The sequence below is a fragment of the Micromonospora sp. SD12 genome (assembly GCF_052068495.1).
GTDB lineage: Bacteria > Actinomycetota > Actinomycetes > Mycobacteriales > Micromonosporaceae > Micromonospora > Micromonospora echinofusca.
Genome location: NZ_JBQHDF010000010.1, coordinates 1 through 115,343 on the forward strand (window position 1 = coordinate 1; position 115,343 = coordinate 115,343).

The window sequence follows — 115,343 nt, forward strand, 5'->3', positions numbered from 1 at the left end:
CGTCGACGTCCGAGCCCCACACCACCGCACGGTGCTCCAACGCCGCACGCGTCGTCACCAACGACCACGACACATCCACCGGCGACAGGTCGGACCGGTCCCGCACGAACGACGCCAACCGCCCAGCCTGACCCGACAGGGCACGCTCCGAACGACCCGACACCACCCACGGCACCGGCGTGCCCGCCGCGTCTGCCGACCCGGTCCGGCAGGGCTCGCCCCGCGACTCCGCGCCCGTGGCGGCCACGGACTCCACCACCGCGGCCACCGGCTCCGGCGTCGCCCCGCCCTCGATCTCCGGCGCTGCCTCCGGCTGCTCCAGGATCACGTGCGCGTTCGTCCCCGAGATGCCGAACGACGACACACCCGCCCGCCGGGGACGCTCCACCGCCGGCCACTCGCGCGTCTGCGTCACCAACTCCACGGCACCGGACGACCAGTCCACATGCGACGACGGCGCGTCCACGTGCAGGGTCGCCGGCACCACACCGTGCCGCATCGCCGAGACCATCTTGATGATCCCGGCCACCCCGGCAGCCGCCTGCGTGTGACCGATGTTCGACTTCACCGACCCCAACAACAACGGCACATCCCGACCCTGCCCATACGTCGCCAACAGAGCCTGCGCCTCGATCGGATCACCCAACGTCGTACCCGTGCCGTGCGCCTCCACCACGTCGACGTCCCCGACACCCAGCCCGGCATTCGCGAGGGCCTGCCGGATCACCCGCTGCTGCGACGGACCGTTCGGCGCCGTCAACCCGTTCGACGCACCATCCTGGTTCACCGCCGTGCCCCGCACCACCGCCAGGATCCGACGGCCGTCACGTCGCGCGTCCGACAGCCGCTGCACCAGCAGCATCCCGACGCCCTCGGCGAGCGCCGTGCCGTCCGCCGCGTCGGCGAACGCCCGGCAGCGGGCCACCGGGGACAGGTTGCCCTGCCGGGTGAAGTCGACGAACACCGCCGGGGTGGGCATCACCGTCACGCCGCCGGCCAGCGCGAGATCGCACTCGCCCGACCGCAGCGCCTGTACCGCCAGGTGCAGCGCCACCAGCGACGACGAACACGCCGTGTCCACCGTCACCGCCGGCCCCTCGAACCCGAACGAGTACGCCACCCGGCCCGAGGCGATGCTGCCCGCGTTGCCGAGACCCAGATAGTCCTCCACGCCCGCCGGCGGGGTCTCCGGCGGATGGGCGTACCCGCTGTGGGTCATGCCGGCGAAGACCCCGACCCGGGCGCCCTTCAGGCTGGTGGGGTCGATGCCCGCCGACTCGACGGCCTCCCACGAGGTCTCCAGCAGCAGCCGCTGCTGCGGGTCCATGGCGAGGGCCTCACGCGGCGAGACCCCGAACAGTCGGGGGTCGAACTCGGCGGCGTCGGGCACGAAGCCGCCCTCGCGTACGGAGGAGGTGCCCGGTCGGGAGCGCTCCGGGTCGTAGAGCGCGTCCAGGTCCCAGCCACGGTCGGTGGGGAAGGAGGCGATGGCGTCGCCGCCGGCCGCGACGAGGTCCCACAGCTCCTCGGCCGTGCGTACCCCGCCCGGGAACCGGCAGCCCGTACCGACGATCGCGATCGGCTGCTGAGCCTCGGCCTCGACGTCCCGGAGCCGTTGCCGGGTCCGCCGCAGGTCGGCGGTGACTCTCTTCAGGTACTCCCGGAGCTTCTCTTCGGTGTCCATCAACCCAGCCCATCGCGATTCACGGCGGAGACTCGACGTAAGCGACGGTACGAATGCGCAGAAGTCTCAGGCGACACCTGTATCTGTCGTTCGGCTCGCTCGGCCGAGAGCCACGCAGATCCCCATCTGCGGGGAGAAGTTATTGGGTCCGCGCGAGCGCGGACAACCCCTAACCAGGCAACCGACCAGCTAGGGGTGTCCGGTCCCGACCCGTCGCACTAGCGTCGCCTCGACCGGGTCCGCGTCGATCCGGTCGGAACCGCAGCCGCCGGAAGGACCGCCACAGGATGACCACGCCAGATACCGACAACGGATTGTGGGTGCGACGTTTCCACCCGGCTCCGGGCGGCGCCCGGCGGTTGGTGTGCCTGCCGCACGCCGGCGGCTCGGCCAGCTTCTACTTTCCCGTCTCCCGTAGCCTCTCCCCCGGCGTCGAGGTGCTGTCGATCCAGTACCCGGGCCGGCAGGACCGCCGCCACGAGAAGTGCATCGGTGACATCCACCAGCTCGCGCGTGAGGTGTTCACCGTGCTGCGGCCGTGGATGGACGAGCCGGTGGCCATCTTCGGGCACAGCATGGGGGCCAGCGTCGGCTTCGAGCTCGCCCGGCTGATCGAGCAGGACGGCGGTTCGGCCGCGCACCTGTTCGCGTCCGGGCGCCGCGCGCCGTCCCAGCCGCGGCACGAGACGGTGCACCAGCTCGACGACGAGGGCCTGCTGGCCGACGTACGGAAGCTGAGCGGCACCAACTCCGCCGTCCTCGGTGACCCGGAGATGCTGCGGGCCGCGTTGCCGGCGATCCGCAGCGACTACCGGGCCGCGGAGACCTACACCTACCGGCCGGGTCCGCCGCTGAGCTGCCCGATCACCGTCTTCACCGGCGACGACGACCCGAAGACGACGGTCGAGGAGGCCCGGGCCTGGTCGACCCACACCACGGGTCCGTTCGACCTGAAGGTCTACCCGGGCGGGCACTTCTTCCTGGCCGAGCACCAGCCGGCGGTCCTGCGGGCCATCTCGACGGCCCTGAGCACGGCGCCGGCGGTCTGAATCCGAACGGCCGAGGGGCCCGTCCACCGGTGTCACGACCGGTCGGCGGGCCCCTCGTCCGTGCGGGGCGTCACCGCTTGTGGCCGACCGCGATCACGTAGTCGAGCTGCGCCATCTCGCGCTTCATGAGGTCCTGGTTCTTCCAGTGCGCGGCCATGCTCTTGCGGACGGCGGGCTTGACGACGGCGCGGAACTCCGGGTCCTCGGTCCGTCCGGCCATGTACGCCCGCCAGCCCTCCCAGGTGCGGTCCTTGATCGAGTGCACCTCCGGGTTGGCGAAGCCGGCCTCGACGAGTTCCTGCCGGTACGTGTCCCGGTCGTGCCAGTTCTCCTTGGGGATGCTGAACTTGACGAAGCTCAGCGGGCCGGACTGGATGGCCGCCCGCACGACGTCGCCGCTGACCGGGATGATGTCGGCCGTGGCCAGTACGCCGCCCGGGCGCAGCACCCGCAGCGCCTCGGCGAAGAACGCGCTGCGCGGGTAGAAGTGGAAGGCGGACTCCAGGGCGACGACCCGGTCGAAGGTGTTGTCCTCGAAGGGCAGTTCGGTGGCGCTGCCCAGCCGGAAGTCGGTCCGGTCGGCGAGGCCCTCCTCCTGCGCCCGGCGCTGCGCCGCCTCGACGTGGTGCGGGGTGATGTTCAGGCCGTACACCTTGGCGACCTGGCGTTCGCGCAGCCACTTGAAGTCCTGGTCGGCGTAGCCGAAGCCGACGTCGAGGACGGTGTCGTCGGGCTTGAACCCGGCGGCGTCGGCCAGCTTGTCGGCCAGCGCCTCGGCGGCCGTGTCGAGGTCGGTGACCCCCTCGGACCAGTAGCCCACGTTCATGTAGTGGGTGCGGCGGGCGGCGAACTCGACGTCGGGCGACTGGATCTCGTAGAAGCGCCGGACCCGGGTGATGGGGTCGGCGGTGAAGACCGTGCGGATCGCCCGGCCGGCGATCTTCAGGTTCTCGAACATGTGGGTTCCTTCCGGTGGATGGATGCCGATCAGCCGCGCCGGACCTGCTGGCGCAGGTCCTCGACGAGCGCGGGCACACCGGCCGGGTCGGCGGCCGTGCCGAAGACGTAGAAGTCGGGCCGGACGAGCACCGCCACGGCGTCGTACCGCTTGAGGTGGGGCAGGTACACGTCGTCGAGGTCGAAGGCGGTCGGCGCGGCGCCGGGTCCGGGGGCGGGCGCACCGGCGGGAACGACCCGGACGACCCGGGCGTCGAGCGAGTCCAGGAAGGCCCGGGCGTCCGCGTCGAGCAGGCCGTCGGGGTCCTCGGCGCAGAGCAGGACGAAGCCGGTGCCGACGACCTCGTCGAAGAGCCCCGTGCGGCCGTCGACCTCGACGCGCCCCTGCGGCATCGGCACACCGGCGCCGGCGGCCTCGTCGGTGCGGCCGTGCAGGACCCCGCCGGCGAGGGGCTCCAGCAGGGAACGGGTACGCGGGCGGGCGGTACGCCGGCGCAGCTCGGCGAGCATGGCGGCGTCCCGGCCGGCCGCGGCGGCGCGGTCGGTCTCGCAGATGACCGTGCCCGAGTCCATGGACATCCGGATGGCGTGCTGCACGTGCGCGCAGCGCTCCTCCTGGTAGGTGTCCAGCAGAGCCTCGTCGGCCAGGCCGCGGTGCACCAGGTCGAGCTTCCAGGCGAGGTTGAGGGCGTCGCGGAAGCCCGAGCTCATCCCCTGCCCCATGAACGGCGGCATCACGTGCGCCGCGTCACCGGCGATGAGGATCCGCCCGGAGCGCCAGCGCCCGGCCGAGCACGCCTGGGTGGTGTAGACGCCGTACCGCTCCAGGGTCGCGTTGTCGGGCGTGATGTCGAAGAGGCCGAGCAGCCGCCACACGCTCTCGACGCTCTCGAACTCCTCCCGGCTCTCCCCTGGCACCCGCATGAACTCCCACCGCCGGTGCCCGGGGCCGGCCGACACGGCCGTGCGGGGGCGCGCCGGGTCGCAGACCTGCAGGTTGTTCGGCTTGAACTCGCGGGCCTCGTGCGGCACGACGTCGCAGACCAGCCAGTCGTACGTGAAGCCGAGGTCGGTGACGCCGCCGCCCAGGTGCTCCCGGACGAAGCTGTTGGCCCCGTCGCAGCCGACGACCCAGCGGGCCGCGCGGACCTCCTCGCCGTCCGGTCCGGCGATGGTGACCTCGACCCGGTCGTCGTGCTCGACCAGGCCGGTCACCTGGTACGGGCGCAGCACCGTGACGCCCGGCAGTTCCGCTCCCCGCTCGGCGAGCAGCGCCTCCAGTCCCGGCTGGTAGAAGGAGACCGAGTCGGGCCAGCCCATCGGGCCGTCGCCGGTCACCTTGACGTGCAGCAGGGTCCGACCGAAGCCGTTCTTGAAGGTGTACTCGCCCGACGACTCCACCACCGGGCCGAGCCGGTCGGCGACGCCGGCGGCGGCCAGGATGCGGCTCGCCTCCCCGTCGTACGACACGGCGCGCGGGAAGTTGTACGGGGTGGCCCAGCGCTCGACCGCCGTGACGGTGAGCCCCCGCTGCGCCAGCAGGATCGTGAGCATCTCACCGACGGGGCCGTAGCCCACGATCAGGACGTCGGTCATCAGCATCGGTATCGGTTCCTCGCAGGGTCGGTCGGACACGGTGTCGCAGGGACGGCTGCCGTGCGGGGCGGCCGGACGGCCATCAGAGACCGAGTTCGGAGTCGATGAGGTCGAAGAGGTCGTCGTCGCTGGCCAGTTCGAGGTCGAGGTCGGGATCGCCGCCCGATCCGGCGCGCATCGTCCGCCACTTGGCGATGAGCACCTCCAGGCGCGACCCGATCTGCTCGTGCAGCTCCGGTTCCACGCTGGCCTCGGTCAGCGAGCGTTCGAGGTTCTCCAGGTCCGCGAGGACCGGCGGAACCTCCGGGCCGGTGTCCGGTGCCAGCTGCGACACCAGGTACGTGGCCAGCTCGTTCGGGTCCGGGTAGTCGAAGATCAGCGTGGCCGGCAGGCGCAGGCCGGTGGCCGTGGTGAGCCGGTTGCGCAGCTCGACGGCGGTCAACGAGTCGAAGCCGATCTGGCTGAAGGCCCGGCCGGGGGCGACCGCGGCCCGGCTGCCGTGCCCGAGCACGCTCGCTGCCTGCTCGCGTACGAGGTCGACCACCAGGTTGTGGCGCTCGGGTCCCGCCAGTGCCGCCAACTCGTCGGCGAGGGTGCGCGCGCCGCCGCTAGGGGTGGCCGAGCGCGCGGTCGGCCGTTCCCGCCGCAGGAGCCCGCGCAGCAGGGCCGGGGGCCGCTCGACCCGTTCGCCGAGCGCGGCGACGTCGATCCTGGTCGGCACCAGCACCGGCTCGGCCAACCGCAGGCCGGCGTCGAACAGGGTCATTCCCAGGTCGGACGGGATCGCGAGCTGCCCGTCGCGGGCGGTGATCCGGGGGTCGGTGCGGTCCAGCTTGGCGGTCATCTCGCTGGCCTGCTCCCACAGCCCCCAGGCGAACGAGCGGCCCGGCAGGCCCTCGGCGCGACGCGCCAGGGCGAGCGCGTCGAGGAACGCGTTGGCCGCCGCGTAGTTGGCCTGACCGGGCACGCCGAAGACGCCGGCGCCGGAGGAGAACAGCACGAAGCCGGCCAGGTCGAGGTGGCGGGTGAGTTCGTGCAGGTGCCACGCGGCGTCGAGCTTCGGCGCGAAGACCGTGTCGACGCGCTGCGGCGTCAGGGCGGTGACCACCCCGTCGTCGAGCACCCCGGCGAGGTGCACGACCGCGGTCAGCGGGTGCCGCGCCGGTACCGCCTCCAGCACCCGGGCCAGGGTGTCCCGGTCGGCCACGTCGGCCGCCACCACCGTGGCCTCGGCCCCCAGCGAGCGCAGTTCGTCGACCGCCTCGACCGCCCCGGGGGCCCGCTCGCCGCGGCGGCTGACCAGCAGCAGCCGCCGTACGCCGTGGGTCTCGACCAGCCGCCGGGCGACCAGCCGGCCCAGGGTCCCGGTCCCGCCGGTCAGCAGCACCGTGCCCTCGGGGTCCCACGCCCGGGGCGTGGTCAGCACCACCTTGCCGACGTGCCGGGCCTGGCTGACGTGCCGGAACGCCTCCGGCGCCTGGCGGACGTCCCACACCTGGGTGGGCAGCGGGGTGAGCGTCCCCCGTTCGAAGAGCCCCAGCAGCTCGACGAGCATGCGCTGCACCTCGTCGGGGTCCTCCAGGGTCAGGTCGAAGGCGGTGTAGGCCACCCCCGGGTGGTCGGCGGCGACGATGTCGGCGTCGCGGATGTCGGTCTTGCCCATCTCGATGAACCGTCCGCCGCGCGGCAGCAGCCGCAGCGAGGCGTCCACGAACTCGCGGGCCAGCGAGTCCAGCACCACGTCGACGCCCCGTCCGCCGGTGACCTCGGCGAAGCGGGTCTCGAAGTCGAGGGTCCGGGACGAGGCCAGGTGCTCCTCGTCGAGGCCCATCGACCGCAGGGCGTCCCACTTGGCGGGGCTGGCGGTGGCGTACACCTCGGCGCCGAGGTGCCGGGCGAGCTGCACGGCGGCCATGCCGACGCCGCCGGCCGCCGCGTGCACCAGCACGGACTCGCCCCGGGTGAGCCCGGCCAGGTTGACCAGCCCGTGGTACGCGGTCAGGAAGACCACCGGCACGGAGGCGGCCTCGACGTACGACCAGCCGGCCGGCATCGGGGCCAGCAGCCGGCGGTCGGTGACCGCGACGGGCCCGAAGCAGCCCACGAAGACCCCGAACACCCGGTCGCCGGGGCGCAGGTCGGTCACCTTGGCGCCCACCTCGACGACCTCGCCGGCGCCCTCGCCGCCGAGCGGCCCCGCGTCGCCCGGGTAGAGGCCGAGCGCGTTGAGCACGTCGCGGAAGTTCAGGCCGGCGGCGCGGACGCGCACCCGGACCTCGCGGGGGCCGAGGGCGACGTCGGCGGCGTCGGTGGGAACCAGGGTGAGGTTCTCCAGGCTGCCGCGCACCGGCGCGTCCAGGCGCCACGCGGCGGCGGGCGGTACGGTCAGCTCGCCGGCCGAACCGGCCCGCGCCAGTCGCGGCACGTACGCCGCGCCGCCCCGGATCGCGGCCTGCGGCTCGTCCGCCGCCAGCAGGGCGGCGACCTGGTCGGGGCCGATCCCGTCGCCGTCGACGTCGACGACGACCACCTGGCCCGGGTTCTCCGACTGGGCGGAGCGCACCAGACCCCACGCCGCCGCGGCGGCCGGGTCGGTCACCTCTCCGGCGTGGTGCACGGCCACCGCGCCCCGGGTCACCAGCAGCAGCCGGGACGCCGCCCAGCGGGGTTCGGTGAGCCAGCGCCGGACCAGGTCGAGGGCCCGTACGGCGGCGTGGCGCGCCGCCCGGGGGGTGGGCTGCGCGGGGTCCGCGTCGAGCGGCACGAGCACGACCCCGGGCAGGGCCAGTCCCGCGTCGACGGCGTCGGCGAGCCCGTCCAGTCCCGGCTGGAACGGGAACCCGGCCAGGCCGGGGGCGACGGCCACGGCGTCGACCGGGGTGGCCGCGTCGGCCGGCGGCAGCGGCGTCCAGTCGATCCGGAACAGGGCGTCGCGGGTGGCGCGGTCGTCGGTGACGGCCAGCTCCGCGGCGGAGATCGGCCGCATGGTCAGGGCGGTCACCTCGGCGACCGGGGCGCCGGTCGGGTCGGCGGCGGTCAGCGCGATGGCGTGCGGCCCGACCTGGGTGAGCCGTACCCGCAGGGCGTTCGCGCCGGTGGCGTGCAGGCTGACGCCGTTCCAGGCGAACGGCAGCAGCAGCCGCCCGTCGCCGGCCCCGGCGAGACCGCCGAAGTGCGCGGCGTGCAGGGCGGCGTCGAACAGGGCCGGGTGCAGGCCGTAGCGGTCGGCGTCGACCCGCTGGGCCGCCGGCAGCTCCACCTCGGCGTAGACCTCGTCGCCGCTGGTCCACACCGCGCGCAGCCCCTGGAACGCCGGCCCGTACGCGTAGCCGTCGGCCGCCAGCCCGCAGTAGAAGCCGGTCAGGTCGACGGGCCGGGCGTCGCGCGGCGGCCACGTGGTGAGCTGCGGCGGCGCGGCGGGCTGGTCGGCGCAGAGGGTGGCGCTGGCGTGCCGGGTCCACGGGGTGCCCGCCGGCGCGTCGGCGGGTCGGGAGTGCACGGTCACCGGGCGGCGCCCGTCGTCGCCGCCCGCGCCGACCGCCACCTGCACCTGCGTGGCCCCGTCGGCGGGCAGGGTGAGCGGGGCCTCGATGACCAGCTCGTCGAGGACGGGGTGGCCGATCTCGTCGCCGACGCGGAGACAGAGCTCCACCAGGCCGGTGCCGGGCACCAGCACGCTGTCGGTGACCCGGTGGTCGGCCAGCCACGGCTGTGCGTCGGTCGACAGGCGCCCGGTGAACAGGTGGCCCCTCGTCTCGGCCAGCGCGATCGACGCGCCGAGCAGCGGGTGCCCGGCGGCGTCCAGGCCGGCGGCGCCGACGTCGCCGACCTCGCGCAGGGGCCGGGGCCAGTAGCGGCGGTGGGCGAACGCGTACGTGGGCAGGTCGACCCGCCGGCCGCCGGCCAGCGCGGGCCGCCAGTCCACGGCGACCCCGCACACGTGCAGCTGGGCCAGGGAGAGCAGGAACCGTTCCCGGTCGCCCTGGTCGCGCTGCACCGAGCCGACCACCACGGTCTCGCCCTCGTGGTCGGCGAGGGTCTCCTCGACGCCGACGGTGAGCACCGGGTGCGGGCTGCACTCGACGTACGTGTCGTGGCCCTGGGCCGCCAGCGAGCGGATCGCCCCTTCCAGCTCGACGGGCTGGCGCAGGTTGCGGTACCAGTAGTCGGGCCCCATCTCCTCGCCGTCGAGCCAGCGCAGGTCGGTGGTGGAGAACAGCGGCACGGCCGCCGGGCCGGGGGCGATGCCGGCCAGCACCTCGGCCAGTTCGTCGCGGATGCGTTCCACCTGGGCGGAGTGGGAGGCGTAGTCGACGGCGATGCGCCGCACCCGGGCCTGTTCGCCGGCCAGTTCGGCGAGCAGTTCCTCGACCGCCTCCGGGTCGCCGGAGACCACGACCGCGGCCGGGCCGTTCACGGCGGCGACCGAGATCCGGTCGCCGAAGCGGGCGATCCGGTCGCGGACCGTGTCGGCAGGCAGCGCGACGGAGGCCATCGCGCCGTGCCCGGCCAGGGCCCGCAGCGCCCGGCTGCGCAGCGCCACCACGCGGGCGGCGTCGGGCAGGGAGAGCACCCCGGCGACGCAGGCGGCGGCGATCTCGCCCTGCGAGTGGCCGACCACGGCGGCCGGCTGCACGCCGTGCGAGCGCCACAGCTCGGCCAGGGACACCATCATCGCGAACAGGGCGGGCTGCACCACGTCGACCTCGTCGAGGCCGGGCGCGCCGGGCACCTGGCGCAGCACGTCCAGCAGCGACCAGTCCAGGTACGGCCGCAGGGCCGCGTCGCAGGCCGCCATGCGTTCGGCGAACACGGGGGCCTGGTCGAGCAGGTCCAACCCCATGCCGAGCCACTGGGAGCCCTGCCCGGGGAAGACGAAGACGCACCGGCCGGCGGGCCGGGCCTCGCCCCGCGTCACCGCCGGGTCGGGCCGGCCCTCGGCGAGGGCGTCGAGGGCGGCGGCGACGCGCTCCGGCGACGCGCCGACCAGCACCGCCCGGGAGTCGAAGGTGCTCCGGCTGGTGGCCAGCGACCAGGCCACGTCGAGGGGCCGCTGGTCGGGCCGGGCGGCGAGGTGCTCGCGCAGCCGGCGGGCCTGGCCGGCGAGCGCCTCGGGGGTACGCGCGGAGAGCAGCCACGGCAGGGCGTGCGCCTGCGGCGGCGTGGGAGCCTCGGCGGCCTGCGGCGTCGCCTCGGCGACCGCCTCGACGATCACGTGGGCGTTGGTGCCGCTGATGCCGAACGACGAGACGCCGGCGCGGGCCGGCCGGTCCGCCGGGCGCCACGGTCGGGCCTCGGTGAGCAGCTCCACGGCCCCCGAGTCCCAGTCGATCCGCGAGCTGCGGCGCTCGGCGTGCAGGGTGCGGGGCAGCCGGCCGTGCCGCATGGCGAGGACCATCTTCAGCACCCCGGCCACGCCGGCCGCGGCCTGGGTGTGCCCGAGGTTGGACTTGACCGAGCCGAGCAGCACCGGCGGGGCGCCGACGGGGCGCTGCCCGTACGTGGCGAGGATCGCCTCCGCCTCGATGGGGTCGCCGAGCGACGTGCCGGTGCCGTGCGCCTCGACGACGTCCACCTCGGCGGCACTCAGCCCGGCGGCGCCGAGCGCGGCCTTGATGACCCGTTCCTGCGACGGCCCGTTCGGGGCGGTCAGCCCGTTGGACGCGCCGTCCTGGTTGACCGCCGAGCCGCGGACCACGGCCAGCACGGGGTGGCCCCGGCGGCGGGCGTCGGAGAGGCGCTCGACCACCAGCATCCCGACGCCCTCGGACATGCCGAAGCCGTCGGCGTCCTCGGCGAACGCCTTGCACCGCCCGTCGGCGGCGAGACCACGCTGCCGGCTGAAGCCGGTCAGCCCGGCCGGGGTGGACATCACCGACACGCCGCCAGCGAGGGCCAGGTCGCAGTCGCCCTGGCGCAGGGCCTGCACGGCCAGGTGCAGCGCCACCAGCGACGCCGAGCAGGCGGTGTCCACGGTGACGGCCGGTCCCTCCAGCCCGAGCGCGTACGCGACGCGACCGGAGAGGACGCTGCCGGCCGTGCCGGTGAGCAGGTGCCCCTCGTCGGCGGTGACCTCGCCGTCGTCGGACACGACGCCGGGGGCGACCCGGTCGGCGTAGTCCTGCCCGTGGGTGCCGGCGAAGACACCGGTACGGCTGCCGCGCAGGGTGACCGGGTCGATGCCGCCGCGCTCCAGCGCCTCCCAGGAGGTCTCCAGCAGCAGCCGGTGCTGCGGGTCCATGGCGAGGGCCTCGCGGGGGCTGATGCCGAAGAACGCGGCGTCGAAGTCGGCGATCCCGGTGAGGAACCCGCCGGCCCGCACGTACGTGCGTCCGGGCGTGCCGGGCACCGGGTCGTAGAGGTCGGCCAGCGGCCAGCCGCGGTCGTCGGGCAGGTCGCCGATGACGTCGGCGCCCGCGTCCAGCAGCCGCCACAGCTCCTCCGGGGAGCCGATGCCGCCGGGGAACCGGCAGGCCATCGCGACGATCGCGACCGGTTCGTCCAGGGCGACGGTGGTGGCGTCGGTGACCTCGGTGGCGGCGGTACCGAGCAGCCGGGCGTGCAAATGCGCGGCGAGCAGCTCCGGGGTGGGGTGGTTGAACACGGCGTGCGGGGCGAGCCGGACGCCGGTGACGGCGGTGAGCCGGTTGCTCAGCTCCACGGCCATCAGCGAGTCGAAGCCGAGGTCCTTGAACGGGCGGCGCGGCTCGACCTGCTCGGGGCCGGCGTGCCCGACCACGGTCGCGCACCGGGTGCGGACGAGCTCCAGCAGCAGCTCGGCGCGGTCGGGCTCGGCGAGTTCGGCCAGCCGGTCGGCGAAGCTGCTGGCGGAGGCGGGCGCGGAGTCGGCGTTGACGGCCCGGCGGGGCGGCGGCGGCAGCAGGGCCCGCAGCAGGGCGGGCACCTCGCCGGAGGTGCGTACGGCGGCCAGGTCGAGCCCGATCGGCACGAGCGCCGGCCGGTCGACGTGCAGGGCGGCGTCGAACAGCGCCAGTCCGGCGGTCGTGTCGAGGGGGCGGGTGCCGCCCCGGGCGAGCCGGGCCAGGTCCGCCGGGGTGAGCCGGCCGGCCATCCCGTCCTGGGCGGCCCACAACCCCCAGGCCAGCGCGGTCGCCGGGAGTCCCTGGGCGCGGCGGTGTGCGGCGAGCGCGTCGAGGAACGCGTTGCCGGCCGCGTAGTTGCCCTGACCGGGGCTGCCGAAGGTGGCGGCGGCCGAGGAGAAGAGCACGAACGCGGCCAGGTCGAGGCCGGCGGTGAGCTCGTGCAGGTGCCACGCGCCGTGCACCTTGGACCGCAGGGCCCGTGCCCAGCGGGTCGGGTCGAGGTCGGTGAGCAGGGCGTCGTCGGTGGCCCCGGCGGCGTGCACGACGGCGACCAGCCGGTCGGCCAGCGGGGCGACGACCTCGGCGAGCGCCGCCCGGTCGGCGACGTCGGCCGCGACCACGCGGACGGTGACGCCGGCGTCGGTCAGCGCGGTCGTCCAGTCGCCGGCCCGGCCGCTGCGGCTGACCAGCACCAGCTCGGCGACGCCGTGCACGGTGGCGAGGTGGGTGGCGACGTGCCGGCCGATCCCGCCGGTGCCGCCGGTGACCAGCACGGTGCCGCCGGCCAGCGCCGCGAGCGGCGTACCGGTCGGGGGCCGTTCGACGGGGTGGAGGCGGGGCAGCAGCGCCCGGCCGTCGCGGACGGCGACCTCGGGTTCGTCCGCCGCGACGGCCAGCGCCGACCGGACGGTGGCGTCGTCGGTGGCGTCGAGGCTGAGCAGGAGGAAGCGGTCGGGCTGCTCGGCCTGGGCGACCCGGACGAGCCCGGCCACCGGCGCGTGCACCGGGTCGCCGTCGCGCACGGCGAGGGCGAGGCGGGTGGTCTCCGCGCGGGGGTCGGCGAGCCAGTTCTGGAGCACGCCGAGCACGGCGAGGCCGACGGCGTGCGCCCGGTCGGGCACCGGCCGGCCCGGCTCCCCGTCGCCGACCCGCAGCACCAGCAGCGGCGGCAGCGGGCCGTCCGGCGGTGTGCCGTCGGCGAGCGTCCAGGTGGGCGCCGGGGTCGCCGGGAACGCCGCGGGCAGCCAGTCGACGGCGTACAGCCCGGCGGGCGCGGCCGGGGGCGCCGGCGCGTCGGCGGGCGGCAGGTCCACGCTCCGCAGCACCACCCGGTCCACGTCGAGCACGGGCACGCCCGCGTCGTCGACGGCGCTCAGCGTCACCGCGTCCGCCCCGGCCGGGGCCAGGCAGACGCGCAGCGCGTGCGCCCCGACGGCGTACCGGCGCACGCCCGTCCACTCGGTGGGCAGCAGCCGGGCGGTGGGCCCGGCGTCGGCGCCGGGCGCGAAGTCGGCGAGCGGGAGCAGGCGCAGGGCCGCCTCCAGCACCAGCGGGTGCACGCCGTACCGCTCGGCGTTTGGGTCGCGGGTGTCCTCGGGCAGGCGTACGTCGACGAAGAGCCGGTCGGCGGCCACCCACGCGGCCCGGGCCAGCTCCCCGACCAGCGCGCGGTGCTGCGGGGCGGTCAGGTCCACCGGCCGGGCCCCGGTGGGCGGCCAGGTCGGGGCGAGGGTGCCCCGCCCGTTCTCCGGGTCGACCGGGCCGAGCACGGCCTCGGCGACCTCACGCCAGGGCTGCCCGTCGCCGGCCCGGACGTGGCAGTGCGCCACGCGGCGCCGGTGCTCGTCGGGTGCGGAGAGGACGACCTGCACGTCGAGGGTCGCCTCGCCGGGCAGCGGCACCGGCCCGGGGACGCTCAGCCGCTGCACGGTCGGGGTGCCGAACTGGTCGCCGAGGTGGGTGAGCATGTCCAGCAGGGCTGCGGCGGGCAGCAGGGCGGCGGTGCCGTCGGCGGGGGCGGCCAGCCACGGCCGGGTGGCCGCGGGGACCTGACCGGTGCAGACGACCTGTCCGGTGCCGGCGACCGGCAGTACGCCGCCGAGCAGCGGGTGCCCGGCGTCGACCAGCCCCACGCCGGCCGGGCCGCCGGTGCCGGTGGGAGCGGGCAGCCAGTAGTGCCGGCGCTGGAAGGCGTACGTGGGCAGGTCGACGCGGCGGTGCGGCCCGGGGCCGGCGAGGGCGGCGCGGTCCACGGCGACGCCCCGCACGTGCAGCCGCGCCACGGCGGCGAGCAGCGCCTCGGCCTCGCCGGCGGTGCCCCGGACGGCGGGGACGAACGCCAGCTCGTCGGCCTCGGCGACGAGGCAGTCCTGGGCCATCGCGGTGAGTACGCCGGCCGGGCCGATCTCCAGGAAGGTGGTGACGCCCTGCCCGTGCAGGGCCCGTACGCCGTCGTGGAAGCGGACGGTGGCCTGCACGTGCGCCACCCAGTAGTCGGGCGAGCAGAGCCGGGCCGGGTCGACGGGATGACCGGTCAGGTTGGACACCACCGGCAGGTGCGGGGTGCGGTACGTGAGGCCGGCGGCCACCGCGCGGAACTCGTCGAGCATCGGCTCCATGCGCGGCGAGTGGAACGCGTGCGACACCCGCAGCCGGCTGGTCCGGCGCCCGGCGGCGCGCAGGGTGGCCGCGACGGCCAGCACCGCGTCGGTGTCGCCGGAGACGACCACGCTGGTGGGGCCGTTGACGGCGGCGAGGCCCACCCGGTCGGCCAGGTGCGCGGCGACCTCGGCCTCGTCGGCCTCGACGGCGACCATCGCGCCCCCGGCGGGCAGCTGCTGCATCAGCCGGGCGCGGGCGGCGACGAGGGCCGCCGCGTCGGCGAGGGGGAACACCCCGGCCACGTGCGCGGCGGCCAGCTCGCCGACGGAGTGGCCGAGGACGGCGTCGGGGCGCACTCCCCAGGATTCCAGGAGGCGGTACAGCGCCACCTCGAAGGCGAACAGCCCGGGCTGGGTGTAGAGGGTCTGGTCGAGCAGCTCCGCCAGCTCGGTGCCCTCGGCGGCGAGGACGACGTCCGCGACGGGGTGCGGGGCGTGGCCGGCGAGGCAGCGGTCGAGTTCGGCGCAGGCGGCGTCGAAGGCGTCGGCGAAGACCGGGTACGTGGCGTGCAGCTCGCGCCCCATGCCGGCGCGCTGGCCGCCCTGCCCGCCGAAGAGCAGGCCGAGCTGGCCGTCGACGACCCGGCCGGTCAGCACGGTCGGCACGTCGGGGTCGGGCTCGCCGCGGGTCAGCGCGGTCAGGCCCGTACGGGCGGTGGTCGGGTCGGCGGCCAGCACCACGGCCCGGTGTTCGAGGGCGGCGCGGGTGGTGGCGAGCGCGTGCCCGACGTCGGCCGGGTCGGCGTGCGCCCCCGGCCCGTCGAGCCAGGCCAGCAGGCGGGCCGCCTGGTCGCGCAGCGCCTCGCCGGAGGCGGCGGCGAGCAGCCACGGCACGGGCGGTCGCCGGGTGGCGGCCCCGGACGACGGCTGCCGTTCGGCGGTCGCGGCCGGCGGCTGCCGGTCCGCGTCCTGCGGTCCGGCCGACGGGTCGGCGGGTGCCTCGACGATGACGTGGGCGTTGGTGCCGCTGATGCCGAACGACGACACGCCGGCGCGGCGGGGCCGGCGTACGTCGGGCCACGGGCGGGCCTCGGTGAGCACCTCGACGGCGCCGGCCGACCAGTCCACCTCCGACGTCGGGGCGTCCACGTGCAGGGTGCGCGGCAGCGTCCCGTGCCGCATGGCGAGCACCATCTTGATCACCCCGGCGGCCCCGGCGGCGGCCTGGGTGTGGCCGAGGTTGGACTTCAGCGAGCCCAGCCGCAGCGGTTCGGCGTCGCCGCGTCCCACCCCGTACGTGGCGAGCAGCGCCTGGGCCTCGATCGGGTCGCCCAGCCGGGTGCCGGTGCCGTGCGCCTCGACGACGTCCACGTCGGCGGCGGAGAGCCCCGCCGCGTCCAGCGCCCGGCGGATGACCCGCTCCTGGGCGGGCCCGTTGGGGGCGGTCAGCCCGTTGGACGCGCCGTCGGAGTTGACGGCGGAGCCCCGCAGCACGGCGACGACGGGGTGCCCGAGACGGCGGGCGTCGGAGAGCCGTTCCAGCAGCAGCACGGCGACGCCCTCGGACCAACCGGTGCCGTCGGCCCCGTCGGCGAACGCCTTGCACCGGCCGTCCGGGGCGAGCCCGCGCTGCCGGCTGAACTCCACGAACGCCTGCGGGGTGCCCATCACCGCCACGCCGCCGGCCACGGCGAGGGAGCAGTCGCCGGCGCGCAGCGCCTGGGCGGCCAGGTGCAGCGCCACCAGCGACGACGAGCACGCCGTGTCGACGGTGACCGCCGGCCCCTCCAGCCCGAGCGCGTACGCGACGCGGCCGGAGACGACGCTGCCGGCGGTGCCGACGCCGAGGTAGCCCTCGGTGCCGGGCGGCGCCTGGCGCAGGTTCGCGGCGTAGTCGTGGTGCATGACGCCGGTGAAGACGCCGGTGGCGCTGCCGCGCAGCGAGGTGGGGTCGATGCCGGCCCGCTCGAACAGCTCCCAGGACGTCTCCAGCAGCAGCCGCTGCTGTGGGTCCATGGCGAGCGCCTCGCGGGGGCTGATCGCGAACAGGGCGGCGTCGAAGTCGGCGGCGTCGGTCAGGAAACCGCCCACCCGCACGTACGAGGTGCCGGGACGGTCGGCGTCGTCGGAGAACAGGTGCGCCAGGTCCCAGCCCCGGTCGGTGGGGAACTCCGTGAGCCCCTCCCTGCCCTGCTCGACCAGCTCCCACAGCTCTTCGGGGGAACCGACGCCGCCGGGCAGCCGGCAGGCCATGGCCACGACGACCACCGGATCGTCCATGGTGGACGGGCTCGGCCGGTCCGTCCCGGGACCGACCCGGCCGGTGGCGCCGCGCAGGCGCTCGGCGAGGTGTCGGGCGAGGGCGTCCGGGCTGGGCCGGTCGAACGCGGCCGTGGCGGAGAGCCGTACCCCGGTGGCCCGCGCCAGCCGGTCGCGCAGGGCGACCGCGCTGACCGAGGTGAAGCCGAGTTCCTTGAAGGCGCGGCCGGGGCGGACGGCCGCCGGGCCGGACAGGCCGGCCACCTCGGCGGTGGCGGCGCGCACGAGGTCGAGCAGGAGCCGGTCCCCCTCGGCGGTGCCCAGCCCGGCCAGCCGGCGGCGCAACTCGGCGGCGTCCCGGTCGTCCGTGGCGTCGTCGGGCGCCGCGACGGGACCGCGCCAGGCGGGGTGCGCGGTGTCGGCGTGGCCCGCCGGGTGGGCGAGCAGGACCAGGTCGTCGCCGTCGTGCGCCACGTCGAACGCGGCGAGGTCGGCGCGGACGGCCGCCGTCGCGGCGCCGGTGGGCTCCCCCGGGCGACGTGCGGTCGCCCCGGCGGTGCCGGGCGACGGCTCCCGGTCGGCGGGCGCGCTCGTGCCGACGAGGCGGGCCGGGAGACCGGCGGTGCGGCGGCGGGCGGCCAGGGCGTGCAGGGTCCCGACGGCGGCGGCGGCCCGCTCCCGGCCGGCGGCGCCCAGCAGCAGGACGGACGGGACGAGGACGGTGAACGCGGCGGCCGGTTGCCGGGTCGCCGCGTCCAGCGCCGCGGCGAGGCCGAGCAGCCGGGCCACGCCCTCGTCGTCGGCCAGGTCGTCCTCGGACGGGCAGAGCACGACACCGCCGGTCGGCTCGTCGCCCGCCCGGTCGGCGGGCAGGACGGTGGCCTCGGCGCCGGCGGCGGAGAGTTCGGCGGCCAGGTCGCTCAGGGTTGCCCCGGCCGTATCGCCGACGTGCAGCAGCCGCAGCCGGCGGACCCGGTGCGCGGCGACGAGGTGCCGGGCCAGCGCCGCGCCGGTCGGTCCGTCGGCGCCGGTGATCGACACCGGGCGGTCCGGGTCGGCCACGGTCGCCGGCCGCGCCGGCACGGCCGCCGGGGCCGGCACGAGGGCCGCGTGCAGGGCGGCTCCGGCCCGCAGCGCGACCTGCGCGGCGCCGGCATCCACCACGGCGGGCAGCAGGGCGACCGACCGGTGTCCGGCGTCGTGGTCGACCAGCACGATCCGGTCCGGGTACGCGGCCTGGAGGGCGCGCCCGATGGCCGGGACGGCACCGGCCGCCGGATCGGGCCCGACCCCTCCGGCGGCGGCGTCGCCTGCGACACCCGCATCGCCCGCGCCTGGGCCGGTGGCCGCGTCGCCCGCGTCGGGGCCGGTCGGGTCGTCACCTGCGGGGCCGGTCAGCAGCACCAGCCGGGTGCCGGCGTACCGGTCGTCGTCGAGCCAGCCACGCAGCCGGTCGGCGAGGCCCGGCGCGGCGACGTCGGCCGGCCCGGCCAGCAGCACCGTCACGTCGGGCACGTCCGGGGCCTCGCGCAGGGCGGGCAGGTCCCGGTGGCACCGGAACCGGTCCCCGGACGCCGCCGCCCGCAGCGGCTCCACCAGCGCCTCGCTGCCCGGGCCGACGAGCGCCCAGTGTCGGGCCGGGGCGACGGCGGCCTGCGCGGCCGTCGGGACGGGCGCTTCGAGCGGCGGTACGGCGGCAAGGTCCAGCGGCCGCCAGGCGGACAGGCTCAGCGCCTCGTGGTGGCTGCCGTTGACCGCCCGCAGCCGCGCCGGCCGCTCGAGCAGGAGCCGCCGGGTGACCTTGCCGGAGGCCGTACGCGGCACCTGCCCGATCTCGTACAGCTCCTCCGGCACCTTGTGGTAGGACAGCTTCTCCCGGCAGGCCGCGTACCCGGCGCGGGGGTCGAAGCCCTCGGGACCGGGCACCACGAACGCCACCGGCACCTCGCCGAGCACGTCGTGCGGGCGGCCGGTCACCGCCACGTCCGCGACGCCGGGCACGGCGCGCAGCGCCTCCTCCACCTCGGCCGGGTGGATCTTCTCGCCGCCCCGGATGATCAGTTCCTGGTGCCGGCCGGTGACGAAGATGTTGCCGTCGGCGTCGCGGCGGGCCAGGTCACCGGTGCGGTACCAGCCGTCACGCAGGGCGGCGGCGGTGACCTCCGGCAGGCCGTGGTAGCCGAGCATGACGCTCGGGCCGCTGACCCAGACCTCACCCTCGGCGCCGGTCGGCACGTCCAGGCCGGTCTGCGGGCTGACCAGGCGCACCTCGACGCCGGGCACCGCACGTCCGCAGGAGCCCTCGACGCGGGGCTGGTCCGGCCGGGTCACGGCGATCGACCCGCAGGTCTCCGTGCTGCCGTACGCGTCGAGCAGCGGCGCGTCGAAGACCTCGTCGAACGCCCGGCGCAGCGCGCCGGTGGTGATCGCCCCGCCGACCAGACAGACCCGCAGGGCCGGGGCGCGGAAGCCGGTCTCCCGGGCGGCGGTGACCAGGTGGTGGTACATGGCCGGCACGCCGGCCAGCACGGTGGCCTCCTCCTCGTCGACCGCGCGTAGCACGTCGTCGGCGGAGAAGCCGTCGATGAGCCGGGCCGTGGCGCCGACCGCGGTCACGCTGAGCACGCACCCGATGTGCGAGAGGCTGTGGAACAGCGGCAGCGGCCAGACCACCCGGTCGGCGTCGGTGAGCCCGGGGATCGGCACGTAGCAGGCGGCGACGGACCAGAGGCAGGTGCGCTGGGTGGAGAGCACGCCCTTGGGCCGACCGGTGGTGCCGGAGGTGTAGAGCATCCAGGCGACCTCGTCGAGCCCCAGGTCGTCGCGGGCGTCCACGCCCGGCTCGGTGTCGACCAGGTCGCGCCACGCGATGACCCCGGCGGGCACGGGGCCGTCCCCGGTTACCACCAGCCGCAGGGCCCGCCGGTCGGCGCGCAGCCGCAGCAGTTGGTCGAGGTGCCGCTGGTCGGTGACCACCAGCACCGCACCGGAGTCGTCCAGCAGGTGGGCCAGTTCCGCGTCGGTGCTGTGCGGGTTCACCGGTACGCCGACCGCGGCGGCCCGCGTCACGGCCAGCCAGGTCTCGACCGTCTCCACCCGGTTGCCGAGGCAGAAGGCGACCCGGTCGCCCCGCCCGACGCCCGAGGCCGCCAGGTGACCGGCCAGCCGGCGGGTCCGCGCCGCCAGGTCGGCGTAGCCGACCGCCCGGCGCTCGTCGCGGAACGCGACCTTGTTCCCCAACCTGGCGGCGTGCGCCTCGATCAGATCGGACAACGGCTGGATCAGGTCGCTCCGAAGCATGTCACCACATCCGTCCGTCGGCGAGACTCCTCATCCGCGGCGTAGACCTCGCTCGCCGTAGCGGCCCAAGTCTTCCGAGCACCCTGCCGGCGTCCTACCCCTGTCACCCCCTAAGTCGTCCCCAGTTCGGACCGCCGATCCGGTGGTGGGACGGGCCGCAGGTCGATGATGGTGCGACCCCCGCAGACCGTCGAGTCCCGTGCTCCACCCGCCCGTCAGCCGAGGTGCCGTCGTTGGAACGCTGCTGGATGTTCGCCCGCTCGGCCGTGCCGGCCGAGGGATGCCCGGACACGCGGGTGATCGAGCTGGTCGGAACGGTCCTCACCGGCCTGGTCGCCGCCGCCCGCCGGGCCGATCCGGGCCTGGACTGGTTCTTCGACCCGGAGGGCTCGCCCGCCGGGCCACACGTGAGCCTCGGCTTCCACGCCACCCCGCCCGCGCTCGCCGCGGTACGGGCGCGGCTGCTCGCGTACGACCCGGGGGTGTCCTTCCCCGCCGACCGCCGGGTGGTGCGCGACGCCGCCCGGGGCGGCCCGCTCGCGTCCGCCGGCAGCGACCTGGCCCTGACCCTGCTCGGCGGGGACGCGCCCTGGCTGGCCGGCGTCGAGCTGCCGCTGGCCGTGGCGCACCTGCGGCACCTGACGGCGCTGGTGCCGGCGGCCGACCGGCTGGCGTTCCTCTTCCTGCACTGGCAGGAACGCAGCCAGCGGCTCACCGGCGCGCAGCGGCGGGACCTGGCGGCGCAGGCGGACGCCGGGGCGGAGAAGATCGTCCTGTCGGCCGGTGACCTGCCGCTGGGCGGGGAGGTCGCCGTGGCGTGGCAGCACTACCTGGACCGGGTGGCGGACGTGGTCGACCGGGAGCATCCGGCGACGCCGTCCGGCTTCCTGCTGGCGCACCACGCGCAGCTCACCCACGACCGGTGGGGCATCGGGCCGCAGGTCGACTCGCTGGCCGCGCTGGCGCTACGCCTGTCGATGGTCCGGGACCGCCCGGTCGTCGCCGCGCCCGTCCCCGTCGCCCGGAGGAGGCAGCAACCCCATGCAAGCGTCCGCGCCTGAACGCCGCGCCCCCGCCGAGCCCGCCCGGATCGAGGTGGCGCTCGGGGAACGCGCGTACCCGGTGCTGATCGGCCCCGGCGTGCGCCACCGGCTGCCGGCGGAGGTGGCGCGGATCGGCGCGCGGCGGGTCGTGGTGGTCTCGGCCCGGCCGCCGGAGTGGACGCCCGACCCGGGCGTGCCGCACCGGGTGGTGCCGGCCCGCGACGGCGAGCACGACAAGAACCTGGCCACGGTGGAGCAGCTCTGCCGGGCGTTCGCCGAGTTCGGGCTGACCCGCGCCGACGCCGTCGTCTCCTGCGGCGGCGGGACGACCACGGACGTGGTCGGGCTGGCCGCCGGTCTCTACCACCGGGGCATCGCGGTGATCCACCTGCCGACCTCGCTGCTCGCCCAGGTGGACGCCAGCGTCGGCGGGAAGACCGCGGTCAACCTGCCGGAGGGCAAGAACCTCGTCGGGGTGTACTGGCAGCCCCGGGCGGTGCTCTGCGACACCGAGCACCTGGACACGCTGCCGCGCCGGGAGTGGCGCAACGGGTACGGCGAGATCGCCCGGGCGCACTTCATCGGCGCGGGCGAGCTGCGCGGCCGCCCGGTGGCGGAGCAGATCGCCGCCTGCGTGGGGCTCAAGGCCCGGGTGGTGGCGGCCGACGAGCGCGACGCCGGCCTGCGGCACATCCTGAACTACGGCCACACCCTGGGCCACGCGTTGGAGCGGGCCACCGACTTCGGGCTGCGGCACGGCGAGGCGGTCGGCGTCGGCACGGTCTTCGCGGGCCGGCTGGCCGGCGTCCTCGGCCGCGTCCCTGCCGAGCGGGTGGCCGAGCACCACGACGTCGTGGCGGGGTACGGCCTCGACACCGACCTGCCCACCGGCGTCGACCACGACGAGTTGATCGCGCTGATGCGCCGGGACAAGAAGGCGACCTCCGGCCTGTCCTTCGTCCTGGACGGCCCGGCCGGGCCCGAGCTGGTCGCCGACGTCCCCGAGTCCGCCGTCCGGGCCGCCCTCACGGGCATGTGACGCCCGGCCGCTCGTACGGCGTCCGGGTCGGGCGGTTCGGCGGGCGCGGTCGCCGCCCACCGCGGCCCCCACTGGGCGGACCGGTCTCCCCCGGGCCGCCGGCACGGCCCGGGGGACGACACGTCAACTGCCCAGCGCCCGCTGGATCTGCGCGATCAGCACGCCGCAGGCGTACCGGTCCGAGGCGCCGACCATGCCGACGATGCTCGCCGGCAGCGGTCCGTTGTCCGTCTCCGCCGGGTCGTGGTGCATGAACACGACCAGCTCCCCCCGGTCGATGAACGGCGCGAGGATCGGCTCGGCGTCGACGCCGGGGGCCAGCGAGAAGAACGTGGTCATGGCGCACCGGTGCTGGCCCAGCAGCGAGCTGCGGTGCAGGACCGAACTGGTGGCCCCGCTGACCCGGAAGTTGGGATCGATGACCCGCAGTTCGCCGTCGCGGCCGATCCCGGCGTCGAAGGAGCAGTACCCCCGGTACCCGAGCGCACTGGCCTTTCGGACCCCTACGGTCAGCGCTTCGATCAGCTCCGCCGGCGGCTGGTCGTCGTCCATCACACAACCGACCCACGTCGACGTGGGCTGCGGCAGGTGTACGGACGCACCGAAGTAGTGCACCGCTCCGCTCTCCGTCACGCCGAACTGGAGGCCCCAGATCGTCCGGAAGGGCACCTCCTCCTCGACGATCCACCGGTCGCTGACCTGTTCGAGCTGGTTGAACAGCGACCGGTTCCGCCGGTCCTGCAAACGCCTGGTGAAGATCGCGATTCCGCTGTAGACCTCGACGCCTGCCGGTTTGATCACCGCCGGTCGGCGGTCCTGCCGCACGATGCGGCGCACCTCCTCGGGGGTGGCGACCTGGCGACGGGGCAGGTATTCCGGTGCGAGCAGTGTCTCCAGCACGGTCTTGTTGTTGAGGCGGGCCAGCAGCTCCGGCGACACCCGGGCCTGCGCGGCCCGCAGGTGCGGATCGTGCGGGGGAAACTGGAACTCCAGCGTCTCGCCCCGCTCGGCGGCGTCGCGGGCGAGGCGCACCGCCTGCGCGCCGGAGCGGAACTCGCGCAGATCGCTCGGCGTCTTCAGACCGCACCGGCTGATGAGCCGCAGCGACTTGTCGGCACTGGATCCGGTGCTGCAGATCGCCGCCGACTGGTGCGGGAGGGTCAGATGGAGGCCGGTGATCATGTCCAGCCCGTTGTGCAGGGCGGCGCCCGCGCCGGCGAGATAGCGGCTTCCGGCGGTCGCCACCGGGTCGGGCGGCCGGGCGAGGACCACCCCGTCGTGGGCGAACACCTGTACCTGGATAGGCCCGTGCATTTGGATCTCCTGACATGCCGGCCCACAGGGGGCCTCGGGGTGGCACGAAGTCCGGGTGCCCACGACCACGAACAGCGGAGAACGTGGACGGTTGCGGGGCTCCCGGTCCTGATGAGGCCGCTCGGCCACGAGAGTCGGGCGTGCCGCGTGCACCGACCGGACGGTCTCAGGGCTGGACCGGCCAGGTAGCGGGCTGGCTTGTGGTCAGCGCCGCGTCGGCGGGGTGCACACCATCAGTCGGTGGCTGACGTGCAGTCACCGACTTGGTCATGATCGGGAAAGCATAGTCAGTCCTCATTGCCCGGGGATGGGCCGGTCAGCCGGACACGGGCGGCCCTTTTCGCGACTGGAATCGCCAGTTCTCCAAGCCGGCCCGTCGACTCGGGCTGACCAAAAAGACGCTTTCCGAAAAGGGCTGCGGGACCATTCACCGCCGAACCCGGACAATCGCACACCGACCATCTCGGAGGGCACCTACCATCCACTATAGAAAAGATATAGCGGCATGTGCTTTCACTGAAAGGTTGGCGCATCCGAGCGGGATCGTGATCGGCAATTCGGATGGACCACCCCGCTGAGCAGGGCACTTTGGCGATCGGGCCGCGACGAGGCCGTACGGGGACCCGGGCGGCTCGCCGCCGCCGACGGATCGCGGCGGTCCCCGGCGGGCGATCTCCGGCTGACGGACTAGGGGTCGACGTGCGCATCTCTAGGGGTGTACGCCACTCCACGGGGCTTCGTAGGGTCGGGCCCCATCGGTTCGTCGTTCCCTTTTCAGTGCACCGGATCGGGGACGAATGTGGGTGCGCGACGCCCGGACGGACGGGAGGTGCCGGTGACCGGATCACACCGATCTGCTCCTTTCGATCAATGACGCGGCCGCGGCCCGGGATCCGGACGGTGACCCCGTCCTGATCGCGCGGCGGTTCCCGCACGCCGGCCGCCCGACCGGACCGCACGCCCCGCGAACCGCTCCTGCCGCGCCGACCGGAGTCCGCCCGGCGGTACGGCACCTCGGCTGACCGGCCGTTGCGGCCCCGTGCCTTCCGGTCGCCACCTTTCGATCGGAGGTTGAGCTGATGTCTGTCGGGTTCGATGGTGCCCGGAGCGTGGCCGGTGCGGTTGACGCCGGGACCCTGGACCTGGTGGGGGACCTGCGCCGGCCGACGGTGTGGCCCGCCCGGGCGGCCTCGGAGTTCCGGGCGCTGGACCTGCCCGGCCTGCCGGACGTCGGACCGGCCGTCGACGTCGTGCTCGCCGGGCTCGTGGCGGTCCTGGCCCGCCACACCGGTCAGGGCGAGGTGGCGGTGGGGCTGTCGTCGGGTGGGGTGCTGCGGGTGGACATGGCGGGTGACCCCGGTTTCGCCGAGTTGACGGCGCGGGTGGGTGCGGCGTTGGCGGCGCCGGTCGCGTTGGGTGCCGGTGTGGTGGGTCCGGTGGTGGTGGGTGTGGTGGACGTTCCGGTGGCGGAGGTGGGGCCGGGTGTGGTGGGTGTGGATCTGGTGGTGACGGTGGCGTCGGACGCCTCGGCGGTGCGGGTGGATTACGCGGTGGAGGGTTTTTCGGGGCAGTGGGTGCGGGGTCTGGTGGATCAGGTGGTGGTGTTGGTGTCCGCGGGGTTGGCAGGCTCGGGGGTTGGTGTGTCGGGGTTGCCGTTGGTGGGTGATGCCGAGCGGGAGCGTTTGTTGGCGTGGGGTCGGGGTCCGGTGCGTGAGGTGCCGGGTGAGCCGATCCACGAGTTGGTGTTGGCGTGGGCGCGGCGTTCGCCGGAGGCGGTGGCGGGGGTCTTCGGCGGGGAGGTGTTGACGTACGGGGAGTTGGATCGCCGGTCGGGGGTGGTGGCCGGGTATCTGCGTGGCTCGGGTGTCGGCGTCGGTGACGTGGTGTCGTTGGCGTTGGATCGCAGCCTGTGGACATTGGTGGCGACGATGGGTGTGCTGCGGGCGGGGGCGGCGTACACGCCGATGGACGTGTCGTGGCCGGTGGAGCGGATGCGGATGCTGCTGGCCGACCACGGCGCGCGGGTGGTGCTCACCGTCGGCGAGGTCGCCCCACGCATCCCCCGCCCCGACGGTGTACGGGTGGTCGCCCTCGACGACGACTGGCCCGCCGTGGAAACGGCCGACGCGGTCGACCTGCCACAGGTGCCGGCAGACGCACCCGCGTTCGTGATCTACACCTCGGGCTCCACCGGCACCCCGAAGGGCGTCGTACTGACCCACGACAAACTCACCAACTTCCTGGCGTGGATGACCGGCGAGTGCGCCATCGGCCCCGAGAGCCGCATGCTGCACTCGGCGGCCCCGGTCTTCGACGCCGCGTTCGGGGAGATCTTCGCGACGCTCACCGGTGGCGGTCGCGTCGTCGTCTGCTCCCGCGACGACCTGCTCGACGCGCGCCGGCTCACCGACCTCGTCAACACCCACGACGTCACGCACACGTTCGGGCCGGCCACGAACATCGCCCCGCTCGACCCGGCCGCCTGCCCGGGCCTGCGCTGCATCATCTTCGGCGGCGAGGCCGTCCCGCCGCAGCTGGCCCAGCGCTGGCTGGCGGCCGGTACGCGGGTGGTGAACGCGTACGGGCCGGCGGAGATCGCCGTGGCGTGCACGTGGTTCGACGCGTCGGCCGGCTGGGGCGGCGCCTACGTGCCCATCGGCTGGCCCATGCCCAACCGCCAGATCCGCGTCGTCGACACCAACCTCGACCTCGTCCCCATGGGCGTACCCGGCGAAATCCTCATCACCGGCCACGGCGTCGCCGACGGCTACCTCAACCGCCCCGAACTCACCGCCCAACGCTTCGTCACCGACCCCCACAGCGGCGCAACCGCCTACCGCACCGGCGACCTCGGCCGATGGAACGCCACCGGCGCCCTGGAAATCCTCGGCCGCATGGACCACCAGGTGAAGGTCAACGGCATCCGCATCGAACTCGGCGAGATCGAAGCCGTGCTCGAACAGCACACGGACGTCGGCACGGCCGTCGTCGTGCGCCGCGAGGACAACGGCACCGCCCGACTCGTCGCCTACGTCACCGGACGCAACGGCCGTACCCCCGCCGTCGGCGACCTGCGTGCACACGCCGCAGCTCTGCTGCCCGCCTACATGGTCCCCGCCGCCATCGTGGTCCTCGACCGCTTCCCCGTCGGCGGCACCGGCAAGATCGACCGTAACGCGCTGCCCGCACCCGACACCCAGCGCCCCGACCTCGGTGTCGAGTACGTCGAGCCGACGACGAACTCCGAACGCCTCGTGGTGGGGGTGTTCGCGACCGTCCTCGGCATCGACCGGGTCGGTACGCGGGACAGCTTCTTCGACCTGGGCGGTACGTCGTTGCAGTCGGCGGCGGTGGCCACGCGCCTCGACGAGGCCGCGGACGTCGTCGTGCCCGTCTCGCAGATCCACCGCACCCCCACACCACAGGGGCTCGCCCGGTGGCTGACCACCGCGCCCCGCCGGGTGGACACCGGCGTGAGCGCCGGGCAGGCCCGTCAGCGTCCCGGTCCGGTTCCGCTCGCGCAGCAGGTGGCGAAGTGCCTGATGTCGCCGCTGGAGGTCGTCGTCCCGGTCACCTGGTGGATCGAGGGGGAGCTGGACCTGCGGGCGCTGATGGCGGCGCTCGGCGACGTGCACCGCCGGCACGAGGCGCTGCACGCCCGCTACCGCCGCACGGATCCGCCGGTGGCGCTCGTGCCGCCGAACCCCGGCATGCCGCAGCTGCGGCTGCTCACCGACGCCGCCACCGAGCAGGAGGCCCTGGACCAGCTCGCCGACGCCGTGCAACAACCCCTCGACTACACCCAGGGCCGCAACTGGCGCGCCGCCCTCATCCGCGACAAGTCGACCGGACGCGTCCTGTTCGGCGTCGGCATCCACCACATCGCCTTCGACGGCTGGTCGTACGCGCTGCTGGTGCGGGACCTGAGTCACGCCTACACGGCGCGGTTGTCGGGGACGGCCCCCGAGTGGGCGCGGCCCGCGCCGACGCTGCGGCAGTCGTACGAGGAGTACACCCGACTGCGCGACGCCGCCGACCTCGAAACCCAGCGGGCCTACTGGCGCGAACAACTGCGCGGCCTGCCCCGCCAGGGCAAGGGTCCGGTCACCGCCCCGCTGGAGCAGGCGCTGGCCTGGGGCCCGAAGGCCGGGCACACCGTCACCGTCACGCCCGAGGTCATGCAGCGCTGGGACCGGGCCGCCCGGGAACAGCGGTTCAGCCGCTCCAGCTACTTCGTCGCGGCATTCGCCTCGGCGCTGCGCGCCATCCACCAGCAGGACGACATCGGCCTGCTGATGGTGGTGGCGAAGCGGGGCAGCCGCGTGCTCGACTCCGCCTTCACCACCCGACTCAACCTCAACTGCGTCCGGGTGCGCTTCGACGGGCCGGAGGACGACAAGCTCGTCCTGCGGGTCAACGAGACGATCACCGACCTCATGCGGGCCCAGGACATCCCCTTCGCGGAGACCGCCGACGACCCCGCCGCCGGGCTCTCGGGCGAGGTCGTCGCCAGCCTGCCGACGTTCGTGTTCCAGGACAACGTGGTCGTGCCGCTGGAGTTGCCCGGCTGCCGGACCGAGGAGGTCGTCGACCCGTACGCCCGGGAGGTGCCCAACGGGCTCACGGTCGAGGTGCTGCCCCGCCTCGACCACGCCCTGCTGCGTGTCACCATCCGCACCGACTACCTGCCGTACAGCTTCGCCGAGGAGCTGAACGGGCACATGCTGCGCTTCCTCGAAGCCGGGCCCGCGGTCTCCCCCGCCGCCGGCTGAGCGTCCGTCCGTATCAAACTGCTCTCCCATGCCGACGGTGCGGAAGGCCGCGTCCCCGGCAGTCCTGCTTCTACTGTCCCGGGGTACCCGAGCGGGTGCTGCCGGCCCTGATCGGAGGTTGGCTCATGTCTGTCGGGTTTGTTGGTGGCCAGGCACAGGCCACGGGTCTCGCCGGGCTTGGTACCGACTTCGAGGCCCTCGACCTGATGGGCGACCTGCGTCGGCCGCTGGCGTGGCCGGCCCGGGCGGCGTCGCAGGTGCGGACCTTGCAACTGCCCGTCCCGGCCGGCGTGGAGCCGGCCGGGACGGTGGTGCTGGCGGGACTCGTCGGGGTGCTGGCCCGGTACACCGCTCAGGGGGAGGTGGTGCTGGGCCGGTCCTCGGGTGGATCGGTGCTCCGGGTAGGTGTGGCGGACGATCCGGCGTTCGGTGACCTGGTGAGCCGGGTGGGTGAGGCGTGGGCCGCGCCGGTGGTGACCGCCGGTGTGCTGGGTCCGGTGGCGGTGGGCCTGGTGGACGGCCCGGTGGCCGAGGTGGGTCCGGACGTGGTGGACGTCGACCTGCTGGTGACCATCGCCTCGGACGGCTCCGGACTGCGGGTCGATTACGCGGCGGAGGGTTTCTCCACCGACTGGGCACGGGGCCTGCTGGACCAGACCGGGACGCTGCTGTCGGCCGGGATGTGCGAACCCGACGTCCCGCTGTCCGGGTTGCCGTTGTTGGGCACGGCCGAGCGGGACCGGCTGCTCGCATGGGGCCGGGGGCCGAGCTGCCCGGTGCCGGGCGAGCCCCTCCACGAACTGGTGCTGGAGTGGGCACGCCGGACGCCGGACGCGGTCGCGGGCGTCGCCGACGGCGAGGTCGTCACGTACGGGGAACTGGCCCGCCGCTCGGAACTACTGGCCCGCTACCTGCGTGCGGTCGGGGTCGGGGTCGGGGACGTGGTGTCGCTGGCGTTGGACCGCAGCATCTGGACCCTCGTCGCCACCCTGGCGGTGCTGCGGGCGGGAGCGGCCTACACGCCGATGGACGTGTCGTGGCCGGCAGAGCGGATGAAGATGCTCCTGGCCGACCACGGCGCCCAGGTCGTGCTCACCGTCGGCGAGGTCGCCCACCGCATCCCCCGCCCCGACGGCGTGCGGGTGGTCGCCCTGGACCATGACTGGCCCGCTGTGGAGGCGGTCGAAGCGGTCGACCTGCCGGTGGTGGACGCCTCCCAGCCGGCGTTCGTGATCTACACGTCCGGATCGACCGGGACGCCGAAGGGCGTCGTACTGTCCCACGACAAGCTGACGAACTTCGTCACCTGGATGCGCGACGAGTGCGCGGTCGGCCCGGACAGCCGGATGCTGCACTGCTGCGCCCCGGTCTTCGACGTGGCCCTGGGCGAGATCTACACCGCGCTGGCCTCCGGCGCCCGCGTCGTGGTCTGCTCGCGGGATGACCTGCTCGACGCCCGCCGGTTGACGGAGCTGATCGCCAAGGAGCAGACCACCCACGCGTTCTGCCCACCCACCAACCTCGCCGCCGTCGACCCGGCCGACTGCCCGAGCATGTCCTGCGTGACCCTCGCCGGGGAACCCATCCCGCCACGCATGGCCCAACGGTGGATGGCCGCCGGCGCCCGCCTGATCAACGCCTACGGCCCCGCCGAGGCATCCGTCGCCTGCACGTGGTTCGACGCCAAGGCCGGCTGGGGTGGCGCGTACGTGCCGATCGGCTGGCCCATGCCCAACCGCCAGATCCGCGTCGTCGACCCCAACCTCGACCTCGTCCCCATGGGAGTCCCCGGCGAAATCCTCATCACTGGCGCCGGGGTCGCCGACAGCTACCTCAACCGCCCCGAACTGACCGCGCAACGGTTCGTCACCGACCCGTACGGCGGCGGGGTCGCCTACCGCACCGGCGACCTGGGCCGGTGGAACGCCTCCGGGGCGCTGGAGATCCTCGCCCGGATGGACCACCAGGTGAAGGTCAACGGCATCCGCATCGAACTCGGCGAGATCGAAGCCGTCCTCGAACAGCACCCGGACGTCGGCACGGCCGTGGTCGTCCGCCGTGAGGACCGGGGCGTCGCCCGGCTGGTCGGTTACGTGACCGGGCGCGACGGCCGGGCCCCGGCCGTGAGCGAACTGCGGGAGCACGCCGCGACGGTGCTGCCCTCGTACATGGTTCCCGCCGTCATCATGGTGCTCGAAAGGTTCCCCGTCGGCGGCACGGGGAAGATCAACCGGCGGGCCCTGCCGGAACCGGGCTCGCAGCGCCCGGACCTCGGCGTGGCCTACGTCGAAGCCGCGACCGCCGAGGAACGGCTGGTCACAGGTGTATTCGCCTCCGTACTCGATATCGATCCCGTCGGCACCGAGGACAGCTTCTTCGCCCTCGGCGGCACCTCCCTGCAATCAGCCGCCGTCGCCGCCGCCATCGACGAGGCCGCCGACGTCGTCGTACCCGTCTCGCAGATCCACCGCACACCCACCCCACACGGCCTGGCCCGCTGGCTCGCCACCGCACCCCGCCGGCCCAGGGCCGAACCGGAACCGCCCGTCACCGGACGTCCCGCCCCGACCGGGCCCGTCCCGCTGACCCCATCGGTCGCCAAGTGTCTCGTGCTCCCGTTCGAGCTGGTCTGTCCGACCACCTGGTGGATCGAGGGCGAGCTGGACCTGCGCGCGCTGATGGCGGCGCTCGGCGACGTGCACCGGCGGCACGAGGCGTTGTACGCCCGCTACCGGCGGGTGGACCCGCCCGTGGCGATCATCCCGCCGAACCCGGGGATGCCCCAGCTCCGGCTGCTCACCGACGCCGCGAGCGAACAGGAAGCACTCGACCAACTCGCCGAGGCGGTGCAGCAGCCGCTGGACTACACCCAGGGCCGCAACTGGCGGGCCGCCCTGATCCGGGAGAAGTCCACGAACCGGGTCCTGTTCGGCATCGGCATCCACCACATCGCCTTCGACGGCTGGTCACACACCCTCCTCGTTCGCGACCTCAGCCATGCCTACACCGCACGGCTGTCCGGCGCGGCCCCGGTGTGGGCGCGACCCGCGCCCACCCTCCGCCAGTCGTACGACGAATACACCCGACTCCGCGAGGCCGCCGACCTCGACGCGCAGCGGGCCTACTGGCGCGAACAGTTGCGCGGGCTCGCCCGCCAGGGCGAGGGCCGACCCCAGGAGCTCGTGGAGCAGACCCCGATCTGGGGCCCCAGGACCGGGCACATCGTCGCCGTCCCCGCCGACGTGTTGGACCGCTGGGACCGGGCCGGCCGCGAACAGCGGTTCAGCCGCTCCACCTACTTCGCCGCCGCCTATGCCTCCGCGCTGCGCACCATCCATCAGCAGGACGACATCGCCCTGCTGATGATCGTCGCGCAGCGCGGCAGCCGGATCCTCGACTCCGCCTTCACCAGCAGGATCGGTTCCAACTGTCTTCGGGTCCGGTTCGACAGCCCCGAGAAGAACCTCGTTCGGACCCTCCAGCAGACCGTGGACCGGCTGATGGCGGCCCAGGACGTCACCTTCCTGGAGATGACCACCGACCCGGTCCTCGGGATGTCCCGCGAGGTGATCAACAGCCTGCCCTCCTTTGCCTACCAGGACAACCTTGTCCTCCCGCTGAAGCTGCCCGGCTGCCGAACCGAGGAGGTCGTCGACCCGTACGCCCGGGAGTGGTCGGGTGGCTGTGTCGCCGAGGTCCTGCCCGGTAACGGGGGCGCCCTGCTTCGCGTCACCATCCGCACCGATCTGGTCCCGACCCCGGTCGCCGAGATGTTGGCCACCAACATGCTGCGCTTCCTGGAGGCCGGACCGGAGGCCGCCGACCAGGCGGACTGAGCGGCCCTCGCCGGAGGCCGCCCCGCCCGGCCCGCCACCGTCACGCCGACGGTGGCGGGCCGGTCGCGGAGCGAGAGGACGCCGGCGACTGGGCCGGGGGGTGGCAGCGCGACGGCGACGACGATCGACCGGCCCGGCGAGCCAAGGGTTTCCGGCCTTTCCGCCTCCCTCTTACCGGGTTCGCCCCGCCAGGCCCGCCGGATCGTGCGGTGCCCCGGTTGTGCGGTGCCGAGTCGTGGGTGCTGTCGATCTGCCGCTACAGACGGGGCATGGTGCGCGGCCCGGTTGGTCGCATACACGGGGCAGCTCGACAGCGTCATACCAACACGGCCGCCGGTCCCGCGATCGCCGCGTGACCCGGCAGCCGGGCCAGCCGGGTAACTGCCGAACGCCAACCGGTAGGTCGGCGTGACCTCGAACTCGGCCCCGCGTGGGGCTGCGTCGAGACCACGAACGTCCCCGCCCCGACGTCCCGATACCGACGTTGCCCGGAGCGGACAGGTCCGGGTGGGGAGCCCAGTCGTCCTGCTTGGCGTCCGAGGGCTGGTTCGGCTGCTGCGTCAGCTCATGTCGATGTCGTACGCCTCCTCGTGCACGTCGGCGTCCTGGTGCCGGTGCAGTCCGAGAAGCAGGTCCCGCCACGGTTCCTTCCAACCCACACCCGCGGCGTCAAGAACGAGCGTCACCCGGCGGCGGTTCGCCGTGCCAGACGCGAAGCAGCCGGCGGCGGCCGACCACGACGGCGACGCCGAGCGTGACCAGCGCGCCTGCGGGATCCGTTCCCGGCCGGCGCGTTCGCCGCGACCGCGGCGTACGGCCGGTGGGTGCCGTCGCCGGGCCGGTGCAGGCGCTCGACCTCCGTGAAGCCGGTCCGCGTCAACCGCGCCGAGAACTCGTCGACAGGCCAGCGGTAGGCCGTCACGACCTTGTGGTCGAAGGCGACGACCTCATCCACATCCCACCGGCGTCGGTGAGCTCCTCGGGCAGGCGCGGGTCGACCAGGCCCTCGGGGTCCCGCACCACCGTGACGCGGTGCCCCACTGTGCCCTCCGGGTTGTCCGGGGCGCCGATACTGCTCCCGGGCGACGGAGTGTGTCGTGGTCACTCACGACGGGCAGCGGACCGGCCGGCCCGAGCGGGGAGGTCCGTGTCGGCCCGGCATCCAGCGACCGGGGTCGGTCAGTGGATGAGGGCCGCCGGGCAGTGCGCGAGCAGGTCCGTCGGGGCGTGCAGGACCAGGTCGGGGCCGGCGGCGAGCAGCGCGGCGACGTCCCCGCCGTGCCACGTGGTGGCCACGGCGGTCGCCCCGGCGTCCCGACCGCTGAGCAGGTCGATGACCGCGTCGCCGACCATCATCGCCTGCGCCGGCGGCACGTCGAGGTGGCCGAGGGCCTGGAGCACGATGTCCGGGGCCGGCTTCGGGCGGGCCACCTCGTCGGAGCCGATCACCTGGTCGAACAGGCCCAGCACGCCGAGCGTGTCCAGCAGGGAGCGGGCCCGGGGCCCGCTCTTGCCGGTGGCGATCGCCATCCGGATCCCCCGCGAGTGCAGCGCCTCCAGGGTCTCCCGTACGCCGGGGAAGAGCGGCACCAGGTGGGCCATCCGGTAGCTCTCCCGGACGAACGGTTCCTCCATTTCCAGCGGCAGCCCCATCAGCCGCATGATGTCCGGGAAGTACCGGCCCATGTGCCGGTTGTACTCCTCGAACGGCGCCGGCCCGTCGCCCACCACCTCGGCGTACGCGATGCTGAACGCCTCCCGCATGACGGCCGAACTGTCGACGATGACGCCGTCGAGGTCGAACACGACCGCGCGGATCGGGCCGCGGGCCGGCGACGGCGCGGTCACCTCTACGGTGGACGATGGATGGCTCATGGCTGCTCCCGGAAGCGAGTGGGGCCGACGGTGGTTCTCACCGGTCGCGATGGCCCGCCAGCGCGTGCTGCCGCTCCGGCCGGATGGGCCGGGCGGACTGGTAGATCCGTTCGATGATGTCGATGGTCCGGTGGGCCTCGGCGACGGCTGCGCCGCGGGACGCCGGGTCGGCGAGCAGCGCGGGCAGCTCGTCGAGCTGGCGGTCGTACTCGGCGCCGATCGGCTCCTCGGGCAGCGGCAGCCGTACGGTCTCGCCGTCACGGGTGCGGGTCAGCACCGGCGACGGCTCCCGGTTGGGGCTGAACCCGAACGTGCAGCGCAGCGTCGCCGATCCGGCGGCACCGTGCACGGTGACCGTGGTGCGGTCCAGCGACTCGTGCGAGGCCCAGCAGGCGTGCAGGGCGACCGACGCCCCCTCGGCGGTGAGCAGGAAGCCGCGCGCGGTGTCCTCGACGTCGCCACGGTCACGGCCACCGCCGCCGGCGTCGCTGCGCCAGGCGGCGTGCGCGGCGCTGTCGTTGACGAAGTCGTCGGAGACGCTGCCGATGGCGTGGGTGACCCGGGTCGTACCGAGCATCGGCAGCACCGTGTCGAGCAGGTGCCAGCCGAGGTCCACCAGCGCTCCCCCGCCGGACAGGTCGCGGCGGGTGAACCAGCCGCCCGCGTCGGGCACCCCCCGGGCGCGTACCCACGCCACGTCGACGTGCCGGATCGGGCCCAGCCCGCCGGCCACCCCGGTCAGCGCCCGGATGTCGGCCCGGTAGCGGGCGGCGCTGCCGGCGAGCAGCACCGCGCCGCCCTCGCGCTCGGCCTCGGCCAGCAGGGCCGCCTCGGCGGAGGTCAGGCAGACCGGCTTCTCCAGGAACACCGGCACGCCCCGGCGCAGCAGCCGGACGGCGACGGCGGCGTGCAGGTGGTTCGGCACCGCCACCACCACCAGGTCGGCCGCCCCGGCCGGCAGGTCGTCGACGTCGGCGTACGCGGACGCGACGTGGTGGGTGTCGCGCGCCCGGTCACGTACGCCCGGCTCCGGGTCGACCACGGCGGTCACCTCGAAACCCGGATGCGCGGCGAGCCGGGGCAGCCAGATCTCCCGCCCGGCCCAACCGAGGCCGGCCACCGCGACCCGCACCGGTCGGTCCGACGCGGCGGCCGGGGGCAGGGCGGTCATCCGGCGAGGACGTCGGCGAGCACGGCGGCGATGTCGTGCATCTGCTGCTCCGTGCCGAGCAGGGTGCGGTGGTGCAGCCAGATGCAGTCGGAGTGGATCTGCTCGACGTTGGGGCAGCGGGCCGCGATCGCCTCGACCGACTCGTCGGGGGCGCCGGCCTTCCAGAAGCCCTCGCACCGGTAGATCGCGCGGAACGCCACGAAGGCCGGGACGCCCCGGGCGATGAGCGCGTCCACCACCGCGCGGCGGCGCTCCATGGTGATGCCGGGAACCCGGAACATCGCCATGTAGTGCGGGTTGCGGTCCGTACGGGGGTCGGTGGTCTGCGGGACGACGCCGGGGATCTCGGCGAGCAGGCGCGACAGCAGTGGCCAGCGCTGCTCGCGTACGGCGATCTGCTCGTCCAGCCGGGACAGTTGCGCGCGCAGCACGGCGGCGGTGAACTCGCCCATCCGGTAGTTCGAGCCGGTGGTGCCGTGCAGGTAGTCCCGGTCGGTGCGGGGCCGGCCGCAGCTGTGCACGAGGAACGCCCGCTCGCGCAGCTCCTCGTCGGGGAAGACGACTGCTCCGCCCTCGCCGGCGGTCATCAGCTTGCCGTTCTGGAAGCTGAACGCGGCCACCGAACCGAGCGCGCCGGCCCGCTTGCCCTGCCACTGCGCGCCGTGGGCGTGCGCCGCGTCCTGCAGCAGCGCCACGCCGGCGTCGGCGGCGAGCTTGTCCAGCGCGTCCATGTCGGCGAACTGCCCGGCCATGTGCACCGGCATGATGACCTTGGTGCGGGGCGTGATCGCGGCCTCGACGGCGGCCGGGTCGACGCAGTAGGTGTCCAGGTCGACGTCGACCGGGACGGCGACCGCGCCGAGGCGCTGGGCGGCCAGCGAGGACGAGATGAACGTGAAGGCCGGGACGATCACCTCGGTGCCCGGACCGACGCCCAGCACCTCCAGCGCGACCTCCAGGGCGTGGGTGCCGTTGGTGACGGCGAGCGCGTGGGGCGTGCCGTGGTAGTCGCCGAACTCGCGCTCGAAGGAGTCAACCTCGCTGCCGCCCATCCGCCACCACTGGCCCTGTTCGAGGGCGCGGATCAGGCCGGCCCGCTCCTCGTCGCCGAACTGCGGCCACTCGGGGAACTCCGACACCGTCGAGGGCTGACCACTCATGACTTCCCACTTCCCAACTCGGGCAGACCAGGGGCTTCGCCGGACCATCGGCCGGGACGACCCGGGACCGCCGGTACGCGGTCCGGGCACACCGGGGCGCCGGATGGCCGGTACGAGGTAGGTGACGCTGCCGTTGGAGCCGGCGTCGTCGCTTCAGCAGGGAGGACGGTAACCGACCCGGCAGCGCGGTCACCGCCCCTAACAGCCCCTAGCCACCCCTTAGTCCGCCCGTGCCAGGGCCGCCGCCGGTTCGCCCGGCGCCCCGGGCGTAGTAAGACTGCGTGGACCAGTCATCGGGCCTTGTCGGGACAGGGCCGCGCCCCGCGAGGTGAAGTGTGTCGGACGTGCTGCTGCTGAACGGCCCGAACCTGGGCATCCTCGGCCGACGGGAGCCGGAGATCTACGGCACCGACACGTTGGACGACATCGAACGCGCCGTCGGCGAGGAGATCGCGGGGCGGGGCTGGCGGGTGGTGGCCGAGCAGCACGACTGCGAGGGCGCCCTGATCCGCGCCATCCAGGACAACTACGACACCGTGGGCGCCATCGTCAACCCGGGCGCCCTGATGATCGCGGGCTGGAGCCTGCGTGACGCCCTGGCGAACTACCCGCGCCCCTTCGTCGAGGTGCACCTGTCCAACGTCTGGGCCCGGGAGAGCTTCCGGCACGATTCGGTGATCGCCCCGTTGGCGAGCGGCGTCATCGTCGGGCTCGGGTCGCTGGGCTACCGGCTGGCCGCCCGCGCCCTCGTCGCGACCGTCCGGTGACGACCGCGGGCCCCGCCGTCGGGTCCCGTCTGCGCCGCCACGGCAGCGGTACGGTCGTCCGCACGTCCCGACTCTTCCCAAAGGACCTCACGTGCACATTCCCATCCTCGTCCTGACCCTCATCCTCGCCGCGGTGTTCGTGGGCACCGCCGTGCCGAAGCTCACCGGGCAGGCACAGATGCGCGAGCGGATGGACCACCTCGGCGTCTCGCCCGGGCTGACCCGCGTGCTCGGAGTGCTGGAACTCGCCGCGGTCGCCGGCCTGCTGCTCGGCCTGCTCTGGCCGCCGCTGGGCATCGCGGCGGCGATCGGTCTCGCCCTGCAGATGGTGGGCGCGGTCGTCTACCACGCCCGCGCGAAGGACCCGGCCGCGATGACCCTGACGCCGGTGATCTTCGCGATGGCGGCCGTCGCGCTCGTGGTCCTGCACGTGCTGCAGGGCTGAGGCCCGGGCGTGACCGGTCCACAGCGGACGCCCGGTGTGCTGGGCGTCGACGTCGGCGGTACCAAGGTGGCGCTGCGCGCGGAGGCGGCCGGGCGGCCGGCGTACGAGCGCAGCTTCCGCTGGCCGCCCGGCGCCGACCTCGGCGAGGACCTGGCCGCGCTGGCCGCCGAGGTGGACCGGCTGCGCGACGCGTGGGGGCCGGTGGGCGCGGTCGGCGTGGCGATGCCGGCGACCACGGACCCGGCGGGCACCGTCACCACCTGGCCCGGGCGGCCCGGCTGGGCGGGGCTCGACCTCGCCGGCGCGTTGCGCCGCCTCTTCCCGGACGCGGCGACCGCCGTGGCCGACGACGGTGACCTCGCCGCGCTGGCCGAGGCCCGACGCGCCGGCGCGGACGACGTGGTCTACCTGGGCGTGGGCACCGGGATCGGCGGCGGCGTGGTGCTGGCCGGGCGGTCGGTGCCCGGCCGGTCCTCCGCCGAGATCGGTCACATGGTCGTCGCCCTCGACGGCGAGCGCTGCGACTGCGGCCGGCGCGGCTGTCTCCAGTCGATCGCGTCCGGCCCCGCCACCCTGCGCCGGGCCGGCGCCGGCCGGGGCGCCGAGGTCAGCTTCGAGTACCTGCGGGCGGCACTCGACGAGCGCCGGCCCTGGGCGGTGGCGGCGGTCGACGCGAGCTGCCGGGCGCTGGCGGCGGCGGTGGTGAGCCTCGGCGAGCTGCTGGACCCGGCGCTGGCGATCGTCGGCGGCGGGTTCGCCGCCGGTCTGCCCGACTTCGTGCCGCTCGTCGCCGAGCGGGCCCGCGCCGCCGGCCGTCCCGGGCGGCCGGCGCCGCCGGTGCGCGCTGCCGCCCTCGGCGCGACGTCGTCCCTGCACGGCGCGCTGGAGCTGGCCCGTGATCTGGCCGGCCTGCCGGTGCCCGTGCGTCCCGTCCCCACCCCGTAGAGGAGATCAGCCATGGTCAGGATCGGTGTCATCGTCGGCAGCACGCGGCCGGGCCGCAAGGCCGACGCCGTCGCCCGCTGGGTGACCGACGTCGCCGCCAAGCGGAGCGACGCCACGGTCGAGCTGGTCGACATCGCCGACTACGACCTGCCGCACTTCGACGAGATGCTGCCGCCGTCGATGGCGCCGTCGAGGCGCCCCGCCGTACGCCGTTGGGCGACGACCGTCGCCAGCTTCGACGGCTTCGTCTTCGTCACCCCGGAGTACAACCACTCCATCCCGGGCGCGCTCAAGGACGCCGTCGACTTCCTGTTCAAGGAGTGGCAGCATGCCGCCGCCGGCCTGGTCAGCTACGGCGTGCACGGCGGCACCCGGGCGGCGGAGCACCTGCGGCTGGTGCTGGGGCAGCTCGGGGTGGCCGACGTCCGCTCGCAGGTCGCGCTCTCCCTGACGACCGACTTCGTCAACTTCCGCGACTTCCGGCCTGCGGCGCACCAGGAGCAGGCCCTCGGCACCGTACTCGACGAGGTGGTCGCCTGGGCCGGCGCGCTGCGTACGCTCCGCCGGGGCTGAGCCGCCCACCCGCTCGGACCGGGCGTCCCGGGGTCTGGCGGCGGCCCCGCCCGCCTGGCGCCGACCGGCGTCGCCCGGGAGCGGACGCCCCCGGGTCAGCCGGCCCGCTCGGCGCGGCGCAGCAGCGCGGCGGCGACGCAGCCGCCCGCGAAGACGGCCACGGCGCCGACCGTCTGACCGGTCTCCAGGGCGGAGCGGAACGCGTCGGAGACGAGCGCGCGCTCCGACTCGCTGCGCGCGGCGGCCAGCGCGGCGGGGAACGAGCCGGCGCCGGCCACGGCGGCCGGCAGCAGGGCGGCGAACCGGGCGTTGAGGATGGCGCCCAGCACGGCGACGCCGAGGCTGCTGCCGACCTCCGTCATGGTGCCGTCGACGCCAGCGCCGGCCCCGGCCTTCTCCGGCGGGATCGCGCTCATCACGGCCTCGACGATGGCGGGGTTGGCCACGGCGCAGCCGGCGCCCATCACCAGCAGGCCCGCCAGCAGCACCGGGTAGCCGTCCGTCGGGGCGTGGGTGATCAGGGCGAGACCGCTGGCGAGCAGCGTCATGCCGAGGGCGATCGACCACGCCAGCCCGAGTCGGCGGATCACCAGCGCCGCGACCCCGCCGACGTTCAGCAGGACGATGGAGAGCGCGAACGGCATCATCCGTAGGCCGGCCTCCCAGGCCGGGTACCCGCGCACGAACTGGAGGTGCTGGGTCAGCAGGAACAGCGCGCCGGTGGCGCCGAACGTGATCAGGACGACCCCGGAGACCGCCCCCACGAAGCGGGGGTTGCGGAAGAAGTGCATGTCCAGCATGGGGTCGGCGACCCGCCGCTCCCAGGTCACGAAGGCGGCGAGCAGGAGCACTCCGGCGACCGCCGCGCCCAGCACCCCGGCGGCGGTCCAGCCCTGCTCCGGCCCGGCGATGATCGCGTAGACGACGGCGGTCAGGCCGGCCGTGGAGAGCAGCACCCCGCCCAGGTCGAGGCGGCCGCGGGTCGGCTGGCGCGACTCCGGCACGAGCGCCCACGCCGCCACCAGGCAGACCAGCACGATCGGGACGTTGACCAGGAAGATCGCCCCCCACGGCAGGTGGGCGAGCACGAGCCCGCCGAAGGGCGGCCCGGCCGCGAACCCCAGGGCGCTCGCCGCCGCCCAGAGGCCGATCGCGCGGGTCCGCTCGGCGTCGTCGAAGACCTGCATCGCCACCGCGAGGGTGGCGGTGACCAGCAGCGCGCCGCCGATCCCCATGCCGGCGCGGGCGGCGATCAACTGGCCGCTGGACCCGGCGAGCCCGGCGGCCAGCGAGCCGAGCCCGAACAGCACGAGCCCGGCCAGCAGCATCCGGCGGCGGCCGTACCGGTCGGCGGCGCTGCCCGCGGTGAGCAGCAGGCCGCACTGGACCAGCGCGTACGCGTTGATCATCCACTGCACGTCGGCGGTGCTGGCGGCCAGCTCGGTGGTGAGCACGGGGATCGCCACGGTCAGCACCGTGTTGTCGAGCACCACGGTGACCTGGGCGAGGCAGAGCACGGCGAGGATCAGCCACCGGCCGCGTACCCGCCCGTCGGCGCCACCGACCGGTGGTTCCGCGGCCGGCGCGAGCGTCGTGGTCGTCATCGGGCCGACGGGGCGAAGCGGGCGATGGGGTTGGTCAGGGTGCCGACGAGTTGCAGCGCGGCCGACGGGTCGGCCAGGTCGACCATCTGCTGGTTGTTGCGCAGCTGGAGCCGGTTCAGGCAGGACAGCGCGAACTCCGGGGCGAACAGGTCGTAGCGCCGCAGCCGCTCGGCGAGGTGCGGGACGCTGTCGGCGTAGTCGGCCGCGCACTCGGCGACCGTGCGCCAGAAGGTCTCCTCGTCGAGGACGTCCTCGGTGACGAGGATGGCGCTGAGGTAGCGCAGGAAGCAGTCGAAGACGTCGGTGAAGATGGACAGCAGCTTCATGTCCTCCGGCACGTCGGCCCGGACCCGTCGGACCTGCGGCGGCAGGTCGGCGTCGGGGTCCATCACCACGATCTCCTCGGCGATGTCCTTGAAGATCGCCCGTTCGACCGTCGCGCCGTCGAGGACGAGGATGACGTTCTCGCCGTGCGGCATGAAGGCCAGGTCGTGGGCGTAGAAGCTGTGCAGCAGCGGGGTGAGGTAGGCGTCGAGGTAGCGGCGCAGCCACGCCTTCGGCGCCAGGCCCGAGCGGGCGATGAGCGCGGCGGCGAACGAGCGGCCGTCGCGGTCGGTGTGCAGCAGCGACGCCATGGTGGCCAGCCGCCGGCCCGGCTCCAGCGCGGGCACCGGGCTCTCCCGCCACAGAGCGGCGAGCATCTTGCGGTACGGGGAGTACCGGTCGGTGGCCGCCTCGTACTCCAGGTGCCGGTAGCCGACGGCGGCCCGCTCCCGGATGATCGTCAGCCCGGTGCCCTTGAGCACCTCGTCGCCGTCGATCAGCTCGGCGAGCCAGTCGTTGATGGCCGGGGTGGCCTCCATGTACGCGGCCGACAGCCCCCGCATGAAGCCCATGTTCAGCACGGACAGCGCGGTCTTGACGTAGTGCCGGGTCGGGTCGGTGACGTTGAAGAAGGTGCGGATGGACTGCTGGGCCAGGTATTCGTCGGGGCCGGGGCCGAGGCAGACCAGCCGCCGCTGCGCCACCTCGGCGGCGAAGGTGACCGAGATCCTGTTCCACCACTGCCACGGGTGCACCGGGACGAGCAGGTAGTCGGCCGGATCGAGGCCGAGCCCGGTCAGGGTGTCGGCGAACCGGGCGAGGGTGTCGTCGCCGAGTTCCGCGCGGATCAGCGTGTCGTAGTCGAGGTCGGCGGCGCAGGTGAAGGTCGTCCGGTCGCGGTGCGCGGCCACCCAGATCAGCCGCACCGGGTTGCCGGCCTCCGGGGCGTACGCCCGGTATTCGTCGACGCCGAAGCCGATGCGGCCGTTGTTGGCGACGAAGCCGGGGTGGCCCTCGGTCATCTCGGTCTCGATGGTCTGGAAGTCCGCGTCGGCGAGCTCGGCGGCGCTGACGGCCGGCTTGCCGAGCTTGTACGCGGTGCTGGCCAGGGTGGAGCTGATCTCCTCCAGGTAGACGGGGAGGATCTGGTCGGTCAGGCCGAGCGCGCCCCGCAGGTCGAGGCAGAACTCCAGGGCGTCCAGCGGCAGCTCGGTGTCGCCGCGGTGGCGGGTGATGCTGTCGGCGTCGATGCGCCAGTGGTCGAGGGCCAGCAGGCTCGCGATGAACCGGTAGACGACCTCCCCGTCGTCGCCGCGCACCTGGTACCGGCGCGCGGCGGGGGCGGGCTCGTCGCCGGGGACGGGCTCGGGCGCGAGGAGCCGCTCGTGGGCGAACTCGGCCAGCGCCTTGCGGACCAGCAGCCGGTTGGCGTGGGCCCAGTTCGCGGGCGTCAGGTGGGCCACGGATGCGAGCGGGTTCACGCGGGCACGTCTCCTCGGGTTGCGGCGTGGAACTGGTCACGGGTGCAGACGCTGAGCAGCGCGTCCTTCTCGGGCTTGCGGATCGGGCCGATGACGGTGAAGCCGACGGCCGCGTTGAGCGCGTGCACCGCCGTGTTGCGCACGTCGGGCTCCACGACGACCCGGCGGGTGGCCGGGTCGGCGAAGAGCCACGCCATCACCGTCGTGATCACCGCCAGGGTGAAGCCGTGCACCGGGGCGTCGGCGGGGGCGCAGAGGAAGTGCATGCCGACGTCGCCGTCGGCCGCGTCGTAGAGGCCGACGAGTTCGACGTGGGCGGGGTCGTACCGCTCGGCGAGGAACGCCGGGCGGCCCTCGTGCAGGCCCAGGAACGCGTCGTGGTGCGGATGCGCGGCGATCCGCCGGTACTCCTCGGCGACCCGCGCCACGTCGGCGTCCTGCATGAGCCAGAACGCCGCCTTCGGGTGGGTCACCCAGCGGTGCAGCAGCGGCGCGTCGGCGTCCGGATCGAGGGTACGCAGGGCGAACTCGCCGAGCCGCTCGTCGACCCGGCGGTGGACCACCTCGGTCACGACGCGGCCCCGGCCGGCACGCCGAACTCCTGGAAGGCGATGCCCTTCTCGATCGGGTAGTGCTCGCGGCCCAGCAGCTCCCGGATGATCCAGGAGTTGCGGTACGGGCCCATGCCCAGGTCGGGCGAGGTGACGCTGTGCGTGTGGGTGCCGGCGTTCTGCAGGAAGATGCCGCGTCCGGTGTGGTCGATGCTGTAGTTGCGGGCCACGTCGAAGCGCCCGTGCGCGTCCCAGCGGATGCGCTCGCGCACCGGCTCCAGGAACTCCGGTACGCGGTAGTGGTAGCCGGTGGCCAGCACCAGGCCCTCGGTGTCCAGCGTGAAGTCGCGCTCCTGCTCGACGTTGCGCAGGCCCAGCGTGTACGTCCCGCCGGACTCGTCGTACGCGGCGGCGGTCAGCTCGGTGTTGGTCAGCAGCCGGGTGCGGACGGGGCCGGGGATGCTCTTGGCGTAGAGCAGGTCGTAGATCTCGTTGATGAGGTCGGCGTTGATGCCCTTGAACAGCCCCTTCTGCTCGGACTCCAGCCGGTAGCGGGTGGGCTCCGGCAGGGCGTGGAAGTAGTCCACGTAGTCCGGCGAGGTCATCTCGAGGGTGAGCTTGGTGTATTCGAGGGGGAAGAACCGGGGCGACCGGGTCACCCAGTTGAGCTGGTAGCCGCACGTGTCGATGTCGGCGAGCAGGTCGTGGTAGATCTCGGCCGCGCTCTGCCCGCTGCCGATCACGGTGATGCTCCGCTTCGCGCGCAGCGCCGCCCGGTGCTCCAGGTACCGCGAGTTGTGGATCATGTCGCCGCCGAGGTCCGCGCAGGCGTCCGGCACGTACGGCGGGGTGCCGGTGCCGAGCACCAGGTGCCGGGCCCGGTAGGTGACCGACTCCCCCGTGGCCGCCACCGTGGCCGTGACGGTGTAGTGCTCGTCGGCCGGGTCGTAGCCGACGGCCGTGACCTCCTGCCCGAACCGGATGCTGCCCAGCTTGCCGGCGGCCCAGCGGCAGTAGTCGTCGTACTCGCTGCGCAGCGGGAAGAAGCTCTCCCGGATGTAGAACGGGTAGAGCCGCCCGGACTCCTTGAGGTAGCTCAGGAAGGAGTACGGCGAGGTCGGGTCGGCGAGCGTGACGAGGTCGGCGATGAACGGCGTCTGGAGCCGGGTCGACTCCAGCAGCATCCCGGGATGCCAGCTGAAGCTGTCCCGCGCCTCCAGGAAGATGCCGTCGAGTTCGTCGATCGGCTCGGTCAGGCAGGCCAGGCCCAGGTTGTACGGGCCCAGCCCGACGGCGATGAAGTCGTGCGTCGACATGCGGTTCTCCAGAGCGGGGGCGGATCGTCAGCCGACGGGGCAGGACAGCTCGGCGGTGGCCCTGGTCCGGGCATACCAGCCGGCGTGTTCGGCGATGAGGTCGAGGACGTGGGCGATGTCGTCCAGCGTGGTCTCGGGGTTGAGCAGGGTGAACTTGAGGTAGTGCGCGCCGTCGACCTTGGTGCCGGCGACCAGGCCGGCGCCGGAGGCGGCCAGCGCCTCGCGGGCGTACAGGTTGGCGTCGTCGACGACCTCCCGGCCGGCTGCGGCCGGCAGGTAGCGGAAGACCACGGTGCTCAGCTGCGAGCGGGTGACCACCTCGAAGCGGGGGTCCTCGGTGAGCAGTTGCCACGCGGCGGCGGCGCGGTCGATCACCTCGTCGAAGAGCGCGCCGATCGCGTCCGGCCCCATGATCCGCAGGGTCAGCCAGAGCTTGAGGGCGTCGAAGCGGCGGGTGGTCTGGATGCTCTTGTCGACCTGGTTGGGGATGCGCTGCTCGACCATCCGCGCGGGGTTGAGGTAGTCGGCGTGCCAGGTGGCGTGCCGCAGCACGCGCCGGTCGCGTACCAGCAGCGCGCTGGAGCTGACCGGCTGGAAGAACGACTTGTGGTAGTCGACGGTGACCGAGTCGGCCCGCTCGATGCCGTCGAGCAGGTGCCGCCGGGTCGGCGACACCAGCAGCCCGCAGCCGTACGCGGCGTCGACGTGCAGCCAGACGCCGGCGGCGGCACAGATGTCGGCGATCTGCGGCAGCGGGTCGATGGTGCCGAAGTCGGTGGTGCCGCCGGTGGCGACGACGGCCATCACCACCAGCCCCTCCTCCCGGCACCGGGCGATCTCCCGGGCCAGGTCGGCGGTGCGCATCCGCCGGTCGGCGTCGGTGGGCACGGTGATCACGGCGTCGGCGCCGAGGCCGAGCAGCTTGGCGGCCTTCTGCACGCTGAAGTGGCCGGCCGCCGAGGTGAGGATGCGCAGTCGGGACAGCAGCTCCGGGCGGGACTGCCGCTCGGTCGCCCGGCCGACCAGGTTCGCGCAGGTCTCCTCCCGGGCCAGCAGCATCGCCTGGAGGTTGGACTGGGTGCCGCCGCTGGTGAAGATGCCGTCGGCGGCGGGCCCCAGGCCGATCCGGTCGGCGGTCCAGTCGATGAGCCGTCGCTCGATCAGGGTGCCGCCGGCGCTCTGGTCCCAGGTGTCCAGCGAGGAGTTGACGGCGCTGAGCACGGCCTCGCCGAGCAGCGCGGGGATCACCACCGGGCAGTTGAGGTGCGCCAGGTAGCGGGGGTGGTGGAAGTAGACGGCGTCGCGCAGGTAGACGTCGTGCAGTTCGTCGAGCGCGGCCCCGCTGTCGCCCAGCGGCCGGTCCAGGTCGATGCCGGCGATCCGCGGCGCCAGCTCGTCCGGCGTCGCGCCCGTGAAGGGCCGGTCCACCTCGCTCACCCGGGCCGCCACCCGGCCGATCCCCTCGGCCAGCACCCGCCGGTACTCCTCGACCGAGCCGGCGGTGAACAGGTGGGCGCGGGCGCCGTCGGACCCGGGGGTCACCCCGGTCGAAGGCACCTGGACGGTGGATCCGGGCAGGCTCATGCGGGTCCTCAAACGGTCGGGAATGGACGCGGGGCGGGATGGCGGGACGTCACCGCCCGCCCGCAGTCGGTGATCGAGCGAGCTTAGGTTACCCTAACCTAAGGATGTGTCAACATCGCCGTCCACATTGAGCTGCATCACTCAGCCCGGCACCTTCGCCAGCTCCCGCTCGCCCGGCGTCGCACCGGATCGGTGCCGGAAGCGCCGCTGGTGCCCGAGGCCCAGCGCGACGCCGAGCGCCACCAGGACGACGGCGGCCACGGCGACCACCGGGTAGCCGAACACCTCGGCCGCCGCCAGCGCCACGGAGGCCGCCACGAAGGAGCAGACCAGCCCGAACGACGACAGCACGGTGAAGTCCGTGCCGCCCGTGCCGGGCCGGGAATAGTCCATGTTGACCGTGTAGAGCACGACGTTGGCGATCGTGTAGGCGGCCATGAAGCAGCAGAGCGCGGCAACCGTCCCGGCGAGCGGCGCCCGGCCGTTCATCAGCGGCAGCAGCATCGCCGTCGAGAGCGCGAGCGCCACTCCCCCGGCCACGAGGACGCGGCCGCGCCCGAACCGGCCGATCGCGGCCCCGGCGAGCAGACCGGCCACGATGGCCGGCAGGCTGGTCACCACGCCGGTCACCACGCCGATGCGCGCCAGGGACCAGTCCGCGTCCACCAGGGCGGGCGTCACGAGGGCGTACGTCGCGCCGGCGCCGATGTAGACCGGCGGCACCACGCCGAAGGTCCACCACCGGCAGCCGGGTTGGCCCAGCACCGACAGCAGCGCCCGGTACGCCGCGCCGGCGCTGGCGACGCGGTCGGTGCGCTCCGGTTCCCGGAACCGCCACACCACCAGCAGCCCGACGGCGGTCAGGGCGGCCAGCAGCAGGATCGCCGGCACCCAGCCGAACCGGTCGTAGACGACCACGCAGGCGCCGCCGCCGAGCAGGTTGCCGACGTAGCTCGCGGCGACCTGGATGCCGTTTCCGGTCCCCCGCGAGCGCCCGGAGAGCAGCCGGACGGCGACGGCGTCGACGGCGATGTCCTGCGTGGCGGAGAGGAACACGTACGCGACGCAGATCGCGACGACCGGGCCGAGCTGCCCGGCCGGGCGGTCGAACGGCAGCAGGGCCAGCAGGGCCAGCACCATGCCGCCCTGGAGCACCAGCAGCCAGGACCGGTAGTGGCCGCGGTGGCGGGAGCCGTACCGGTCGATCAGGGGCGCCCAGAGGAACTTGATCGGCCAGACCAGACCGACGAACTGCAACAGCGCCAGCGTGTCGAGGGAGGTGCCGCCGTCACGCAGGATGGCGGTCAGCCCGACGGTGATGAAGCCGATGCCGAGGTACTGCGTGACGTAGAGCGCGGTGAGGGTGCCGAGCCGACCCCTCACCTGGCGCTCCAGTAGGCCAGCGAGGTGAGCTGGTGCTTGCCGACGCCGAGGTTGCGTCGTACGTGCTTGGTGATGCCGCGCGTGCTGGCCGCCTCGCAGGCCACCCAGTAGTGGGCGTCCTCGGCGGCGGGCAGGGCCGCGCAGACGGTCTCGACCAGGTGCCGCCCGTCGTCGCGGCGCGGCACCCAGTTGACGTCGTGCGGGGCCGCGGCGCGCGGCGCCAGTTCCTTCTCGCCCTCGTGGGCGTACTCCAGCCACACCGTCGCCGGGACGTCGGGGGCCGCGGCGAGCAGGCTGTTCACCGCCGGGAGCGAGGCGGCGTCGCCGACCAGGTACAGGTGTCGCGGGGCGGGGTCCGGCAGGCTGAACCCGGTGCCCTGCACGGTGGCGTCGATGGTGTCACCGACCTGCGCGGCGGCGGCCCACCGGGCGGCGCATCCGTCGTGGATGGCGAACTCCAGTTCGAACCGGCCGGTCTCCGGGTCCGGGTCGACGATGGTGTACGCGCGCTGGTGCGGCTTGCCGTCGTTGTCGAACCACAGCCGTACCCACATGGTGGGGTGCACGCCGCACGCCTCCAGCAGCCCGCCGCCGTCCATGCGCAGTCGGCGGTAGTGCTCACCGACGGACTCCGTGCCGAGCACGGTCAGCCGGAAGTCACGGCCGCCCATCGCCTTGAGCACCAGGGCTTCCCAGTTTCGCTTCACGCACCCCTCCAGGTAAGGTTCGCCTCAGTTAGGGGAGGGTAGCCTAAGTTGACATTCCTGTGGCAGGTGGGCCGAGCGCCCATCCGCGAGGCGCGACGATGACCGGCATCCATCGCGACCGGTGGGGGATCCCCCACCTGCGCGCCGACGACGTCGACGGGCTCGCCCGGTTGCAGGGGCGGGTCGCCGCCCTCGACCGGGCCTGGCAGATCGAAGTGGAGCGGTGGCGCTCGGAGGGCCGGCTCGCCGAGCACGTCGGCCCCGCCGAACTGCGCTGGGACCGCTTCGCCCGCCGGGCCCGCCTCGACGACACCGCCCGGCGCTGCTTCGAGCGGCTCGCCCCCGACACCCGCCGGTGGGTCACCGCCTACGTCGACGGGGTCAACGAGGGGCTGGCCGAGGGGGCCGCGGCGGCACCGGAGTTCGCGGCGGTCGGCTGCGCCCCGGGACGGTGGCGGCCGTGGTCGCCGCTGGGGGTCTTCCTCGTCCAGCACGTGCTCTTCTCCACCTTCCCCAACAAGCTGTGGCACGCCCACGTCGCCGCCACCCTGGGCCCGGCGGCTGTCGACCTGTTCGCCGTCGAGGGGCCGGGCGGGTCCGGCAGCAACGCCTGGGCCCTGCCCGCCGACCCCGCCTCCGGCCGGGCGCCCGTCATCGCCGGCGACCCGCACCGCATCCTGGAACTGCCCGGCATCTACCAGCAGGTGCGCCTGGCCTGCCCCGAGTTCGACGTGTTCGGCTTCGCCTTCCCCGGGGTCCCGGGCCTGCCCCACTTCGGGCACGCCGGCGAGGTCGCCTGGGCCGTCACCAACGCCATGGCCGACTACCAGGACCTCTACCGGGAACGGTTGCGCCGCGACGGCGACGTGGTCCTCGTCCGCGAGGCGGACGGCTGGGCGCCGGCACTCCGGCACGTCGAGCGCGTCGAGGTCCGCGGCGGCGAGCCGGAGACCGTCGAGGTGATCGAGACGCCGCGCGGGCCCGTCGTCGACCACGACCGGGGCACCGGTGAGGCGATCAGCCTGCGCGTGCCGAGCCGGGTCGAGCAGCGCCTCGGCTTCGACGCGCTGTTGCCGCTGCTGCGGGCCCGCAGCGCCGACGACGTGGCCGACGCGCTGCGCGACTGGGTCGAACCGGTCAACAGCGTCCTCGTCGCCGACCGGCACGGGGCGGTCCGCCAGCTCGTCGCCGGGCTCGTCCCGCTGCGCGACGAGCGGTGCCGCCGCGAGCCGGTGCCCGGCGACGACGCGCGCTACGGCTGGCACGGCGGCTACGCCGGGCCGCGCCGCACCGTCGTCGACGGGCCGGCCGTCTGCGCCAACGACCGCCGCCCCGACGTGGCGGACCTCGGCACCGGCTTCGCCCCGCCGCACCGGGCCCGCCGCATCCGCGCCCTGCTCGCCGAGGGGACCCGGGCGGAGGCCGTACACATGGACACCCGGCTGGAGGCCGCGACGCTGCGGGGCGTGTTGGACCGGGTCGACCCGGGCGCGCTCAGCGGGCCGGCGCGGCGCCTGCGCGAGCGGCTGACCGCGTGGGACGGGCAGATGCGGGCCGACAGCGCCGACGCCGGCGCCTGGGCCGCCTGGCGCGCGGCCCTGGCCCGCCGCCTGTACGACCACCCCTGCCTGCGCCCGCTGCGCGACGCCCCGAGCGCGTTCGACGGCCTCTTCGCGCCGTGGACCGACCCGCTGTCGCGCATCGGCCACGCCCTGGACGGGGTGGCCACCGGGCTGCACCGCCTCGGTGGCGACGTCGGGCCGGTGGCGGCCGGCGCGCTCGAGGACGTCGCGGCGGGCGAGCCGCCGGGGCCGTGGGGCCGGCGGCACGTGCTGCACCCCGTGCACCTCGGCGTGGCGGCGGCGGTCGACGAGGCGGTACGGGGCATGCGCGAGCGGGTCGCGCTGGGCGGCGACGCCGACTGCGTGCTGGCCACGTCCAGCGTGCCCGGCGTGTCCGACGCGTGCTGGCGGGGCCCGGTGGCCCGCTACGTGTGGGACCTGACCGACCGCGCGGAGAGCCGTTGGATCGTCCCCTTCGGCGCGTCCGGGCGCCCCGGCGACCCGCACTTCGCCGACCAACTGCCACTGTGGGCCGCCGGGGAGCTGGCTCCGGTGGTCACCGACTGGCGTGAACTCACCCGAGAACCAGGAGACGCGACATCGTGACATACCAGGAGAAGATTGCCGGCTTCGGCGAGCTGTCGCTCGTCGTGCTGGACCCGAGGGCCCACGCGGAGCTGGTGCACGGCTGGGTGACCGAGCCCCGGGCGGCGTTCTGGGGCATGGGTTCGCACTCGGTCGACGAGGTGCGGGAGATCTACGAGTTCGTCGACAGCCTCGACACCCACCACGCGTACCTGATCATGCTCGACGGCACGCCGATCGGCCTGCTCCAGACGTACCAGCCGGAGGCGGATCCGGTCGGCGAGCGCTACCCCGTGCGGCCCGGCGACGTCGGGATGCATCTGCTGCTCGCCCCCGGCAGGCGCCCGCCGAAGGGCCTCACCACGGCCATCGGGCCGGCCCTGGCCCGCTTCCTGTTCGCCGATCCCACCCGACTGCGGATCGTCGTCGAGCCCGACGTCCGCAACGAGCGCGCGCTGGAGCGGCTGCGGCGGGAGGGCTTCACCTTCGCCGACGAGATCGACATGCCCGACAAGCGGGCCCAGCTGGCGTTCCTGACCCGGGAGCGGTTCGAGTCGGAGCACGCCGTACCCGCCTGAGGGTGCGCCGGCCGGTCGGTCACGCGGCTGCTGGCCGGATGGCGGATGCTCCGCGCTCCGCGCTGCGGTTGTGGTCGCCGAGCCGGTCCGCGGCGGAAGGGTCGCGCGACGCTGTCGAGCTGAGTCGTCTGTGACATCAGGCGGCTTCTGAGCCACCGAGGGCGGCGGTGAATCGTCCACGACATCAGCTCGACAGCGTCCCGCGGGTGGATCCTCCGCCGGCCGGCGCCTCGTTGGAGACGCGCACGGCGAGGCCCCGCCGGGTGCGGCGGGGCCTCGCGCGGGAACGGGATCAGGCGGTGGGGAAGTTGTCCGGCGTACGGATGCGGTCACGGATGAGGGCGCCCGACTCGGTGAGCACGCCCGGGCCGGTGTAGGTGCTCCCGGCGCAGGTGCCCGGCCGCAGCGCGGCGCTGCCCTCGGCCTTGTCCGAGTAGGTCCAGTTCGCGTAGCTGATCTTCAGGCGGTCCAGCAGGTCGATCCAGGCGTTGCTGCTGGCGACGTCCACCCCGCCGTCGCCGGTGTAGTCCACCGTGCCGAACTCGGTGACGAACAGCGGCAGCCGGGCGGCGGCCCGCTCCACCTCGGCGCGGTAGTTGTCCCGGTGCGACGCGGCGTAGAAGTGGAACGTGTACATGACGTTGGCGGCGTTCACCGGGTTGTTGATGACCTCGTTGGCGTTCGAGCCGTCGGAGACGCCCAGCGAGGACCAGCCGCGGGTGCCGACCACGACCACCGCGTCCGGGTCGTTGGCGCGGATCACCGGGATGACCTGCTCGGCGTAGCTCTTGATGGTCGCCCAGCTGACGCCGTTGGGCTCGTTGGCGATCTCGTAGATGACGTTCTTCTTGGCGGCGTTGCGGGCCGAGACGGCGGCGAAGAACGTCTTGGCCCGGTCGAGGTTGTACGTCGGGTCGCCCGGGGTCAGGGTGTGGAAGTCGATCAGCGCGTACATGCCCCGCTGTTCGGCCTCGTCGACAAGGGCGTTGACCCGGTTGGTGAACCCGGCCGGGTCGGTCTCGTAGCCGTCCTCCTGGACGTACATGGCGATGCGCAGCAGGTCGGCCCGCCAGTCGTCGGCGAGCGCGTCCAGTGAGGCGTCGTTGTAGCAGCGGGCGAACCACTGGATCCCGTGGGTGCTCATGCCCCGCAGCTGGATCGGCCGGCCGTACTGGTTGCACAGGTTGACCCCGCACACCCGCAGCTGGCCGTTGATCGCGACCGGCGTCTGCCCGCCCGGCGGTGGGGTCGTGGGCGGCGGGGTCGTGGGCGGCGGGGTCGGCGGCGGCGTGGTCGGCGGCGGCGTGGTCGGCGGCGGCGTGGTCGGTGTGGTCGCGCCGGTGCAGGCGGTGCCGTTGAAGGTGAACGCCGTCGGCGCGGGGTTGGCGGCGGTCCAGGTGCCGTTGAACCCGATGCTGGTCGACGCGCCGGTCGCCAGCGCGCCGTTCCAGCTCACGCTGCGGGCGGTGACGGCGGCGCCGGTCTGGCTCCAGGTCGCCGACCAGCCCTGGCCGACCCGCTGGCCCGCGTCGGGGAAGGCGAAGCCGAGCGTCCACCCGTCGACCGCGTCGCCGAGGTTCCTGATCGTGATGTTGGCGGTGAAGCCACCGGCCCAACTGCTGGTCGTGTAGGTGACGGCGCAACCGGTGGCGGCCTGGGCGTCGGCGGGCGGGACGGCGGCCGACGCCGCGACGGTCAGCGCGCCGACCGCGCCGGCCATGAGCAGGGTGCGCCGGGACGGGCGCGCAGGGAGCTTCATGCGGGTGCCTTCGCTTCCGAGGGGTGGTGGGGGTGCCGGCGGTCCGACGGCGGATCGTCCGGTAGGGAGGCTCGCGGACACCCTGCCCACGGGGCCGGGAGCGCTCCCATTGACGGCAGCCTAGGCGGGCCGCCCGCTCCCCGCAACATGGACGCACGTCGACATGTGCGCACGCGCCGGCCCCGGGGCGCGTACGCCCCGGGGCCGGTGTGCCGACGGTGTCGGTCAGAACGTGGGAGCCAGGTAGAGCAGGCGGTTCGGGGAACCGGTGCCCGGGCTGGTGATCACGTTCGTGGTGGCCTGGCTGACCAGGTACGAGTGCACCTGGGCGGGCGTCCAGCTCGGGTTGACGCTGAGCACCCGGGCCGCCGCGCCGGCGACGTGCGGCGAGGCCATCGAGGTGCCGCTGATGGTGTTGGTGGCGGTGTTGCTGTTGTACCAGGCCGACAGGACGCCCACGCCCGGGGCGAAGATGTCGGTGCAGGTGCCCCAGTTGGAGAACGAGGCCCGCGCGTCGTTGCTCTGCGAGGCGTTGACGGTCAGCGCCGTCGGCACGGAGGCCGGCGAGAAGTTGCAGGCGTTGGCGTTCGAGTTGCCGGAGGCCACCGCGTAGGTGATGCCGTCGGCGATCGAGTTCGCCACCGCGGTGTTCAGGGAGGCGTTGGTGGCGCCGCCGAGGCTCATGTTCGCCACGGCCGGCTGGCCCGCCTGGTGGTTCGAGGTCACCCAGTTGATGCCGGCGATGACCTGCGCCCAGGTGCCGCTGCCCTGGCAGTTGAGCACCCGCACGCCCACCAGCCGGACGTTCTTCGCCACGCCGTAGGTGTTGCCACCGACGGTGCCCGCGACGTGCGTGCCGTGGCCGTTGCAGTCGGCGGCCGGCAGCGCGTTGTCGATCGCGTCGTAGCCGTCGACGGCCTGACCGGCGAAGTCGTTGTGGCTGGTCCGGATGCCGGTGTCGATGATGTACGCCGTCACGCCGGTGCCGCTGCTGTTGTAGGTGTAGGTGCGGCTGAGCGGGAGGGGCCGCTGGTCGATGCGGTCCAGACCCCACGGCGGGTTGCTCTGGGTGGCCGCGAGCGACACGGCGTGGTTCTGCTCGACGTAGTCGACGGCGGGGTGCGCGGCGAGGCGCTTGGCGGCCCGCTCGGAGAGCTTCACCTCGAAGCCGTTGAGCGCGTCACCGTAGACGTGCCCGACGCTGCCGCCGAAGCGGGCGGCGAGCGAGCCGGCGGTGCTCTTCACCTCGCCCTGCCGGGTGCCGGCACGACCGCCGACGCTGGTGTCCTTGAGTACCACGATGTAGCTGTCGGCTACGGCGGTCGCGCCACCGGCGCTGAGGATCTCGCCGGTGGCCGAGGCCGCCGCCGGGGCGCCGAGCATGGTGGTGACCATGGCGGCGCTGGCGAACACGCTGGCCGCAGCGGCGAGGGTACGCCGATGAGTGCGAGGGAGTGTCATCTCCCGGTCCTCCTACTGTGGTGGCCCCCGGGTGGCTCGTGGCGCACCCGACGAGCGGTCTGGACGATGAGCAAACCTTAGCCGCCACATTCATGATCGTAAATTTTGTTGATGTTCACGATGTGAGGACGATGTTGAGAAAAGAATTCGTGAATGTCTTGCGTGAGGCGAGATTCCATTGAGATGCGTCAACTTTGCTGGTTGACTGCCCCAGGGAGCACCGGGCCGTCACACCTCGCACCTCGACCTGTGACAGGAGTTCCTCCACCATGCTCCGAAGGCCCTTGCTCCATGCCCTGCTCGCCGCGCTGGCGGCGATCCCCCTCGCCCTCGTCGTCGGGTTCACCGCCCCCTCCCCCGCCCTGCCGGCGGCCGCCGCACCGGTACGGGTGATGCCGCTGGGCGACTCGATCACCGGCTCGCCCGGCTGCTGGCGCTCCGTGCTCTGGAACCGCCTCCAGGCCACCGGCCACACCGACGTCGACTTCGTCGGGACGCTCGGCCCGCAGGGCTGCGGCCAGCCCCACGACGGCGACAACGAGGGACACGGGGGCTACCTGGTGACCACCGTGGCCAACCAGAACCTGCTGCCGGGCTGGCTCGCCGCCACCCGGCCCGACATCGTCCTGATGCACTTCGGCACCAACGACGTGTGGAGTGCGGTCGCGCCCGCCACGATCCTCGCCGCGTACGGCCGGCTGGTGGCGCAGATGCGGGCCAGCAACCCGGCGATGAAGGTCCTCGTCGCGAAGATCATCCCCATGGCGCCGCCCACGTGCCCGGAGTGCGGCCAGCGGGTGGTGGCCCTCAACGACGCGATCGACGGCTGGGCGGCGACGATCTCCACCCCGGCCTCGCCGGTGGTGGTGGTGGACCAGTGGACCGGTTTCAGTACGGCCACCGACACCTACGACGGCGTGCACCCGAACGCGTCGGGCGACCGGAAGATGGCCGACCGGTGGTATCCGGCGCTGACCGAGGCGCTGGGCGGTGTCACCCCGACGCCCACCGCCAGCCCGACGCCCACCAGCCCCTCGCCCACACCCAGCGGCCCGGCCACCGGCTGCACCGCGAGCTACCGGGTGGTGGGCCAGTGGCAGGGCGGCTACCAGGGCGAGGTGACCGTACGCAACTCCGGCGCCACGCCGGCCTCCGGCTGGACCGTCCGCTTCACCCTCTCCGACGGCCAGCGGATCACCCAGTCCTGGAACGCCCGGCTGACCCAGAGCGGGGCGGAGGTGACCGCCGGTGACGTCGACTGGAACGGCGACCTCGCTCCCGGCGCGCAGGCCACCTTCGGCTTCCTCGCCACCACCTCCGGGGGCGCCGGCACGGGGCCGGTGAGCTGCACGGCCACCTGACCCGTACGCACCGGCCAGGGGCGGTCCGGACACCGCGGAAGGCGTCCGGCCACCCTGGCGGGGCGGGGGCGGCACCGGTGTCGCCCACATCTCGGCCCGATCGCGAGTGATCTTCGTCACACATCCGAACTCGACGTGCCGGCGGCCCGCACTCCCGGCCGCACAACGGAATTCCCTTCCGGCGGCCCGGATCCACGCCGTCGACAAATCCGGGGCGATCCGGCCTCTCTGCACGTACCGAGCCGTAACTCGTACGCAGAGTCACCTGCGGTGCCGTCGACGTGGGATGGCGACTCCCCACGGGTTCAGCCGCCCGTCGTCGCAATTTGCGGCGCTCACTACCCTGATCCTTGATCCCGTGCCTGGGCACACGTCGACAGCGATAGGGCTTCACATGAGCGACAGTTACCCTCCGTACGGAGGGCAGCAGCCGGACCCGAACGTCACCCCCTGGAGCGGGCCGCCGGCCCCGCAGCAGGGCGGGTACCCGGGATACGGGCAGCCAGCGCAGGCGCCGCAGTTCGGCGCTCCCTTCCCGCCGCCGAAGAAGTCGAACAAGGGCCTGATCATCGGGCTGGTCGCCGGCGCGGTGGTCCTCGTGCTCGCCATCTGCGGCGCGGGCATCGGCCTCATCCTGGTCAACGGTGACGACGACGAGCCCACCACGGTCGCGACCGCCGGCCCCACCGCCGGCCCGGGTGCCAGCGGCACCCCGGGCACCGACGCCTCCCCCACGCCGGGGCAGCAGGAGACGCAGGAGCCGAACAACAACGCGGTGACCGCCCGCTACTCCAGCGACCTGTCGAACGTCTGCGAGGGCGGCCAGATCCTGAACGCGGCCCCCTACAACGGCCCGACCGGCGCCAAGGCGTACACGTTCTCGAACAACCCCGACCGGCCGAACTTCTGGTCGACGAAGTCGGTCGCCTCGAACAAGCCCTACTACGCCAAGAGCGCCGACTTCGAGACGGTGTCGGTGGTCGGCTGCCTGAAGTTCGTGGAAGGCAGTGAGGGCGCGCCGAAGAAGTGCCAGTACAAGGACAGCGCGGGCAAGCAGGTCACCATCGACTACATCTCGTCGCGCTACACCCTGACCTTCTACGCCGCGAAGACCGGCGAGAAGATCGGCGACGGCGGCACCATCACCGCCCCGGCGGCGCGCTGCCCGAGCTTCATCTCGTACAACAAGACCACCATGAAGTCGCACGCGGCGCCGGACTCCGGCAGCATCGAGGCCGCCCTGGACAAGTTCCTGTCCTGAGCGGTCCGCGCACGGTGTGGGGAGGGACGCGGCGCCGTCCCTCCCCACCGTCGTCTTCCACGGGGCGGTCCGGCGCTCCGTCCGCCTGAAACGGCCCGCCCGCCGACACTCCGGATCGTCCCTCGCTGGGCGTCCCAGCCGCCCGAAAGGACTCGGGGCCGCCACCGTCTTCCGACGGTGGCGGCCCCGAGTCGTACGCGCGGCGGGCCCGTCAGCGGCGGGCCGGCACCTCGCGTACGGGGGCGTCCCCGGTCACCTGGTCGAAGGCGGGAGCGCCGTCGACGGCGTCGGCGCCCACGGCCGCCGACCTGGCCGGGTCGGGCAGGTCCAGGCTGCTGCGCAGGCCGACCGGCTTCAGCAGGACCGCGGCGATGACGCCGACGACGGCGATGGCGGCGGAGATGAGGAAGATGTGGCCGGTCGCGTCCCCGTACGCCGCGCGCACGATCTGCTGGACGGCGGCGGGCATGGCGTCGAGGTTCAGGCTGCCGGCTCCCGCGCTGCCGGAGGTGGGGATGCCGGCGGCGGAGAGGTCTGTGGTGATCTGGTCGGTGACCCGCCGGGCGAGGACCGCGCCGAGCACCGAGACGCCGATGGTGCCGCCGAGCGAGCGGAAGAACGCGACGGTCGAGCTGGCCGCGCCGATGTCCCGCAGCGAGACGGTGTTCTGCACCGCGAGCACGAGGTTCTGCATCGTCATGCCGACCCCGACGCCGACGATGAACATGGCCGCGCCGACCAGCACCAGCGAGGTCTCGTGGTCGATGGTGCCGAGCAGGGCGAACCCGATGACGAGCACGATCGCGCCGAAGACGATGTACGGCTTGATCTTCCCGGTCTTCGTGATCAGCCGGCCGGCGATGATCGACGAGCCGAGGACGCCGGCCATCATCGGGATGGTGAGCAGCCCGGCTTCCGTGGGGCTGTAGCCACGGCCGATCTGGAAGTACTGCCCGAGGAAGACGGCGCCGCCGAACATCGCCATGCCGACCGCCAGACTGCCCAGGATGGCCAGGGCGGTGGTCCGCTGCCGGACGAGGTCGAGCGGGACGACCGGCTCCTCGGCCCGGGACTCCACCCGCACGGCCAGGGCGAGCAGAGCCACCGAGCCGCCCACCATGGCGGCCGACTGCCAGGAGAGCCAGGCGAACGAGTCGTCGACGAAGGAGATCCAGATGAGCAGCACGCTGACGCCGGCGGCGATCAGGGCCGCGCCCAGATAGTCGATCTTGACGTTCTCGCGGCGGGCCGTCGGCAGGCGCAGGGTGAACTGGAGCAGGACCAGCGCGATGGCGGCGACGGGGACCCCGACGAAGAAGCACCAGCGCCAGCCGAGCCAGGACGTGTCGACGATGAGCCCGCCCAGCAGCGGACCACCGACCGTCGCCACCGCCATGACGCCGCCGAGGTAGCCGTTGTACCGGCCGCGCTCCCGGGGCGGGATCATCGCGGCGATGGCGACCTGGACGAGGGCCTGGAGGCCCCCGACGCCGATGCCCTGGAACGCACGGGCGGCGATGAGCTGGCCGGCGGTCTGGGCGAAGCCGGCGATCACCGAGCCGACCAGGAAGACGACGATGGCGATCTGGACCAGCAGCTTCTTGTTGAACAGGTCGGCGAGCTTGCCCCAGATCGGGGTGGTCGCGGTCGCGGTGAGCAGGGTGGCGGTGACCACCCAGGTGTACTGGGTCTGCGACCCGTCCAACGCTCCGATGATCTTCGGCAGCGCCGTCGAGACGACGGTGCCGCTGAGCATCGCGACGAACAGCACCAGCAGCAGGCCGCTGAGGGCCTCCAGCGTCTGCCGGTGTGTCATCGGCGCGTCGCCGGCCGTGGTGGTGGGTGCGCTCATCGCGCGGCCTCCAGGTTGTTGTGGTGTCCGAGGGCGGTCTCGACGTCGCGGGTGAACCGGCCGAGCGCGGCGGCGAACGCCGCCACCTCCGTCGGGGTCCAGTCGGCGAGCGCGGTGTCGAGGATCCGGCCGTACCAGTCGTAGGTGTCGGTCAGGGCGGCCCGCCCGGCCGGGGTGACGGTCAGCAGGCTCGCCCGCTTGTCGGCGGGGTCGGCGCGCCGCTCGACCAGCCCGTGGCTGACGAGCGAGGCGATGGAGCGGCTGACGGTCGACGGGTCCAGTCCGCTGCGGGCCGCCAACTCGCGGGCGTGACAGTCGGCGGGCAGCCGTTCGATCTGCATGAGGAGACCGGCCAGGCCGATCGGCACGGCCGGCCGGACGTCGGCCCGGTGCCGCCTGATCAGCCGCACGCTCCGGACCAGCTCCGACAGCCTCGTACCGAGTTCGCGACCGGCGTTCTCCACGCTGCCCTCCCCTGACGCAGATGGTTGCCGCACACAAGCATCTGCCGATCTTGCCCAGAGTGCAACTTTGCGCGATGAGAACTGAATCACGGACCCGTAGGCTGTCGCCATGGAGGAGACCACCGGGCTGCGGGAACGCAAGAAGGCGGCCACCCGCCTCGCCCTGCACGAGGCGGCCCTGCGCCTCGCCACCGAGCACGGGCTCGACCGCGTCACCGTGGAGGCCGTCGCCGACGCCGCGAACGTCTCGCGCCGGACGTTCTCCAACTACTTCTCCAGCAAGGAGGAGGCGGTCTTCCACGGCGACGCGGTGCGGCTGCGCCGGCTGCTGGAACTGGTCCGCCGCCAGCCGGCCGACGCGCCGCCGTGGGCCGCGCTCAGCGGGGCCGCCGAGCGCCTCGCCGTCGAGGCGTACGGCAACGCCCCGCCCTCCTGGCTGGTCCACCGCCGTCAGCTACGCGGACACCCGGGCCTCGTCGCGCACCAGGTCGCGGCCTACACCGCCATCGAGCGCGAACTCGCCGACGACATCGCCCACCGGCTGACGGGCCTCGACCGGGTGCTGCGGTCCCGGGTCCTCGCGGCGACCTTCCTGGCGTCGCTGCGCGTCGCCATCCAGCACTGGATCGACCACCCCGACGGCCCGCTGCTCGACGTCCTGCGGACGGCGCTCGCCGAGGCCACCTCCGCCCGGCCCGGCGTCCCCACCCCGCAGACGGCCGGCTGACGCCCGGCAGGAGGCCGGGCGGCTCCAGGGTGGCCGGGGCCATGGTCCGCCGCCACGCCGCCGCGTACCCGCCGGCGTCGGCACGGGATGGGCCGCGAGGTCGGTCGGCACCGGACTCGCCGCCCCGGCCGGTTCACGGCGCGGCGCCGCTTGACCTTGACACGGTGACAAGGTCTCCACTGTTGCCAAGGAGGTGGTCCCAATGACCATGCCGGACGAGGGCACGAACGCCTTGCGGGCTCTCCGCGCGCTGGAGAACACCAATTCGTCGGTGCGGCTACGGGCAGCGCTGGCGGTCGGCACGACCCCGGACCCGTGGTTCATCGACAAGCTCATCGAACGATGCGCGATCGAGCCCGAGTTCCACGTGCGCGAAATGCTCACCTGGGCCCTCACCCGCCACTCGTCGTCGATGACGGTCCCGAGACTCGTCGATGAGCTCCGCTCGGAGCGTGCGCAGGCACGAAGCCAGGCGTTGCACACCCTGTCCAAGATCGGGGATCGGCAAGCGTGGCCGGCGATCACACGAGCGCTGCTGACCGACGCCGACGACGAGGTGGCGCGCAGCGCCTGGCGGGCAGCGGTCGTACTCGTGCCCGAAGGTGACGAAGCCGAGTTGGCCGGAGTGCTGGCGACACAGCTCGGGCGCGGCGAGCAGGGCACACGGTTGAGCCTCAGCCGGGCGCTGACCGCGCTCGGCGAGGTGATCATGCCGACCCTGCGCACGGCGATGACGGATGCCGACCCGCGCGTACGTCAGCACGCGAGCGCCACGGAACGGCTGCTGCGCGACCCGGATGCCGGATTCGAGTTCGCGTTCGAGGAGGCGAAACGCATCGTGGCCCTCGGCACGACCGGCCAGGAGGGGTGACAGGCGGTGTTGATCGGTGAGGTGGCACGACGGTCCGGGGTCAGCGCCCGCATGCTCAGGCACTACGAGTCGCTCGGCCTGCTGCGGCCGACGGGTCGTACCGGGGCCGGCTATCGGGAGTACGCCAGCGACGACATCCGGCGAATCTTCCATATCGAGAGCCTGCGGTCGTTGGGGCTGTCGCTGCGTGAAGTCGGGCGCGCGCTGGATGATCCCGGCTTCACGCCCTCGGACCTCGTCGGCGACCTGATCCGCCAGGCGCGAGAACGCATCGCGTATGAGACGGAGCTGCTCACGCGACTCCGTCGGATCGGTGCCGCGGAACCCGCCGGTTGGGAGGACGTCCTCCAGATCGTGGCGCTCCTCCAGGCGTTGGTGTCGGAGAGCGCCGGGAAGCGTCAGCGCGCGGCCCTGTCCTCGGTCAGGGAGGTTCCGGTGCCGGTGGAGGCTCTGGTCGAGGCAGCGTTGAGCGAGACGGACCCGAACGTCGCCGGAGCCCTCCGATGGGCTCTGGCGCGCTCGGGCGATGGCGGACTGGCACTGCTGGCGGAGGGCCTCGGCTCGCCGACAGCCGAGGTGCGGCAACGTGCCGTCCAGTCCATCGCCGAGATTCCGAACGGTGCGGCGACCGCCCTGCTGCGGGACGCCCTCACCAACTCCGACCTCGCCGTCCGCAGGTGTGCGGCTCTGGCGCTCGGGGCCCGTGGGGTGGCCGACGCGGTCCCCACACTCATCGACATGATCGTCGAGCAGGCGAACGACGCCGATGCGGCGGATGCACTGAGCGCGCTGGCGAGTGATCCCGCGTTGGCGGATCAGATCGCCACCGGGCTCGTCGACCGCCTCGCTCACGGCGCCGTCGAATCGTCTGCACGTCGACGGCTGACACAGGCGCTCGCGGACATCCCGGGGACCACGACGTCACGCGCCCTCGCAGCTCTGGCACGGGACGAAGACCGTGCCGTCGCGCTCACCGCGACATACGTCCTCCAGCTACGCAACACGCCTTGACGGATCTTTCCCCGGAGTGAGCTCTCCCCCTGGCCGGAGGCCGGGGTTGCACGCTGTGCGGGTGTGCAGCGTCACCGGGCACCAGCCACCACCAAGCGGAACTGACGGTACGCACGAAGCCCCGTTCCTCGCCACGACGCGCTGCTGGCCGGCATGCCCCTCAAGGAGGTCAGTCCATGCCAGGACGTGCCGGTAGTGTGCCAACGTGTCGATCGAGATGGTGTCGCGCTTCCCTGTCGATGACGTGGAGCTCAGTGCTCTTCATGCCCGGGCCTTCGGTGGCGCGGTCGGGCAGGTGACGCCGTGGGCCGAGCGGCTGGAGCGGCACGCGCTGACGTGGGTGGGTGCCTTCGACGCCGGTCGCCTGGTGGGCTTCGTGCAGGTCTGCTGGGACGGCGGGGCGCACGCCTTCCTGCTCGACACCGCGGTGGACCCCGGATCGCAGCACCGGGGAATCGGCGCGGGCCTGGTTCGGGCCGCGGTCGACGACGCTGCGACTGCGGGCTGCGAGTGGCTGCACGTCGACTATGAGGCGCACCTGGAGCCGTTCTACCTTGATCGGTGCGGGTTCCGCCCCACATCGGCAGGCCTGCTGCACCTCGCTGGGCGTTGACGCGCCGAGGGGACGTGGTGACCCGGCGGCTCATCGAGATGACGTAGCACGGCCACGGACCGCCTCCACCGGTACGCCGTCGCCGCTCGGGCGGGGCCGCCGCTCACCGGCGACCCCGCCCTTGGGTTCAGCAGGGACCGTTGTCGGTCCAGACGCCCTGTGCGTCGGCTCCCGGCACGTCGCCCCGGGTCCACCACCTCGCGGTCCACCGGTGCCGGTCGTGGGAGACCACCGCGCCGCCGGAGTACGCGGTACCCGCCGACCAGGCCGGCACGGTGCAGGCACCGCCGGTCGGGGTCGGGCCGACGGTCGGGGACGCGGTGGGCGAGGTCGTCGGGGACGGCGTCGCGGCGCACGCCCCCTCGTCGGCCCAGACGGCCGCGCTGCCCGGGGTGTCACCCTGGGTCCACCACTTCGCACTCCAGGTACGCCCGGCGTGGGACACCCGCGCGCCACCGGAGTACGCCGTGCCCGCCGACCAGGCCGGCGCGGTGCACGTCCCGCCGCCCGGCGGGGTGGAGCCGCTCGGGCTGGGCGTCGGGTCGACCGGCACGGCCCCACGGGCCTGGTCGCTGGCCAGCGAGTACGTCTGCCCGCCGAAGCTGAGGGTGAAGTTGGCCGGTCCGGAGATCGGCAGCTGGTAGTTGAGGGTCACCTCCGCGTACGCGCCCGGGGCGATGGCGGCCGGTACGGTGAGCCGCACCCGGTTGTAGTCGCCCCTGAGCCCGCCGACGTTGCTGCCGGTGTGCCCCGTGGACACGGTGGTCAGGGCCCAGCCGGACTGCTGGGTGAGGGTCGGTGTGGTGGTCGGGTAGTCGAACTCCAGCTGCGCGCCGGCCGGGATCGGGCTGCCGGTGTTGTTGGTGAGCCGCAGTTCGGGGTTGATCGGGTAGTTGTTGTCGCCGAGGGCGAAGCCCCCGACCGTGGCGGTCACGTCGATGGTCCGGGTCGGCAGGGTGACGGCGGCGCGACGGGCACCGTACGCGGGCGCCGTCCGGAACTTGTCGTAGAGCAGGGTGGTGAGCGTCTCGCCCATGCCGTACTGGCCCTTGGCCTGGTCGTACGCGTAGTCGCCGGCGAGTTCCCAGATCATCACGCCGCCGATGCCCTTGTCCACCACGTAGTCCGCCTTGGCGCCGAGGGACTGCTCGTCCTCGGTGGAGAGGAAGACGCCCTTCTGCGCGTTCCACAGCCAGGGCGCGACCAGCGCGGCGGAGTAGTGGCGGGCGTAGCTGCCGCTGATCCGGTCGGTCGGGTCGGTGGCCGGCGTGAGGCCGTACGCGGACAGGTAGTCCGGGGTGATGCCGCGTTCCAGGTTCTTGGCGTGCCACATCGGGTTGGCCCCGGCGGGCACCTCCCCGCCGGCGTCGTCCAGGTCGTGCCAGAGGTTGTCGATGCCGACCGCCCCGTTCCCGCAGGGGGTGGTGGAGCCGATCGAGGTGCCGGTGCCCGGCGGGCACTTGCTCTGGTCGGGCAGGGCGGCGCGGCCCCACAGCCCGTTGGTGCCGCCGGTGACGCCCTGCCAGCCCCGCGTGTAGTAGGGGACGCCGATGTTGACCCGCCCGCTGGGCAGCGCGCCACGGAAGTAGTGGTAGGCCCAGTCGGTGTTCAGGTAGCCGATGTTGCCGTACGCGCCGTAGACGCCGCCGGCGGCCAGCTCGGCGTCGTCGCCGTTGTCGTAGAGGGCCGCGTTCGGGCCGACGTGGTGGTTCCAGGACCCGTGCAGGTCGTACGACATGATGTTGACGTAGTCGAGGTACCGCAGCGCCTGCGAGGACTCCATCCCCCGCAGCAGCCAGCCCGAGGCGGGCGCGGCCACCGTGAGCAGGTAGTGCTTGCCGTCCGTGGCGGCAGCCGCGTCGAGCTTCTCCCGCAACGTCTTCATCAGCACCTGGTAGGAGGCGTTGAGCCCGGCCCGCTTGGCGTCCGCCTGCGCGAAGTCCAGCGGGTTGCCGGCCTTGTTGTTGGAGGTGGGGTACTCGTAGTCGATGTCCACCCCGTCGAAGCCGTAGGTACGCAGGAAGGCGACCACGGAGTCGGCGAAGGTGGCGATGCCGGCGGTGTTGACGGTGTTGCTGCCGGTGGTGGTCATCCGGTAGAAGCCGCCGGCGTCGACCCGGTCGCCGTTATCGTCGAAGTAGCCGCCGGTCTCGGCCCAGCCGCCGACGCTGATCAACGTACGGACGTTCGGGTTCTGCTTCTTGTACTTGTTGAGCAGGTTGAAGTGCCCGGTGTAGGCGTACTGCGGATCCATCTCGGCGCCGGCGACGCCCGGCCAGGTCATGTTGGTGGCCGGGTTGTCCGCCGCCGTCGGGTTGCCGACCGAGATCTTGTTGGCCGCGTCGACGTGGGCGAAGGCGTAGTTGATGTGGGTGACCTTGCCCCAGGGGATCTGGTTGGCCAGGTACGCCGGCGAGCCGTTGCGTCCGGTGCGCCAACTGGTGAAGTAGCCGATGATGCGCCGGGAATGGTCGGCTCCCAGCTTCTCCCGGCCGTCGGTGTCGTAGACGGTGCAGTACGGCACCGCCACGCCTGGCGTCCGGTACAGCCCGTCCGGGCGGCACGCCTCGTCCTGCCCGACGGAGGAATGTGCGGCGGGGGCCACGGTCAGCGCCGTCGCCACGGCCAGCAGAGCGACCGCGCCCCCGACGAGGAGCTTGCTCAACGGCTTCCGCAACGCGTCCACCTCCAATTCTAAAGAAACTTTACTATTTACGGTCCTGAATGTATACCTGTCCCTGGCCCCTCGGCGCAAGGGCGCGGCACGGCCGTACGGTCGTTCGTGGGCGGGGCCCCGGATGGCCGGATGTGCGGTGCGGCCGTCCTTGTGGCCCTCGGCAGGGGGTGACCAGACTTCTGGTGTGGAGATCCTCCGGACCCGCGAGGTGGTCGTGGTGGTGCACGACGGCGTCGTGCTGCTCGACGTGGCGGGGCCCGTGCAGGTGCTGCACGGCAGCGGCGGCTACCGGATCCGACTGGCCTCGGTGGACGGTCGCGCGGTGCGCACCGACGTGGGCGTACCGCTCGACGTGGAGCTGACCCTGCACCAGGTGCGGCACCGCTTCGACACGCTCCTGGTGCCCGGCCTCCCCCTCGCCACGGCGCAGCCGCCGCCGGCCCTCGTCGCCGAACTCCCCCGCCTCAGCGCGCTCGCCCGCCGTACCGCGGCCATCTGCACCGGCGCGTTCCTGCTCGCGGCGGCGCGGCTGCTCGACGGCCGCCGGGCCACCACCCACTGGGCGGCCTGCGCGGAACTCGCGGCGCGGTTCCCCGCGGTCCGGGTCCGGCCCGACGCCCTCTACGTGCGGGACGGGCCGCTGTTCACCTCGGCCGGCGTGACCGCGGGCATCGACCTGACGTTGACGCTGGTCGAGGACGACCACGGCCCCGAGCGCGCCCGCACCACCGCGAAGTACCTGGTGGTCTTCCTGCACCGCCCCGGCGGCCAGTCCCAGTTCACCGTGCGGGGCAGCGCCACGGCCGCCCCCGGCAGCGCCCTGCGCCGCGTCCTGGACGCCGTCGCCGCCGACCCGGCCGCCCCGCACACGCTCGCCACGATGGCGGCGCACGCGTCGCTCAGCGAACGGCACCTCACCCGCCTGTTCCGCCGCACGGTCGGGACCACCCCCACCCGGTACGTCGAGCAGGTCCGGGTGGAGGCGGCGAAGACCCTGCTCGAGGCGACCCACGACGGCGTGGACCGCATCGCCCGCGTCTGCGGCTTCGGCTCGGACGACACCATGCGCCGCGCCTTTCTGCGCGGCATCGGCACCACCCCGGCCGAGTACCGCCAGCGCTTCCGCTCGGCACACCCCACCCCTGAGAGACGAGGTACCCCGTGACCCCTTCCTTCTCCCGACGCACGGCCCTCGGCACGGGCCTGGCCGCCGGCGCCGGCGTACTCACCGGGCTGGTGGCCGCCACCCCGGCCGCCGCGCACGACCAACCGGAGGCCGACCTGTCCTTCCCGTCCACCCGGCTGGCCCGCGAGGCGATCCGGCTGATCGAGGACGCGCAGGAGGCCTTCCTGCGCAACCACAGCCTGCGCAGCTTCCTCTTCGCCCGCGAGGCCGCCGCGCGGGCCGGCCGGCGCCCCGGGCGCGACTACGACGAGGAGGTCGTGTTCCTGATCTGCGCCCTGCACGACATGGGCCTGACCGGGCACGCCAACTCCGACCAGCGCTTCGAGATGGACGGTGCGGACTTCGCCGCCCGGTTCCTCGAGGAACGGGGCGTCACCGACCGCCGGGTCGACACCGTGTGGGACGCGATCGCCATGCACACCACGCGCGGCTTCCGCGACTCACCGGTCTTCCAGCGCCGCCGACCGCCCGAGATCGGCATCGCCCAGACCGGGATCGGCATCGACCTCATGGGCACCGACAGCCCGGTGCCGCCCGCGTACGCCGAGCGCGTCCACCGACGCCACCCCCGACTCGGCGGCGCCCGGGCCGTCACCGACGCGATCGAGGCGCAGGCGCTGGCGAACCCCCGCAAGGCGCCGGCCGCCAGCCTGCCCGGCGAGATCCTGCACCAGCGCCACCCCGAGCTGCCCTACCTGACCTGGGACATGCTCCTGGACGCCAACGCCTGGGGCGACTGACCCACCGGGACGCGAGACTCGACGGCCCTCGCACGACCCCCTCCCGCACGGCTTCGCCTTCCTCGACGCCCGGGGCCCCTTTACCGCGGTTCTCGGCCCGCGACCCGGTGCGCTCCTCCGGGCGCCGGCTCGGGCGTCGCCCGATCAGCCGGCGGAGTGGGCGTGTCGGGCGGCCCGCTCCGCCAGCCACAGCCACCGGCGCTGCACCTCGCCACCGGTGGCGGCGACCATCGCCAGGGCGTCCCCGCGCACCGCGGCGAGGGCGTCCGCCGTGGCCACGCCGTCGTCGAGCACGGCCGCCGCGTCGCGGAACGCCTCGGCCTCGGCCGCGCCGCCGAAGCGGGGAACGACCTCGTCGCGCCAGAAGTCGGCCCAGGCCAGGTCGGGGTTCCAGGTGAAGCGGGCGTACGCCAGGTAGCTGATCTCGTTGGTGGGGTGGTACGCGGACGCCTCGGCGAAGATCGTCAGCCCGCGCAGCCCGGCGTCGCCGGCCCGGATGCCCATGTCGGCGTACATGTCGGGCACCCAGGAGTGCCGCTGCCGGTTCCACTGGGAGCCGGCGTGGGTGCGCAGCACGTTGGTGGTGTGCGGGAGCTGCTCGACGTGCGCGGCGGTGAGCCGGTGCCGGTTGTCGTACCAGAAGCCCCGGTTGACGCAGTACTGGTAGGCCACGTCGTCGGGCAGCTCGGCCAGCGGCTTCTGCGCCTCCAGGTCGAAGATGTTGTCCCAGTAGACCTCGACCAGGTGCCGCAGCGGTACGCCCGCCGGGCCGGTGCGCCGAGCCGTCTCCAGCAGCGTCGGGTAGACCGAGCGCATCGCCTCGTACGACCAGGAGGTCCGCTCGCCGCCCGTGCGGGCGGCGCAGCGCCGGCAGGCGCAGCTGCCGTAGTCGCCGGTCTCGAAGTTGATGCCCCCGACGGGCAGGGTGTCCAGCAGCCAGTCGACGGCGTCGCGGTGCCAGGCGAGGTTGTCCGGCTGCGAGGGGCAGGCGGCCATCATGTACTCGCTGGCCGGGAAGTGCAGGTCGCCGAAGTCGTCGATGTCGAAGCCCACCTTCTTGGGCAGCTCGGCGGCCAGGTCGGGCCGCTGGCGCAGCCAGGTGGCGAGGTTGTAGCGGTGCCGGCCGTCGAAGTAGATGCCCCCGTAGGCGTTGACGCCGATGCCGGCGATGATGCGTACGCCCCGGGCGTTGGCGTACTCGCACAGCTCGCGGGCCGCCTCGACGCCGCCGTGGGCGTCGCGCAGCAACCCGTAGACCACGATGCCGCCGATCCGCTCGCGGCTGCAGAAGTCGACCAGCCGGCGGTAGTCGGCGCCGAAGGCGTCGGCGCCCTTGGCGTACGGGTTGAGCGCGCCGATCTCCTGCTGGCCGAGCTGGCGCAGGTCCCAGTTGGTGGAGTGGTCCCAGGTCCACAGTGTCCGCAGCGGCAACCCGGGCGAGTCGGTCCGCACGCCAACGGGCAGACCGGCCGGCGTGGCCAGGGTGGTCAGCTCCCGGGCGGCGTAGATCAGGCCGGCGAAGGGGTCACCGGTGAGCCGGATGTCGCCCCGTTCGGGCACCTCGATGCGGTAGCCGCCCTCGGGCAGGGTCGGGTCGACGTCCAGGTCGACCGTCACCGCGTCGGGGCGCTCCCCCCACGCCTGGGTCAGCAGCTGGGCGGCGTACGGCGCGGACGCGGCGCCCCGCACCCGGATTCCGGTGATCTGACGGTACTGCGACATCATGACCTTCCATGGGGTGGCGGGATGGCGGCCAGGTAGTCGGCCACGTCGATGGCCGTCCACACCCCGTGCCGCCAGTAGGGATCCTCTTCGCAGAGGGCGCGGGCGGCGGTGGCGTCGGCGGCCCGCAGGACGAGGACGGAGGCGCCGAGGTCGGCCCGTGCCCCGGCGATCAGGGCGGTGCCGTCGGCGAGCAGGGCCTCGACGCGGGCGAGGTGCTCCTGCCGGTGGGGTTCACGTCGGACGGCGGCGTCGGCGGCGAACGTGGCGGTGACCAGGAAGGTGGGTTCGAATCTCACACCCCACCGCCGATCTCGTCGAACAGCCGCTGCATCTCCACCCGGTAGACGGTCTGCGGCCGGCCCGCGCCGGTGCTGACGTGCACGCCGATCTCCTCGGCGTAGCCCGCGGCACGCAGGGAGTTGAGCAGCCGGCGTGCCGAGCGGACCTCCACCCCGTACGCGTCGGCCAGGCCCCGCGCGGTCACCTCGTTCGGGTCCGTCTGGCGCAGCGCCTCCAGCAGCCGGCGGGTGGACAGCGGCCCGAGCCGCAACTGCTCGGAGATGCGCAGCACCCCGGACGCGGTCTCGCGGAGCCGTTGCTTCACCGGGCTCTCGCGGCTGGAGTAGATCTCCCCGTCGGGGAAGACCACGTGGGTGTCGCCGCTGCCCCGGCCGAGTGCCAGTGCCTTGCGGGCGTTGTCCTCGGCGGCGGCGATGGTGGTGCCCGCGCCGAAGCCGACGGTGTGCTCGACGTCGACGCCGCGCAGGGTGAGCAGCGTCGCGTGCCCGGAGCGCTGCCGGGCGATGGCGCTCTCCACGGTGCCCCGGGTGGTGGTGATGAGCAGCGTACGGTCGTCGATCGTGCTCAGCCGGCCGCGCATCCGCTCGGCGTGTTCCAGCAGGGCCTCGCGCAGCCGCAGCCGCTGCCGCTCCACCTGGTACGTGTCGTGCCCGCGGCCGCCCTGCTCGGCCACCTCGATCATCATGACCGCGATCTGGGTGGCCCGGGACTGCCGGATCTCCGCGGCGAGCCAGGCCCGGCGCAGGGCGTCGCGGACCGAGGCGCGGGTGTGCTCGACACGCCAGACCGGCACCCCGCTCTCGCGCAGGTCGCGGTGGACCGCACCGAGGCAGGTCAGGCACGCCTCGACGGCGCCCGAGGCGTACCGCTCGCGGTGGAAGGCGACGATCTCGTCGAGGCCGGAGAAGAGCAGCCCCGAGGAGTCGGCGATGGGCAGGATCTCGGTGGGCGGGGTCAGCTCGATGTCGTGGTAGGTCTCCCGGACGATGTCGGCCTCGATGGTGTCCACGCTGACCGTGGGCAGCCGCCCACCGCTGGCCAGCAGCATCCGCGACAGCGTGCGGTAGAGGTCGATGCCGGCGTGCGGCATGTAGTCGATCTCGGCGCGCAGCCCCCCGGCGGAGGCCGCGAAGGCGTGCGGGATGCGCCCGGTGAACAGCAGCACCTGGCACAGTTCGTCGAGTTCGCGGGCCAGCTCGGGGGCCTGCTCGGGTCGGGTGTAGGCGCGGACCGTGAGGTCCCCGGCCCGCCCCTCCCCGGCGGAGACCTCCTGCACGAGCCGGATCGAGTCCTCCGGTCCGATGATGCCGATCACCTTGTCGCCTCCACGTCGTCGCCGTCCTCGGGTCGGCTGCTCAGCCGGTGTGGACGGTGCCCACGACACCGTCGCTGACCGGCGATGCCAGCAGGACCAGCGTGGACGCGACGTCCTCCGGCCGACCAAGGGCGGCCTCGATCTCCGCGACCCGCTCCCCGTCCGCGCCGTTGGTCCGCGCCTCGGCCAACGACCTGCGCATCAGCGGCGTGTCGATGTCGCCGGGGCAGAGCGCGTGCACACGGATCCCCTGTGGACGGAGCTGTCGGGCCAGGGTGAGCGCCAGGCCGTGCAGCCCTCCCTTGCTCGCGCCGTAGGGTACCGACCCCGATCCGTTCAGCACGCCCGCCTTGGACCCGACGAGCACGAGGACGCCGGACCGGCCGGCGAGGTGTCGTACGGCGTGCTTGGCGACGAGGAACGGCCCGGTCAGGTTGACGGCGAGCACCTGGGACCACAGCTCGGCGGTGACCTCCCGGACGTCCAGACCCTGCCCGCGCATGACGCCCGCCACGTGCAGCACGGCGTCGATGCCGCCGAGGTCGGTGGCGGCGCCGTCGACGGCGGCGGCGACCTCGGCCTCGACGGTCACGTCGACCCGCCGGGCGCAGGCGCTCGCACCGGCGGCGCGCGCCTGCTCGGCGGCGCTGGCCGCGCCGTCGCCGTCGGCGTCCAGCACGGCCACCGCCGCGCCGGCGGCGGCCGCGGCCCGGACGGTGGCGAGGCCGATGCCGGAGGCGCCGCCGACGACGACCACCCGCCGGCCGGCCAGCAGGCCGGCCTGCGGGGTGTCGACGCTCACGGATGGACCGTCCGGCGCACCGCCGCCACCACGTCGGCGGCCTCGGGCACCACGGCGGCCTGGAGGGCGGGGGCGGCGGGCATCGGCACGTCCGGGGCGGCCACCCGGGCGACCGGGGCGCGCAGGTCGGCGAAGCACTCGGCGGCGGCCCGGGCGGCGATCTCCGCGCCGAACCCTCCGGTCAGGTTCGCCTCGTGGGCGACGACCAGGCGGCCCGTGCGCGCCACGGAGGCGGCGACCGTGTCGAAGTCGAGCGGGTTGAGCCAGCGCAGGTCGATCACCTCGGCCTCGATGCCCTCCTCGACCAGCTGGCCCGCCGCGTCGAGCGCGGCACCGACCATCCGGGACCAGGCGACCACGGTGACGTCGCCGCCCGGGCGGACCACGCGGGCGCCGCCGACGGGTTCGACCGGGGCGTCGGTGCGCACGGGCCCGCGCGTCGGGTAGAGCATCCGCGCCTCGGCGACGACCACGGGATCGTCGCTGACCACGGCGGTGCGTAGCATCTGGTACGCGTCGTCGGGGGTGGCCGGCAGTGCGACGCGCAGGCCCGGGGTGTGCGCGAAGTACGCCTCCGGCGAGTGGGAGTGCTGGGCGCAGGCGCCGGGCGAGTAGCCCTGCTGCATCCGGATCACCAGCGGCGCCCTCCACCGGCCGTTGCTGGAGTAGTGGATGGTCGAGATCTGGTTGACGAACTGGTCCATCGCCACGAACGAGAAGTCGGCGTACATGATCTCGGCGATCGGGCGCAGGCCGGTCATCGCCGCGCCGAGGGCCATGCCGAGGAAGCCGCTCTCGGAGATGGGGGTGTCGAAGATGCGGGCGGAGCCGAACCGCTTGTGCAGCCCCTTGGTGGCGCCGAACGGCCCGCCGGGCAGGGCGACGTCCTCGCCGAAGTAGACGGTGTCGTCGCGGCTGTCCAGGGCCCAGGTGAGTGCGGCGTTGACGGCCTGGATGTAGCGCAGGGACTCAGACATGGACGTGCTCCTTGGCGGTCGCCGGGTCCGGGAACGGCACGGCGCGGGCGGCGGTGACGGCGGCCTCGACCTCGGCGGCCACCTCGGCGTCGATGGCGTCGAGCCGGGCGGCGAGCGTGGCGTCAGCGGCCTGCCGGATCCGGGCCAGGGGCTCGCGCGTGCGGGCGGCGGCGATCTCGCCGGCCGGCCGGTAGTGCTGCACGTCGCCGCTGTAGTGGCCGACCAGCCGTTCGGTCATCGCCTCCACGATGGAGGGGCCGGCACCCTCGCGGGCCCGGGTGACGGCCTCGCCGACGGCCTCGGCCACGGCGTCGGGGTCGTTGCCGTCGACGACCCGGCCGGGAATGCCGTAGCCGGCGGCGCGCTCGGCGAGCTGGCGTACGCGGACCATGTCCTCGATGCGGGACATCTCGGAGTAGACGTTGTTCTCCACGACCAGCACCAGCGGCAGGTCCAGCACGGCGGCGAGGTTGATCGCCTCGTGCACGTTGCCCTGATTCATCGCGCCGTCGCCGATGCTGACCAGCGAGACCGCGCCGCTGCCGGTGCGCTGCGCGGTCAGCGCGGCGCCGGCGGCGACCGGCACTCCGGCGCCGACGATGGAGTTCTCCCCCAGGAACCAGCGGCTCGGGTCGGACAGGTACGGCGAGGCGGCCCGGCCGCCGCAGAGCGCGGAGTCGCGCCCCATCATCTCGGCGAAGAGCCCGGTCATGTCGACGCCCCGGGCGACCGCCCAGCCGTGGCCGCGGTAGGTGGCGGTCACGTGGTCGCCGTCGCGTAGCGCCCGGCAGGCGCCGACCGGGATCGCCTCCTGGCCGTTGCACAGGTGGATCGAGCCCGGGATCTCGCCGTCGTCCTTGAGGGCGGCCAGCCGCTCCTCGAACCGGCGGATCCGGGCCATGAGCCGATAGTCGTCCGGCAGACCCATCACACCCCCAATAGCAGTTAGAGCCTTATTGCGGCTCGTTCGTTCCGAAGCCTAGACCAGCTCCGTAAGGCTATGGAAGAGTGCACTAGCAAGTTTCTGGCCGTTATTGGTCTCTAATTTGGGGGCAGGTATGGAGATCACCGCCGTCGAGTCGGTGGTGCTGGGCGACGCGCACTTCGTCCAGCTGCACACGTCGGACGGGCTGGTCGGCGTCGGCCAGTCCGCGTGCTGGGGCTACCCCGCCGCGGTGCACGCCGTGGTGGAGGCGTTCCGTCCCCACCTGCTCGGCGCCGACCCCCGCCGCATCGAGCACCACTGGCACCACCTCTACCGGATGGGCCCGTTCCGGGGCTCGGTGCTCTCCGCCGCCGTGGCCGCGGTGGACATCGCCCTGTGGGACCTGCTCGGCAAGCGGCTCGGGGTCCCGGTCTGGCAGTTGCTGGGCGGGCGCGTACGCGAACGGATCCGCCTGCACCTGCTGCTGCCCGGCACCGGCGCCGACGCGCTGGCGGCGCAGGCGGCGGCGGCCGTGGCCGACGGCTTCACCGCGGTCAAGTTCGATCCGCTGCCGGCCGACTACGCCGACCTGTCGCTGGCCCGCCTGGTCACCGCCACCGAGGCCACCACGGCGGCGGTACGCGACACCGTCGGCCCCGACGTGGACCTGCTCGTCGAGCTGCACCGCAAGCTCACCCCGTTGCAGGCCGAAGCGGTCGTGCCCGCGCTGGCCCGGCACCTGCCGTTGCTGGTGGAGGACCCGATCCAGATCGACAGCGTCAGCAGCCAGGCCGACGTCGCCCGGCGGGCCCTCGGCGTGCCGATGGCCAACGGCGAACGGCTGCACACCATCTGGGAGTTCAAGGAGCTGCTCGCCCAGGGCGGGGCCCAGTACGTCCGCCCCGACCTGGGCCTGGCCGGCGGCATCAGTCACGCCCGCAAGATCGCCGCCCTGGCGGAGGCACACCACGCCGCCGTCGTCAGCCACAACTGCCTCGGCCCGCTGCTGACGATGGCCTCGGTACACCTCGACACCGCAATCCCCAACTTCGTGGTGCAGGAGTACTCCCCCCTCGACGACCAGCTGGCCGAGGGCCCGGCGCGGGCGTGCGTACGGCGCGAGGGCGGCTTCCTGCCGGTGCCCGAGGAGCCCGGGCTCGGCGTGACGCTCGACCTCACCGACGCCGCGCCCCTGGACCTGACGGGCCGGCCCCTGCACCGCATCCCGCTGCGCGCGGACGGCTCCGTCGCCTACGCGGTCTGAGCACACGCGACGGTTGCCCGGCGGCGTGCGCCGCCGGGCAACCGTCGTACGGGCCGTCCCGCTCACGCCGGGGGCGGCCGGCCCGCGTGGTGGAAGACCGGGTACGCCCACAGCGGCTCGCCGTCGGCGTCGGCGATCTCGGCGAACAGGTGCGCCAGCGACCGCGTCCACCGCGCCTGCACGGCGGATGCCCCGGTGACCCGGCGCGCCCGCGGGTAGCCGTCGCGGGTGCGCAGCACGCAGATCAGCAGCAGCCCGTGCCGGTAGATGTGGTAGTCGTAGACGCCCGCCTCGTCCAGCAACGCCGACATCTCCGGCCAGATCTCGGCGTGCCGGCGCTCGTACTCCTCCTCGGCACCCGGCCGCAGACGGTAGAGGTGGCACAGCTGCTCCCCCGGCCCCGCAGCCCCGGGATCGGCCGCCGGCGCGACCCCGCCGGGGCGGGCCGGGCCGGGGCCGGCGGGAACGGGGCCGGGGTCGGAGCCGGCCACCGGGCGGATCACTTGCCGGAGCCGGCGAGCGCGCCGGAGACGAGCTGGCGCTGGAAGACCAGGTAGATGATCAGCACCGGCAGCAGGGCGACGATCAGGCCGGCGCTGACCAGCGGCACCGACACGTCGTACTGGCCGCTGAGCAGGCTGACGCCCACCATCAGGGTCTTGCTGTCCGAACCGCCCATGATGACCAGGGGCAGCAGCAGGTCGTTCCACATCCAGACGAAGTTGAAGATGGCCAGCGCCGCGAGTGCCGGCGCGGCGATCGGGGCCAGCAGCCGGAACAGGATGGTGAAGTGGCCCGCGCCGTCGACCCGGGCCGCCTCGATCAGCTCGTCGGGCACCTGTTGGAAGTAGCCGGCGAGCTGGTAGGTGCCCAGGGGCAGCCCGAACGCCGCGTACGCCAGGATCAGCCCCTGGTACTCGCCGGACATGCCCAGGTCCAGCACGGTCTGGTAGAGCGGGTAGATGATCGCCTGACCGGGGATGGTCAGGGTGATGATGATCAGCAGGAAGACCACCTTGCCGCCGCGGAAGCGCAGCTTCGTCACCGCGTACGCGACCAGCAGCGCGGCGAGCACCGACAGCACCAGCCCGCCCACGGTGGTGATCAGCGAGTTGAGCAGCAGCCGGGGCATGTCCATCCGGCGGAACGCCTCGAGGTAGTTGTCGAGGGTGATCCCGCTCGGCAGCCCCAGCGGGTCCTGGGCGAAGCCCGTCTGCGTCTTCAGCGAGCTGACCACCGTGAACAGCAGCGGGTAGACCGCCGCGACCGCGACGACGACCAGCGCGAACGTGAGCAGGTAGCGCCCGGCCCGGGCGAAGTGGCGCTGGTTCATCGCGGCTTCCTGGTCCCCTCTGTGAACATGTGCCGCACGCTGAAGATGGAGAGCACGGCGACGAAGACGAACAGCGCGATGCCGATGGCGGAGCCGTAGCCCCGGTCCAGGAACTGGAAGGTGGTCAGGAAGACCAGGTACTCCGGCAGCATCGTGGCGTCGCCCGGCCCGCCCTGGGTCAACGCGTAGATCAGCGGGAAGAGCCAGATCAGGACGCCGGAGGCGCACAGCACGCTCCAGTACGCCACGGTGGGCCGCAGCATCGGCACCACCACGGAGAGCAGCCGACGCCAGAACCCGGCGCCGTCGAGGTAGGCCGCCTCGAGCGTCTCCTCGGGGATGGTGGCCAGGCCCGCCAGGTAGGTCATCACGCCCAGGCCGAAGAAGCTCCACAGGGCGACCGCGACCAGCGAGAACAGCGCGCTGTACCGGCCGTTGAGCCACTGGATCGCCAGCGGTTCGAGGCCGACCGTACGCAGCAGGGCGTTGAGCGGACCGTCCGGGGCGAGGATCTGCCGGAACATGATGCCGACGACGATCGGGGCGATGGTGTACGGGACGAAGTAGACGGCCCGGAAGAACTTCCAGCCCGGCGAGCGCTGGTGGATCAGCAGCGCCAGCACCAGCGGCAGCACGATCCACACCGGCAGGGTGGCCACCACCAGCAGGGCGTTGCGGAAGCTGGTGAGCACCATCGGGTCGTCGAGCATGCGGGTGTAGTTGTCGGCCCCGGCGAACGAGCTGCCACCGAACCCGCTGGACGACTCGGTGCTGGTGATCACGCCCCGGATCAGGGGCACCACCTTGAACATCACGGCCAGGACCAGCGCGGGCAGCACCAGCACGGCACCCAGCCACCACTCGCGGGCCCGGCCGGGGCGCGGGGGCCGCCGGGCGGATCGGGTCGGCTTGTCGGCGGCCACCGGCTCCGGCACCGGCGCGGTGGAGATCGTCATCTGGCTTCCTTCTCCGGCTGGCGGGGCGGGGCGTGTCCCGCCCCGCCCCGTACGGCTACTTGGCCTGCTTCTTGGTGGGGCTGCGCTCCAGCGCCTGCTGCATCTGCTCGGCCCACTTGTCGACGGTCAGCTGACCGAGGCTCACCTGCTGCCAGCCGCGCGCCAGCGCGTCGGCCTCGGGCCCGGAGAGCATCACCCCGGCGTGCAGGGTCGGCTCGGCGACCAGCTCCTGGATCTTCTGGAAGGCCGGCGAGGAGGGCAGCAGCGCCTTGTCGACGTTCTTGTTCAGCGGCTGGCCCTTGGCGTGCTTCACCCACAGCTCGCCGTTCTCCTTGCCGGCGAGCCAGGTGATGAACTCCAGCCCGGCCTGCTTCTTCTCGCTCCACTTCGTCACGCCGTAGACGGCGCCCTCGATGCCGGAGAACTTCTGCGCCAGCGGGGCGCCCGGGTCGGCGGCCGGCCAGCGGGTCACGCCGAGCTTGTCGTCGCCGAGGGCCTTGCCGAACGCCTCCCAGTTCACCGCGTCGGAGATGATCGTCCCGGCGAATGCGGCGTCGCCGCGCTGGAAGATGTCCGCGCCGTCGGGGAGCATCGTGATCGACGGGGCGTTGCTGTTCGCCCAGCCCTTGGTGGTGATCTCGGCGAGCTTGCCCAGCACCGCGACCAGCTTCGGGTCCTTCCACGACAGGGTGCCGGCCAGCAGGCCGCGGATGTCGTCCTCGCTCAGGTAGCTGCGGGCGATCTCGGGGAAGTCCCAGTAGGCGGGGAAGGTCCCCGACAGTCCGAGGGCCAGGCAGGTCTTGCCGGCCTTCTTCACGGCGTCGCAGGCGGCGCTGAACTCGGTCCAGGTCGCCGGCGGCTTCTCCGGGTCGAGCCCCGCGGCGGTCAGGATGCTCTTGTTGTAGTAGAGGACGTTGCCCTGGTACGAGAAGGGCACGCCGTAACAGGGCTTGGCGGTGTCGAAGCCCTCGCAGGCGCCGCTGTAGGTGACGAGGTCCTTGTTGATCTCGGCCGCCTTGTCGCCCAGCGGCTCGTACGCGCCGCGCCGGTCGAACAGCTCCAGGCCGGCGTTGTTGGCCATCACGTCCGGGCCCGACTGGGAGGTGATGTAGGGGCCCTGCACCTCGGGGTACTTGTCGAAGGGCACCGACTGCATGTCCAGCTTGATGTCCGGGTGGGTGGCCTCGAAGCTGGTCTTGACCTGCTTCCAGTACTCGGTGCCGCCCGGCTCCCAGGTCAGCACCTTGAGGGTGACCGGTCCGGATGAGGCGTCGTCTCCTCCGCAACCGGTCAGCAACGCGGCGGCGGCCATGCCGGCGGCGACGATGCCGGCGGCCAATCTACGTCGAGTCATCGGCAGAAGCTCCTGTCAGCGAGGGGGATGGGGGAACTCGGCGGGGGGCGCCGTCGGCGGCGGCGCTGTCGGCGACGGCGGCGGCGATCTGCACCACGTGCAGCCCGTCGGCGAGAGGGACGACCGGCGTGGGCTCGCTGCCGTCCAGCCGGCGCAGGAAGTGCCGGATCTCGGCGGCGAGCGCGCCACCGCCGTCGGCCGGGGAGAGCAGCCAGTCCGGCGCTTCGGTCCGCTCGGCCTGCACGAGCAGGGCGGGGTGGGCGAGGTCGACATGGCCGATGCCGTCGGTGCCGTACACCTCGACCAGGTCGGCGGTGTGGTTGGGCGTGTCTTCGGGAAGGAGGTAGCTGTTGCGGACCGACGACACGACGCCGTTGGCGTGTCGAAGCTCCGCCCACACCAGCACCGGCGTCGCCGATCCCGGGCGGGTCCGGGCCGCCGCGCGCACCTGCACCACCGGTGACTGCGCGTACCACAGCGCCAGGTCGATGTCGTGCACGGCGGTCAGCAGGGCGGGATGCTCCCCAGGGAAGAGCCGGGTCAGGGTGCGGGGGCGGTCCCGGCGGGAGGAGACCGCCAGCACCTGACCCAGCCGGCCGGCGCGCACGGCGTCGTGCAGCGCCCGGTGGGCCGGGCTGTAGCGCAGGAGGTGCCCCGGCTGGCAGAGCACCCCGTACGCCTCGGCGGCGGCGACGATGGCGGCGGCGTCCGCGACGGTCGCGGCCAGCGGCTTCTCGACCAGGACGGGCACCCCGGCGGTGATCAGGTCGACGGCGACGGCGCGGTGGGCGGAGCCGGGCACGCACACGGAGGCGGCGTCCGGCGCGCCCGCGTCGAGCAGTTCGGCGACGGTGGCGAAGGTGCGCGGGACGTCGTGACGGGCGGCGACCCGGTGCCGGGTGGCCGCGTCGGGATCGACCAGCGCGTCGACCCGGATCCCCAGCGCCTGGTAGGCGGCGACGTGCCGCACGCCGAACGCGCCGCCGCCGATCACCGCCACCCGCGGCCCGTGGCTCATGCGTCCACCGCCCCGGCCGGCGCCGGCACGGCGTCGGCGACGCCGGCACGCAGCCGGCCGTCGAGGACCGCCCGCGTGAGCCGCTCCAGTGCGGCCACCCCCGTCACGAGGCACCGCTCGTCGACGTCGAACGCGCCGGAGTGCAGCGGAGCGCCCCCGCGCTCGCCGGTGACGCCCAGCTTGACGTAGAGGCTCGGGCCGAGCGCGCCGAGCAACGCGAAGTCGTCGGTGGTCAGCGGCGGTACGGGCAGGTCGACGACGTCGACGATGCCGGGCAGTTCGGCGTGCGCCAGGGCGACCAGCTCGGCGGCGTTGCGCACCGGGGGCATCTCGTTGGCCCAGGTGAAGCGCACCCCGAGGTCGAGCGCGGCGGCCTGCTGGCGGGTGACGCGTTCGATCACCGTCTTGAGTCGCTCCCGCACGGCCGGGTCGTGGGTGCGCAGGGTCCCGGTCGCCTCGGCGCTGGCGGCGACCTGGCTCTGGCTCGCCCCGCCGGAGATGGTGCCGATGTTGAAGGCGACCAGCTCCTCGGGGTTGCGGGCCCGGGCGACGGCGGCGTGCAGGGTGGTGACCATGGCGGTGAGGCCGAGGATGGCGTCGCGCCCCAGCGCCGGGGTCGCGGCGTGCGCGGCCAGCCCGAGCACCTCGACGCGGAACGCGTCCTTCGCGGCCATCGCGGTGCTCCGGTCGACGCCGAGCGAGCCCGCCGGCAGGTCGGGCCAGCAGTGCAGGCCGAGGACGGCGGCGTACCGGCGGTCGCGGAACGCCTCGTGGGCGAGCACCGCGGCGGCGCCGGAGTCCGCGCCGAACGGGATCTCCTCGGCGGGCTGGAACAGCAGGGTCACCGAGCCGCGGGCCGGCGGGTCGGCCGCGAGCCGGGCGGCGACTCCGTAGGCGACGGTCATGTGTACGTCGTGCCCGCAGGCGTGGCAGACGCCGGGGTTGCGGGAGGCGTACGGCTGTTGCTTGGCGTCCTGGACGGGATAGGCGTCCATATCGGCCCGAAGGAGAACTTCGGGTCCGGATGCGGCTCCATCGATCTCCAGGGCCAGGCCCGTCCCGGCGATTCCGGTCCGGATCCGGCCCAGCGGCCGCAGCAACCCTTCGAGAGTAGCGGCCGTCTGCCTTTCGGTGAACCGCAGCTCAGGGTGTTGATGTAGCTGGCGCCGCAGCCGGACCAGTTCATCAACGTTGTCGCCTTCCAGCGTCACGCGGTTCACCCCTTGCTCGCGCCCTAGAATCCGGACCTAATTGAGACAAGAACCTAAGTCAGGGGTGCCGCCGCGTCAATGGCCTGCGGAAAGTTGGGTTAGGGTCCGACCATGCGACGCGCCGACGCCCACCTGCACCTGTTCGCCGACGGCTACCCCGGCCGCTACGGCCACTCCCCCGCCGGCGGCGACGAACTGGCCGTCTACCAGGCACTACGCCGCGAGCACGGCATCGAACGGGCCCTGGTGGTCGGCTACGAGGGCGAGCCTCGCTTCGCCGGCAACAACGCCCACGTCGCCCGCCTGGCCGCCGCGCACGACTGGATCGCCGCGGTCGCCTACGTCCCAGCAGGCGGACCGGCGCGGGCGGGCGAGATCGCGCGGCGACTGTCCCGCGACTTCGTCGGCGTCGCCGCGTACCTGCCGGACGAGGCGGCGGCGGAGGCGTTCACCGTCTGGGCGACGCGCGAAGCGCCGGCACTGAACCGCGCCGGGGCGGTGGTCAGCCTCAACGCCACGCCCACGGCGACCGCGGGGCTCGGCCCGGCCCTGGCTGCCCTGGACGGCTGCACGGTGCTGTTCAGCCACCTCGGCCTGCCCGGGGAACGGGCCGGGGTGCCGACCCGCGAGACGGCGGAGGCCGTCCTCACCCCCCTGGCGCGGCTGGCCCGGCTACCCCACGTCGGGGTCAAGGTCTCCGGCCTGTACGCGGTCAGCCGCCCCGCGCACGCCTACCCGCACCACGCGGCCCGGCCCTTCGTCGACCTGCTGCTCGACCGCTTCGGCCCACGCCGGCTGTACTGGGGCTCCGACTTCTCCCCCAGCCTCGACCACGTCTCCTTCGCCCAGGCGGCGGACCCGATCGGCCTGGACGGGCTTTCGCCCGGGGACCGCGACGCCGTCCTCGGCGGCAACCTCCTGCGCGCCCTCGACCGCCAGGCCGCCGCGACGGGGCGGCAGCCGTCGGCGTCCACGCCGCAGGCGGGCCGGCTACCCTCGCCGTCGTGACCCACGAGAACGAGATCACCGAGCCGGTCGACCTGTGTCTCGCGGGTGGGCGGCTCAATCCCGCCGCCGTGGGCTGGAGCCGCCGCCCGCTGCACCGGGCGAACCTGCGCGGCTGGGGCCGCAACAAGCGCTGGGAGTACTGGGGAGTCGTCACGCCGACCCACGTCGTCGGCCTGGTTACCTCGTCGCTGGACTACGCGGGGGTGCACAGCCTCTACGTGCTCGACCGCACGACGAAGGTCGAGATCGACAGGGGCGCGGTGGTCCCCCTCGCCCGGGGCACGACCTTCCCGCCGGTCAGCGGGGCGGGCGCCGTACGGGCCCGCGGCGGTGGGCTCTCGATCGACATCGACCAGGCGGCGACCGGCACCAGGATCCGCGCCAGCGCCCCCAACCTGGAGGTCGACCTCGTGGTGCCGCTGCCGGCGGGGCACGAGTCGCTCGGCGTGGTGGTGCCCTGGAGCACCCGCCGGTTCCAGTACACCGTCAAGGACCTCGGCCGACCGGTACGCGGCACGCTGCGGGTCGACGGGGTGCGGCATGCCGTCGCCGAGGCGGACTCCTTCGCCGTCCTCGACCACGGCCGCGGCAAATGGCCGTACGCCGTCCGCTGGAACTGGGCCGCCGGCAGCGGCCCGGGCCGGGCGATCCAGCTCGGCGGCAGGTGGACCGACGGCACCGGCTCGACCGAGAACGGCGTCTTCGTCGACGGCCGGCTGCACAAGATCGGCAACGAGCTGCGCTGGGAGTACGACCGCGCCGACTGGCTGCGGCCGTGGCGGATCGACGGCGAACGGGTGGCGGTGCGGTTCCACCCGTTCCACGAGAAGATCTCCCGGACCAACGTCGGGGTGCTCGCCAACGAGACGCACCAGTGCTTCGGGCACTTCACGGGCTGGGCGGCGGCCGACGACGGCGAGCGGATCGACCTGGACGGCCTGGTCGGCTGGGCCGAGGAGGCACGCAACCGCTGGTAGCGGCACACGCCGACGCCGAGGCGTCGGCCCTGGCGGCGGGTGCCGGGCGGCGATGCCGCCGGTCGCCGGGGCGGCGACGGACGGCCTAGGGTGGGCGGCATGGCAAGCCCCGGCCCCTCCGCCGACGCCTCGGCGACCCGCAACCCGCTGACCCTGCTCACGGTGGACGAACTCCGGCAGCGCACCAGCGTGAAGTGGCGCATGTACCCGCCGGACGTGCTCCCGCTGTGGGTCGCGGAGATGGACGTACCCCTCGCGCCCCCGGTGGCCGACGCCCTGCGCCGCGCGGTCGACCTCGGCGACACCGGTTACGCGTACGGCACGGCGTACGCCGAGGCGCTCGGCGACTTCGCCGCCCGGCGCTGGGGGTGGCACGACTTCCGCGTCGAGCGCACCACGCTCGTGCCCGACGTGATGATGGGCGTCGTCGAGGTGCTGCGGCTCGTCACCGATCCCGGCGACGCGGTCGTGCTCTGCTCCCCCGTCTACCCGCCCTTCTACGCCTTCGCCACCCACGCCGACCGGCAGGTGATCGAGGCCCCGCTCGGGCCCGACCGGCGCATGGACCCCGCCGCCCTCGACGAGGCCTTCCGCCGCGCGCGTTCCCGCGGTCGCCGGCCGGCATTCCTGCTGTGCAACCCGCACAACCCGACCGGCGTCGTGCACCGGCGCGACGAGCTGGAGACCGTCGCCGAGCTGGCCGACCGGCACGGCGTACGGGTGATCTCCGACGAGATCCACGCCCCCCTGGTGCTGCCGGGGACGCACTTCACCCCGTACCTGACGGTGGCCGGCGCCGAGAACGGGTTCGCGCTGACCTCCGCCTCGAAGGCGTGGAACCTCGCCGGGCTCAAGGCCGCGCTCGCGGTCGCCGGGCCACGGGCCGTCGCCGACCTGCGCCGCATGCCGGAGGAGGTCAGCCACGGGCCGAGCCACCTCGGGGTCGTCGCCCACACCGCCGCGTTCCGCGCCGGCGGGCCGTGGCTCGACCTCCTGCTCGACGGTCTCGACGGCAACCGCACGCTGCTCGCGACGCTGCTGGCGAAGCACCTTCCGTCCGTCGCGCACCGCCGCCCCGAGGGCACCTACCTCGCCTGGCTGGACTGCACCGCGCTGGGCATCGCCACGGAGCAGCCGGACGAGCCCGGCGTGGTCAGCGACGTCGCCGGGCCGGCGAGGATGTTCCTCGACCGGGCACGGGTCGCCCTCAGCTCCGGGCACGTCTTCGGCACCGGCGGGGCGGGCTTCGTACGACTGAACTTCGCCACCTCGCCGGCCGTTCTCACCGAGGCCGTCACCCGCATGGGTCAGGCCGTCGAGGCGCACCGGTCGGCCCCCTGACCCGCTCCCCCGGGAAGCTGCCGGTGGCGCGTCGACTCACCGCCAGGATCGTGCTTGTCGTCCCCCGAGGGCGACCTCGGCGCCGGACGGGTAGCCGCTCGTTCAGGCGCCGTCGGGCCCGCCGGACCGGTCGTCCCGCGCCGGCTGGTCGACCAGCCGTTGGTAGCGCCGCACCGCGAGCAGGACCGTCAGCTGACCCAGCGCGCTGACGGCGGCGGCGAACTGGTCGAGGTAGAACACCAGCAGGTTCACCACGCTCAGGGAGGTGAGCAGGCCGGCCTGGGCGATCTCGACGGCCCGACGCGCCACTCCGCGCAGCAGCAGCCCGGCGGCCACGATGAGCGCGGCACCCACGCAGACGTCCAGCAGCGCCCGGACGAGCAGGAGCAGCACCCCGCGGCGGTCCTGGATGTCGACGCGGGCGTACTCGTTGGCGGTGGTGAGCACCCCACCGGTGGTGCCGTCGCGCAGGTCGACGGCCACCGCGACGATCGTGGTGAGGTCGCTGAGGGCGGCGACGCCCAGCAGCCCGAGTGCCACGACCAGCCCGACGCGCAGCCGAACCGGGGTCAGCGAACGCGCCAGCCACGCCCGTACGGCCACCGCCGTCCGGAAGAACCACCCCGACCGGTGCTCGTACGGCGGCAGCGTCCCGGGCCGGCTCAGCTCCAGCAGCGCGACGGCCAGCGGCCGCAGGTGGTCGCCGTCCGGACCCGCGGCGGCCATGCCGAGCCGTCGCCGCAGCTGCGCCCGGTCGCGGTTGCCGAGCCTGCCGTCGACCGCCTCGCCGAGCAGCTCCAGCGCGGCGTGCAGTTGCGCCCGCCTGCCCTCGACGCGCGTGCTGCGGGCGCGCACGTACAGCCACACCGAGATGAGGAAGGCCGCGTAGGCGATGGGCGCGGCGGCGGGGAAGAAGTAGTCGTTGTCGGCGGTGATGAACTTGCCGACCTCGTCGATGAAGAGCCCCGCACCGACCCCGGCCAGCAGCGCCGCCCAGAGCAGCGCCGCCCGGTCGACCACGAGCAGCGGGACGAGCGAGGCGACGAACAACGACAGGCCGCCCCACAGGGCGTGCGAGATGTGCAACGTGCCGCCGCCGACCTGCGGATAGCCGGTCAGCGCCAGGAACGCGCGGGTGCCGAGGACCGCACCGCCGAAGCCGATCAGCATCACCAGCATGTACCGGTCGGCGTCCAGCCGCGCCACCGGTCGCCGGGACTGCCGACGGCGACGCTGCCGGTGCGACGGGAAGCTCATGGGGACAGCAAACACCGGGCGACCACGTGTCGGCGGCGCCTCCGCCGAACGCGGGCTCCGGGCGATCGACCACCGGCGACGCCTGCGCCGGGGTGCGGGCGCCGGACGGCCGGCTGCCGGCGGCGCCGGCGCCCCATCCGGACTCCCGGCGACCGTTGTAACAGTTCTTATATATCTCCGGTACAGTGCCGGGGTGGCAGACGGTGATGGACAGCCCGACAACCCCGATCTCCTCGACAGTCACTGGCGTCCGCTGTGGCAGATGTTGAACGCGATGGATCAGGACATCGCGCAGCTGTACGACCAGGCCGGCATCACCGGGCTGCGCAACCGTTTCGTGGGCCCCCTGATCCAGTTGGGCCGGCACGGGTCGATGACGATCCAGGAGTTGGCGACCGCCGTCGAGGTGACCCACTCGGCGATGAGCCAGACGGCCGCCGCGATGCGCGCCGCCGGTTTCGTGGACAGCGCGGAGGGCAGCGACGGCCGGACCCGGCGCATCCGGCTCAGTGCACGAGGACGCGAACTCCTGCCACTTCTCCAGGCGGAGTGGAGGGCGACCGAGGCGACGGTGCGGGATCTGGAGGCGGAGATCCCGTACCCGCTCACCCAGGTCGTCAAGGACATCAACGCCGCTCTCGCCAGGCGCTCCTTCCGGCAGCGGCTCGACGACAACCTGACCCGGGCCCTCAAGGAAGACCCCTGATGAGTCTCCTCGGCGCACTGGTCGACATCCGCCCGCTGCGGGGGCACCCCACCTTCCGCCGTCTGTGGCTGGGCACCACCGCGTCCGGCTTCGGCAGCCAACTGGGCGGCTTCGCCGCCACCTTCTACGTCTGGGACCGCACCCACGACCCCCTGATGGTCGGGCTCCTCGGGCTGTTCACCGCCGTCCCGCTCATCGCGGTCGCGCTGCTCGGCAGCGCCTTCGTCGACCACGTCGACCGGCGACGGCTGGCCATGACCACCACCTGCGGCCTGATCGTGACCAGTCTGCTCATGACCGGGATCGCCCTGTGGCCCGGCGACGGGGTGTGGGCCATGTTCGGCCTGGTCGCCGTCGCATCGAGCCTCTCCGCGCTGGGCGGGCCCGCCCGGCGGTCCTTCATCCCGCAACTGCTGCCCCCCGAGCGTCTCGCGGCGGGACTGGCCCTCAACCACCTGTCCTTCCAGGTCGCGGTGCTGCTCGGCCCGGCGGTCGCGGGAGTCCTCACCGCACGGTGGGGCACCACCGTCTGCTTCGCCGTCGACGCCGTCACGTTCGTCGCCGCGCTGATCGGGCTTGCGGGGCTGCCCGAGTCGAACGTACCCACGGGGGCCGGGCGAGCCGGCGCCGCCGCGGTCCGGGAAGGCATCGGCTTCGCCGTGCGCACCCCGGCCGTACGGGGCGCCTTCCTCGTGGACCTGGCCGCGACGGTGCTGGCCATGCCGGTGGCCCTGTTCCCGGTCATCAACCAGGAGAGGTTCGGCGGATCCCCGCAGATCCTCGGACTGCTCACCTCGGCGCTCGCCGTCGGCGGCGTACTCGCCTCGGCGCTGTCGGGGCTGATCACCCGACGCAACCGCCCCGGCCTCGTGCTCCTGGCCTGCGCCGCCGCCTGGGGCGCGTCGCTGGCCGGAGTCGGCCTGAGCAGCCAACTCCCCGTCGTGCTCGCCCTGATCGCCCTCGCCGGCGCCGCGGACACCTGGTCCGTCGTGTCACGTGGCACCATCGTGCAGTCGTCGACGCCGGAAACCCACCGCGGACGAATCGCCTCCCTCGAACACATCGTCGGCGCCGCCGGGCCACACCTCGGTGGCCTCCGTGCGGGACTGGTCGCGACGGGGGCGTCCGGCGGCACCGCTCTGCTCGTGGGCGGGCTCACCTGCCTCGCCGGAGTGGGGCTGGTCTCCGCGCTCGTTCCCCAACTCCGCCGCTTCACGATCACCCGGCAGGCTCCAGCCCGACCCAAGGCCCACGTGTGAAGCCGCGCGGAACGGCGTCGGGGTCGCCGCCCCGGCCTCAGCGCCCGACGCCAACCGGCCTCAGCGCCGGGCGCCGCCCGGTCGGTCTCGGCCGGTCCCGGAGGCCCGGTGACCGATGCGCGGAGCCCGTACCACCGTGGCGTTGCCCGCTCCCGAGCGGAAGTTGCGCGCCGCGCCGGCAACCATCTCGTCGGGGTCGCGGCCGAGCGCCTGCCGGATGTGCGGCGGAACCAGCTCCGACGTCGCCATCGCCATCCGCACCTGTACCGAACGGTCGTCGACCAGGCGTCGCAGATCCGCCTCGTCCAGCTCGACCGCGAGCACCAGCGCGACCCGGACGTCCACCACGGGATCCTGGGCGAGTGCGCTGCGCTGGGCGGGGGTGGTCCGCGGGTTGCGGGCGAGCCCCTTGCGTACGCGCGCGGTGCGATCGGCCATCAGCACGGTGATCACGTCGGGGTCGTGGGTGTGGGTGGCGAGTCTCTCCCGTACCTCGGGTGAGACGTCGTCGGCCAGCCGCGCGGCCAGCTCTGGCTCCAGTTCGCGCGTCTCCGCGAGGAGACCGCGAAGCTCCTTGTCGGGAGCCTCCGCCATCACCCGGCGAATCGACTCGTTGCAGGCCGGGTTGCCGGCGACCGCCCAGCGGACCCACCGGTCGGCGTCCTTCACGAGGAGCATGAGGTTGCCGATCGAGGTCGAGGGGTTCCTCGCCACCGCCTCCCGGACATGACGGTCACGGTCCCGGGTCAGCGGTCGCAGTGCCTGCGCGGGCGCGTCGGTGCGGCTCGCCACCGCCTTGCGGACCACGGCCGACGGATCGGACGCAAGGTCGATGAGGGTCATCTGTGGCGTCGCGGGGTCCTGCGCGACGGCGAGCCGCGCGTCGACGCTGCCACCCGCCGCATCGTCCCCGGCGGCACCTGACCCACTGTGACGGTCGGTTCCGCCGGTGTCCTGCTGTCTGCCCATGGGCGGAATCATGTCACGGGCCGACAGGGTCACCGCGTCACGCGCAGGGCTTCCGCCCACAGACATCGATCACCTTGCCGGTGAGCAGGAAGACCGCCTTCTGCCGCTGGGCCGCGGCCTGGGCGCGCGGGAACTCGTGCGAGTCGTCGCCGTACTCCGGGCCGGCCGGGGCGAGGTTCGTCGGCGGTGGCGCGTACGCCGCGCCGCTGTTCCAGACCACCATCGCCGAGCCGGCGTACGGGTACCTGCGGATCGGCGTGATCCCCCAGTACGGCCGCACGTCCGGTGACCAGCCGTCGGCGAGCGCGGGGGTGTGCAGGCGGGCGCCGATGGTGCGCGCCTGGACCTCCGCCGCGACCGTGGAGACCTGCTGGTCGCCGAAGGCCACGTGCATCAGCACCTGGTGCGCCGGGGTGCCCGGCAACGGCCGGTCGGTCATGTGCTGGGCGTACCCGTTGGCCTCCGAGCGGTCCCACAACATCTGCAACAGCGCGAGAATCAGCTGCTGGTCGACCTTGTCCGGGTAGTGGCCGTCCATGATCGTCTGGAACGGGGTGAAGGCCACGCTGCGTTGCAGCAGCGTGGAGTAGTTCATTCCCGGCACGCCGAGCACCGACCGGGTCCAGTCCTGGGCGATGGCGGTGAGCGCGCCGCCGTTGATGCCGCCCTGGCTGTTGCCGTCGTAGTGCAGCCCGCCGGCCACGTCGATCAGCGGCCGTCCGGTGGCGTCCCGGAACGCCGGGTGGGCGGCGAACCCGCCCGGGTGGATCATCGTCCGGCCCAGGAAGAGGAAGTTCAGGTAGCTCTGCTGCAACCGGTCGACCACCGCGGGGAAGGCACTGAGGTCGGTGAAGGCGCCGGCCACGTAGGGGACGTCGGCGGCGGCCATGCCGATCCAGCTGGTCGCGCAGAAGGTGAAGTCGTACGTGTGCGACATCGTCCTGACGTTACCGGCGTTGATCTCTGTCGGCCTGCCGAGCAGGCCGTGGCCGTAGAGCGAGAGGTGCGCCGGCCTCGCGGCGGACGCGCTGCGCGGGATGTTGCAGACGAAGTCGGCCGCCACCGTCGTGCCGGACGGTGTGGGCAGGGCGTTCGGCGTCGGTGGCGTCCCACCGCCGCCGGCCGGCCCGTAGTGCAGCCGGGAGCCGGGCCCGCCGTCACCGGTCAGGTAGGACGGTACGCCGATGGTGCCGGTCACCTGCCGGGCGATCAGCGGCTCCTGCTCCGGCGGGTAGTCGGTCACCTGGGTGACGGTGAACGAGGGTGCGGCGCGGCGCAGGGAGGCGAACGCGCTGTCGCGGATCGCCAGCATCCGCCCGGTCAGACCGTGCCGGCTGGCCACGGTGAAGTCCCAGGCCAGGTAGAGGCTGTGCCGCTTGACGCCGGCCCGGCCCAGGTCGGCGAGGATCCGCTTCATCTGCGGGGCGCGACGGTCCCTGCGGTCGAGGCCGGCGCCGGTCACGTACGCCGTGAATCCCTCCGGTGCCGGGATCAGCGCACCGGTGCCGTCGCGCAGGCCGCGCAGGCCGACGACGTAGCGGGTGCCCTCGGTCAGCGCCACCGCCGGCCGGATGATCAGCACCTGCCGCTCCGGCTGGCCGGCCGCGTGCGCGTCCAGCTCGGCCCAGTACGGCGTGCGCCTGCCGGTGCGGGCGTCGAGCAGCACGACCGGCGCGTCCGGCGCCAGCGAGCGACCGATGTCGGTGACCGGCGCGATGCCGCTCGCCGCGGCGTCGAGGCCGGGCACCCGCACCAGTATCGGCGAGCCGGGGCTGAACCCGTCCTGCCGGTTCCACTCCGTCGGGTCGATCGGGGTCCCCTGCGCGTTGGCGGGCATGGCGGAGGCCGCGAACCGCACCCGCTTGCCGGTCGGGCTGCTCCGGTCCGGCACGGTGAAGTAGTCGTTCGGGAACGGCAGCAGGCAGGCCGTCGGGTCGATCGGGTCGCAGTCCTGGGGCCCGGCCGGTGCGGGAGACGCGGGTGGCGCCGCGGCGGCGGCCGCGCCGAGCAGGACGGCGCCTGCGGTCACCAGCACGGACACGGCGAGACGGAGCCGTCTGGGTGTGGTCACGCGCATCTCCTTCGACACCGGACCGTGGTCCGATGCAGGGGCCGACGACGGTGGGTGGAGCGTGCTGTCCTTCCTACGCTCGTGAACAGGTCTCGGCAAGAGGGCTGCTACTCCCCGGACCTGGCAGCGAGGCCGGACAGGTACGCGTGCACCTCGTACCGCGCCCAGGCGTCCTCCACGCCGCGCCGGTGCTCCCGCCGTGCGCCAACCGTGGGAGCCTGGAGATCCCGCCGGGTGTCCGGTCTCAGGACCTGGTGATCGCCGGTTTGGCGTACGCCGGTAGCCGTGGTGGCAGCGGTGGCGGCGCGAAGACGTCTACAGCGCGAGCATCGCCGCCGCGACCTCATCGGCGGCCGCGTCGGGGATCGCGGTCGCGGCCTGTTCGAGCACGAGCAACCGCGCGCCGGGGATCTCGCGCGCGAGCGCCTCACCGTTGCCGACCGGGAAGAACGGGTCGCGACGACCGTGCACCACGAGCGCCGGTATCGCGAGTTCGGGCAGGCGCTCGCGCCAGCGCGGCTTGCAGTCCAGCTTGGCGAACACCAGGCCCATCTGGTTGGCCATCTGGACTGCGGGCTCCCTGCCCGGCGTACGGTCGAAGATGCGCTCGGCCTTCGCGCGCGCCGCGGCGGGGTCGTCGCCGAGGATCCCTGCGCCGACGGCGGCGAATTCCGCGACGGCAGCGCGGTCGGACCAGTCGGGCATCGGGAGCGCGAACCGCCGGCCCATCGTCGCCGCGTCGTGGTCGGGCAGGTCGTCGTCGACCGGGCCCGGTGCGACGGGCCGCGTCCCGGCGAGGGTGAGTGCCGAGAACGCCTCCGGGTGGTCGAGCGCGGCGACCTGGGCGACCATGCCGCCGACCCCGATGCCCGCCAGGTGCGCCGGCCGGTCGTCGAGTCCGCGGGCGAGCGCGGCGGCGTCGGCGGCGAGGTCGCGCAGCGTGTACGCCGGCGCCTCGGGGTCGATCGTCGTCGACGCGCCGGAGTCGCGCAGGTCGTAACGCACGACGTGACGTCCGCCGCGAGCGAGCGTCTCGCAGAGCGCGTCGGGCCACGAGAGCATGGTCGGGCCGCCCACGAGCAGCACGAGGGGCGCCGCCGCATCGCCGAAGTGCTCGACCCCGAGCGTCACGCCGTCGGGCGTACGGAACGAGCGGACCGTCGTTGGCATCGTCGACCTCCAGGACAGTTGCGTGCCGCGGCACATCCTGAGGATCCCCCGGTTTGCCGGAGGGTTGTTACCTGGTGCCGGTGGGCTCAGGCTGAACGATAGTGGTCTCGGTCTGTCGGGGCTGGTGGGCTCCACCAGAGCATGATCTTGACCTGAGCCGCATTCAGCTGTTCGGGGCGTGCCAGGCCCGCGCGGGACCAGGTCCAGGCCCGAGGTGGACGGCAGCCGACGCTTACCATCTCTGATTGTGATCTCGACCGTGAGGCGGCTGCTCACCCGCCAGATCGATACCAACCTGGCGCAGGACGACGCCGTGCTGCGCGAGGCGTGCACGCAGGCGCGGTACGGCTCCGACATCGAACCGGCCCGCAAGGCCCTGGCCGCCACCCGAGGTGACTACGACCGTCGGGCACGCTACGTCCGCGTGCTGGCCGAATCGACCGCTGGCGGGCTGGGATCCAGAGTCGACCCTACGACCGGCCGGGTCGACACCGCGGCCGCCTGGACCGACCGCTGGGCAGCGCGCACGCCCACCAATCCGGACGCTCAACTCGTACGCGCCCGGTCACTGATGGCACGAGCCTGGGAGGTGCGCGGCGGGGACTGGGCCGCCAGCGTCCGTCCGGAGCAGTGGACCGAGTTCAACCGCCTGCTGCACCTGGCCCGGCAGGTGAACGACCTGGCGATGCGGCTCGCACCCGAGGACCCCACGCCGTACGTGAACCTGCTCGACCTCATGATCGGCCAGAGCACACCACCGGAGGACGTCGAAGAGACGTGGCGTGAGCTGACCCGGCGCGACCCCTGGCATCGGGAGGGGCACGTACTCAAGCTGACGTACCACTGCAGGAAGTGGAGCGGCTCGCACGAGGCGATGTTCGGCTTCGCCCGGTCGGTCGCCGCCGCGGCGCCCGCGGGCTCGCCGCTGCACGTACTGCCGGTACAGGCCGCCGCCGAGTGGGCACTGTGGGAACAGGAGCGCGCATCCCAGGACAGCACGGGCGACGACATCACCCAGCGGTGGCGGCAGGACCCGGCCATGCAGTCCGACCTCGACAACGCGCTGTCCCGCTGGTTCCACCAACCGGCCACCCGCCACGCCGACTGGCTCAACGACGCCAACATTCTGGCGTACGGGCTGGCACGCACCGGCCGCGACGCCGACGCCGCGCCGGTCTTCGCATCGATCGGCCGGTACATGACCAGCGTTCCATGGTCCTGGTGGGACCGCGTACGCGGCGACACAGCCTTCATGCAAGCCCGCCGCCGCGCCCGCCGCGCTGCCTGACCGCCAGCGACACCTCGTGGCTACCCCGCTGACGCGTCAGTCCTGTGAGCGCCAGCACAACGCCGACATTCAATGGCGTCGACGGCGTGGCAGCCGACCGATCGGGCAGCAGCACTCCATCGGCTGGGTCCGGCCGTCTCCGACGCGCGGTCAGCGGCAGAAGATCGCATCATCAGCGGAGGGGATGGTTGTGGGAAGAGATGGCGCAGGGACCGAGATGACCTCGTCACCAAAGACGGCGGCGGCCACCCGGAACCGCAACGCCGTTACCGGGCGACCGTACCGCCGGGCGCGGTCGGCGGCTCGATCACCTACGACGGCGACCACCGCCTCCTCGGGCTGGACCTGGAGCGGGGTGAGCGGCCGACGGACATGCTCAGATCGCCGGTCGAGCTGACCGGCGGGCAGGCCGTCGCGGTGCGCGGCGTCCCGACGCGCTCCGGGGCAGCGGCGGTGAGCGTCGTCCCCAGCGCGCTGCAGGTTTCGTTCGGGATGGGCAGCGACCTGCTGGAGGACGTGCACCTGGTCGCCGGAGCGCATCCGGAGCCGTACCGCCGCGAGCCGGTCCGCTACGACGTGGCCTCCTCCGCCGGCGCCGACGCGGCCACGGTCACCGCGCTGGTCCGACAGCTGCTGCCGGACGCGCGGCCGGCCGACCCGTCGGAGCTGGCCGCAGCGGAGGCGGACCTCGGCGTCGCGCTGCCCGATGACGTCCGGGCGCTCTTCCTCGCCGCGGCCGAGGGCACCCTGGTCCTGCAGCCCGCCGACGGGAAGCGTTTCTACGGCTTGCGGATCGTGCCGCTGGCCGACGCCGCCGCCCGCGCCTATCTGGAACCGCAGGCCCGGTACCTGTCCTGGAAGTACGGTGCGACCGAGGTCGTCGCGCCCGATCCGCACGGCCGGATGCAGCGGTTGGCGGCCTCGCCGGCGTGGTTCGTGGTCGGAGAGGACGGTGGCGGCAACCTGTACGTCGTCGACCTCGCCCCCGGGCCGCAGGGGACGTTCGGCCAGGTGCTGTTCGTGGACCACGAGATGTCGGCTGGCGCCCGCTGGCTGGCACCCTCGCTGACCGAGCTGCTCACCGAGCGGCCCGCCACCCTGGCGAAGTCGGGTCCAGAAGGCGGGCTGCTGGTGCGGGTCGGATCGTACAGCGGCAAGACGCTCGCCGATGTCCAGCCGACGACCGAGGTGCTGTACATCAGAGCCGGAGCCGTGCCCTCCGACCTGTCCGCGCTGGCCGGCCACCGGCTGCGCACCCTGCTCACCGAATCCGCCGTCGTCGCCAATCTTCCCGCCGTCACCGAACTGCCCGCGCTGGAATACCTGCAGCTCGACGTCGCGGGCTGGCAGCAGCTGCTGCGCGCCGGGCAGGTCCCGTCGACCCTGCTGGCCGCCGGTCTGAGTGGCCGTGCCGGCTGGACGGACACGGTCGAAGTGGTCAACGGTCTGCTGGCGGCCTGGAAACAGGAGCCGATCCAGGTGATCGACGTTCCGGTGCAGCTCTGATCGCCGGTCCGGGTCATGCAAAGACCAGCCGGACGTAGCCAGCAACGATCGCGACGGCGGCGACCCGATGCGCGACGCCAGGCACTACTCGCCGTTGCCCATCTGCCGGACGACTCGCCTGGTGACAGTCGCGCTGGCCCCACAGTTCGCTGCTACTGAGGGAGCCCTTCCGCACGTCGAGGACGAGGCCGGTGGGCCACTACCATGCGAGCGTGACTCACGTTGCTCGGGCCCGCAGGCCGTACCCGCTGCTCGTCGCCGCGGCGGTCCTGTTGGCGCTCGGCGCGGCCACGGCCTGGGGGGTCGGTCACACGCTGGGGCTGAGCCACACCCCCGCCGCCGTGCCGCGCGAGGACGCCGTCGCCGCGCCGGTGCGGGCGCCCGCACCGGTCCCGCCGTTGGCGTCCCTCATCGTGCCCGACGAGCCGCGCGTCAGGAAGGCCGCGGCCGCCGTGGCCGACGCGGTCGTCTCCCGCGGCCTGCCCCGGCCGATGCTCACCCCCGCCGCGCCGCGCCCGGCCAGGTCCGCGACGTCCGCGCCGGGCACCGGCGCGGCCGTCGCGGCCCCGGACCTGTCGGCGGTGACCACGCTGCGGGCGCGCGTGCTGGCCACCCTCGGCGGGGCGCCCGAGTCGTACCGGCTCGACGTGCACGGCGCCGAGCTGGCCGTCCAGGGCGGCGACGTCGCGGGCGTGGCGGCCGGGATGTACCGACTGGCCGACCGGATCCGCTCCGGTGCCGAGGCGCTCCCCGCGGCGGACGCGGGTCGGGTGGTCATTCCCCGGCTCGGCCTGCGGCTGACCGACGCGGGCTCGGTGGGGCGCGAGCCCGACCCGGCCGCCTTCGCCGCCGGCGACGACTATGGCCTGAACACCGACGTGGTCGGGTCGGCGGTGTTGCCTGGCGCGCCGTGGGTGGACGCCGACGCGGTGGCCCGCATCGACGCGCAGTTCCGGCAGTTCGTCGACCACTCGGTGGCGCAGGGATTCAACGGGATCGTCGTGCCCGGCTTCCTGGAGTACGTCACGTTCGCGAAGGTCGGCGACGGGCGCGCGGTCTACCCGCCCGGCGACCCGCACGTCGACCGCGCGCGGGCGATGGTCGCGGCGTTCGGCCCCGTCTTCCGGTACGCCGAGGACTTGGGCGTGCGGGTCTTCCTGCTGACCGACATGCTCGCGGTGTCGCCCCCGCTGGAGGCGTACCTGACGCGGACCGTCGGCGGCCTCGACGTGGCCGACCCTCGGCTGTGGGCGGTCTACCAGGCCGGTCTGGCCGAGCTGTTCGAGAGCATGCCCTTCATCGACGGCCTGATGGTCCGAGTCGGCGAGGGCGGCGAGGTGTACGCCGGGACCGGCTGGGACTACTCGTCAAGGCTCGCGGTCACCACGGAAACGTCCGTGCGCGCGATGCTGCGGGCGCTGCTGGACACCGCGGGCCCGGCCGGCAAGGAGATCATCTTCCGCACCTGGACGGTGGGCGTCGGCGCCGTCGGCGACCTGCACACCAACCCGGAGTCGTACGCGCAGGTGCTCGGCGGGCTCGACGACCCGCACCTGATCGTGTCCACCAAGTACACCCTTGGCGACTTCTACAGCCACCTGCCGCTGAACACCACCCTGCTGAGCGGCGGGCACCGCCGCATCGTGGAGTTCCAGGCCCGGCGCGAGTTCGAGGCGTTCGGCTCGCTGCCCAACGACCTCGGCCCGCTGCACCGCCAGGCGCTGCGCGCGTTCCTCGCCGCCAACCCGAACGTCGAGGGCGTGTGGAACTGGACCCAGGACGGCGGGCCGCTGCGCGCCGGGCCCATGTCGCTGTACCTGCGCGCCGGCTTCTGGCAGCTGTACGACCTCAACACGTACGCCGTCGGCCGGCTGGCCTGGGACCCGCACTCCGACCCGGCGCAGGTCACGGCGGACTGGGCGTACCGCACGTTCTCCGGCGACCCGGCCACCGTCGCCGCGATCGGGCAGGCCATGGCGCTGTCCCGGCCGGCGGTCACCAAAGGCCTCTACATCGGCCCGTACGCCGACCGGTCGGTGCGGGCGCTCGGGCTGGAACCACCGCCCATGATGTGGATCTTCGAGTGGGACATCCCGACCGGCGACTCCGCCGCGCTGGACAGCATCTACGCGGTGACCGGCGGCCGCGTCGACGAGGCGATCGAGGAGGGCACGCAGGCCGTCGCGCTGGCCCGGCGCATGCGCGACCTGGTCGCCGCGACCGACCCGGCGACGTGGCGCGACGCCGAACTGCGCGGGCGCTTCACCACGACGCTCGACTACCAGGTCGACCTGTTCGAGACGCTGGGCGCGTACCGGGCCATGGTGCTGCGGCACGCGCAGTGGCTGGACACCGGCTCCCCGGCCGCCCGCCACGACTGGCGGCTGGCCGCAGCGGCGTACCACGACGCACGCGACGCGCACCGGCAGCGCTACGGCGCCGACCTGGACCTGCCCGCGTACAACTTCACCGCCGCCGACCTCGGGGCGCGGCGCGCCGACCGGGACCCGGCGATGGCCTGGGCGGCCCGGGCGTTGCTCGGGGCGATCCTGCTCGTGGTGCTGCTCGGCCTGCGCGGGCGCGGGTTCGGCGCGGCTGCCGCGCGCGGGTTGCTGCTCGGCGCGCTCCGGCCGTGGCGGGTCGCCGCGCTGCCGACGCCCGGGGCGCGGGCGGACCGGGTGTTGGTGTGGCTGGTCCCGGCCGTGGTGCTGGTGGCGAGCCGGCTCGTGCTGACCTGGTTCGCCGCGCCGGCGCACCTGCTGGTCACCCTCGGTGGGTGGGCGCTGTTCGCCCTCGTCGTACGCCTCGTCGTCGGCCGGCGGGACCCGTTCCACCTGTGGGCCGTGGTCGGCGGCGTCGCGCTGCTGCGCAGCGTGCTGTTGCTGGCCGCGCTCGCCGGGCGCGGACCGGGCGGGTACTGGTTCGCCTTCTGGACCGCGCCGGGTCTGCGCGCGGCGTACGTCACCGTCGCGTTCGCGGCGTTCTGCTGGCTGTTCGTGGCCGCGGCCGCGGTCCTGCGGGACCGGTACGGCCTGCGCCGCCGAAGCGCCATCGGGCTGACGCTCACCGCCGCGGGCGTGCCCCTCGGCGTGTTGTCCGCCCTGGTCTCGGTGGTGGGCCTGGAACGCGCGCTGACGGTGTGGAACGACCAGCTCGCGCTGCTGCCCTGGGGCCTGTCCCGCATCCTCGGCATCACCGTTCACCTGGGCATCCCCGCCCAACTCCCCGCGTACACCGCCGCCGCCGGAGCCGCCCTCGCCGCCGCCGGCCTGCTCCTGGCACTCGGTCGCGGCCGGCAGTCCACCTGACCGCCCCACTTTGACCCCGCCCCGACGTCGTAAAGCCCTGTCCGATGAGGCGAGGGTGAGCACGAGCGGCTGTCGACCTGCCCTGACGGTGGCCGGCCGGCGGGGGGCTCCCGCCGGCCGGCCTTCGGCATCACCGGCCGTAGACCTCGAACTCGTAGAGCGAGAACCCGTACGAGGTGGCCCGCTCGACCCCGTACACCCGCACGTAGCGGGCGGCGACCGGGGCGAAGGTGGCGTTGTCGACGCCGCCGTTGCCGGTGGTGGTGGCGAACACCGGCGTCCAGGAGCTGCCGTCGCCGGACACCTCGATCCGGTACGACGTGCCGTACGCGGACTCCCAGCGCAGCACCGCCCGGCTGACGGTGCGGGCCGCGCCGAGGTCGACCCGGAGCCACTGGTTGTCGTTGTAGCTGCTGGCCCAGCGGCTGCTCAGGCTGCCGTCGACCGCCTTGCCCGGGGTGTGGCTGGTGAGGAACTGGGTGCTCGACGCGGTGGCCGGGCGCCCCTGGGCCAGGTTGGTGACGTCGTCGCCCCGGCGGGCCGGGAACGAGACGACCTGCTGGTAGGTGGGACGGTTCTGCCAGGCGATCAGCGGGTGGGTGATGCCGCCGAGCCCGGAGTGGGCGATCGAGTCGGCGCACCACTGGTCGCCGGCGGAGCAGGACTTGTCGCCCGGGTAGACGGTGCTGGCCGGCACGGCCGCCGCCTGCCCGAGCGCGCCGAGCAGCGCCGTCCGGCACGCGGCCAGGGCGCCGCCGCCGCAGTACGCCCGCCCGAGGCCGCCGGCCACCGGGTCGCCGAGCACGGTGCGTAGGTCCTTGTCGACGTAGCCCCACCAGCCGTACTGGAACGCCGAGCCCTTGTGCGCCTGACCCTGCAACGCCCAGCTCGCGGCGCCGTCGCGCCCGCCGTTCTGGCCACCCGACGGCGCCTCGTTGACCTCGATGGCGTCCACCAGCGCGGCGTAGAGGTCCGGCCCGAGGCCGGGGCGGAACTGCGCCGAGGCGAGCAGCGGCCACCACGCGTCGAAGATCCGGATGGCGTCGGCGTGCTGGTAGACCTTGGAGCCGGGCGTGGTCTCCACCCGCCGGGCGCCGGCCTGCTGCCAGGTCCGCAGCTTGCCGATCACGTCGGCCAGCGCCGGGTCGGTGACCGGCGCGCTGTCGAGCACCCGCAGCAGGTCGCCGAGGACCTGCTGGCCGCGCAGGTCGGTCACCGCCGCGTCCGCCATGATCTTGACGACGTCGGCGCGGCCGAGCTTGCGCTGGGCGATCGCCGCGCGCACCGGACCGTCGAGCAGCTGACCCCGGTGTACGGAGCCGAAGCTGAAGTTGCCGTCCGCCGCCCCGAAGTCCCGCGCCTGCTTGTTGTTCCAGCTCACGTAGTAGTCCTGGTTGACCGACTGCGGGTGGGTCGAGGGCGGGGCGTAGGTGGCGTCGTTGGTGTCCGGGTTCCAGCCGACCCACTCGTACGCCGGTTCGGCCTTCGCCGGCAGGTTCGGGTCGAGGGTGGCCGGGCGGACCGGGTTCGAGCCGGAGTTGTAGTACGCCGCCTCGGTGGAGTTGACGTAGAACCAGTTGAAGGCGTACCCGACGCTCGCGGCGGACGCCTGGAACGCCGCCGCGCTGCCCATCGCCGACGGGTCGTTGTAGGCCTGGAAGCCGATCGCCGAGTCGGCCTCGTGCCGGTAGGTGGAGCGCAGCTTGGTGAACGCGGTCGGCTGCCCGTTCACCAGCCCCCGGTAGGCGACCAGCCCGTACTTGGTGCGCAGCGCGCGCAGCGTGTAGGACCCGGCCGGGGTGGAGTCGGCCAGCGTCGGCGACCAGGAGTTGCGCTGCTCCAGCGTCTCCATGGCGAGGCACTGTCCGTGGTAGAGGTAGCGGTTGGTGCGCAGCGTCGGAGCGCTGCCGTCGGTGGTGCACAGCGGCACCGCGTACGTGTCGGTGAGGTCCTGGGAAGCCGACGTCGCGCTCCAGGCGTAGTCCTGGCCGCGGCCGAGCAGCACGTAGAGGTTCAGCCCGGCGAACGCGGCGCCGCGCGCGCTGATGCCCGGGCCCTGCAACTCCTGGAGCATCAGCAGTTGCGGGGCGAAGTAGCCGGTCTGCGGGCCGAACACGGCGACCGGGTTGCCGGTGGTGGTGTGCCGTCCGGAGACCACGACCGCGTTGGACATGCCGTGTGCGCGCAGGTTGGCCAGGCCGCCGATCAGCTCCTGGGTGGCGGTGCTGGCGCCGGTGCGCGCGGCGGCCCCGCCGGTCTGGTCGTAGGCGAGCGGCTCGGCGACCACCGTGCCGGCGTCGGGGAGCACCGCGCTGGTCGCACCGGGCGGCGTCGCGCCGTACGGGAAGCTCTGCCCGTCGTGCAGGGTGAGCACGGTCTCCGGATCGTTCTGCGACCGGAACGCCGCCCACACCCGGTCGCCCTCGGTGGCGCCGTACTTGGCCCGGGCGGCCACCCGGACCAGCGCGGACTGGATCTCGCTGCCGCCGCCCCCGCCGAAGAGGCCGCCGATCACGCCGGCGGTGGCGATCAGATCGGTCATGGTGAAGTGCTTCGGTTTGCCGGCGCCGGCGAGCACGTACTCGCCGGGGTAGTTGTCGTCGGCGATCGACTTGTCGATGTAGGCGTTGATGCCGGCGATGTAGTCGACCACATCGGTGTAGAGCTGCTGGCCCCGGGCGCCCTTGGTACGCAGCGCGTCCACCTGGGCCTGGAGGTCCGCCTCGGTGTAGGGCGAGTTGGCCCAGACGCTCTGCTCCAGCTCCCGGTTGCCGGGGGCGCCGCCGGCGAACGAGGTGACCTTGCCGCGGCCGACGTGCCGCAGCAGATCCATCACCCAGAGCCGGTCCTGGGCCCCGGCGTAGCCGGCGCCGAACATGGTGCCGGCGCGGGTGGTACCGGTGACGTGCGGGACGCCGGTGGCCTTGTCCCGCACGATGGTGACGTCGGCGCGCGGCGAGACGGTGCTCTCGACCTGCGCGGCGGGGACGCCGAAGGAGGCGTCGTTGAAGAAGTGGGCGATCTGCTCGTCGGTCAGCCCGGCGTAGTTGTAGACCAGGTTCGCGTACTCGTCGAGCTGGTCGCTGGAGTGCGCGGGGCGGGTGCCGAGCGCCTGGTGGGCCAGGATGGCGGCCAGCGTGGCGTTGCCGTTCTGCCCTGGGGGCAGGATGTCGGCGCACTGGCCGAGGCAGTAGTCGTTGGCGGCGAACGTGCTGGCGGCCAGCGCCGGTGACGGCGGGGTGACGGTCAGTACGCTCGCGGTCAGGGCCGCGGCGGTGAGCGCCGCGAGCCGGGCGCGGAGTGGGGGACGGGGCATGAGAGTTCCTCCGGGGACGCGGAGTCGGGCCTTCGGTACGCCCGGCTGCCGTGCCGACATCTCGCCCTCCGCGCCCGGGCGTTCCACCCAGAGGTGAGAGTGACTCACATCTATCTCCGGGCAATGATCTGCGGCCGACCGCCGCCCGGGATAGCAGTCGTTCACCAACCGCCAATGCCGACGTTTCGCTCCGCCGGCGTCGCTTCCCGGACGTGACAGCGGGGGCGGCGACGCCGTCGCCCCCACCGCGCCTCCTCGCTGGCGCGCCGTCAGTACTTGTGGAACGACTGGCGCACCACACCCGTCCACTGCACCGGTGTGCCGTCGTCGTACACCTGCGCGGCGGCGAGGATCCCACGTCCCGTCGGCCATCCAGCGGCGCAGCCGTTCGTGGCAGGTCTTCCACGGCCCGAAGCGTTCCGGCAGGTCACGCCATGGCGCACCCGTGCGCAGCTTCCACAAGATCCCGTTGATGACCTGTCGGTGATCCCGCCACCGCCCCCGCGAACCACCCGGCTCGGGAAGCAGCGGCGCGATCACCGCCCACGCCTCGTCGGTGAGTTCACCACGACGTACCACCGGCGCATCGTCAACGATCAACCACTACGAGATCGACAGGACACGTCCTAGCCGCGCTCCATCAGCTTTCAGGATCGGAGTCAAGGCGCGGCTGCTCAAGACGTCCGTTAAGCCACCGGTCGAGCCACTCCACAAGAGAGATCCCCTCTGAGTAGAACGAGTGTTCGGCCAAGCCCGAGTTCGGGTCAAAGCCCCACATCATCGCTCCCCGGCCGGCGCAGTCGACATAGGAGTAGATCGCGCATCCCCAATAGGCGATCGGCAGTAAGCCGGAGGGTTCTCGAGAGTCGAGCCGATCGATCGCTGTACGCCCTAGATCGTCTGTGCAGCCACCGGCGACGCCCAGTACAGGACCGAAGCCGCCGTTGGCAACCTCCAGGTAGATGCGTCGGAGCAGGGGCGGCAGCGGATGCCCCAGCGCCTGTTCAGCGTCGTCTACAGCCTGTACAGAGGCAGGTTCAAGCGGCGGCAGCGGGTCGACGGCGTCGGCCGCCAGCGCGGCAAGGTGCTCCCGTGACCCACGTTCCTCCACCCATCGGATGCCCTCGGGCGCGGGCTTCAGCGCCCAGGCACCGCTCGCGTCGACGTAGCCAGGGCGGACGTACACGTGATCGCTGTGGTCGCGAGCTGCCACGCGAGCGGCGATGCCACGGAAGACTTCCTCTTCGCGCATCCCCCAAAGTATCCGCCGGCCGGCGCGGCCCGCTTGCGGGCCGCCTTGATACAGAAACGAACAACTCGGCAGATGACCCGGGTCGCCACCTGAAACTTGACCAGCGGCCAAGGAGCGCTACCGGACGGCGCACTTGACCGGCGTGGTCCCCAGGAAGCCAGAAAAGTCCGGCCCGACGTTTCGGACCAGCCCTCTGACCTGCGTTTTCACCCTGTCGGGACGGCCGGATTCGAACCGACAACCCCTTGGCCCTCAGTCTGCAACGATTCTGTACGCCATGCCGGAACAGCTCGATACATCCGCACACCTGGACAGAACGACATCACGCATCACGTCCTAATACCATCTCCTGTCGGCCACTCCTCCCCCGGCGGGCCGTCGCCGTTACCGGGTCCGTTACGGCGAACGGCCAAGGACCCGCCCTGGCCCTATCAAGGTTCGGGCGTCGTGCGCCGGATGACACGTCTCTACCGAGGGGTCGCCCAGGGGCGGGACCCCGGCCGGGCAGGCAGCGGTGGCCCCCGAGCGGGGGTAAGTAGTGATGTCGGCAAAACTACTGACGACGCCCCGCACCGGCCGCCGGAAGAATCTCTGCCATCCCGGCGTGCCCGGGCCTCATCCCACCTCGAAGGGAGGTGACCACATGCCGATCGGACGAGAAGACGACGAGTTCGAGCTCGACGATCTCGACCTCAGCGGCCTGACCGTGACGGTCATGCGCGACACCGTCGCGATCCCCGAGTCCGGGGCGTCCCGGATCAGCGCTTGCCTGGCGTCCTGCTCCTGCTCCATCGTCCCCGAGGAGCCGATGGGGTAGCCGCCGCGGAGCGCGAACCGCGCTGCCTGAGTGACGAGGCGACTGTCGCCGGGCCCGGCGACAGTCGCCCTTCCAATCCCGGATTTCTCCGACGACCCCAGCCGTTCCCCGACCGGTGAGGCGAGCAGATGTCGAACACTTCCTGGCAACTCCGCCCCACACTGCAGGCGACCCGAATCGACGGCGGGCTGCACCTACGGTCCTGGGACACCAGCCTCACCCTGGACGACGCGCCACAGCTGTGGCGGCTCTGGCAACTGCTCACCCGGCGCCTCGCATCCGGCCGGACCACAGACGACCTGCGCGACCTGTCGCCACGCCCGCCCGTTGCCCTCGCCCTGTACCGGCTGGCCGACCTGCTCCGGGAACACGACCTGCTGGTCCGGGTGCCGGAGCACTGGACCACCGCCGGGCGCGCCCACGCCCCCGCCGACGCCTGCGGGCCGGCCCCGGTGCCTCCCCCCGCCGTCGCCACCTGGCTGGCGTCGGTCGCCTCCGACCCCGCCGCATCCTGGACCGGCATCGGCCGGGAACCGGTGACCGTCACGGGAGCGGGCCCCGCTGCCACCGCCGCGATCGAGGCGTTGACCGCCGCCGGAGCCCGGGTCCGGCGGGCCGCGACCCGCACCGACCCACCGCGCGACGCTGGGCGCGTCACCCTCGCCGCTGGCGACGGGCGTGCCGTGGTGACCGGGGCCAGCGCCACGGTCGGCTACGTCACCCCCGTCGGCCCGGGCACGCATCTGCGGGCCCAGGCGGGCCTGATCGCCGAGCGGCTCGGACTCGGCAGCGCGGCGACGGCCCCTGGCGACCCGGTTGCCGTGGTGGCCGGCGCCTGCGCCGCGCACCGGCTCCTCGGCGCGCTCGCCGAGCTGACCGAACCGGCCGCGCCGACGGCGCTCGTCGTGCGCAGCGATCCGCTGCGCGCCACCGCCCACCCGTGGCCGCCCGGCGTACGGTCACCGGCGGTCGACGCCCCCGACCGGCGGGACGACACCGTCCGCGCGGGCCTACCCACCTCCCTCACGGACCCGGAACTCGGTGTGTTGCCGCCGGTGGAGCTCGACGATCTGCCACAACTACCGGTGGGACTGGCCCGGTGCCGGGTCGGCGGTGTTCCCGGCCCGGCCGGTGGGACGCTCGTCACCGGGCACGGTCCGGACACCTCCACCGCGAGGTTGCACGCCACGCTGGCAGCGGTGGAGCTGCTCAGCGTGTCTACCGGAGGGGCCGCCGTGCTGGCCTGCGGGGTGGACCGCAGCCATGCAGAGGGAGTGCTGCTGCGCCGCCTCGCCCGCCGGTCGGTGGCCTCGGCCGGCGTCACGTCAGGCGGGGCTGTCCCCCCGTGGGCGTTCGACGCGCCGGCAGCCCGCCGCTGGTGGCGTACGCTGACCCGCCGCCTCGGCGTCCCGGCGACCGTTCACGTCCGCCGGCTCGCCCCCGGGGCGCAGCTGGCCGTCGTGCGCGGCCCGGGCACGACGGACCCCGATGGGTGGATGGAACTCGGCTGGGCGATCGAGGCTTCGGCCCACGACGCGGTCGCCTTCGCCGCCCTCGCCGCGGTCGCCACGGTCCGCTGGCGTGCCCACCAGCCCGGATTGCCGTACTCGCACGGCCCCTGCGGAGCGTCGCCACGGGTGAGCCGCTCGGCCGCGCCCATGCCCGACGGGTCCGAACGGGAGGCCGCCCTCCGGCGGTCACTGCGGACCCTCGTCGGCGCCCCCGCGGAGCCGATCGTGGTGACGCCGCCGGCTCCGCTGGCCGCCGCCCTGCGTACGGTCGGGCTCGTCGTCCTGCGGGCCGGCGATGACCGGTGAGCCTCGGTTGCCCGGGGACGATCGGGACGGTCCCTGGCAGCCGGACCCCGACCTGGCCGGCCAGCTCGCCGAGGCGCTGAGGGGGGCGGGGTCGCCGTACCCGGTGCTGGCCGAGGACGACGGGTGGGCCGGCTCCGGCCCGGCGGTGGTGGTGTCGACCCGGTGGAGTCCGGCGCAGCTGAGTCGGCTGGCCGACCGGGGCACCGGGGCCGGCGGCACCGTCCTGCCCGTCCGGTTCGACGGCGGTACGGCGCTGGTGGGTCCGCTGGTCGGCGCCGACAGTGCCACCTGCCTGCGCTGCCTGGAGGCCGCCAGGCTGGCGGCGCCGGGCGGCCGGACACCGCACGGTGATTCCGAGCTGCGGCTCGGCGGTCGGCCGGCGCCGGCCCTGCTGCCCGTCCTCGCCGCGGTGGTCCGGTCGGCGTTGGCCGAGCCGCAGTCCGCCGCCGCGCGGCTCTGGGTCGTCCCGCCCGACGGAAGCGTGTCCGCCCATCCGGTGGCGCCGGTGGGGGTTCGCTGCGAAGGATGCCTCAGCCGGCAGCCCCCGGCTCCACCTGGGACGCCGCTTACCGGCAGCGGTCAGCCGCCGGCCGACCCGTTGCGGCTGCGCCGGCCAAACCCGGCGACCGACCTGGCGGGACTTCGCCGGGCGCTGCTGGAGCCACGGCTGGGCCACGTCGTTCAGCTGCACCGGCACGAGGGGTACGGGCTGCCGGTCACCACGGCGGTGGTCGCCGGTCCGGCGGTCACCGTGGCGGGCTTCGGCCGGGCGACGACCGCCGCGGAGGCTGACCGGTTGGCGCTCTTCGAAGCGGTGGAACGGCTGGCCGGGTACGCCCCTCACGGGCCCGCCACCCGGCACTGGGCGTCCTTCGCGGAGCTGGGACCGGAGCGTGCCGTCGATCCCGCAGCCCTCGGTCTGCCCGACCTGCCCAGCGCCCACCACATCCCGTACGCCCCCGACGTGCCGACGTGGTGGGTGCCGGGGTGGTCGCCCAGTCGGGCGACGTCCGTGGCGGTGCCGGAGCACGCGGCGTACTGGGGTGACCTCGGGCAGCGCCCGTCGGTGACCTTCCTGTCGGAGTCCTCCAACGGCTGCGGTCTCGGCAACAGCCTGGAGGAGGCGGCCCTGCACGGCCTGTTCGAGGTGATCGAACGGGACGCCTTCCTGATGGCCTGGTACGCCCGTACGCCACTGGTGGAGGTCGCGCTCCCCGACGAACTCGACCTGGTCGGGCACCTCGCCGACAATCTGGACCTGCTCGACTACGACCTACGGTTGTTCGACGCGACCACCGACCTGGCCGTGCCGGCGGTCGTCGCGCTGGCGCACCACCGGATGCCCGCCGTGGGGGCGCCGACGGCGTTCTTCGCGGCCGGCGCCCACCCGGATCCCCTCACGGCGATCCACTCAGCCGTGGTGGAGCTGGTCGTCAACCTTTACGAGGTGCGCGACACGTGGCAGGGGGATTCGGCGCGGGCGGACCGCGACCGGCTACTGCCGATGCTCGACGATGCCGCGTTGGTCCGCCGGATGGACGACCACATGATGCTGCACTGCCTGCCGGAAGCACGGCCGCGCTACGAGTTCCTGCTCGGGGCCGGGCGGACCCGGGCCTGGCGGGAGGTGTGGCCGGGGCTGCCCCGTCCCGTCGAGGACCTCGCGGCCCTGTTCGGCGCGCTCTGCGCGGATCTGCATCACCGGGCCGGGGTGGAACCGATCGTCGTCGACCAGAGCATCCCCGAGCTGCGGCAGGCCCTCGGGTTGCATGCTGCCAAGGTCGTCGTCCCCGGCACCCTGCCGATGACGTTCGGTCACCTGAACCGGCGGACGCGGGGGCTGCCCCGGCTGCTGACTGTGCCGGCGGCGCTGGGCCGCCTGCCCGGGCGGCCCCGCTACGAGGACCTGGCACTGCATCCGCATCCCTTCCCGTGACCGTCCCCTCCCGGGCCGGCCAGGGGTCGGGCCCGACGTGCGGACCCGACCGCCAGGGGTCACCCGACGGGCCGGCCGACCGGGAGCAGGTAGGCGAGAACCTCGTCGACCCCGTCGAGGAGGAGCAGTTCGTGGGCGATGTCGTCGTAGAACCCACCGACCATGCCCAGTCCGAGTCCCATCGCCGCCGCCGTGAGGGCCAGGTTCTGGGCCAGGTGACCGGCCTCGAGCATGCCGAAGCGCAGCGCCCGGAGGCCGTAGGCGGCCCGCAGCACGGGCAGGTCGACGTAGACCCCGAGCAGCGCCGGCAGCGCCGACAGATCGATCCGATCCTGGCTGGCCGGGATGTCCGCCGACTGCGTCGCCGGTCCGGCCTTGAACCACATCGACGCGGTGGCCAGCTCGGCGTCGGTGGGCACCGGGCCGGTGGGCAGCAGGAGCCGGGACTCGGCGTCCACGTCGTACTGGTGGGCCGGGACGTCGGCCACGTCCCGGGCCAGCACGCGCAGCCGGACCGCGTACTTGGCGCCGGCGCTCGGGTAGGGTCGGCGGCCCCCGGGCCTGCCGGCCCGGTAACTCGCCCCGCTGGCGGTCCACAGCAGAGTGGCCAGGTGCGCGGCGTCCATCGGGCCGCAGAGCGTGCCGCGTCCGCTGGCCCGCGCGGCGAGCGCGTCGCCGAGCGCGGCCGTCACGGGCGCGGCGGGGGGAAGGGCCAGGGGCGGACCGGACCGTCGCCGGTCGCCGTGCCGCGTCCGGTCCGACGTCCGCGGCCGCTGCCACTCGATCCGGCCCGGGGCGTAGCTGCTGGCCTCCAGGTACCGCCGGTCGGGGCTGGCGGTGCCGTCGGCGAAGAAGTCGGTGGGGCCGTCCGGCGCCAGCAAGGCGGCGGCGAGGAAGTGGTAGAGGGAGCGCTCCTCGTCGGGCAGGATGCCCAACCGGTTGAGCAGCATGTGCAGTTGGGACGCCCACACCCCGGCCCACTGGTCGCCGCCGCCGGCATTGTTCTCCAACTGGGCGCGGGCGGCGCGCACCTGGGCGGCCCACCGGTCCCGGATCCGGGAGCCGTCCGCCGCGGAGGCGGTGATCTCGTGCCAGCGCCGTACCACCGAGCGGGCCTGCGTGGTGGCTGCGGCGAGCGCCGGCCCCTGCACGTTGCCCGGGGTCAGCGTGGTGCTCTCCGGGTGCCACCGCCAGGCGGTCGCGCTGCGGCGCAGCCATCGGGCCGCGGCGAGCATGTCCAGGTCGAGGGCGATCAGGGTGGCGAGGACCAGGTCGGTAGCCGCCACCATCCGCTGGCCGGGTCCCGGGGTACGCGCGACCACCTCGGCGGCGATCCGGCTGGAGGTGCCGAACACCGTCTCGGCCACCGGCAGCGCGGCCCGGCCGCCATACCGCTCGGTCTCCGGCTCGTAGTCGACCTGCCGGGCCTGTGCGTGCCCCGGCCACCCCGGAGGGCTGGCGGTGCTGAGGTCGAGCAGCGGATGGTCGGCGGCCCGGGCCGCGGCGACCAACTGCTCCTGCCACCGGCGGTGCTCGTGCGCCTCGGCGCCCCGGGCCCGCACCCTCAGGTGTGGACCGTCGTCGAAGTAGCGGATGAAGAACCAGTCGGCAATCGTCCCGTTCCGACGCAGTCCCTCCATGAGCGGTGTGAGTGTGCCGGTGATGAAGTCATCGACGTGTTCCGCACTCCAGTGCAGATAGCAGTGCAGGCTGTGGAAGGAGCCCCGCCCAGGGTGGACGGGGGCGGCGGTCACGGGCATGGGAACTCCTCCGGACAGGTCAGGTCGTAGCAGAAGTCGAGGACACGGGGACGGCCGTCGCGTCGACCAGATCGCCGGGCAGCCACCGCGGGTCTGCGGCCGATCCTCGCGGGCTCAGCCCGCTGCTGCGCGTCCCCGGCCGCCAGGAGGCGCCACCGGCGGCGGGCACGGACACCGCGGCCGTCACCGGGTCCCCTCCGAGGCGCGCAGGTGCCCCCGCATCGCGTCCTGCCAGGTCACTCCGGTGAGCCGCTGAACGGCCTCGCTGAACAGGTAGGCGGCGAGGTAGCGCTCGGAGGGGGTGATGTCGCAGATCGTCAGGAGCAGGTACAGCACGTTGGTGCCGAACCGGTACGGGCCGAAGTCGTCGCGGACCGCCGCCTTGGACAGGAAGTCCATCCGGTTGAGCCCACGGTGGTAGGGGCTGAACTCGGTCCGCACGGTGACATCCCACTGCCGCTCGGTGGCGGGGTCGCCCAGGGCGCGGGCCCGGCGGGCGTACTGGTCGCCGGGTACCACTGGTATGTCACCTCGGTCGTGGGCCGCCCGGGTGATCCGCCACGCGACCTCCTCCCAGCTTCGCCAGGCTTCGGCAACCGGGGTGTGGCCGGTCCGGTCCGGCGCCACCAGTCGCCCGACCTCCTCGACGATCCGGTCGCTCTGCCGCTGCCAGGTCGCGTGGAAGCCGGCCCGGATGCGCCCGTCGGTATCCCGCAGGTGCAGAAAGTCCTCCAGGTGGGACAGGAAGGAGTTGTAGCCGGCGCCGTAGCCGGCCGGGTACGCGGCCGCGTGCACGGCCATGGCGGTGAGGGCGAGCCGGACCCGCCGGGCGGAGGTGTTGCCGTGAGCCACCAGGTCGGCGGCGGTGGTGGCGACCGGGTCGAGGCCGACGCGCAGCAGTTCCGCGCGGCAGGCCACGGCGGCGTCGGATCCGAGCAGCTCACGGACGTGCCCGTCGGCCGGCGGGCCGACCAGGACGGTGTTGTCGGCCATGATCGGCTCGTAGGGGCCGGGCACCAGTTCGGCCCGGCCCGCCGCGACACAGCGGCGCAGCAGCTCGGCGTCGTCGACGTCGCCCCGGGAGGGGTGGGTGGCCAGGTACGCGCGCAGCGTGGCGGCGAGATCGTCGGCGGCCACGCGTACGGCGGGCTCCGGTCCGGCCACCCGGATCCGCAGGTGCGGCCCGTGCAGCCAGTGCCGTTCGACGTGCAGCCGCAGCTGCGGACCACTCAGCCTGGCGACGGCGGGAAGGACCGCGTGGTACAGCAGCGGGACCTTCTCCGGCTCGTGGTAGTAGCAGACGACGTCGGCGGCGGCCGTCGACCGGTGCTCACCCATCGGTGCCTGCACGGTACAGCTCGATCACGACCTCCGTCGCCGGCTGCCCGGGACGGGGGGCGGGCAGTGCCTCCTCCAGGACGACGCCGTCCGGGTAGCGGGCCAGGGTCCGGGACAGGCAACGCAGGTGCAGCGGGCTTGCGAGGTCGACGTACTGGGAACGGGGCTGTTCCAGGTAGGACATGAACGCCGTCAACCCCCTCGCGCCCTCGACGGCGGCGGCGCCGACGAAGACGTGCTCGGGCAGGCCGAGCAGGTGTCGCCAGCGCACGGCGGTACGTCCCACCTCAGCGGGCCGGGCGTCCAGCTCGGCCCGCCAGGCGGCGACGATGTCCGCGGAGAGCCGCCAGTCCGCCCGGGAGAGAACCACCTCCCGGTACCGTAGCCGGGGCCGGCACCAGACCAGGCCGGCCGGGGTGCGGCGGATCTGTCGGGACGCCATGGCCCCGCCCAGTCCGACCGATCCCGTGCCCACGTCGGTGAGCATGCTGGTCAGGCGCTCCGGCAGCATCAGCGGCACCAGGAACCCGAGATAGACCACGTCCAACGGTTCACCGGTGGCGGTGACCACCAGGCGGACCTGATCGGTGGCGACGTCGTGGACCAGGTGCAGGTCGTCCGGAACCAGGTTTCCGTGGCGGCGGTCGTCGGCGATCTCGTCGCCGACGAGCAGCGGATGCAGGTTGCCATTGAACCCGTTGACCGGGCGGAGCTGGGCCACCCGGGCGCCGAGGTGGCGCCGGATCTGGGCGGCGACGGCCGTTTCGGCCTCCGGGGGGAGCTGCCGCAGGAAGCGGCTGGTGAACCGGCCCCAGCCGCCGTACACGTGATTGACACAGAACGACGCGCCGTCGTGGCAGGACTGTCCGAAGACCGCGTACGAGCCGGGTCGGCTGGTGAGCCAACGGGGCAGCCTGGGGGCGACGGCGTCGGGCAGCCCGTCGGGGACGGTCAGGTTCCCGTCGTCGTCGGTCGTGACGGCGGCCACCAGGGCGGCCCGGAGCCGGGCCAGTTCGCGCAGCTCGTCACCGGGGGCGAGGTCGAGCGTCGGGTCCAGGGCGCCGTCGGCGCCGACCAGGTGCGTCGCCTGCCAGACCGCACCGTACTCCTCGGCGAACTCCGTCGGTGACTCGCAGCGGCCGCCCACGCCGTAGCGGGCGACGAAGCGGTCCCGGGCCAGACGGCGGACCACCGCGTGCTGGTCGAAAAGTTCGAAGATCGGGGTCAGCGCGGCGAGGGTGCCCCGGTGGTCCCGGCCGTGGGCCCGGCCCAGGCCCACCGGGCGGACCAGGGTCACGTCCTCGGTGACGGGTTGCGGACGACCCGTGCGGTCCGCGCCGAGCAGGGCGAAGGCCGCGTCCCAGCGGGAGCGTAGCCCGGCCAGGGCCGCCGGCCGTTCGGTCGCGTCGAGACCGGCGAACGCGGTGGTCCTGGCATCGATCTCCCGCAGCAACACGGCCACGTCGGCCAGGCCGATCCCGGCCAGCCAGTCGGCGACCGCGGCGAGGCCGTCGACGGCCTGCGGGTCCACCGGGTACGCGGGGCGGAGCACGCCCTGCTCGACGAGCGCGTGCAGGTACGCCCGAGCCGCCGCGGACGCCTGCGACGCCGGACGGGGCAGCCGGGTGGCCAGTTCCGTCGCGAGCTGGTGCGGCGTCGCCGCCCCGCCGGGCTCCAGCAGATCCAGCAGGTGCCGCAGCGCCCGGGTCAGCGGCAGCGTCAGCGCCTCCTCCCGTTGCACCCCGGGTGGCGCGTCGGGGGCCTGTGTCTGCCGACGCAGCCGGATCGCCGCCCCGTCCACCCACAGGCCGGGCGCCAGCGTGTGGGGCAGATCGCCGCGACGGTCGGGGTGCCGGAGCACAGCGTGGACGAGGGCGGACAGAGTGGCCCGGTCGGCGTTGGCGACCGCCACCACCTCCGGGGAGCCGGTCGGGTCCGGCACCGGCCCGTCCCAGCGGCCCCAGCCCACCCGGGTGAACCAGGACAGCGGCACGGTCCTGGTGGCCGCCCGCATCGCGTACCGGAGCACGGTGGCCTCCGACTTGCGGGCCCGGTCGTCGGGTGCCGGGCCCTGCTCGGCCGCCCGGCGCAGCGCCCGCAGCAGGTCCACGCTGGTCAGCGCGACGGCCCGGGACAGTTCCTCGGCGCGGCACAGCTCGGCCAGGGCAACCCGGTCGGCGGCGAGCGCCGGCGCGAGAAGGGCGTCGAGTTCCGCGGTGTGCCGGTCGATGTCGTCGCGGAGGCAGAGCCAGGACGCCAGGCCGGGCAGGTGGTCTGTCCAGCCGGCCAGCCGGACACGCGACGCCACCGACGGGCTGCGCCCGTTGTGCGCGTCGCGGCGCAGGGCCAGCAGCGCCCGACGCTGGTCGGAATCGGCCCGGACGACCTGCTCGTGCAGCACGTCGGCGAGCGCCGCGGCGATTCGCTCGGCGCGTGCGGTCAGCTCCAGCAGGCGGGCGGCGACGCCCCGGAACTCCTCGGTCACGACCGACGGTTCCGGGAGGGTGACACCGGCGACCCGCACTATCGCGTACGGCGCCACGGTGACCTCGGGCGCTCGGGTGACGGGCCCGACCCGGCCTACGCCCGGCGCCGGCGTCCCGCCGACCGTGGTCCCGATCATCCTCTCTCCTCTCCCCCGTGACCGCTTCCTGGTGGAGGACGGTGACGGCGTGACTGCCGACACTCGCAGCCGTGTCCGTGGGAGGCGTCCGCACAACTACCGGTCCGGTTACGTACTCGGTGGCAGGCGCCGGCTGCGTAGCCGGTTGCGTACTTCTCCGGATGGTGCCGGGCGGCGGGAGGAAGGTGTGCGGGGCGATGAGCACGAAATGCCTCAGAACCACATCGACACGGTCTCCATCGACGATGATTTCAGCCTGGCTGACCTCGACGTGTCCGAGCTGACCGTCGTCAACGTGCACGACTCGGCTGCCCTGCCGGAGTCCTGCGGACTGCCGCCTGGGACCGCGGCTTCACCGGCCTCGACCAGCTCCGGACGGCGGCGGGCACGCTCCTCGCCCGGCTGAAAATCAACGGCCCGCCGTCTTTCTACCCCAGCGCTAGATCGACGGCAATCCTTCCTCCGCCGGGAAACTACACCTGGAACGATCAACTCGAGATCTGGCCGGATCGAAGAGTGCGGTGAGCTGTTGACTACGAAGCGTCCACCTTGTGTACTCGACATCCCCAAAGAGGATCTTCCCCCTAAGGATCCGTAATGCCAGGTAAACGGCCTTCTCTGATCACACTGGGGTTGCGGTTCCGCACCCACAGCCAACGGCCGTCCCGCGACACCGCCCGATGACGCCCACCCCGGCCGACCGGCTCGTACCAGCTCGACCGACGTCCGGTCGGATGACCGGTCACCCGCTGCCCCGGACGGAATTCGCCGCACTCCGTCGTCAGCTCGACGACCTGCACGCGGGAACCGGCGCAGCCGTAGCCCTCGCCGGAGAACCGGGAATCGGCAAGACCACGTTGATCTCCGCCCTCGCGGCGCAGGGCAGGGCGCACACCCTCACGGTGGTCGCCGCCACGGGCCGGACGGGCACCGGTCCGCCCGTCGTGGTGGGAGCGGAACCCACCCTTGTCCTGCTCGACGACGTGCACCTGCTCGACGACGTGCACCGGGACCAGATGCAGCAGCTGATCGAACTGACCACCACCGCGCCGGTGCTGCTGGTCCTCGCCTACCGGGACCGGCAACTGTCCCGTGGGGCGGCGGCGGTGCTGTCCCGGGCGGCCGCACGCGGCCAGCTCACCCAGCACCGGCTAGGTCCACTGGACCTCGGCCAGACCCGTGAGCTGCTCGGTGACCGGCCGGACCTGACCCGGCTGCACGCCGAGGGTGACGGCAACCCGCTCTACCTGCAACTGCTGGCTGCCGCAGACGCGGAGGCCATGACCGACGCCCACCTGATCCTGCTCGGCGAGCTGGCCGAACTCGCCGACCGCGAACTGCGGGTCGCCCAGGCGGCCGCCGTGCTGCGTACCCCCGGTTCGGCGGAACTGCTCGCCGCGGTGGCCGGACTGGACGTCACGGAGACACTGTCCGCCCTGGACACCCTCACCGAACTGGACCTGATGCGCCCGGTGCAACTGCTGCCGCGCTTCGCGTTCCGGCACGACGTCGTCCGTCGGTTCGTCTACGCGCAGATCGGCCCCAGCCAACGCCTCGCCGCCCACCGGCGCGTGGAGACCGAACTGCTGGCTCGCGGCGCTCCGGTCACCCAGCGCGCCCACCACATCGCCCGGGCCCTCGACACGGGCCGTCCTGAGCAGTTGCCCGTTCTGATCGACGCGGCGCGGAGCACCATGCACAACGCACCGGCCGATGCCCTGGAGTGGTTGGAGGCCGCGCTGCAACTGCTGCCCGAGGGCGACGACCGCTGGTACGAAGCGCAGGTGCTGGCCCTGCGGGCCCAGTTGCTGCGCGGCGGTCGATGCGACGTGCAGCAACTGGTGCACACCCTCCTACCCCGGGTGATCCGCATGCCTGGCCGGGACTTCTCCTCGACCATGGCAGTCGCCGTCCGGGTACGCCGGATCCAGGGCCGGCACGCCGAGGCGTCGGCCCTGATCCGGGAAGGGCTGGCCGCGCTGCACGGCACCCATCCCTCCGCTCCCTCCACGGCCGTGGCCATGCACACGGAACTGGCGGCACTCGCCCTCGACCGGCTCGATCAGGAAGCCGCCCGCCTGAACGCCCGCGAGGCCGCCACCATCGCCCGGCAGCACGGAGACCGGCTCGGGGAGGCGGCCGCCGTCGCCCAGATGGCGATGGCGCACCTGCTCGCCGCGGACAGCGACGCCGCGGACCGGGCCGCCGACATCGCGGCCGATCTGGTGGACACCACGCCGGACAGCAGCGTCGTCACCAACCTGCCGGCCCTCTACCTGGTGGCCTCGACGGAGGACGCCCTGCACCGGCTCACCGAGGCGCAACGGCACCTGTCCCGTGGTGCCGAGGAGGCCCGCCGAACCGGACAACGTTTCATCCTTCCCGCCATCCTGACCTCGCTGGGGGCGGTGGAGTTGCAACGTGGACTACTCGACCGGGCCGGCCGCACCCTGGAGGAAGCTGCGGAACTGCTCGAACCGGAAGGCACGTCGACGGCCCGGGCTTCGGTCGCCGCGCTTCTCGCGCTCGTACGGTACTGGCAGGACTCCGACCGAGAGGCCGTCGCGGTGATCGCCCTGGGTGATCAGGCCCTTGCCCTGATCCGGGACCAGGGGCCGGCCGAGGAGGCGATCGCGCCCTGCCTCCTGGCGGACCTGCTGATCAAGGTGGCGGAGCCGGAACGCGGGCGTCGGCTGATGCTCGACGCTCTCGGCGGCCCGGAGATGCCACGGATCGCCCCGCCGAACCGGTCCCGGTGGTACGAGGCGTTGTCCATGGCCGCGCTCCGGATGGGTGACAAGCGTGACGCGAGCCGGTGGGTCGACCTGGCCGAGGCCTCGGTGCGCAACCTCTCCGTCAGCCGTCAGGGCTACCTGATGCGCGCCCGCATGCGGCTGTACGCCGCACGCGGGGAAACCAGCCCGGCGCTGGCCGCCGCAGAGCAGGCAGTCGAATGCTTCGCCGGTCGGGGACTGGACCTGGACCTGTGCCGGACGATGGCGGCGACGGGATCCGTACTGGTGGACGCCAGCCGCACCGACGAAGCCCGCGCCTGGCTCGGACGGGCGGCCGCGCTCGCCGAACAGTGCGGTTCGGCCCGTCTGGTCGATCGGGTTCGCCGGCAGCAGAGCCGTCTCGTCCCGGAGGCGCCAACCAGGGGTGGCGACCCGCTGGCCGTGCTGACCGAGCGTGAACGGCAGATCGCCGATCTGGTGAGCCGCGGTATGACCAGCGTGGAGGTCGCACACGGGCTCTTCCTGAGCGTCCGTACGGTCGACACCCACCTGGGTCGGATCTACCGCAAGCTCGGCGTGTCGAACCGGGCGAGCCTGGCCCGGGCGATACTCCGGTCGCACACGACGGCGCCGGCCGGGGAACCTCGGTGAGGTGAGCGGAGCGTCGTCGCCGCGCGGCGGGGCCGACGGTGCGCGATTCGCGTCCTACGCGGACCTGAACCGCGACCGTCGGCCGACGCTGTAGGAGGACTGCATGTGGAACCCCGGGGCGGCCCGGTTCTGGATCCTGAATGCGTTGGCCGTGGTGCGGTTTCTGCTCGCCGTGGTCGGCTCGGTCCGGC

The 115,343-nt window shown here is 73.7% G+C and carries 75 protein-coding genes and 2 pseudogenes; 33 read left to right on the forward strand and 44 right to left on the reverse strand.

Annotation, left to right across the window (positions count from 1 at the left end; all coding sequences use genetic code 11):
• On the reverse strand, nucleotides 1–1,687 hold a 1,687-nt coding region (locus tag ACTMS2_RS19615; protein ID WP_441176695.1), incomplete at its 3' end, for a type I polyketide synthase.
• Between the two features lie 284 nt (nucleotides 1,688–1,971).
• Between ACTMS2_RS19615 and ACTMS2_RS19620 the strand changes: the two genes are divergently transcribed.
• Complete coding sequence (locus tag ACTMS2_RS19620) at nucleotides 1,972–2,733, forward strand: thioesterase II family protein (protein WP_363905175.1); 762 nt, start codon at nucleotides 1,972–1,974, stop codon at nucleotides 2,731–2,733.
• 70 nt (nucleotides 2,734–2,803) lie between these two features.
• Here the strand turns inward: ACTMS2_RS19620 and ACTMS2_RS19625 are convergent, their stop codons facing one another.
• The 3 genes from ACTMS2_RS19625 to ACTMS2_RS19635 all read right to left on the reverse strand — a co-directional run bounded on the left by ACTMS2_RS19625 (nucleotide 2,804) and on the right by ACTMS2_RS19635 (nucleotide 20,269).
• Nucleotides 2,804–3,691 carry a class I SAM-dependent methyltransferase gene (locus ACTMS2_RS19625; RefSeq protein WP_441176696.1) on the reverse strand — a complete coding sequence of 296 codons (888 nt, stop codon included), beginning with the start codon at nucleotides 3,689–3,691 and terminating at the stop codon, nucleotides 2,804–2,806.
• 29 nt (nucleotides 3,692–3,720) lie between these two features.
• Nucleotides 3,721–5,292, reverse strand: a complete 1,572-nt coding sequence (gene mhpA / locus ACTMS2_RS19630; protein WP_441176697.1) for a bifunctional 3-(3-hydroxy-phenyl)propionate/3-hydroxycinnamic acid hydroxylase MhpA — start codon at nucleotides 5,290–5,292, stop codon at nucleotides 3,721–3,723.
• A 76-nt stretch (nucleotides 5,293–5,368) separates the two neighbouring features.
• Nucleotides 5,369–20,269, reverse strand: a complete 14,901-nt coding sequence (locus ACTMS2_RS19635; RefSeq protein WP_441176698.1) for an SDR family NAD(P)-dependent oxidoreductase — start codon at nucleotides 20,267–20,269, stop codon at nucleotides 5,369–5,371.
• Nucleotides 20,270–20,493: 224 nt separating this feature from the next.
• On the opposite strand from ACTMS2_RS19635, the gene ACTMS2_RS19640 reads away from it, so the two are divergent.
• Complete coding sequence (locus tag ACTMS2_RS19640; protein ID WP_441176700.1) at nucleotides 20,494–21,330, forward strand: hypothetical protein; 837 nt, start codon at nucleotides 20,494–20,496, stop codon at nucleotides 21,328–21,330.
• Nucleotides 21,311–22,351: a 3-dehydroquinate synthase family protein gene (locus ACTMS2_RS19645; RefSeq protein WP_441176701.1), complete on the forward strand. Its 1,041-nt coding sequence runs from the start codon at nucleotides 21,311–21,313 to the stop codon at nucleotides 22,349–22,351. Before ACTMS2_RS19640 ends, ACTMS2_RS19645 begins: the two co-directional genes overlap by 20 nt.
• Nucleotides 22,352–22,474: 123 nt before the next feature.
• Here ACTMS2_RS19645 and ACTMS2_RS19650 read toward each other — a convergent pair whose 3' ends face one another.
• Nucleotides 22,475–23,665, reverse strand: coding sequence for an ATP-grasp domain-containing protein (locus ACTMS2_RS19650; protein WP_441176702.1), 1,191 nt, complete (start codon nucleotides 23,663–23,665; stop codon nucleotides 22,475–22,477).
• A 1,079-nt stretch (nucleotides 23,666–24,744) separates the two neighbouring features.
• Between ACTMS2_RS19650 and ACTMS2_RS19655 the strand changes: the two genes are divergently transcribed.
• Together ACTMS2_RS19655 and ACTMS2_RS19660 are read left to right on the forward strand one after the other, a co-directional pair.
• Nucleotides 24,745–28,437, forward strand: coding sequence for a non-ribosomal peptide synthetase (locus ACTMS2_RS19655; protein ID WP_441176703.1), 3,693 nt, complete (start codon nucleotides 24,745–24,747; stop codon nucleotides 28,435–28,437).
• 125 nt (nucleotides 28,438–28,562) lie between these two features.
• Complete coding sequence (locus tag ACTMS2_RS19660; RefSeq protein ID WP_441176704.1) at nucleotides 28,563–32,273, forward strand: non-ribosomal peptide synthetase; 3,711 nt, start codon at nucleotides 28,563–28,565, stop codon at nucleotides 32,271–32,273.
• Between the two features lie 560 nt (nucleotides 32,274–32,833).
• Here ACTMS2_RS19660 and ACTMS2_RS19665 read toward each other — a convergent pair.
• From ACTMS2_RS19665 to ACTMS2_RS19685, 5 genes and pseudogenes are all read right to left on the reverse strand, one after another.
• Nucleotides 32,834–32,959 (reverse strand): hypothetical protein, encoded by a 126-nt coding sequence (locus ACTMS2_RS19665; RefSeq protein WP_441176706.1) that lies wholly within the window; start codon nucleotides 32,957–32,959, stop codon nucleotides 32,834–32,836.
• Nucleotides 32,960–33,063: 104 nt separating this feature from the next.
• A pseudogene (locus tag ACTMS2_RS19670) lies at nucleotides 33,064–33,225 on the reverse strand (SAM-dependent methyltransferase); the annotation flags it as partial.
• Nucleotides 33,226–33,452: 227 nt separating this feature from the next.
• Nucleotides 33,453–34,148: an HAD-IA family hydrolase gene (locus tag ACTMS2_RS19675; RefSeq protein WP_441176707.1), complete on the reverse strand. Its 696-nt coding sequence runs from the start codon at nucleotides 34,146–34,148 to the stop codon at nucleotides 33,453–33,455.
• Nucleotides 34,149–34,185: 37 nt separating this feature from the next.
• A complete protein-coding gene (locus tag ACTMS2_RS19680) occupies nucleotides 34,186–35,319 on the reverse strand; it encodes a Gfo/Idh/MocA family protein (RefSeq protein WP_441176708.1) in 1,134 nt (377 codons plus the stop codon).
• Nucleotides 35,316–36,479 carry a DegT/DnrJ/EryC1/StrS family aminotransferase gene (locus tag ACTMS2_RS19685; RefSeq protein ID WP_441176709.1) on the reverse strand — a complete coding sequence of 388 codons (1,164 nt, stop codon included), beginning with the start codon at nucleotides 36,477–36,479 and terminating at the stop codon, nucleotides 35,316–35,318. Before ACTMS2_RS19685 ends, ACTMS2_RS19680 begins: the two co-directional genes overlap by 4 nt.
• Nucleotides 36,480–36,814: 335 nt before the next feature.
• On the opposite strand from ACTMS2_RS19685, the gene ACTMS2_RS19690 reads away from it, so the two are divergent.
• The 4 genes from ACTMS2_RS19690 (at nucleotide 36,815) to ACTMS2_RS19705 (ending at nucleotide 39,209) form a co-directional block, all read left to right on the forward strand.
• Nucleotides 36,815–37,246, forward strand: coding sequence for a type II 3-dehydroquinate dehydratase (locus tag ACTMS2_RS19690; protein WP_311413974.1), 432 nt, complete (start codon nucleotides 36,815–36,817; stop codon nucleotides 37,244–37,246).
• Between the two features lie 91 nt (nucleotides 37,247–37,337).
• A complete protein-coding gene (locus ACTMS2_RS19695) occupies nucleotides 37,338–37,691 on the forward strand; it encodes a DoxX family protein (protein ID WP_441176710.1) in 354 nt (117 codons plus the stop codon).
• A 9-nt stretch (nucleotides 37,692–37,700) separates the two neighbouring features.
• Nucleotides 37,701–38,636, forward strand: coding sequence for an ROK family protein (locus ACTMS2_RS19700; protein ID WP_441176712.1), 936 nt, complete (start codon nucleotides 37,701–37,703; stop codon nucleotides 38,634–38,636).
• 12 nt (nucleotides 38,637–38,648) lie between these two features.
• On the forward strand, nucleotides 38,649–39,209 hold the full coding sequence (locus tag ACTMS2_RS19705; protein WP_441176713.1) for an NADPH-dependent FMN reductase: 561 nt from the start codon (nucleotides 38,649–38,651) through the stop codon (nucleotides 39,207–39,209).
• Between the two features lie 95 nt (nucleotides 39,210–39,304).
• On the opposite strand, the gene ACTMS2_RS19710 is transcribed toward ACTMS2_RS19705, so the two are convergent.
• The 7 genes from ACTMS2_RS19710 to ACTMS2_RS19740 all read right to left on the reverse strand — a co-directional run bounded on the left by ACTMS2_RS19710 (nucleotide 39,305) and on the right by ACTMS2_RS19740 (nucleotide 48,159).
• Nucleotides 39,305–40,813 (reverse strand): MFS transporter, encoded by a 1,509-nt coding sequence (locus ACTMS2_RS19710; RefSeq protein ID WP_441176714.1) that lies wholly within the window; start codon nucleotides 40,811–40,813, stop codon nucleotides 39,305–39,307.
• A complete protein-coding gene (locus tag ACTMS2_RS19715) occupies nucleotides 40,810–42,618 on the reverse strand; it encodes an IucA/IucC family protein (protein ID WP_441176715.1) in 1,809 nt (602 codons plus the stop codon). Before ACTMS2_RS19715 ends, ACTMS2_RS19710 begins: the two co-directional genes overlap by 4 nt.
• Complete coding sequence (locus ACTMS2_RS19720; RefSeq protein WP_441176821.1) at nucleotides 42,615–43,181, reverse strand: GNAT family N-acetyltransferase; 567 nt, start codon at nucleotides 43,179–43,181, stop codon at nucleotides 42,615–42,617. The genes ACTMS2_RS19715 and ACTMS2_RS19720 overlap by 4 nt, the downstream gene beginning before the upstream one ends.
• A gap of 5 nt (nucleotides 43,182–43,186) precedes the next feature.
• Nucleotides 43,187–44,485: a lysine N(6)-hydroxylase/L-ornithine N(5)-oxygenase family protein gene (locus ACTMS2_RS19725; RefSeq protein ID WP_441176716.1), complete on the reverse strand. Its 1,299-nt coding sequence runs from the start codon at nucleotides 44,483–44,485 to the stop codon at nucleotides 43,187–43,189.
• A 27-nt stretch (nucleotides 44,486–44,512) separates the two neighbouring features.
• On the reverse strand, nucleotides 44,513–46,069 hold the full coding sequence (locus ACTMS2_RS19730; RefSeq protein WP_441176717.1) for a pyridoxal phosphate-dependent decarboxylase family protein: 1,557 nt from the start codon (nucleotides 46,067–46,069) through the stop codon (nucleotides 44,513–44,515).
• A gap of 141 nt (nucleotides 46,070–46,210) precedes the next feature.
• Entirely contained in the window at nucleotides 46,211–47,452 is a 1,242-nt protein-coding gene (locus ACTMS2_RS19735; protein ID WP_441176718.1) for an MFS transporter, read from the reverse strand.
• Nucleotides 47,449–48,159, reverse strand: coding sequence for a siderophore-interacting protein (locus tag ACTMS2_RS19740; protein ID WP_441176719.1), 711 nt, complete (start codon nucleotides 48,157–48,159; stop codon nucleotides 47,449–47,451). Before ACTMS2_RS19740 ends, ACTMS2_RS19735 begins: the two co-directional genes overlap by 4 nt.
• 98 nt (nucleotides 48,160–48,257) lie before the next feature.
• Here ACTMS2_RS19740 and ACTMS2_RS19745 point away from each other — a divergent pair, with 98 nt between their 5' ends.
• Nucleotides 48,258–50,327 (forward strand): penicillin acylase family protein, encoded by a 2,070-nt coding sequence (locus tag ACTMS2_RS19745; protein ID WP_441176720.1) that lies wholly within the window; start codon nucleotides 48,258–48,260, stop codon nucleotides 50,325–50,327.
• Nucleotides 50,324–50,884 carry a GNAT family N-acetyltransferase gene (locus tag ACTMS2_RS19750; protein ID WP_441176721.1) on the forward strand — a complete coding sequence of 187 codons (561 nt, stop codon included), beginning with the start codon at nucleotides 50,324–50,326 and terminating at the stop codon, nucleotides 50,882–50,884. Before ACTMS2_RS19745 ends, ACTMS2_RS19750 begins: the two co-directional genes overlap by 4 nt.
• 292 nt (nucleotides 50,885–51,176) lie before the next feature.
• Here the strand turns inward: ACTMS2_RS19750 and ACTMS2_RS19755 are convergent, their stop codons facing one another.
• Complete coding sequence (locus tag ACTMS2_RS19755; RefSeq protein WP_441176722.1) at nucleotides 51,177–52,643, reverse strand: cellulase family glycosylhydrolase; 1,467 nt, start codon at nucleotides 52,641–52,643, stop codon at nucleotides 51,177–51,179.
• A gap of 225 nt (nucleotides 52,644–52,868) precedes the next feature.
• Complete coding sequence (locus ACTMS2_RS19760; RefSeq protein ID WP_441176723.1) at nucleotides 52,869–54,104, reverse strand: S8 family peptidase; 1,236 nt, start codon at nucleotides 54,102–54,104, stop codon at nucleotides 52,869–52,871.
• Between the two features lie 269 nt (nucleotides 54,105–54,373).
• Between ACTMS2_RS19760 and ACTMS2_RS19765 the strand changes: the two genes are divergently transcribed.
• On the forward strand, nucleotides 54,374–55,465 hold the full coding sequence (locus ACTMS2_RS19765; RefSeq protein ID WP_441176724.1) for a cellulose binding domain-containing protein: 1,092 nt from the start codon (nucleotides 54,374–54,376) through the stop codon (nucleotides 55,463–55,465).
• Nucleotides 55,466–55,859: 394 nt separating this feature from the next.
• Nucleotides 55,860–56,726 carry a hypothetical protein gene (locus ACTMS2_RS19770; RefSeq protein ID WP_441176725.1) on the forward strand — a complete coding sequence of 289 codons (867 nt, stop codon included), beginning with the start codon at nucleotides 55,860–55,862 and terminating at the stop codon, nucleotides 56,724–56,726.
• A 211-nt stretch (nucleotides 56,727–56,937) separates the two neighbouring features.
• Here the strand turns inward: ACTMS2_RS19770 and ACTMS2_RS19775 are convergent, their stop codons facing one another.
• A complete protein-coding gene (locus ACTMS2_RS19775; protein WP_441176726.1) occupies nucleotides 56,938–58,578 on the reverse strand; it encodes an MDR family MFS transporter in 1,641 nt (546 codons plus the stop codon).
• The gene (locus tag ACTMS2_RS19780) at nucleotides 58,575–59,042 is read right to left on the reverse strand and encodes a MarR family winged helix-turn-helix transcriptional regulator (RefSeq protein WP_441176727.1); all 468 of its coding nucleotides are present in this window, start codon (nucleotides 59,040–59,042) and stop codon (nucleotides 58,575–58,577) included. Before ACTMS2_RS19780 ends, ACTMS2_RS19775 begins: the two co-directional genes overlap by 4 nt.
• Nucleotides 59,043–59,151: 109 nt before the next feature.
• Here ACTMS2_RS19780 and ACTMS2_RS19785 point away from each other — a divergent pair, with 109 nt between their 5' ends.
• The 4 genes from ACTMS2_RS19785 (at nucleotide 59,152) to ACTMS2_RS19800 (ending at nucleotide 62,264) form a co-directional block, all read left to right on the forward strand.
• Entirely contained in the window at nucleotides 59,152–59,769 is a 618-nt protein-coding gene (locus ACTMS2_RS19785) for a TetR/AcrR family transcriptional regulator (RefSeq protein WP_441176729.1), read from the forward strand.
• A 202-nt stretch (nucleotides 59,770–59,971) separates the two neighbouring features.
• Nucleotides 59,972–60,640, forward strand: a complete 669-nt coding sequence (locus ACTMS2_RS19790) for a HEAT repeat domain-containing protein (RefSeq protein WP_441176730.1) — start codon at nucleotides 59,972–59,974, stop codon at nucleotides 60,638–60,640.
• A 6-nt stretch (nucleotides 60,641–60,646) separates the two neighbouring features.
• Entirely contained in the window at nucleotides 60,647–61,651 is a 1,005-nt protein-coding gene (locus ACTMS2_RS19795) for a HEAT repeat domain-containing protein (RefSeq protein ID WP_441176731.1), read from the forward strand.
• A gap of 205 nt (nucleotides 61,652–61,856) precedes the next feature.
• Entirely contained in the window at nucleotides 61,857–62,264 is a 408-nt protein-coding gene (locus ACTMS2_RS19800) for a GNAT family N-acetyltransferase (RefSeq protein WP_441176732.1), read from the forward strand.
• A gap of 127 nt (nucleotides 62,265–62,391) precedes the next feature.
• Here ACTMS2_RS19800 and ACTMS2_RS19805 read toward each other — a convergent pair whose 3' ends face one another.
• Nucleotides 62,392–64,950 carry a glycosyl hydrolase family 18 protein gene (locus ACTMS2_RS19805; RefSeq protein ID WP_441176733.1) on the reverse strand — a complete coding sequence of 853 codons (2,559 nt, stop codon included), beginning with the start codon at nucleotides 64,948–64,950 and terminating at the stop codon, nucleotides 62,392–62,394.
• Between the two features lie 175 nt (nucleotides 64,951–65,125).
• On the opposite strand from ACTMS2_RS19805, the gene ACTMS2_RS19810 reads away from it, so the two are divergent.
• Nucleotides 65,126–66,106: a GlxA family transcriptional regulator gene (locus ACTMS2_RS19810; RefSeq protein WP_441176734.1), complete on the forward strand. Its 981-nt coding sequence runs from the start codon at nucleotides 65,126–65,128 to the stop codon at nucleotides 66,104–66,106.
• Nucleotides 66,103–66,867: an HD domain-containing protein gene (locus ACTMS2_RS19815; protein ID WP_441176736.1), complete on the forward strand. Its 765-nt coding sequence runs from the start codon at nucleotides 66,103–66,105 to the stop codon at nucleotides 66,865–66,867. The genes ACTMS2_RS19810 and ACTMS2_RS19815 overlap by 4 nt, the downstream gene beginning before the upstream one ends.
• Nucleotides 66,868–67,011: 144 nt before the next feature.
• On the opposite strand, the gene ACTMS2_RS19820 is transcribed toward ACTMS2_RS19815, so the two are convergent.
• From ACTMS2_RS19820 to ACTMS2_RS19845, 6 genes are read right to left on the reverse strand one after another with little or no spacing between them, the layout of a single operon-like run.
• Nucleotides 67,012–68,589: a hypothetical protein gene (locus ACTMS2_RS19820; RefSeq protein WP_441176737.1), complete on the reverse strand. Its 1,578-nt coding sequence runs from the start codon at nucleotides 68,587–68,589 to the stop codon at nucleotides 67,012–67,014.
• Entirely contained in the window at nucleotides 68,589–68,888 is a 300-nt protein-coding gene (locus ACTMS2_RS19825; protein ID WP_101409390.1) for a YciI family protein, read from the reverse strand. The genes ACTMS2_RS19820 and ACTMS2_RS19825 overlap by 1 nt, the downstream gene beginning before the upstream one ends.
• Nucleotides 68,885–70,207 (reverse strand): hypothetical protein, encoded by a 1,323-nt coding sequence (locus tag ACTMS2_RS19830; RefSeq protein ID WP_441176738.1) that lies wholly within the window; start codon nucleotides 70,205–70,207, stop codon nucleotides 68,885–68,887. Before ACTMS2_RS19830 ends, ACTMS2_RS19825 begins: the two co-directional genes overlap by 4 nt.
• 40 nt (nucleotides 70,208–70,247) lie before the next feature.
• Nucleotides 70,248–71,009, reverse strand: coding sequence for an SDR family NAD(P)-dependent oxidoreductase (locus ACTMS2_RS19835; protein WP_441176739.1), 762 nt, complete (start codon nucleotides 71,007–71,009; stop codon nucleotides 70,248–70,250).
• A complete protein-coding gene (locus tag ACTMS2_RS19840; protein ID WP_441176740.1) occupies nucleotides 71,006–71,986 on the reverse strand; it encodes an alpha-ketoacid dehydrogenase subunit beta in 981 nt (326 codons plus the stop codon). Before ACTMS2_RS19840 ends, ACTMS2_RS19835 begins: the two co-directional genes overlap by 4 nt.
• Nucleotides 71,979–72,914, reverse strand: coding sequence for a thiamine pyrophosphate-dependent dehydrogenase E1 component subunit alpha (locus ACTMS2_RS19845; protein WP_441176741.1), 936 nt, complete (start codon nucleotides 72,912–72,914; stop codon nucleotides 71,979–71,981). The genes ACTMS2_RS19840 and ACTMS2_RS19845 overlap by 8 nt, the downstream gene beginning before the upstream one ends.
• 130 nt (nucleotides 72,915–73,044) lie before the next feature.
• Here ACTMS2_RS19845 and ACTMS2_RS19850 point away from each other — a divergent pair, with 130 nt between their 5' ends.
• A complete protein-coding gene (locus ACTMS2_RS19850) occupies nucleotides 73,045–74,175 on the forward strand; it encodes a mandelate racemase/muconate lactonizing enzyme family protein (RefSeq protein WP_441176742.1) in 1,131 nt (376 codons plus the stop codon).
• Between the two features lie 62 nt (nucleotides 74,176–74,237).
• On the opposite strand, the gene ACTMS2_RS19855 is transcribed toward ACTMS2_RS19850, so the two are convergent.
• Genes ACTMS2_RS19855 through ACTMS2_RS19880 form a run of 6 tightly spaced genes read right to left on the reverse strand, consistent with a single transcriptional unit; the run spans nucleotide 74,238 to nucleotide 80,056 of the window.
• Nucleotides 74,238–74,666, reverse strand: coding sequence for an L-rhamnose mutarotase (locus tag ACTMS2_RS19855; RefSeq protein WP_441176743.1), 429 nt, complete (start codon nucleotides 74,664–74,666; stop codon nucleotides 74,238–74,240).
• 8 nt (nucleotides 74,667–74,674) lie between these two features.
• Nucleotides 74,675–75,508, reverse strand: coding sequence for a carbohydrate ABC transporter permease (locus tag ACTMS2_RS19860; RefSeq protein WP_363901345.1), 834 nt, complete (start codon nucleotides 75,506–75,508; stop codon nucleotides 74,675–74,677).
• Nucleotides 75,505–76,464, reverse strand: coding sequence for a carbohydrate ABC transporter permease (locus ACTMS2_RS19865; RefSeq protein ID WP_089000831.1), 960 nt, complete (start codon nucleotides 76,462–76,464; stop codon nucleotides 75,505–75,507). Before ACTMS2_RS19865 ends, ACTMS2_RS19860 begins: the two co-directional genes overlap by 4 nt.
• A gap of 55 nt (nucleotides 76,465–76,519) precedes the next feature.
• Entirely contained in the window at nucleotides 76,520–77,818 is a 1,299-nt protein-coding gene (locus ACTMS2_RS19870) for an ABC transporter substrate-binding protein (protein ID WP_441176745.1), read from the reverse strand.
• Entirely contained in the window at nucleotides 77,805–78,836 is a 1,032-nt protein-coding gene (locus ACTMS2_RS19875; RefSeq protein ID WP_441176746.1) for a Gfo/Idh/MocA family protein, read from the reverse strand. The genes ACTMS2_RS19870 and ACTMS2_RS19875 overlap by 14 nt, the downstream gene beginning before the upstream one ends.
• Nucleotides 78,833–80,056, reverse strand: a complete 1,224-nt coding sequence (locus ACTMS2_RS19880) for a M20 metallopeptidase family protein (protein WP_441176748.1) — start codon at nucleotides 80,054–80,056, stop codon at nucleotides 78,833–78,835. Before ACTMS2_RS19880 ends, ACTMS2_RS19875 begins: the two co-directional genes overlap by 4 nt.
• Nucleotides 80,057–80,158: 102 nt before the next feature.
• Here ACTMS2_RS19880 and ACTMS2_RS19885 point away from each other — a divergent pair, with 102 nt between their 5' ends.
• The 3 genes from ACTMS2_RS19885 (at nucleotide 80,159) to ACTMS2_RS19895 (ending at nucleotide 83,373) form a co-directional block, all read left to right on the forward strand.
• Nucleotides 80,159–81,055, forward strand: coding sequence for an amidohydrolase family protein (locus tag ACTMS2_RS19885; protein ID WP_441176749.1), 897 nt, complete (start codon nucleotides 80,159–80,161; stop codon nucleotides 81,053–81,055).
• A complete protein-coding gene (locus tag ACTMS2_RS19890; protein ID WP_441176750.1) occupies nucleotides 81,052–82,032 on the forward strand; it encodes a DUF2804 domain-containing protein in 981 nt (326 codons plus the stop codon). The genes ACTMS2_RS19885 and ACTMS2_RS19890 overlap by 4 nt, the downstream gene beginning before the upstream one ends.
• A gap of 99 nt (nucleotides 82,033–82,131) precedes the next feature.
• Nucleotides 82,132–83,373 (forward strand): MalY/PatB family protein, encoded by a 1,242-nt coding sequence (locus ACTMS2_RS19895; RefSeq protein ID WP_441176751.1) that lies wholly within the window; start codon nucleotides 82,132–82,134, stop codon nucleotides 83,371–83,373.
• A gap of 102 nt (nucleotides 83,374–83,475) precedes the next feature.
• Here the strand turns inward: ACTMS2_RS19895 and ACTMS2_RS19900 are convergent, their stop codons facing one another.
• Nucleotides 83,476–84,630, reverse strand: a complete 1,155-nt coding sequence (locus ACTMS2_RS19900; protein WP_441176752.1) for a hypothetical protein — start codon at nucleotides 84,628–84,630, stop codon at nucleotides 83,476–83,478.
• 193 nt (nucleotides 84,631–84,823) lie between these two features.
• Here ACTMS2_RS19900 and ACTMS2_RS19905 point away from each other — a divergent pair, with 193 nt between their 5' ends.
• Complete coding sequence (locus tag ACTMS2_RS19905; protein ID WP_441176753.1) at nucleotides 84,824–85,336, forward strand: MarR family winged helix-turn-helix transcriptional regulator; 513 nt, start codon at nucleotides 84,824–84,826, stop codon at nucleotides 85,334–85,336.
• Nucleotides 85,336–86,595, forward strand: a complete 1,260-nt coding sequence (locus ACTMS2_RS19910; RefSeq protein WP_441176754.1) for an MFS transporter — start codon at nucleotides 85,336–85,338, stop codon at nucleotides 86,593–86,595. The genes ACTMS2_RS19905 and ACTMS2_RS19910 overlap by 1 nt, the downstream gene beginning before the upstream one ends.
• A gap of 60 nt (nucleotides 86,596–86,655) precedes the next feature.
• Here ACTMS2_RS19910 and ACTMS2_RS19915 read toward each other — a convergent pair whose 3' ends face one another.
• From ACTMS2_RS19915 to ACTMS2_RS19925, 3 genes are all read right to left on the reverse strand, one after another.
• On the reverse strand, nucleotides 86,656–87,564 hold the full coding sequence (locus tag ACTMS2_RS19915; RefSeq protein WP_441176755.1) for a hypothetical protein: 909 nt from the start codon (nucleotides 87,562–87,564) through the stop codon (nucleotides 86,656–86,658).
• A 37-nt stretch (nucleotides 87,565–87,601) separates the two neighbouring features.
• Nucleotides 87,602–89,635, reverse strand: a complete 2,034-nt coding sequence (locus ACTMS2_RS19920) for a hypothetical protein (protein ID WP_441176756.1) — start codon at nucleotides 89,633–89,635, stop codon at nucleotides 87,602–87,604.
• Nucleotides 89,636–89,950: 315 nt separating this feature from the next.
• On the reverse strand, nucleotides 89,951–90,805 hold the full coding sequence (locus tag ACTMS2_RS19925) for an alpha/beta fold hydrolase (RefSeq protein ID WP_441176757.1): 855 nt from the start codon (nucleotides 90,803–90,805) through the stop codon (nucleotides 89,951–89,953).
• A 247-nt stretch (nucleotides 90,806–91,052) separates the two neighbouring features.
• Between ACTMS2_RS19925 and ACTMS2_RS19930 the strand changes: the two genes are divergently transcribed.
• The 3 genes from ACTMS2_RS19930 (at nucleotide 91,053) to ACTMS2_RS19940 (ending at nucleotide 96,907) form a co-directional block, all read left to right on the forward strand.
• Nucleotides 91,053–92,093 (forward strand): DUF4034 domain-containing protein, encoded by a 1,041-nt coding sequence (locus ACTMS2_RS19930; RefSeq protein WP_441176758.1) that lies wholly within the window; start codon nucleotides 91,053–91,055, stop codon nucleotides 92,091–92,093.
• A gap of 372 nt (nucleotides 92,094–92,465) precedes the next feature.
• Entirely contained in the window at nucleotides 92,466–93,599 is a 1,134-nt protein-coding gene (locus ACTMS2_RS19935; protein WP_441176759.1) for an SMI1/KNR4 family protein, read from the forward strand.
• A 212-nt stretch (nucleotides 93,600–93,811) separates the two neighbouring features.
• Nucleotides 93,812–96,907: a hypothetical protein gene (locus ACTMS2_RS19940; protein WP_441176760.1), complete on the forward strand. Its 3,096-nt coding sequence runs from the start codon at nucleotides 93,812–93,814 to the stop codon at nucleotides 96,905–96,907.
• Between the two features lie 130 nt (nucleotides 96,908–97,037).
• On the opposite strand, the gene ACTMS2_RS19945 is transcribed toward ACTMS2_RS19940, so the two are convergent.
• The 3 genes and pseudogenes from ACTMS2_RS19945 to ACTMS2_RS19955 form a co-directional block, all read right to left on the reverse strand.
• Complete coding sequence (locus tag ACTMS2_RS19945; protein ID WP_441176822.1) at nucleotides 97,038–100,223, reverse strand: penicillin acylase family protein; 3,186 nt, start codon at nucleotides 100,221–100,223, stop codon at nucleotides 97,038–97,040.
• Nucleotides 100,224–100,448: 225 nt separating this feature from the next.
• Nucleotides 100,449–100,802: pseudogene (locus ACTMS2_RS19950) on the reverse strand (IS5 family transposase); the annotation flags it as partial.
• Between the two features lie 61 nt (nucleotides 100,803–100,863).
• Nucleotides 100,864–101,475, reverse strand: coding sequence for a hypothetical protein (locus tag ACTMS2_RS19955; protein WP_441176761.1), 612 nt, complete (start codon nucleotides 101,473–101,475; stop codon nucleotides 100,864–100,866).
• Between the two features lie 643 nt (nucleotides 101,476–102,118).
• Here ACTMS2_RS19955 and ACTMS2_RS19960 point away from each other — a divergent pair.
• The 3 genes from ACTMS2_RS19960 to ACTMS2_RS19970 all read left to right on the forward strand — a co-directional run bounded on the left by ACTMS2_RS19960 (nucleotide 102,119) and on the right by ACTMS2_RS19970 (nucleotide 106,045).
• Nucleotides 102,119–102,292 (forward strand): thiazolylpeptide-type bacteriocin, encoded by a 174-nt coding sequence (locus tag ACTMS2_RS19960; protein ID WP_363901515.1) that lies wholly within the window; start codon nucleotides 102,119–102,121, stop codon nucleotides 102,290–102,292.
• A gap of 128 nt (nucleotides 102,293–102,420) precedes the next feature.
• Nucleotides 102,421–104,109, forward strand: a complete 1,689-nt coding sequence (locus ACTMS2_RS19965) for a hypothetical protein (protein WP_441176762.1) — start codon at nucleotides 102,421–102,423, stop codon at nucleotides 104,107–104,109.
• A 7-nt stretch (nucleotides 104,110–104,116) separates the two neighbouring features.
• Nucleotides 104,117–106,045, forward strand: a complete 1,929-nt coding sequence (locus ACTMS2_RS19970; RefSeq protein WP_441176763.1) for a TOMM precursor leader peptide-binding protein — start codon at nucleotides 104,117–104,119, stop codon at nucleotides 106,043–106,045.
• 59 nt (nucleotides 106,046–106,104) lie between these two features.
• Here ACTMS2_RS19970 and ACTMS2_RS19975 read toward each other — a convergent pair whose 3' ends face one another.
• From ACTMS2_RS19975 to ACTMS2_RS19985, 3 genes are all read right to left on the reverse strand, one after another.
• Nucleotides 106,105–107,805 carry a thiopeptide-type bacteriocin biosynthesis protein gene (locus ACTMS2_RS19975; RefSeq protein WP_441176764.1) on the reverse strand — a complete coding sequence of 567 codons (1,701 nt, stop codon included), beginning with the start codon at nucleotides 107,803–107,805 and terminating at the stop codon, nucleotides 106,105–106,107.
• 183 nt (nucleotides 107,806–107,988) lie between these two features.
• Complete coding sequence (locus tag ACTMS2_RS19980) at nucleotides 107,989–109,143, reverse strand: hypothetical protein (RefSeq protein ID WP_441176765.1); 1,155 nt, start codon at nucleotides 109,141–109,143, stop codon at nucleotides 107,989–107,991.
• Complete coding sequence (locus ACTMS2_RS19985; protein ID WP_441176766.1) at nucleotides 109,136–111,766, reverse strand: lantibiotic dehydratase; 2,631 nt, start codon at nucleotides 111,764–111,766, stop codon at nucleotides 109,136–109,138. Before ACTMS2_RS19985 ends, ACTMS2_RS19980 begins: the two co-directional genes overlap by 8 nt.
• 208 nt (nucleotides 111,767–111,974) lie before the next feature.
• Between ACTMS2_RS19985 and ACTMS2_RS19990 the strand changes: the two genes are divergently transcribed.
• Together ACTMS2_RS19990 and ACTMS2_RS19995 are read left to right on the forward strand one after the other, a co-directional pair.
• A complete protein-coding gene (locus tag ACTMS2_RS19990; RefSeq protein ID WP_441176767.1) occupies nucleotides 111,975–112,172 on the forward strand; it encodes a hypothetical protein in 198 nt (65 codons plus the stop codon).
• Between the two features lie 328 nt (nucleotides 112,173–112,500).
• Nucleotides 112,501–115,152, forward strand: coding sequence for a LuxR C-terminal-related transcriptional regulator (locus ACTMS2_RS19995; RefSeq protein WP_441176768.1), 2,652 nt, complete (start codon nucleotides 112,501–112,503; stop codon nucleotides 115,150–115,152).
• Nucleotides 115,153–115,343 lie beyond the last annotated feature (191 nt).

Excerpts from the sequence above, each read along its gene's own strand:
- ACTMS2_RS19865 (WP_089000831.1), bottom strand. The coding sequence starts at position 76,464 with ATGACGATCTCCACCGCGCCGGTGCCGGAGCCGGTGGCCGCCGACAAG.
- ACTMS2_RS19760 (WP_441176723.1), bottom strand. The coding sequence starts at position 54,104 with ATGACACTCCCTCGCACTCATCGGCGTACCCTCGCCGCTGCGGCCAGC.
- ACTMS2_RS19895 (WP_441176751.1), top strand. The coding sequence starts at position 82,132 with ATGGCAAGCCCCGGCCCCTCCGCCGACGCCTCGGCGACCCGCAACCCG.
- ACTMS2_RS19725 (WP_441176716.1), bottom strand. The coding sequence starts at position 44,485 with ATGTCGACGCACGACTTCATCGCCGTCGGGCTGGGCCCGTACAACCTG.
- ACTMS2_RS19845 (WP_441176741.1), bottom strand. The coding sequence starts at position 72,914 with ATGGGTCTGCCGGACGACTATCGGCTCATGGCCCGGATCCGCCGGTTC.
- ACTMS2_RS19710 (WP_441176714.1), bottom strand. The coding sequence starts at position 40,813 with ATGACGACCACGACGCTCGCGCCGGCCGCGGAACCACCGGTCGGTGGC.
- ACTMS2_RS19945 (WP_441176822.1), bottom strand. The coding sequence starts at position 100,223 with ATGCCCCGTCCCCCACTCCGCGCCCGGCTCGCGGCGCTCACCGCCGCG.
- ACTMS2_RS19755 (WP_441176722.1), bottom strand. The coding sequence starts at position 52,643 with ATGAAGCTCCCTGCGCGCCCGTCCCGGCGCACCCTGCTCATGGCCGGC.
- ACTMS2_RS19990 (WP_441176767.1), top strand. The coding sequence starts at position 111,975 with ATGCCTCAGAACCACATCGACACGGTCTCCATCGACGATGATTTCAGC.
- ACTMS2_RS19730 (WP_441176717.1), bottom strand. The coding sequence starts at position 46,069 with ATGAGCCTGCCCGGATCCACCGTCCAGGTGCCTTCGACCGGGGTGACC.
- ACTMS2_RS19980 (WP_441176765.1), bottom strand. The coding sequence starts at position 109,143 with ATGGGTGAGCACCGGTCGACGGCCGCCGCCGACGTCGTCTGCTACTAC.
- ACTMS2_RS19995 (WP_441176768.1), top strand. The coding sequence starts at position 112,501 with ATGACCGGTCACCCGCTGCCCCGGACGGAATTCGCCGCACTCCGTCGT.
- ACTMS2_RS19985 (WP_441176766.1), bottom strand. The coding sequence starts at position 111,766 with ATGATCGGGACCACGGTCGGCGGGACGCCGGCGCCGGGCGTAGGCCGG.
- ACTMS2_RS19675 (WP_441176707.1), bottom strand. The coding sequence starts at position 34,148 with ATGAGCCATCCATCGTCCACCGTAGAGGTGACCGCGCCGTCGCCGGCC.
- ACTMS2_RS19870 (WP_441176745.1), bottom strand. The coding sequence starts at position 77,818 with ATGACTCGACGTAGATTGGCCGCCGGCATCGTCGCCGCCGGCATGGCC.
- ACTMS2_RS19875 (WP_441176746.1), bottom strand. The coding sequence starts at position 78,836 with ATGAGCCACGGGCCGCGGGTGGCGGTGATCGGCGGCGGCGCGTTCGGC.
- ACTMS2_RS19955 (WP_441176761.1), bottom strand. The coding sequence starts at position 101,475 with ATGCGCGAAGAGGAAGTCTTCCGTGGCATCGCCGCTCGCGTGGCAGCT.
- ACTMS2_RS19915 (WP_441176755.1), bottom strand. The coding sequence starts at position 87,564 with ATGGGCAGACAGCAGGACACCGGCGGAACCGACCGTCACAGTGGGTCA.
- ACTMS2_RS19745 (WP_441176720.1), top strand. The coding sequence starts at position 48,258 with ATGACCGGCATCCATCGCGACCGGTGGGGGATCCCCCACCTGCGCGCC.
- ACTMS2_RS19625 (WP_441176696.1), bottom strand. The coding sequence starts at position 3,691 with ATGTTCGAGAACCTGAAGATCGCCGGCCGGGCGATCCGCACGGTCTTC.
- ACTMS2_RS19860 (WP_363901345.1), bottom strand. The coding sequence starts at position 75,508 with ATGAACCAGCGCCACTTCGCCCGGGCCGGGCGCTACCTGCTCACGTTC.
- ACTMS2_RS19960 (WP_363901515.1), top strand. The coding sequence starts at position 102,119 with ATGCCGATCGGACGAGAAGACGACGAGTTCGAGCTCGACGATCTCGAC.
- ACTMS2_RS19685 (WP_441176709.1), bottom strand. The coding sequence starts at position 36,479 with ATGAGTGGTCAGCCCTCGACGGTGTCGGAGTTCCCCGAGTGGCCGCAG.
- ACTMS2_RS19775 (WP_441176726.1), bottom strand. The coding sequence starts at position 58,578 with ATGAGCGCACCCACCACCACGGCCGGCGACGCGCCGATGACACACCGG.
- ACTMS2_RS19705 (WP_441176713.1), top strand. The coding sequence starts at position 38,649 with ATGGTCAGGATCGGTGTCATCGTCGGCAGCACGCGGCCGGGCCGCAAG.
- ACTMS2_RS19770 (WP_441176725.1), top strand. The coding sequence starts at position 55,860 with ATGAGCGACAGTTACCCTCCGTACGGAGGGCAGCAGCCGGACCCGAAC.
- ACTMS2_RS19785 (WP_441176729.1), top strand. The coding sequence starts at position 59,152 with ATGGAGGAGACCACCGGGCTGCGGGAACGCAAGAAGGCGGCCACCCGC.
- mhpA (WP_441176697.1), bottom strand. The coding sequence starts at position 5,292 with ATGCTGATGACCGACGTCCTGATCGTGGGCTACGGCCCCGTCGGTGAG.
- ACTMS2_RS19965 (WP_441176762.1), top strand. The coding sequence starts at position 102,421 with ATGTCGAACACTTCCTGGCAACTCCGCCCCACACTGCAGGCGACCCGA.
- ACTMS2_RS19635 (WP_441176698.1), bottom strand. The coding sequence starts at position 20,269 with ATGCTTCGGAGCGACCTGATCCAGCCGTTGTCCGATCTGATCGAGGCG.
- ACTMS2_RS19885 (WP_441176749.1), top strand. The coding sequence starts at position 80,159 with ATGCGACGCGCCGACGCCCACCTGCACCTGTTCGCCGACGGCTACCCC.
- ACTMS2_RS19650 (WP_441176702.1), bottom strand. The coding sequence starts at position 23,665 with ATGCACGGGCCTATCCAGGTACAGGTGTTCGCCCACGACGGGGTGGTC.
- ACTMS2_RS19655 (WP_441176703.1), top strand. The coding sequence starts at position 24,745 with ATGTCTGTCGGGTTCGATGGTGCCCGGAGCGTGGCCGGTGCGGTTGAC.
- ACTMS2_RS19840 (WP_441176740.1), bottom strand. The coding sequence starts at position 71,986 with ATGTCTGAGTCCCTGCGCTACATCCAGGCCGTCAACGCCGCACTCACC.
- ACTMS2_RS19850 (WP_441176742.1), top strand. The coding sequence starts at position 73,045 with ATGGAGATCACCGCCGTCGAGTCGGTGGTGCTGGGCGACGCGCACTTC.
- ACTMS2_RS19680 (WP_441176708.1), bottom strand. The coding sequence starts at position 35,319 with ATGACCGCCCTGCCCCCGGCCGCCGCGTCGGACCGACCGGTGCGGGTC.
- ACTMS2_RS19925 (WP_441176757.1), bottom strand. The coding sequence starts at position 90,805 with ATGCCAACGACGGTCCGCTCGTTCCGTACGCCCGACGGCGTGACGCTC.
- ACTMS2_RS19765 (WP_441176724.1), top strand. The coding sequence starts at position 54,374 with ATGCTCCGAAGGCCCTTGCTCCATGCCCTGCTCGCCGCGCTGGCGGCG.
- ACTMS2_RS19790 (WP_441176730.1), top strand. The coding sequence starts at position 59,972 with ATGACCATGCCGGACGAGGGCACGAACGCCTTGCGGGCTCTCCGCGCG.
- ACTMS2_RS19935 (WP_441176759.1), top strand. The coding sequence starts at position 92,466 with ATGCTCAGATCGCCGGTCGAGCTGACCGGCGGGCAGGCCGTCGCGGTG.
- ACTMS2_RS19900 (WP_441176752.1), bottom strand. The coding sequence starts at position 84,630 with ATGAGCTTCCCGTCGCACCGGCAGCGTCGCCGTCGGCAGTCCCGGCGA.
- ACTMS2_RS19620 (WP_363905175.1), top strand. The coding sequence starts at position 1,972 with ATGACCACGCCAGATACCGACAACGGATTGTGGGTGCGACGTTTCCAC.
- ACTMS2_RS19645 (WP_441176701.1), top strand. The coding sequence starts at position 21,311 with ATGCAAGCGTCCGCGCCTGAACGCCGCGCCCCCGCCGAGCCCGCCCGG.
- ACTMS2_RS19975 (WP_441176764.1), bottom strand. The coding sequence starts at position 107,805 with ATGCCCGTGACCGCCGCCCCCGTCCACCCTGGGCGGGGCTCCTTCCAC.
- ACTMS2_RS19820 (WP_441176737.1), bottom strand. The coding sequence starts at position 68,589 with ATGTCGCAGTACCGTCAGATCACCGGAATCCGGGTGCGGGGCGCCGCG.
- ACTMS2_RS19660 (WP_441176704.1), top strand. The coding sequence starts at position 28,563 with ATGTCTGTCGGGTTTGTTGGTGGCCAGGCACAGGCCACGGGTCTCGCC.
- ACTMS2_RS19910 (WP_441176754.1), top strand. The coding sequence starts at position 85,336 with ATGAGTCTCCTCGGCGCACTGGTCGACATCCGCCCGCTGCGGGGGCAC.